Below are 115343 nucleotides of genomic sequence, written 5' to 3'. Positions count from 1 at the left end.
AACAATCGGGTTCTGCTAATGCCACTTGGTGATCTTCATTCTGTTGGTCCAGGCTGTGATGTTGTTGCAACAGGAGGTCCATTGACCGTTCAAGTTGGCTCTGAGCTGCTTGGGAAGGTGTTGGATGGTTTGGGAAAACCGCTTGACGGCTCTAACTTACCAGTACGTATGCCTCACTATTCAACGCACAATACGCCAGGTAATCCTCTTAAACGGCCTAGGGTGCTAACGCCTCTTGGCGTTGGAGTTAGGGCGATAGATGGTTTACTTACGGTTGGTCAAGGGCAACGGGTTGGGATTTTTGCCGGATCAGGTGTAGGTAAAAGTACGCTGCTAGGCATGGTTGCCCGAAATACTTCGGCAGATGTTAACGTTATTGCTTTAATCGGAGAACGGGGACGAGAGGTTCTGGAGTTTGTTGAGAAGGATCTAGGACCAGAAGGACTTGCTCGTTCGGTTGTAATCGTAGCAACGTCGGACCAACCGGCTCTTGTTAGGATCAAGGGCGCGCTTATTGCGACGACAATTGCTGAGTATTTCCGAGACAGAGGACTGAATGTCATGATGATGATGGATTCAGTTACTCGGTACGCTATGGCCATGCGTGAGGTAGGCTTGGCCATTGGTGAACCTCCGGCAACACGTGGTTATACACCTTCGGTATTTGCTGCACTTCCCAAACTGTTGGAGAGAGCCGGAACAGGACCTAAAGGATCCATTACAGCTTTCTATACAGTGCTTGTTGACGGTGATGATATGAACGAACCTATTGCCGATGCTGTTCGAGGTATATTGGATGGGCATATCGTGCTTCATCGTAATCTGGCGAATAAAGGTCATTTTCCGGCGATAGACATTCTTTCAAGTGTTAGCCGTGTAATGAACGATATTATCAGTGAGGACCAGCAAGGGGCAGCAGAGCAATTGAAGAAACTACTTGCCATTTATCGTGATTCCGAGGATTTAATTAATATTGGAGCTTATCAACGGGGCTCAAATGCGGAAATTGATAAAGCCATTCAATATTACGATCTTATTCGAACGTACACGCAACAGCGTACGAATGAAAAGGTTACACTTCAGGAAGCGCAAGAACGATTGATCATCGATTTCTACAGGAGATGAGAATAGCCGATCATGTCATTCCGATATCATTTGCAGAAGATCGTTGATTTAAAAGGCAGTGAGAAGTCAATGGCTGAATGGGAATATGCCGCGTCGCTTGGGAAGTTACGTAAAGAAGAAGAACATCTTGAGAACTTGAACGAAGAACGTCGAGGCTTGGAACAAGCCTTGCATGAAACCTCGGTAAAGCCAACGCCATTAACGGAACTGTTGATATTTCAGCGATACATCGAAACCGTAGACAAGCGAATTGTACGTCAACATGAAGGTGTACGAACTGCAGAGGTACAGGTTAGAAAACGTCAAGGCCATCTGACAGATAAAATGGTAGACGAAAAAGTATGGCTCAATGCGAGAGATCGTGCACTAGAGCGTTTTAGAAGTGAAAGACTCGCAAAAGAACAAAATGAACTGGATGAAATCGCAATCGTTCGGGCTGCAGCTGCTTCACGCAGGTGAAGTGACTGTGTAAGAACGTATTGCAGGAGAAGGGGGGGAGAATCGTGGCGAGCGCGGATGTGGAAAAGAGTAGTTACAGCGGCTTCGAACGATTTCTCTTTTTTGTTACCCCGATCTTGTTTACCGCAGTATTGTTAGGTGTGCTTTTATTGATGTTCAACTCTGAGTGGAGAAATGCGGCGCTTGAGATCGGGAATAAAATTCCAGTTATTAAGTCCATAGTGCCAGATCCCGCCAAGCCTGCTGAACCTGTAGGTAACTCAGATGAAGAACTTACCGTAAACAACGCCAAAGCAAAGGTAGAGGAGCTAAACGCGCTTCTCGCAGATCGGGAGACATCACTTAAACAAGCTACAGAACAAACCGCACAACAGAAAAAACAAATTGATGAGCTGCAAATTAAAGTTGATCAGTTTACTAAGGAAAATACGGATCAGACGATTACTAGCGACGCTTATCAAGCTCGAATATCTTCCCTAGCCGCAATGTATGGAAAGATGACTCCAAGTAAAGCCGCTCCTATACTAGAAAATATGACTTTAGATGAGTCTGCTCTAGTCATTGGTGAGATGGGCGCGACTGAGCGGGGCAAAGTGCTTGAGCGTATGAATCCGAAAAAGGCAGCAGACGTAACGATGAAATTGAAGGATTCCGATACTGTGGAAAATCGTGAAATCGCTGCTCTACAATCGAGGATTAAAGAGCTTGAGCTCAAACAGGACAAGCAAACCTCTACGCTCGACACCGCAGAGCTTAATGGTACGTTATCAGCAATGAAGCCGCAAAAGGCTGCCGAGCTGTTAATTCAGATGGCTGCATCGAACCAGAGTAAAGTACTGCGTGCATTATCAGTATTAAACGACTCTGCGAGATCTCAGATTTTGGATGAGATGTCTACTCAAAACAAAAAGTTGACAGCAACTTTAGTTAGCAAGCTTATGCCCGCAAATCCATAAGTAAACTTGCGAAATCGATATGAAAGGAGGTGAAAAAAATGAACATGGCCATTTCATCGACACCAGTGACTTCAGGAAAGACTGTTACGGCAACTTCAGGTTCTGTAACCAGTTCCACGTTGGGTGGTGGTTTCGCTGGCGCACTAGTGCAAGCAATCGACGGAAGCAGCAATACCGCAACAACGAACAGTGGCTTGACTTTGCCTAATGGTCTATCTGGTTTACTTGGACAGTTGGGCTTGGACACTTCTGTTGAGCAATCACAAGATTTGCTTGCAATGCTTGCAAACCTAGTAGATCAATTACAGCAGCTAGAAGAAAGCGACACGGCTCTATCCTCTGAATCTATGGATGAATTAGCTGCTTTGTTGGCGGCCTTCCAAGGTGTGTTGCAACAAGTAAACTTGAATTCGTCTATTGGGAATTCAGAGGAAGCTGTGACAACGGAATTAGTGAAGACGGCTACACCAGTACTGGATCCAACCGTCGCTAAACCTGTAGTTAAAGCACTGCGTGAAACTTTGCAGCAGCTCTCTACGGCATTATCGTCGGGTAAAGATGGCGCACAACTTGTGGCTAATTTTATTGGTCAGCTTAAAGCACAACTAGATGCCATTGGGAGTCAAGCTACTAACACTGGTCTAACTAATCAAGCAGTACCAGCTTCTGTTAGTGAAACTAGTAGTCAGTCTGCTACAACTAAAGCTTCTGATAATGGCGTTGCGGTATCGAAAGAGGCAATGACTCAGACAGCGGCAGCAGTAGTTGTACAGGAAACACGTCGACCTATTCAAGCGCTTCGAGAACCTATCTGGCGGTTTAATGTTGTGAACAGCAACGAAGCTGCTGCAACGAACAATAGCCAAACAGCTGTCGTTCCTTCTATTGTTACTACGGAGGAAGCAAGCCAATCAGATTCTCAGCCTGCATGGACGTTTATGCAGAACGACTCATTGGCAAACACCGAATCGGTAAATGGCAAAGCGACAATACCTACACAAGTTCCGGTACAACAGTTTGCGGAGCAGATGAGTAAGTTCCTAATTAAACAATTTCAATTAACACAAGGAAATGGAACCTCTGAAGCAAAGCTAACACTAACGCCTGAACATCTAGGTCAAGTCGATATTCGAATTGTTATGCATAACGGTCAATTAACTGCTCAGTTTATGACTGATAATTTAATGGCACGGGATCTCCTTGAAAACCAAATGTCACAATTGAGATCAGCATTGAGCAGTCAGGGTCTCCAGGTAGAACGACTTGAGGTCGTTCAGCAACCAGCGGCTAACGCAAGCACTACGTTTATGCATCAAGAGCAACGGCAGTCCAACTCTGGCAACGGTACCGGCTCTAATGGTAACAGCAACGGGGATTCTTACGAAGACCCGGCAGTATTTGCGGCTGAGCTTGAGCGAAATTCGTCCTTGAAGGAATTCGGTTACGGAAGCTCAATTAACGTCACAGCGTAATACCGGTTAAAGGAGGTGAATCCTGTGGCAGATAATATTAGCACCAAAAATATTTGGCCTTATTATTCTTCACAAAATGTACAAACGGCAGCAAGAAAACCAGTAACGGAGCTGGGTAAAGATCAGTTTCTCCAAATCTTAGTCACGCAACTGCGTAACCAAGATCCAATGCAGCCGATGCAGGACAAAGAGTTTATCGCTCAAATGGCGCAATTCTCGTCGTTGGAGCAGATGATGTCCATGTCTAAGGAAGTGACTTCACTTAGACAGTCCGCAGGTATGGCAACCGGTCTGATCGGCAAGGAAATTTCGTGGCTTGCTCAAAATGAAACAAAAACGGAAGTCGTTGAATATTTTGGAACCGTTTCTTCCGTCATTTGGAAAGATGGTGTTCAGTACGCCAAGGTGGGGGAAGCAACAGTTCCTATTGATGAGGTTATTAGTATCTCTGAACCTACTGAGGACAGTGATACGGAGGTGGCTGAAGGTGAGTGATCGGATGCTCGTTGGACATTTATCTACGGGACGTACGGCACCCATTCAAGGCAACCACAATGTAGATCGGAATAAGCTTCAAGAACACACGATTTCGTTCCGTGATGTACTTAGCCAACACCAACAGTTGAAATTCAGTCATCACGCCGAGCAGCGTTTGCAACAAAGAGGCATTGAGTTATTACCGGATCAAATTAATCGCATCGCAAATGCAGTGGACCAGGCAGCTGCGAAAGGTGCAAAGGATTCGTTAGTGTTATTCCAGGACATTGCTATGATTGTCAATGTGCCGAATCGAACCGTCGTTACTGCGATGGATGGAAATTCGATGAGAGAACATATCTTCACGCAAATCGATAGTGCCGTCGTCGTCAGCTAATTGTATGATCGGGCTGGTCCTGCCAAGGAAGCCCAAAGCCGCCGACCGATTGAAGCGGCTCTAATCCACCCATTAATGGAGGTAGGCAATTCATGTTACGTTCAATGTACTCTGGTGTTTCTGGTATGCGTGGATTTCAAACGAAGCTTGACGTTATTGGTAACAATATCGCTAACGTCAACACTGTAGGTTTCAAAGCTGGACGTGTTATGTTCAAGGACATCATGAGCCAAACGATGTCAGGAGTAACGGCACCAGTTGAAGGAGAATCAGGCGGTGTCAACGCTAAGCAAGTAGGTTTGGGTGTGTCTGTAGCTTCTATTGATACGCTGCACACGGCTGGTAGTGCAATGACGACAGGTGTTCAAACTGATCTTCGTATTGATGGTGATGGATTCTTCGTTGTTAGTCCAGGTGCTGACGGTCCGAACTATTTAACTCGTGCGGGTAACTTTATACTAGATGCTAACCGCCAATTGGTTAATGCTGACGGAATGTTTGTACGCTCTGTAGATGGAGACATAATTACTCTCGAAGCGGAGGTCAAAGCGTTCTCGATCTCTCAAACTGGGGAAATTATCTCTATTGATGCAGAAGGACTTTCGACAGCTACTGGGGTGTTTGTTGGAGTAGCTGTGGTTTCAAATCCTAGCGGCCTTGAGAAAGTTGGAGGCAATCTGTATCGTATGACTCCTAATGCAGACGCGGAAGAGTTAGTTATTGGTACGGCTGGTGATCCTGAAACAGGAGCAGGTGCTATTGTAACAGGTCAGCTTGAAATGTCTAATGTAGATTTGACGAATGAGTTCACGGAAATGATCGTCGCTCAACGCGGTTTCCAAGCGAACTCCAGAATCATCACAACATCAGATGAAATTCTACAAGAAGTAGTTAACTTGAAACGGTAATTGATTCTCCTGCCTCGGGAGGGCACAGCCCTCCCCATGGCAGCTTAGGGGGGGCCCTGTAATGATAAGCTTGACTCGCCTTAATGGCAGCAAATTTCACATTAACGCTTTATTGATTGAAACAGTGGAAGACACACCGGACACGATTATTACGCTTACGACAGGAAAGAAGTTTATTGTTATCGAAAATTCTTCGGATGTAATCCGGGCGACCCGGCATTACTTACGCAGTATCGGCGTGTTAGCGGCTGTTACAGGTCCAACTGACACGCAATCGGAGGGAGCTACGTCATGAGAAAATTATTGCCATGGCTCGTTTCGCTATTATTAGCGATTTCATTGATCGTTGTTGTTGCTTTTTACTTTGCAAACGATTTGTTTGGGGATAAGAAAGCAAGCGATCCAGTGGAAGTTGCTGGTGATGTAAAAATTGAGCCGATATCTGCGGATGAGTTGGTAAAAGTCACATCCGAATTAATTGATATCAGAACTAACCTTGCGGACACAGATTATGTCGTTCAAATCGGATTTTCATTCCAATTTGAAAATGAGAAAGCTAAGGAAGAGTTCGACAAGATCAAGGAAAACCAAGTTCGACCGATCATTAATCGCGCATTATGGGTGATGACCCCTGATGATATGAATGGAACTAAAGGTAAAGATCAGCTTACAGCGGGATTAATTAATTCTATTAACGAAGTATTATCCGATGGAAAGCTGTTGAAGGTAGGAATTAAAGGATTTATCATGACTCCAATCTGATAATGAAAGCCCGTATCTGTAACTATTGTCAGAACACTTTGACCTTTGACGGAAACAACAGTTTCGTTTTGGTTTAAGAAAGGGGTGAGAGATTTGGTAGATGTACTTTCGCAGAATGAGATTGATGCGTTATTGGCGGCACTTTCGTCAGGTGAGATGGACGCAGAAGAACTCAAAAAAGAAGATACACAAAAAAAGGTACGCGCATACGATTTCAAACGAGCAACCCGGTTTTCAAAAGATCACATCCGCAGCTTAACTCGGATTCACGAAAACTTTGCTAGATTTTTAACAACATATTTCTCCGCTCAGCTTAGGACATTCGTTCAAATTAGTGTTGTTCAAGTCGAGCAACTGCCTTATGATGAATTCATTCGCTCTATTCCTAAGATGACGGTTCTGAACATTTTCGAAGCTGAGCCCTTAGAAGGACGAATGGTTCTAGAGGTACATCCCAACGTTGCATTTGCTATGTTGGACAGGCTGCTTGGCGGTGGTGGCATAGCACCGAGCAAAATTGGCAGCTTGACAGAAATTGAAACGATTATTATGGAGAAGATTTTCAGTCGAGCACTAGAAAGTCTACAAGAAGCTTGGAAAACGATTATTGATATTCAACCACGGCTCGAAGCTCTTGAAACGAATCCGCAGTTTATGCAAATCGTTTCTCCAAATGAAACAATCGCACTTATATCTCTAAGCACGAAGATCGGCGAGACAACCGGGATGATAAACTTATGTATCCCGCATGTCGTCATCGAGCCAATAATGCCAAGATTGTCTGTTCATCATTGGTTCGTGTCTCAGAAGAAGATGAGAGCGCCGGAAGAAGTCATCCTACTTGAGCAAAGGGTAAACAAAGCCAAACTTCCGATTATTGCTGAATTAGGCGGCTCTAAAATTTCCGTGCAAGAGTTTTTGAATCTAGCCATAGGAGATGTCTTAGACTTACAAAAACCTACAGGCGAAGGCTTGCAAGTTAAAGTTGGAGATAAGGTAAAGTTTATTGCCAGCCCTGGTACAGTGAGAGACAAAATGGCGATTCAAATTCAAGAGATCGTCAGTGAAGGAGTAGATGAAATCCATGACGAGTAAAGACTATTTATCTCAAGAAGAGATTGATGCTTTATTAAATCAATCCTCTGAAGGAGTAGCTGAGGCTCCTGCAGCACCACTTGCCGGCGACCCATCGATAAATGAATACTTAACTCCACTTGAGCAAGATGCGCTCGGAGAAATCGGAAATATTACGTTTGGAAGTGCTGCGACGGCATTGTCTACGCTTCTCGGTAAGAAAGTAGATATCACAACGCCTACAGTATCCGCAATTGAACGTGATCGATTTGAATCAGAATTTCCGAAGCCACATGTTGCGGTTCATGTCAGTTATGTGGAGGGGTTCGAGGGAATCAACTCCCTTGTTATTAAATCCCATGACGCTCAAGTTATCGCAGATTTAATGTTAGGTGGAGATGGTAACGTCACTTCTGAAGAGCTGAATGAAATTCATATCAGTGCTGTTCAGGAAGCGATGAATCAGATGATGGGTTCATCCGCAACTTCTATGTCGACGATATTCAACCGTTTAGTTAATATCTCACCTCCAGGCATTGATATTATGGACGTCAAGAATAACTCAGGCATGAGCAACATTCCTAACGAGAATGTGTTTGCCAAAATCTCGTTCCGTCTCAAAATTGGAGATCTGATTGACTCGACGATCATGCAGCTACTTGCCGTCCCGTTCGCCAAAGAATTGGTTAGTTCACTAATGGGTAGTGTTTCGAATGAGCCAGCACCACAGCAAGCTCAATCTCAACCCGTTCAACAAGCTGCCCCACCAGTTCATGTTCCACCCGCACCACCTGTACAACAGGCTCCTCCGATGATGGCAGCCCCTCAACAAAGCTATGCTGCACCAATGCCTTCTCACCCACAAACATTAGGTGGCGGAGTTAATCGGAATGTAAATGTCAACCCTGTGCAGTTTGCTAATCTTCAAGGACCCGGGTTTACGCAAGGTGAAGAAACAAATCTTAATCTGTTGCTAGATATTCCTCTCAAGGTTACAGTAGAATTAGGCCGTACTCAGAAGCAGATCAAGGATATTTTGGAACTATCCCAAGGCTCTATTATTGAGCTAGACAAGCTAGCTGGCGAACCTGTCGACATCTTAGTAAACAACAAATTGATCGCCAAAGGCGAGGTCGTCGTTATTGATGAAAATTTCGGTGTTCGTGTAACGGATATCGTAAGTCAATGGGACCGTGTCCAAAAAATCCAATAAGTAAACGGAGGAATAAAAAATGGGAAATCGCATTCTCATCGTAGATGATGCAGCGTTCATGCGTATGATGATCCGAGATATTTTGACGAAAAATGGTTATGAAGTAGTAGGGGAAGCACAAGATGGTGCACAAGCTATTGAAAAATATAAGGAATTAAATCCTGATCTAATTACAATGGATATCACGATGCCAGAAATGGACGGCATTACGGCTCTGAAAGAAATTCGTAAGCTTGATACAAATGTAAAAGTGATTATGTGTTCGGCAATGGGTCAACAAGCTATGGTAATCGATGCGATTCAAGCGGGTGCCAAAGACTTTATCGTAAAACCATTCCAAGCAGATCGTGTTATTGAAGCTATCAAGAAAACAATGGGTTAAGTTAAAGTCAGGAGCGTTGAAGATTCATGCGAACTTATGGGCTCGTTGACGAGCTACCTGTATCCGGATTAGGATCGGCATGGGATTTGATCTGGGTATTGTTCGTCCTCGGAATTATAGTCGGGTTGATTGTCCTCATTTTACGATTTTTTGCTAAACGAAATCGTGGATGGGGAATGAATCGATCGTTACGTTCTCTAGGAGGTTATCCTCTTGGAACGAACAAATCGATGCAAATCGTAGAGTGGAACGGTCGAATCTACGTTCTGGGTGTCGGGGACGACGTGACGTTGATGGAATCCATAACAGAGCCTGAAGCTGTCGCCGCTCTGCTGGCTGAACACGATTCCAACATGGCCAATACGGGACCAGTGCTTCCTGAATGGCTTCGCAAATGGACTCAGCGTAATAATCCAAATAACGATGATTTTTCCTCCAAGGAAACGGTAAACCATACAAACTTTGAGCAAACGTTGGAAAACCGGCTTCGCCAGCTATCTGAAAGAAGACAGAAGGTGGAGCAATTGTTGGAGGATAGCCGTTCCGGAGATCGGACAGATAAGTCATGAGAAAAAAAATAATTTATAGCTTACTTATGTTTCAAACGTTACTGATTGGATTTCAGGCATCTGCTTATGCCGAGCCTATTGTTGGAGTTACTCTCGGAGATGGGAGTGAGCCTATAGGAGCATCCGGTTTATCCCTATTGCTTCTCATAACCGTACTAAGTTTAGCGCCAGCCATTCTCGTGTTAATGACAAGCTTTACAAGAATTGTCATCGTGCTTGGCTTTGTTAGAACTTCACTCGGTACACAGCAGATGCCTCCCAACCAGGTGCTGATCGGGTTAGCTTTATTCATGACTATGTTCGTTATGGCTCCAACCTTCTCCCAAGTTAACGAGACGGCATTGAAGCCTTTTCTCGCCGGAGAAATTAGCCAAACAGATGCGTTGCAGAAGGCATCTGTTCCAATGAAAGAGTTCATGTATAAGCATACTCGTGAAAAGGATTTGCTTTTATTTCTGAATTATACGAAAACCGAGAAGCCAGCTACATATCAGGATATTCCAATTACTGTTTTAGTTCCTGCCTATGCCATAAGCGAATTAAAAACGGCATTTCAAATGGGTTTTATGATCTTCATTCCTTTTCTAATTATCGATATGGTTGTCGCTAGTACTTTGATGGCAATGGGGATGATGATGCTTCCACCCGTTATGATTTCGCTTCCGTTCAAGATATTGCTCTTTGTGCTAGTCGACGGATGGTATCTTGTCATTAAGTCACTGTTGACCAGTTTTAATACTTGAATAGTCGTAATTGTAAGGTAGGGGGGAGTTTATGTCTTCTGAGTTTATTATCGGTTTAGCGGGACAGGCGCTTTATGTTGTGTTGAAAGCTAGTGCTCCAATGCTTGTTGTTGCATTGGTTGTTGGGTTGTCAGTTAGTATTTTCCAGGCCACAACCCAGATTCAGGAACAAACACTTGCCTTCGTACCGAAGATCATCGCCGTTTTCCTTTCGCTGCTTATATTTGGCCCATGGATTCTTAACACACTGGTCGATTTCACTAGCCAGCTGCTTGGAAATTTGTCGAGATACATTGGGTGATAGCAAATGGATCAAATAATGCAAGTATTTCCTGCCTTTCTGCTTGTTTTTTGTCGAATTTCATCGTTTTTTGTTGTTGCTCCAGTTTTTTCAACACGTACGTTTCCGAAAACGATTAAGATTGGCTTAGCTTTCTTCATTTCCTTGATCGTATTTTTAAATGTTGGTTTTGATACTAAGGTTACGGCGGATTCAACCTATATCTTAGCGGTCATTCGTGAGGTTTTTGCGGGGTTGTTGATCGGTTATGTCGCTTATATCTTTTTTACGATTGTACAAGTCGCTGGTGGATTAATGGACATGCAAATGGGATTCGGTATCGCGAATATCGTCGATCCGATCTCTGGAGTATCCGCTCCTATGATGGGGAATTTGAAATACATGTTGATGACTCTAGTATTCCTTTCTGTGAACGGTCATCACTATTTATTGGCTGCCATTATGGATAGCTACAAATGGTTGCCTCTCGATAACAAGCTGTTTCAAATTTATTATGGTGGAAATATTACAGAATTTTTAACTCGAACTTTTTCAGACACCTTTTTATTAGCTTTACAAATATCTGCTCCGATCGTTGTAGCTATGTTTGTGACGGATTTTGGTTTGGCACTCCTTGCACGAACAGCTCCACAGTACAACGTGTTCGTAATTGGTATGCCATTGAAAATTTTGGTCGGTTTGGCGTTGCTTGTTCTACTTCTCCCCGGATTTGGCACTTTGTTTCAAATCCTCTTCGATCATATGTTCGAAGCTCTAGAGAAGCTATTTACAATCTTAAAATCATCCTCTTAAACAAAGGTACACAGTGGAGGAGGTGGCGTTATGCCTCGTAATCGCCTAAGTATGGATCTTCAATTGTTTTCAGGCGAGAAGACGGAAAAGGCAACACCTAAGAAACGCCAGGAAAGTCGTAATAAAGGACAAGTGGCAAAAAGCACGGAAATTCCTAGCGCACTCATCCTTCTTGCATGTATTTGTTTTATGATCATGCTTGGACCTTTTCTGCAGAAGCAAATCTTAGCCTTGTTCAGCGATATTTTTTTGAATCGTATGACGATGGATGTAACGGATCAGAACGTGCTTAATTTGTTCAATCATTACGCTATCCAGATGTTAATCCTCTTAGCACCCATCTTTATTATCGTAGTCATAGTTGCATTTGCAAGCTATTACGTGCAAATTGGCTGGCTCTTTACGTTTGAACCGTTGATGCCGAAGTTTGAGAAATTAAATCCGATAAATGGTGCAAAGAACATTTTCGGAGTTCGATCAATTGTTGAATTTCTAAAAAGTTCATTGAAATTAATTTCTGTAGGACTCATTGTTTTTTTAACCATCTGGTCTGAAAAAAAACGGCTGATGGATCTCGCACATTTACCCGTGGAAGACATCTTTTCTTTTGTTACTAGTCTAACGGTACGGCTTGCGATTCTCGTCGCCGCTATGTTGTTCGTATTGGCAATTGGAGATTTTCTCTACCAACGTTATGAATATGAGAAAAATCAAAAAATGAGTAAGCAAGATATTAAGGATGAGTATAAGAATTCGGAAGGCGATCCATTAATTAAAGCAAAGATCAAGGAACGCCAACGCAGAATGGCATTTATGCGCATGATGCAGGAAGTGCCAAATGCAGACGTTATTATTACGAACCCAACTCACTTTGCCATTGCGTTGAAATACGATTCAACAAAAATGGATGCTCCAACGGTAATCGCCAAAGGTCAAGATTACTTGGCGCTTAGGATTAGGGAGATAGCGAAACAAAATAACGTCATAACCATGGAAAACAAGCCACTCGCCCGTGCGCTATATGAGAGGACGGAAGTCGGACAAAGTGTTCCCGGCGATCTCTTTCAAGCGGTAGCGGAAGTGCTGGCGTACGTATATCGGCTTAAAGGCCGGCATTAAAGAGGGGAGGAACGCGTCATGAAAGTACGGGACTTAAGCATACTCATAGGCGTCATCGGCATAGTCCTGATGATGGTCGTTCCAATTCCCAAAGAACTTCTGGATATCCTACTAATAATCAATATCTCTGTAGCCATCATGATTTTACTTATTGCAATGAACACTACGGATGCGTTACATTTTTCAATTTTCCCAACCTTATTGCTCATTACTACGATATTCCGATTGGCGCTTAACGTTTCTACAACAAGACTAGTCCTATCTGAGGCGGATGCAGGGCACGTTGTCGAGACCTTTGGTAAATTTGTTGCGGGTGGTCAGATTGCGATCGGTTTCGTCGTGTTCCTTATTCTCGTTATAGTTCAGTTTATCGTTATTACGAAGGGGTCTGAGCGTGTCGCAGAGGTTGGAGCGCGATTCACCCTTGATGCAATGCCTGGTAAACAAATGAGTATCGATGCGGATTTAAATGCGGGATTAATTAATGAGCATCAAGCTCGAGAACGTCGCGAGAAGATTGAGAAGGAAGCAGATTTCTACGGAGCTATGGATGGTGCCAGTAAGTTTGTTAAAGGGGACGCCATTGCTTCAATTATTATCGTACTCATCAACTTAATTGCAGGTTTCATTATCGGTATGGCTATCCATGGCATGGATGTTATGACCTCGCTTGAGACTTACTCCATACTTACGATCGGTGACGGACTAGTCAGTCAAATTCCTGCACTATTAATTAGTACTGCTGCGGGTATTATCGTTACAAGAGCAGCATCCGAAGGCAATATGGCTGACGATATTAGCAAACAGCTCTTACGGTATCCTAAACTTCTGTACATTGTTGCGGGCACAGTTGCACTGCTTGGCATTGCAACACCAATTCCTCTTCTTAGCACCATACCATATGCGGCTATTCTTGCCATTGCCGGCTTTCGGTTGCAAAAGAATATCAATCGAAAGCAACAGGAAGAAGAGCTACTTGTCGAGGAAAAGCATATCGAGGAAGTACGAAGCCCAGAGAGCGTAATCAGCTTGCTGCAGGTCGATCCAATCGAATTCGAATTTGGTTATGGTCTTATTCCACTCGCGGATACTCAGCAGGGCGGAGATTTACTCGACAGAATTATTATGATTCGACGGCAATGTGCACTTGAAATGGGCTTAATTGTGCCTGTTATCCGAATTCGCGACAATATTCAACTAAAACCGAACGAATATGTCATTAAAATGAAAGGAAATACGGTAGCTCGTGGCGAATTGTTAATACATCATTATTTAGCAATGAGTCCTGGTTTTGATGATGATTCGGTTACAGGAATCGAGACCCAGGAACCTGCTTTCGGATTGCCGGCTTTATGGATTGACGAAGCAACGAAAGAACGTGCGGAGATGGCTGGTTATACCGTTGTTGATCCACCATCAGTCGTCGCAACTCATTTGACCGAAGTCATTAAGAAATACGCTCATGAGCTTATCGGACGTCAAGAAACGAAAGCTTTGGTCGAAAGTGTCAAAGATACTTATCCTGCTTTGGTCGAAGAGCTTATTCCTTCCATACTTAGTATCGGAGATGTTCAGAAGGTTTTGTCCAAGCTGCTTAAAGAGAAAATATCGATACGCGATTTGGTAACGATCTTCGAGACTATGGCAGATAACGGGAAATTCACCAAAGATCCAGATGTGTTGACCGAATACGTTCGTCAAAGCTTATCCAGGCAAATTACACAGCAATATGCAACCGCTTCTGAGCCGCTTAAGGTGATAACAGTGAGTCCAGCTGTAGAGAAGAAAATAGCGGAATCTGTGCAACAGTCAGAGCAAGGAAGTTACTTGGCAATGGACCCTGCTTCTTCCCAAGCGATATATCAACGGTTGACAGAGCAAGTAAATCGTTTGGTTCAATCGGGGCAACAGCCTATTATCCTAACATCCCCTACGATTCGTATGTACTTACGTCAATTGCTTGAACGAAGTTTACAAGATATTCCGGTTATTTCATACAGCGAGTTGGAGCCAAGCATTGAAGTGCAAAGTGTTGGGGTGGTGAGTGCATGAAGGTAAAAAGGTATATTGTCGATGATGTATCCGAAGCTGTGAATATGATACGTAATGAGCTTGGGTCGGATGCCTTCATTCTCAATACGAAAGAAATCCGCATAGGCGGATTTCTTGGTATGTTTCGCAAGAAGCGTGTGGAGGTAACAGCGGCTGTTGATGAAGCTGCCATAAAACCTTCCAAAAGACCAATGCTTCCTGTACGTCAACCAGAGAGAAAGTCAGTTCCTACCCTTACTGAGGAGCCTTCGGCATCCTCTCCGCTATTGCCTTCGAACGCAATAAGGGAGAGATATTCGCAAGCTCCGTTTGCGGATAGTGGTAGGAAACCAAGCTTGCCTTCAACCGATTTACAGATGGATGTTGATGTGGCAGATCCACTCAAACCTAGCTCGGAGAGCATTCCTTTTTATGATAAGCAGTCTGCAACATTAGCTGCAGTTGTTCAGACGATAGAAGAAGCACGGGATAAGAAACAACAATCGGATGAATCGTCAGAGTTGCTTCAAGAGCTTCGAACGATGAAGGAAATGATGGCAAAGATGGCGAGGCAGCAAACTTATCGCAGTATGCCGGAATCGGTTATGAAGTGGAGTAAACGCTTAGCCGAACAAGGTGTTGAGCCGTCCTACGTCGAGCAATTCGCTGAAGCGGTTAATCAGAGATTACAGGAGCAAGGCGACGAAGGTATAGCCTCATCTTATGAAGCTTCACAAGAGGTGCTGCTTTCCTGGCTACAGCATGTGAAGGGCAATGGTGTTGATTCAACGACACGAATTATTCACTTCGTTGGACCTACCGGGGTTGGGAAGACGACGACAATCGCTAAGCTTGCAGCTGAGCAGTCCTTAAATCATCGACGTTCAGTTGGTTTAATTACCGCAGATACATATCGAATTGCTGCAGTGGATCAGTTGAGAACTTATGCAGATATTCTGAATATTCCTCTCGAGGTTGTATTTTCGCCTAGTGAACTAGTTCGAGCTTATAAAAAGCTAAGCGATCTTGATCTGATATTTATGGATACTGCAGGCCGGAATTATCGCAATGAACTTTTTGTTTCTGAAGTAAACAGCTTGCTCTCTCCTGGGGAACAGACAGAAACCATTCTTGTACTCAGCATGACGCATAAGATCAGCGATATGAAAATGGTTGCTTCTCAGTTCGTTAAGTATGGGGTCAATCAACTACTGCTGACCAAATTCGACGAGACAGATTCTTTCGGAGCTGTAATTAATTTGGTGAAAGAATTTGATTTCCGGATTTCTTATATCACTTTCGGACAAGCGGTACCTGATGACATTAGGCCATTCGATCCAAAAGAGTTGGTGAAACGGCTATTGGGGGATCCAGCCGATGATTGATCAAGCGCAAGCCCTTCGGCATTTGGTTCATTCCAAAGATATTCAAACCTCTCGAAGAACTAGAGTCATTACCATTACGAGTGGTAAAGGTGGCGTTGGGAAGTCGAATTTCAGCCTCAATTTCGCAATGGCGTTACAAAATAAAGGATATAGTGTTCTCGTATTTGACGCCGACATTAGCTTTGCAAATATCGACGTTTTGTTGGGTACTCCGGCCAAATACAATCTGATTCACCTGCTTAAGGGCGAGAAATCGATTTGGGAAATTATCCAGGTCGGACCTAACGGCTTACAGTTTATTGCTGGAGGTTCTGGATTTCAAGACTTGGTACGTTTGAGCGAGGAAGAGTTAGAGTATTTCTCGGAACAGATTGGTAAGCTGCACGGTCACATGGATTTTATATTATTTGATACAGGGGCAGGATTGTCTAAGGAAACGGTGAGATTCATTACTGCTGCGGAAGAGACGATCGTTATCACGACTCCTGAACCGACTTCAATTACAGATGCATATGCGTTGATCAAGATGTTAAATACGATGGGGCATCAAGTTTCCTTCAAGCTTGTCGTAAATCGAGTGACGGATGATCGCGAAGGAAATCAAACAGCGGATAATATACGCCAAGTGGCAAGCAAATATTTAGGACTTGAAATCCCTTTACTAGGATTTATACCAGATGATGCTAACGTATCTAAGGCAGTTAAACGTCAGACTCCTTTATCAATAGCCTTTCCTGATAGTGATGCAACTCGTGGAATTAATCGGATTGTATCCCGATTTCTGCTTGAGGAACGGGATTCGTCATCTTCGCAAGGTCTAACTGGTTTCCTACAAAGAATTAAGAGACTTTGGAGTTAATCCCAATCAAAGCTTGTGGTTGCCGCATAGTTTAGCCAAAATACATCGAGATTAACAAGGAGGGTCGCCGAATGACGGAATTTAAAGTGCTAATCGTTGATGATTCCCCATTTATGCGAAAGGTGTTCAGTGATGTTATTGATGCTGACGCTGCCTTCAAAGTATTGGCGACAGCCTCGAATGGTTATGAGGCTGTAGACCTCGCGCTTAAGCTTAAGCCAGATATTATTACCATGGACTTGGAAATGCCGGAAATGAACGGAATAGAAGCTTTGCAGAAGATTATGTCGATTCAACCGACTCCGGTAATTATGCTTTCTGCGGTTACGGATAACGGAACAAGGGATACGATAAAAGCTCTCCAATATGGAGCAATCGACTTTATTCGAAAGCCTGACGGAGCTGTGAACCTTGATATTAGACAAGTTGGGGAGCATCTGCTAGAGAAACTGCGTGTTGCTTCGGAAACCATGAGTAGCGGTGCTGCGTTAAGAATGTTACCAGCTGTCGAAGAGAAAGTGGTTGTCATTGAGCAGCCTCCTCCAATGCTCGATAGCACTACTTCAAAAGTGATTGAATTACCGAAAAAGTCAGATGTTTCAGCCCATGCATCACTAAATAAGGAAATTATTGATTCAGTAAAGCCTGTAGCTGAGAAAGTAATAATGAAGCACAAGGATCTACCTCGGAAGTTGGATGGACTTGCGGAGAAGCAATATCCAATACCTCCGTCATCCATTCCATCCAACAGTTCCACCGGGGTAATCAAGTCAAAGAGATCAGAACTGCAATCGGAAGTTAAAGACATCGTTCGACGACAAGTCAACAAAGCGACTTCAGTCTTAGGTGAGAGTAAAGTAAAGGCTACTCATAATCCTAGAGTTCCAGCAGCGGTCAATAAAGATAAGTTGGCTCAAGCTGATCCAATAAACAAACAAGTGGCCAATGGTAATCATTCCACTACGTTTACTCACCTAGTGGCGATAGGTACCTCTACGGGGGGGCCACGAGCTTTACATGAAGTCCTAACTGGGATTCCTGCTGATTTTCCAGCACCAATACTCGTTGTCCAGCATATGCCTCCCAAATTTACTCATTCACTGGCACAACGGTTGGATAATTTTTGTAGCATCCATGTTCGAGAAGCGGTTGACGGCGAAATTGTCGAAACTGCCACAGCTTACATCGCTCCAGGAGGGAGGCATATGTCTCTCGGAAAAGAGTTATCAGGCAAGTATCGCATTAAATTGTCGGACGAGGGTCCTAGGAGTGGGCATATGCCATCCGTTGACGTATTGTTCGAATCATTGCTAGGCCATCAGCAATTAAAAAGGCATGTAGTGCTAATGACCGGGATGGGCAGTGATGGAGCAAAAGGGATGAAGGCGCTTCAAATAGACGGTGTCCAAACGACCATTGCTGAAGCGGAACAAACGTGTGTCGTGTATGGTATGCCCCGTTCCGCTGTTGAGCTAGGTGCCGTGTCGCATCTTCTACCGCTTCAAGGAATCGCACCGGTACTTGTACAGGAAGTGCAAACTCGTAAACCATAAGATTGTCACTGATAGCTCAACCAACAAGGAGGTGTTCGGCCTGTGGAAATGAATCAATACATGTCCATGTTTATCGATGAATCCAATGATCACTTGCAATCGCTGAACGAGAATATGCTTCGGCTGGAGCAACAGCCGGAGGATATTAGCATCGTGCAGATTATTTTCCGTTCTGCGCATACGCTGAAGGGAATGTCTGCGACGATGGGGTTTGAAGACTTAGCCTCCCTAACGCATGAAATGGAAAATGTGCTTGATCTCGTTCGTAACGATAAGCTTAGTATGAATGGTCACATTTTCGATACGTTATTCAAGTGTTTGGATGCTCTAGAAGCTATGGTTCAAGACATTATTAATGGCGGAACAGGTAAAAGTGATGTCGTTGATCTTGTGCAGCGCTTGAAAGGAATTGTAAAGGGTGACGTCGACGGCAATGGAGTGGCGAAATCATCTGCCCCAGCTGCAGCTGTGTCTGCACCTCTCGTATTAGATCAATATCAATTGTCAGTTCTTAGTCAATCCCTTGAAGGTGGACATAAAGCATATTATATCGAAGTCAAGGTGCAGGAAGATTGTATGCTCAAAGCTGCGCGAGCTTATATGGTTTTTGATGCATTAGAAAGAAATGGCGAAGTGGTTAAAGCCTTTCCATCCGTTCAAGAGATTGAACAAGAGCAATTTGATCGCAGCTTCTCGGTATACTATATCTCTCAAGTAGAAGAAAGCGAACTACGAGATTCAATTTCACGAGTATCTGAGATTGAATCAGTGGTTATGAATGTCGTCGATCGGCAGTCACTTGAAGAGTTAGAGGGCTCCCGCAAAGCAGCTGAACAAACGGCTGAAGCTCTCAAGCAAACAGCTGCTACAATCACGCCTGAAAAACCACTGGAATCCGCAGAGTCGAATGCGAGTAGTAACACAGCTCGATCGTCAGCCCCTGCAGCTCCTGCAGCTCCAGCTGCTCCAGCCGGAAATAACGCACCACGTACGATTAGGGTCGATATCGAGCGTCTTGATTCTCTTATGAACTTGTTTAGTGAATTGTTGATTGATCGTGTTCGGTTAGAGCAGCTAGCTTCTGAGGTTCGCCGTAATGATTTAACTGAAACGGTAGAGCATATGTCCCGAGTTAGTGCGGATTTGCAAAATATCGTTCTGAAGCTGCGGATGGTTCCTGTAGAAAGCGTATTTAACCGGTTTCCTAGAATGGTACGGGACTTGGCTAAATCTCTTGATAAGAAGGTTGATCTCATTATTGTCGGAGCAGAGACAGAATTAGATCGAACGGTTATCGATGAGATTGGTGATCCTCTCGTGCATCTTATTCGTAATGCGGTCGACCATGGGGTTGAGCCAATCACAGAACGCATTAAGTTAGGGAAACCAGAGGTGGGAACGGTACATTTACGAGCCTTCCACAGTGGTAACCACGTATTCATAGAAATTGAGGAAGACGGCAAAGGAATCAATCGTCCGAAAGTATTGGAAACGGCCATCAAACGTGGAGTCGTGACAGTTGAGGAATCAAAAAATCTGACCGACGACGAAGTAAATATGTTGATATTTGCAGCTGGCTTCAGTACAGCGGACAAAGTCTCGGATATATCCGGTAGAGGCGTTGGCCTTGATGTTGTTAAGTCCAAAATATCGGCTTTAGGTGGACATGTTGCTGTAACCTCAACGTTAGGTTCTGGTACAAAGTTTTCGGTGCAATTGCCGCTCACGCTATCCATTATTGCTGCGATGTTAATTAAATTAGGCTCCGAGAAATATGCTTTTCCACTTACTTCTATCGTCGAAACCGGGTCTGTTAAGAGATCGGATATTCGGATGCTGCACGGTAATCGCATGATCGAGTATCGGCAATCTATTATTCCGGTTATTTCATTAGCGGAATTGGTAGACTCTCCAGATTACCGAGATGATGAGGAAGCTGAAACAGAGATGCTTGTCATTCGTAAAGGGGACAAGCTAGCCGCTATTCTCGTAGACGAGTTTATTGGACAACATGAAATCGTGTTGAAACCATTGGGTAAATATTTGACAGGCAATCAAGGGGTTGTCTCTGGAGCAACGATTCTCGGGGATGGACAGGTTGCACTAATTGTAGATCCGAACGTACTGATTAAATAAAATACCTTGACTAAGGGAGGGTTTTTTCTATGGCAGAGGAATTGAAAGTCATTGTCTTCACGCTAGCGCAAGAAGAGTACGGTATCGAGGTTGACAAGGTTCGTACGATTGAGCGTATGGTTCCCATTACTCGGGTTCCGAAAACCCCATCATTCGTTAAAGGGGTTATTAACCTTAGAGGCATTGTCATTCCTGTTATTGATTTACGCGGTAGATTTGGTTTAGAAGAAACGGATCATACGGAAAACTCTCGTATTATTATTGTTGCAGCAAACGAGCTTGAAGTCGGGTTTATTGTTGATTCCGCCAATGATGTTATGGACGTGATGAGTGATAAGATCGAAAATCCTCCAGAGGTCGTAGGTGGAATTAAAGCGAAATATATAAGCGGTGTTGCTAAGATCGGAGAAAGTCGATTATTAATTTTGTTAAATTTAGTAGAAGTGCTTAGCCGTAGTGAAATTATCCAATTAGAACAGTTCGGAGATTAAGCCAGTGAACCTGTTTAGGAATAACGCGGATATCAAGTTGGATGTGCTTAAAGAAGTCGGAAATATCGGTGCTGGCAACGCGGCTACCGCATTATCCACTCTTCTGAATAAACCAGTAGACATGGCAATGCCTCAGGTTAATTTTCTTCCGTTCGAAGCGATTTCGGAACGTGTTGGAGGCTCAGAAGCGGTCGTTGTGGCCATCTTCCTTCGTGTCGAGGGTGATGCGCCTGGCAACATGTTTTTTATTATCAACCGAGAGCCAGCTCGTAGAATTCTTCAAGGTCTATTAGGCTTTGATGCTGCTGAGAACGATGACTATAGTGAATTGGAATTATCTGCGTTGAATGAAATCGGGAACATATTAGCGGGCTCTTATTTGACCTCACTCGCTGATTTTACAGGCTTGCGAATGTCTCCTACGGTTCCTTCATTAGCGGTGGACATGGCGGGTGCGATTTTGAGTTACGGATTACTTCAATTTGGCACGATGGGTGATGATGCTTTGCTTATCGATACGACATTTCTCGAAGGTCCTCAAGAAGCGGAAGGACATTTCTTCTTCATCCCAGATCCAGAGTCGTTCGAGAAACTCTTTCGTGCGTTGGGAGTGCCGATCTAATGATGGAAGGCGTTCTCATCAAGGTAGGAATGGCTGATTTAAACATCGCGGATGAAGGTGCGGTGCTCAAAACAACAGGCTTAGGTTCATGTGTGGGCTTGACTTTGTATGATCCTCGTTTGCGGCTGGCAGGTATGGCACATATTATGCTGCCCTCTTCAGACATTGCTCGCGAGGGACAATTAAATATCGCCAAATATGCAGATACAGCGATAACAGAGCTTTTATTGAGAATGAAAAATAAAGGTGCTATTACAGAACGATTAATTGCAAAGATGGCTGGTGGAGCCCAAATGTTTGCTTTCATGGGCGGATCGGATACGATGCGGATTGGTCCTCGCAATGTGGAAGCTTCGAAGCTTGTCTTAAAGCAATTAGCAATTCCACTCCTTTCTGAAGATACCGGCGGCAATTATGGTCGGACTATAGAACTGAGCAGTCAAACCGGAATGTTAAGCATTCGAAGCGTGCAGTTCGGAGTAAAGGAGATCTAAAATGATGGGTTCTTGGCGCTTAAATGTTGGATTCGGCGGGTTCGGCGCAATTTTGACCTTTTTGTTTTCTCTGTCGAACAATCCTCTAGGAACGACTTTTATGCGTAGCCTTTATGCGTTTATTGTTTTTGCTGCTATAGCTTTTGTGGTAAGCCTTGTGCTTGGTCAATTGATGAATCCGAACAAGAAGGTTGAAGAGATTGAAACACCTGACCAAGATCGAGGGACTGTACTCGATGTGATGACACCAGATGAAGGCGATTCTTTGTCGGAGATGATGAAGGAACAATGGGCGGATGGCAAGGGGGAAACGATTAAAGGTTTCCAACCTTTACAGCCTCAGCGACTAGTGTCGCTCGATAATCCCAACCCGGAGGAAGTGGTTCAGGCGATTCGTCGTCTGACGGACGAATAAGGATGGTGAGGCTAGAATGGTCGATCAAACACGTTCCCGGTTATCCCATCTTGAATTATGGCAGAGCTGGAAAGAGGAAGAGGATCTGGATGCTCGAAAGCAACTGATCGAGCATTATTTACCGCTTGTGGATTATGTGTCCAGTAGAATGGCTGTTGGCTTACCGAAAAACGTGACGAAAGATGACTTAGCGAGTAACGGAGCCATGGGCTTGATCGATGCAATCGAGAAATTTGATTATCGGCGAGGGCTACAATTCGAAACCTATGCTTCTTGGAGAATCCGTGGAGCCATTATCGACGGATTAAGGCAAGGGGATTGGGTCCCTCGTTCAGTTCGTGATAAAGCTAAAAAAATGGAGGACGCCTATGCGGTGCTCGAGCAGAGAAATTTGCGATCTGCAACAGATGACGAAATATGCGCCTATTTGAATATTAGCGACAAAGAATTCCAACAAATGCTTCAGGAAGTCGCAGTCGCAGCAGTATTTTCCCTTGAGGATCCTATTCGGGAGGAAGAGTCCGAGACAAGACTTACCCTCTTAGTGGATGATAAGGCCGTGAGTCCAGAATCCATGGTGCATGAAACTTATCTTAAAGACTCTCTAAGCTACGGAATTGAGAAACTTACGGAAAAAGAACGTACAGTTGTATCTTTATTCTATTACGAAGATCTTTCGTTAAGCGAAATTGCGGAAGTGATGTGTTTATCACCTTCAAGGATTTCTCAGCTTCATTCTAAAGCGATTCTAAGACTTAGGGGAGCTCTTGCGAAACAAAAGGAACAACTGCTTCAAAACGGATAAAGGGGGCGCTAATAATGTCTGACAATGGAAAAGTGCCATTGGAGGAATGTCTGCAGGTTACGATTTCTGAAGATAAGATGCAAGCGTACTTAGTTTTCAAACGTGTTGAAGGCGATCTTAAGTTATCTTCTCGGGAATTGGAGCAATATTTGCGCTCGCAAGGAATCAAGCATGGTATACAGTCGGATACTCTATACTTGATTGCGCAAAGACCGCAGGACTTTTACTTTGCACAAAACATTGTTGCTGTTGGAACACCCTCGAAGCCGGGTACCGATGGCTACATCAACGTTCTATATGGCGAGTCTCAAGATAAAGAATTACGCCCGGCAGAACGAGATGATGGTAGTGTTGATTATAAACAGGTAACTCAGCTAGCTAATGTACATGCAGGACAACTAATCGCGGAGAGAGTTCCAGCACAGCCTGGTGTACCGGGAGTGGCTGTGACGGGGGATGAAGTTGCCGCTAAGGATGGAAAAGACGCCCATTTCAAAGTGGGCAAAAACGTCGTTGTTAATCCTGAAAAAATAGGGATGTATGCTGCTATTAATGGGCTAGTGACAAAAACGGATAAAGATAAGCTGAACGTATTTCCCGTGTTCGAAGTGAATGGAGATGTAGATTATAATATCGGTAACATTGATTTTATTGGTACCGTTGTTATTAGAGGTAATATTCTAACTGGATTTCAGGTAAAAGCATCAGGTGATATTCGTGTTACCGGAGGTATTGAAGGGGCAGAGGTTGAATCTGACGGTTCAATCGAGATTTCTGGAGGCGTGATTGGTGGTAACAAAGGCTTCGTTAAGGCAAAATGTAACATTCGCTGTTCATTTATCCAGGAGGGTAATGTCATTGCGGGTGAGGATGTTGTCGTTTCACAAAGCATAATGCACTCTAATGTTAGGGCGGGTCGATCTGTTAAATGTGCTGGAGCTAAAGGATTGATCGTTGGTGGAGTTATCCAAGCGGGAGATCGGGTAACCGCACGGATGATCGGTAATTCTATGTCTACAGCAACGGTTGTTGAGGTTGGTGTTCGCCCAGAGCTACGTCAAGAATTAAATGAATTGAGAACAAGTATGCGCCAATTGGCTGAGAATACGGATAAATCTGAGAAAGCGCTTAAAATGCTTGATCACATGGCATCTATCGGTCAACTAACCCCGGATAAGCTTGCACTTAGGGTAAAGCTAACTGCGACAAAACGCCAAACGTTGGAAGAGCTTGGAGCTGCAAAGGAACGAGTGCTCGAAATCGAGAAGACACTTGAAGATGCGACTACGGCACGTGTGGATGCTATCCATACCTTATGGGGAGGAACCAAAATCGTGATCGGCAGGTATACCCGATTTGTTAAAGATGCATCACAAAGAGTATCCTTTAGATTTTTGGATGGTGATATCGTGATGACTCCTTTTAACGGATAAGGGTAGATTTTGGGATGCTGTCCTAACTTGAGCTCTACATAATCGTGAGGTGTAAAGCCGTGAGCTACAAATCGATTGATATACAAGCATCGCTTCCTCGTACGCTTGAGATGTCACCTTTACAACATCAACAACAGCAACGTCCGGCTACGGAACAAACTTTGCTTGGCCAACAAGCTACTAAACACGCAGAGGAGCAAGCGAAGCGAAGCACGAAGTTGGAGTCGACATCGAATAATACCATTTCAGAGCGTCAGCCTCGTGATCGGAATAAACAATCTTCGTCTTCCAAGAAGCAAGCGCATGATCAGGATGAAGATGAGAATAAGAGCTCAGAGCATCCTTATAAAGGGAAGCACATTGACTTCATGGGCTAACGGCAAGGCAAGAAAGGGGATACACCTATGAGTATGATGAGTCCATGGTTAAGTATCGTGCTGCTTGGCGCAGTGATTTCGGGATATGCATGGATGATACCCAAAGCAAAGGCCCGAGCAAAAGAAACGGAATTCGCGAGCGAGGCAGCCTACAACCAATTACTTGAGGATTTAGAATCCGAGAATCGTGAGCTTCTTGATGCGGTTGCTAAGTTCAAGCAGGAGCAAGACTTAACCGTTGAGAAATTAGGACGACGTATTGTCGACATGGAACAACAGCTAAGTAAGTGGTCGGAGCACGTACCCTCCGCTGTGGCGCCGACACATTCACAAACTCCGATCTTGGAAGCCTCATTGATCCCCACCCATGAGAATCATGTCCAATCGACCGAATCAACACCAATCCAGCCTATATCGGATATCTCGGCATTACATGCTGCTGCCGAAGCAATAATTGAGGAGATCGTAATCCCACCGACCACCATTCGCGGTAGATATCCTGAGCTGCTTGAGATGAATGAAAAGGGCAGATCAGTGGAACAGATTGCTAAGGCGATGGGGATGAACAAGGGAGAGGTGCAATTGATTTTGCAGCTCGTGCGTCGGGAGGAACTACAGGATGCTTAAATATCGTAGTTGGTTAATCGGCTTTGGCTTGGGTATTATGATTGGAGCTTCCATGTTGCAGTTGATTCTGTTCGCCCAGGACACGGAAAATAAAGTTAAGCAAGTACCAATGACACAAGAGCAATTGAATGAGGAAGCAAAGAGTGCAGGCTTAAAACTGTTGACGGAAGAACAATTAAACACACAGGTTGAGGAAGCGGTCGCTGCTGCACTGAAGGAAGCAAAGATTAAATCGGATGAGATTAGCTTGGAACAAAACAAAGACCTCGAATCTGCGTCTCCATCCGAATCGACACCGTCTGAGCAACCCAGCATTAACGCTTCACCTGATCCTAAGTCTGTTACTTTGTACGTCAGTTATGGGATGTCTTTGACTGAAGTGGCAGAGGAGCTTAAGAGCCTTGGTATCATCGATGATACTGAAGATTTCATCGTTAAAGCGAAAGATATAGCTAAGAAAATGAAGGTTGGCAATGCCGTATTTACAGGCAAACCTACTTATAAACAGATCATGAACGAGCTAACTCGTAAAAAATAAGAAAAGTTCGACGTTTCGCATCATTTTTGTGTCATAAATGCGATTCTGCCATTGCGCGACGGTTGCCGATATGGTATATTATCTTTCGGTGTAAAAAACACACGCTTTTTAATTTCGTCAACGGTGCTTTTCTCGTGATGAACGATAAAAGTTTTGACGAAACATGCGAAGAGCGGCGGAGATTCACCAAAAACCACTAGGAGGTGCAGGAAGATGGCAGTCATTTCCATGAAACAACTGCTCGAAGCAGGCGTACATTTCGGTCACCAAACACGTCGTTGGAACCCGAAAATGGATAAGTACATCTTTACTGAACGTAACGGCATTTACATTATCGATTTGCAAAAAACAGTTAAAAAAGTAGACGAGGCTTATAACTTCGTGCGTCAGCTTGGAGAGAATGGCGGAACAATGCTATTCGTAGGTACTAAAAAACAAGCTCAAGATTCAGTTAAGGAAGAAGCTGAGCGTAGTGGTCAATACTATATCAACCAACGTTGGTTGGGCGGTACATTGACTAACTTCTCCACAATCCAAAAACGTACTGATCGTTTGCACCTGTTGGACAAATGGGAGCAAGATGGTACTTTCGAAGTACTACCTAAGAAAGAAGTTATCATTCTCCGTAAGGAGAAAGAGCGTCTTGAGAAGTTCTTGGGCGGTATCAAAAATATGCGTAAATTGCCTGATGCTTTGTTCATCATCGATCCTCGTAAAGAGCGTATTGCTGTAGCAGAAGCTCGCAAGCTTGGAATTCCAATCGTAGGTATCGTTGATACAAACTGCGATCCGGATGAAATCGATTATGTAATCCCGGGTAACGATGATGCAATCCGTGCTGTTAAATTGTTGACAGCTAAGATGGCAGATGCAATCGTAGAAGCTCGTCAAGGCGAAGAAACAACGGCTTAATAGCCATTACATTCATAAAGACACAATCAAAGGGGGTTAGAAGAGAATCTTCTTGCCCCCCTTTTTTTCCAAAAAACATACAAGTGCCACATTGTTACGACAATGATGCGGCCTAAACTTAGGAGGAATCCACGTGGCAGTAAATGCAGCAGACGTTAAAGCTCTCCGCGAAAGAACCGGAGCAGGCATGTTGGATTGTAAGAAAGCACTAGAAGAAGCAAATAATGATTTGACAAGAGCAGCTGAGCTTCTGCGTGAAAAAGGCCTTTCCGCAGCAGCGAACAAAGGCGATCGCGTTGCTACTGAAGGTATTGTTGAGTCCTACATCCACGCTGGCGGACGTATCGGCGTACTTGTTGAAGTTAACTGTGAAACGGATTTCGTTGGTAAAACAGATCAATTCCGTTCATTCGTTAAGGACATCGCAATGCAAATCGCAGCAGCAAACCCTAAATTCCTTAGCCGGGAAGAAGTTTCCCAAGCTGAGCTTGATAAAGAGAAAGAAATTCTTCGTAATCAAGCGCTTAACGAAGGCAAGCCAGAAAAAATCATTGAAAAAATGGTTGAAGGCCGCATGAACAAATACTATGAGGAAAACTGCCTCATGGAGCAAGTGTTCGTGAAAGACCAAGATAAAACAATTACAACGCTTCTTAACGAGAAGGTTGCAGCTATCGGCGAGAAAATTTCTATCCGTAGATTTACTCGTTATGAGCTTGGTGAAGGCTTAGAGAAAAAAGTAGACAACTTCGTTGAAGAAGTTATGGCTCAAGTTAAACAATAAGTATTAACCTTAAGGGAACACGGTGTGTTCCCTCTTTTTTAACCATCAGACAGGCTGGAGGTACAAAACGTTGGTAGGACCCGTTTTTAAACGTGTGGTATTAAAGGTGAGTGGCGAGTCGTTATCTGGTCCGAACGGATACGGCATCGACGCGACGACCATCTTGTCGATTGCAGAACAAATCAAAGAAGTTACTTTGCTAGGTGTTGAAGTTGCCATCGTATGTGGTGGCGGAAACATTTGGCGTGGAATTGCCGGAAGTCAAAAAGGTATTGATCGTGCGACTGCAGATTATATGGGCATGCTGGCAACGGTCATGAACTCGCTGGCTTTACAAGATGCATTGGAGCAAATGGATGTACCTAGTCGGGTACAAACATCGATCGCCATGCAACAAATCGCTGAGCCTTACATTCGTCGTCGGGCAATTCGCCATCTTGAGAAAGGCCGCGTCGTTATTTTCGCTGCGGGAACGGGGAATCCGTTTTTCTCAACAGACACCACTGCTGCATTAAGAGCTGCTGAAATAGAGGCGGAAGTCATCTTAATGGCTAAGAATAAAGTGGATGGCGTATACAGTGCTGATCCATTCAAGGATCCTACTGCTGAGAAATATGAACAGTTGACTTATATGGATGTATTAAATAAAAATTTAGGTGTCATGGATTCAACCGCTTCCTCGCTCTGCATGGATAACAATATCCCCCTTCTCGTCTTTGCAATTACCGAGAAAGGGAATATCAAACGTGCCGTCATGGGTGAGAAAATCGGTACTATAGTGAAGGGGAGTATCGACTAATGCCGCAAGGGATCAAGAAAGACGCGGAAGAACGTATGGAAAAAGCGTTGGGTGCACTGAAACGCGACCTATTAACTTTGAGAGCGGGCCGTGCTTCATCTGCTATGTTGGATCGGGTGCAAGCTGACTATTACGGAACGCCAACCCCGGTCAATCAGATGGGCTCAATTAACACACCTGATTCCCGTACGATCATCATCACTCCATGGGATAAGACAGCATTATCGGCTATCGAAAAAGCGATCCAGAAATCGGATCTTGGGCTAACGCCTGCTAATGATGGCTCGATCATTCGATTGAACATTCCACCGCTTACGGAAGAGCGCCGTGCTGATTTAGCTAAATCGACGAAAAAATTCGGCGAAGAGGCTAAGGTAGCTATCCGCAACATCCGTAGAGACGCTAATGATGAGATCAAGAAAAAAGAAAAGGGTGACATTTCCGAGGATGAATCTCGTCGTCACCAAGAAGATATGCAAAAAATAACGGACCGCTTTGTCGCAGAAGTAGACAAAATATTAGTTGCTAAAGAAAAAGAGATTATGGAAGTTTGATTTGAATTCGTAAGGCCCCTCCGAAAGGTGGGGTTTATTCTCTTTTGGTTAGCTAGCGGGTGCAGGTTTGTCTGCTGTGGGGGGAAGAACCATGGGTTTGTTCAGTAAATGGCTAAAGAAGCTGCGTATTGGTGTGTTCACAGAAGATGATCTGCAGCGAATGCAAGTGAAGACGGAAGAAATTCCGACTGGAGACAACATTCCGGAACATATTTCGATTATTATGGATGGCAATGGCCGCTGGGCTAAAGCAAGGGGGCTTCCCCGCATTGCCGGACATCATAACGGAATGAAAGCCGTAAAGAGGATCACGAAGGCTGCCGATCGTATCGGTGTTAAAGTGCTGACCTTGTACGCCTTCTCCACGGAAAATTGGAAGCGACCTAAAGCGGAAGTTGAATTCCTGATGAAATTACCACAGGAATTTTTGTCTTTGGAATTGAGTGAGCTTATAGAGAATAACGTTCAGGTTAGAATGATGGGTAAGCGCGATTTGTTACCTGAGCATACACTTGCAGCCATAGAAGAAGCGGTTCGACAGACACAGCATAATACCGGACTTATTCTGAATTTCGCGTTAAATTACGGAAGCAGATTAGAAATGATCGATGCAGCCAAGGAATTGGCGCGTCTAGCCGTGGCTGGACAAGTGGATCCGGAAAAGATCGAAGAAGCTGATTTTGAGCGGCTTTTACTTTCCAACGGACTACCGGATCCTGATTTGTTAATCCGGACAAGTGGTGAGCTACGGTTAAGCAATTTTATGTTATGGCAGCTTGCATATAGTGAATTTTGGTTTACAGATGTGTACTGGCCAGAGTTTAGTGAACAACATTTATACGACGCCGTACGTGAATATCAGCTTCGTGCGCGCCGTTACGGGGGTCTATGACAGCATGGGTCAGCGGATAGTAACCGGTATTATAGCCGGAGTGGCATTCATCGGCCTGTTAGTAGCGGGAGGATGGTATTATACCGGATTGCTGCTACTGCTCTCGCTAATTGGATACTGGGAATATGTAAGATTAAATGGGCAGGTTTGGATTCGTTTAGATGTGCTTGTTGGTTTCGTGGCGGTTTTATTCATTGCTCTACCGAGAATGCCCTTTGATTGGGAGCTTCCATCGTTTACAACGGTTGCATGGGTGCTGATGTTTATTCTATTATGTGGAACCGTGTTCAGTAAAAACCGTATACAGCTAGAGCACGTAAGTGTTTTATTTTTAGGAGCCATCTATGTAGGAGCCGGTTTTCATTATATGGCTCTTACGCGGGATCTTGAACATGGCATCTTTTGGTCGGCACTCACGTTCGCATGTATTTGGGCTTCAGATGCCGGTGCTTATTTTGTTGGGAAAGCGATAGGTAAGACAAAGTTATGGCCTGCAATAAGTCCGAATAAGACGATAGAGGGTGCTCTAGGCGGTTTAGTTATTGCTGTAATCGTCGGGCTAATCTTCGCGTATAGTAAACCGGAATGGCTAGGTTATGGACAAGCAATGCTTATTGGTTTGACCGCTGCAATTGCGGGTCAACTGGGTGATCTCGTCCAGTCGGCATACAAACGATTCCGTAACGTAAAAGACTCTGGAAATTTGCTGCCAGGACACGGGGGAATATTGGATCGAACGGATAGCTGGCTTATCGTGTTTCCGTTGGTTCATCTGCTTGGACTTTTGACATGAATATACTAGTCAGTTTATACATAAAGGGTAAGTGGGGGTTCTTGCATGAAAAAAATAGCTGTGCTCGGGAGCACAGGCTCTATTGGTACCCAGACGCTCGATGTTATTTCGCGTCAGCCTGAGGACTTTGAGGTTGTGGGCTTAGCCGCAGGTAATAATGTTACACTTCTCCTCGAGCAGGTGCACCAGTTTAAGCCGCAGTGGGTGTCCGTGGCGAATAACGCACTAGCGGAGCAGGTTCGTGCGGAAGTGCCTACTGGAGTGCGTGTGGTGTATGGCGAATCTGGGTTGACGGAAATTGCCGGTCATTCTGGCGCTAATTATGTTGTCTGCGCGCTAGTGGGTAGCCTAGGCTTGACCTCGACGCTTGCTGCGATAGAGGCCGGGGCGGATATTGGTCTAGCCAACAAGGAGACATTAGTAACTGCGGGACATCTGGTTATGCAAAAGGCAAAGGACAAGGGTGTTTCGATCCTGCCCGTAGATAGTGAGCATTCTGCTATCTTTCAATGCTTGAATGGGGAAAGTCCCAAAGCAATCCAACGATTGATGCTGACGGCTTCTGGGGGAAGCTTTCGTGATCTGAACCACGAGCAATTGAAAAATGTCACGGTGGAGGATGCGCTAAAACATCCGAATTGGAGCATGGGCGCTAAGGTAACAATAGATTCGGCGACTATGGCCAACAAAGGATTAGAGGTTATTGAAGCTCATTGGTTATTCGATCTTCCTTATGATCAGATCGATGTCGTCCTCCATCCTGAGAGCATCGTTCACTCCATGGTCGAGTTTATTGATACGAGCGTAATGGCTCAGCTAGGTAACCCGGACATGCGAGTTCCAATTCAATATGCACTTACCTACCCAGAACGTAAAGCTTCACCAGCATCTGCTCTTGATTTGATTACAAAAGGCACGTTGCATTTCCGCGAGATGGATTTGAAACGTTACCCTTGTCTTCGGTTAGCTTACGAGGCAGGGCGGAGTGGTGGAACATCAACAACTGTATTCAATGCCGCTAATGAAGTAGCAGTTGCTCGTTTTCTCAAAGGTGAAATTTCGTTTCTAGCCATTGAAGAGATTATCGAGAAAGTGTTATCTCAACACACCAGTATTGCATCGCCAAGTTTAGAGGCTATTCTTGACACTGATGCTTGGGCACGCTTGGAAGCTTCGGCTATACATTAATGCACAGGTTGTATTCTCTTGTAACGCTTCGGAGAATAATGTTAATCTAAGATCAGCCATTCACGGTAGGGATAAGCAGCTGTTGTTGTTCTCGTGATAACAAAGGGGTTGGAATGATGGGAAATATACAGGTCGCTTTAATGACCGTGCTTATGTTCTTTTTGTTGGTCTCACTGCATGAATGGGGACACTATTACTTCGCCCGAAGGGCTGGAATCTTAGTGCGTGAGTTTGCTATAGGATTCGGTCCTAAGCTGTTTTCCATTAAACGTGGGGAAACTCGCTATACCCTTCGCTTGCTGCCCATCGGCGGATTTGTGCGAATGGCTGGAGAAGATCCTGAGGTCGTTGAAGTACAACCGGGACAAACGTTAGCTGTACGGGTAAAAGACAATGCGGTTACCCGTATTTATCTCGATCGCCTGGATGAACGTTCAGGTGTTATGCGTGGGGAAGTGAAGGCTCTCGATCTGGAGAGAGACTTATTCATTCAGCTAGATGTTGATGGAGAGATCGAACGTTATGCGGTTCATCCTCAAGCATTAATTATAGCTAGAGGCCGTGACACACAAATTGCTCCAATCGATCGTCAATTTGGACACAAACCGGTTGGAAAGCGCGCGCTTGCTATTTTTGCCGGCCCTGTTATGAACTTCCTATTGGCGTTCGTGCTATTCGGATTGGCTTTACTCCTGCAAGGTGTTCCTTCAGAAACTTCGTCAAAAGTATTCATATCAGGAGTTGTCCCTGATTCGATAGCTGAGCAAGCGGGCGTTGAGAAGGATGATTTAGTTAAGTCGATCAACGGAGTTGTTATTGGAGGGAATTATGAGAAGTTCGTTGAGATCATTAATTCTTCCGCAGGAAAGCAAATCAGCCTGGTCGTTGAACGTAAAGGCGAAGACGTTGCTCTCAAGATGACCCCGGATGCTACAACAGGTAAGATCGGCATTTACCCTGCTGGGGAGTATAGAAAACCTAGTGCAGGCGAAACGCTGACTTATGCGGCTACGAGCATGAAGGATTGGACAGGGCGAATATTCGAAGGCTTCCGTAAATTAATTTTCGGTGAGTTCAAGCTGGATGATCTCGGAGGACCTGTCAAGACAACACAAGTGACTGTAGAAATTGCCAAACAAGGATTAGCTCAACTCACCTCATGGGCTGCTGTATTGAGCTTGTATTTAGGGATATTCAATTTGTTGCCGATTCCGGCATTGGATGGAAGCCGTTTATTATTCCTTGGGATTGAGGCTGTTCGCGGAAGACCGATTGATCCTAACCGCGAAAGCATGGTGCATTTAGTCGGGTTTGCGATGCTCATGCTGCTTATGATTGTGGTAACCTATAACGATATCATTGGATTAGTTAGGAATTAAGCTGTAAAGCGTTTTGAAGAAAAGAACGTCGTAAGCATATGTCAGAAGCTGGAGGGCCATCATGTCGAAGGATAAAGGATTTGTAACAGAAATTACGCCACAGAGCGAGGATTTCTCCCGTTGGTATATCGATGTCATTAAGAAAGCGGAATTAATGGACTATTCTCCTGTTCGTGGCTGCATTATATTTCGCCCGGATGGCTATGAGCTATGGGAGAACATGCAGAAGGATCTTGATCGACGTTTCAAGGAAACAGGTCACCGCAATGCTTACTTCCCCCTGTTCATCCCTGAGAGCTTCTTTAATAAGGAGAAGGAGCATGTGGAAGGCTTTAATCCTGAGCTCCCTTTCGTTACCGAAGCAGGTGGCGAGCAGCTCGAGGAGAAATTAGCTATCCGTCCGACATCTGAGACGATGTTCGGTCATATGTATGCAAAATGGATAAATTCCTATCGTGATTTACCTCTGCTTATTAACCAATGGGCTAACGTCGTGCGTTGGGAGAAGAGAACGCTGCCGTTCCTTCGGACAAGCGAGTTTCTTTGGCAGGAAGGTCATACCGCTCATGAAGATGAAGCGGATGCGCGCAAAGAAACGATGCAAATGCTCGATGTTTACACGGATTTTGTTCAGGACGTACTGGCTATTCCCGTTATTAAGGGACAGAAGACCCCTTCAGAGCGGTTTGCAGGCGCAGTAGACACTTATTCGATCGAAGCGATGATGAAGGATGGTCGTGCGGTTCAGGCGGGCACATCGCATTACCTAGGGACCAAATTTGCTGTTGCTTTCGATATTAAATACTTAGATCGTGAGAATACTCAACAATTCTGCCATACAACCTCATGGGGTGTGAGCACTCGATTGATCGGTGCCCTAATTATGGTTCATGGTGATGATCGTGGGCTTGTTATGCCGCCTAAAGTGGCAGTAACCCAAGTCGTGATGATTCCAATTGGCCCACCTAAAACTCGTGAAGTTGTTATTGGTAAGACGGACGAGCTATATGCGCAGCTGAAGGCAGCAGGCATTCGTGTCCGCGTAGATGATCGGGCTGATGTATCTCCAGGCTGGAAGTTTAACGAGTACGAGATGAGAGGAGTTCCGATTCGCTTGGAGCTCGGACCTCGTGACTTGGAAAATGGACAATGTGTGCTGGTCTCCCGTGTGAGTGGAGAGAAGAAATCGGTATCGTTGGATAACCTTGTTGAAGAAGTGCAATCCCTACTAGAGCAAATCCATGAAGATATGTTCAACCGTGCGCTCAGTTTCCGTGAAGAGAACTTTTTCTCCGTGGATACGTTGGACGAGTACAAAGCGGCGGTTGAAGAGAAGAGAGGGTTCGCATTAGCAGGCTGGTGTGGATCAGAAGCATGTGAAAAGCAGGTTAAGGAAGAAACTGGCGCGACTAGCCGTAATATTCCTTTCGAGCCTGCGGAGAAGAAGTCCAAATGTCTCGTTTGTGGCGACGCAGCGGAGCATACGGTCGTATTTGCTAGAGCTTATTAATCTTAATTGTTCTAATCAAAGACAGCTTAGTAGTCATTCTAGGGCTATTAGGCTGTTTTTTTAACATATCAGAAAGTATAAAATTCTCGATACTTTTCTGATATGTCTCCGACATAAACGATCCCCCGCCATCCCTAAGGACGGCAGTAGCCGTTCATGCTTGCGCGAAATTGGAAATGAAAAAGGGGATCGATTGCGAGTGCTTCCCGCGAATTCTATTGAAGGTAGAAGGATCGTCAGGTAAAATAATAGAGAGAGCAGTTCAGCTTCTGATTGAAGAGGGGCTCCAGCGCGAATGGCGTGGGTCCTCCTTCTCGCGGAAGCTTTTATATTTATTGGGTTTTGGGACAGGAGAGGATCGTGGCAATGCAGCCGACGGAAGATGGTCGTAAACGGTTCGAGGTACTGCTGCAACAAGCGGAACTGCCGACAGAGTGGCTAGGGCAACATTTTCGGGACGGACATATAGAGAAGGTGGAAATTAACCGTACCCGTAAAGAGTGGACTTTATATATTGGTAAAAGTGTATTGCTACCGAAATTGATCTACGTTGGATTCATAGAACGTGTTAAGGCAAAGCTTGGTCATATTGCGGATATCAAGAAGATATTCAATTATGGGCAAGATGTATCGTCTGAGAGTATTGTACAGGAGTATTGGTCGGTGCTCGTGGACTGGATGCAACAGGATATTGTTTCCGTTAACGGTTGGTTAGCGAAAGCTGAGCTAGTAGTAGAGGGAGATCTCCTAACGATTTCGTTGCTAAATGAGACAAACTTAGGATTGGCTAAAAAGAAAGAGATCGATGTACAAGTTGCACGATTTTTCGAGGAACGCTTTCAACGCACTTTCCGAGTGAAGCTTACAGTTGGCGAGACGAGCCCTGAAACGTACACAGAATTCACACAGAAAATAGAGCAGGAAAATCGGGACGCGATTGAGCAGATTATGGCTAGTGCAAGGGAAGAGACACCGGTAGAGGAAGGCGAAGCTCCGCAAGTATTGCAACATGGCCATGAGATTAAGGATGTTGCTGTTCCGATTCAGGAAATCCAAGAAGAAGAGAAGAGGGTTACCGTTCAAGGTGTAATCTTTGGTCTCGAGACGAAGGAGCTTAGAACGGGTAGCACGCTGTTTCAGTGTTACATTACCGATTTCTCGGATTCCTTGTCGATCAAGATTTTCGGCAAAAACAAAGAGGACATCAAGATGCTTAGCTTACTTGCTAATGGCAAATGGGTGAAGATGCGGGGGAAAATCGAATATGATCGTTTCCTCAATCCCCCAGAGCTTGTGATGTTTCCGAACGATATTCGCGAAATCGTATCCCCGCCAGAGCCTAAAGACACGGCGGAGGAGAAACGTGTCGAATTTCATCTCCACACGACGATGAGTACGATGGATGCCGTTACTCCCATTGATGTATATGTGAAGACAGCAGCCAAATGGGGGCATAAAGCGATCGCGGTAACAGACCACGCGAATGTTCAATGTTTTCCTGATGCCGCAAAAGCAGGCAAGAAACATGGCATTAAAATGATGTACGGTGTTGAAGCAAACGTGGTCAACGATGCGGTGCCTATGGTTATTCAGCCGCGCGAGCAGAGCTTGGAAAATGCCGAATACGTTGTATTTGATATAGAGACGACCGGTCTATCGGTTACGAACAATAAGATTATCGAGCTAGCTGGTATTAAGATGGTGAACGGTCAAGAAATAGGACGGTTCGAAACATTTATTAATCCGCATGAGCCTATTCCTTACAATATCCAACAATTAACAAATATTACGGATGATATGGTCAAAGACGCACCGGAGCTTGAGCCCAAGCTTAAGGAGTTCATTGCCTTTATCGGAGATGCCATTCTCGTGGCACATAACGCTCGATTTGATGTGGGCTTCATGCAAGAGGCTTGCAAACGTTATGGTCTGCCGCTGCTCACGAACCCTGCACTGGATACGCTTGAACTGGCTAGATTTCTCCATCCGAAGATGAAAAATCATCGATTAAATACGTTGGCATCTTTGTATAAGGTATCTCTGGAAAGTCATCATAGAGCTATTGATGATACGATTGCGCTAGGTGGAATCTTAATTGGATTATTGAAGGAAGCATTGGCACGTGGGGTCACGGAGCTACAATCCTTAAATGAAGTCAATGAGGATAGCTGGCGTACAACCCGTCCCTTTCATTGTGGGATCTATGCGACTAACGCAGTGGGTAAAAAAAATCTCTTTAAGCTTATTTCCTTATCTCATACCGAGTATTTGAATCGTGTAGCGTGCATTCCGAAGAGCAAGCTGATCGAGCATCGGGAAGGATTGCTTGTCATATCCGGCTGTGAGAAGGGCGAGCTGTTCGAGACGGTGCTGAACAAATCGCAAGAGGAAGCGGAAGATATCGCGGCATTCTATGATGTGCTTGAGGTTCAACCCATCGATTTCTACATGCATTTACTGGATAAAGGGCTGGTAGCGAGCCGTGCTGCACTTGAAGAGGCACTTCGTCGGATTTGTAAAATTGGCGAGAAGCTGACCAAGCCAGTAATTGCAACAGGAAACGTACATTACCTAGTTCCGCGCGAGAAAATTTTCCGTGAAATTACGATTCATGGCATCACTGGATTTAGCCCGCTTAAGGACCAACGCAAGCCGGATGCTCATTTCCGCACAACTGCCGAGATGCTAGAAGCATTCCAGTTTCTAGGTAGTGAGAAAGCTTATGAAGTGGTCGTTAAGAACACGTCGGAGCTTGCTGATCGTTTCGAAGAAATCAAGCTATTCCCTGACAAGCTGTTCACTCCGATCATTGAAGGCGCGGACGAAGAAATTCGTACAACGTGCTATGACACCGCTAAGGGAATGTACGGTGATGAGTTGCCTGATCATGTCATCGCTAGGCTGGAGAAGGAATTAGTTCCGATTATTAAGTTCGGATTTTCCGCCAACTATCTCATATCGGAGAAGCTGGTTAAGAAGTCCAATAAGGACGGCTACCTTGTTGGATCGCGGGGGTCAGTTGGATCTTCAGTAGTTGCTATGTTCTTAGGTATATCTGAAGTTAACCCACTGCCTGCTCATTATCTTTGCTTGAATTCGGAATGCAGACATAGTGAATGGTTCCTCGATGGGAGTGTGCCGAGCGGATTCGATCTTCCGAACAAAGCCTGTCCTCATTGTGCATCGATGATGAAAGGCGAAGGGCAGGACATCCCCTTCGAGACCTTCCTTGGTTTCAAAGGAGATAAAGTTCCTGATATCGATTTGAACTTCTCTGGGGAATATCAACCTCAAGCTCATAATTACACCAAAGAGTTATTTGGTGAGAAAAGTGTGTTTCGTGCGGGTACGATCGGAACTGTCGCGGAGAAAACGGCGTTCGGATATACGAAAAAGTACGAGGAGGATCAAGGTAAATCTTGGCGGGGGGCAGAGCTTAATCGCTTAGCCTCCGGATGCACGGGAGTTAAACGGAGTACGGGTCAGCATCCTGGTGGAATCGTCGTTGTCCCTGATTATATTGATGTGGAGGATGTTACTCCTGTACAATTTCCCGCAGATGACAGAAACTCGGAGTGGAAAACAACTCATTTCGATTATCATGCCTTCGAGGATAATTTGCTTAAGCTCGATATCCTAGGACATGATGATCCTACGATGATGCGGATGCTGCAGGATTTGACCGGAATTGATCCAACGACAATACCGATGAATGACCCGAAGGTTATGAGTATGTTCAATTCGGTGGATGCCTTGAAGGTCAGTCCGCAGCAAATTCGCTCTCCGGTCGCTACCTTCGGAGTTCCGGAGATGGGGACCCGATTCGTTAGACAAATGCTAGAGGAGACGAAGCCATCGAGCTTCGCCGATCTGTTGCAAATCTCAGGATTGTCACATGGAACAGGCGTATGGCTGGGTAATGCACAAGAGCTGATTAAAAACAACACATGCACGATTAAGACGGTTATTGGTTGCCGTGATGACATTATGTTGTTTCTAATATATAAGGCTGGAATGGATGCTTCCTTAGCATTTAAAATTACGGAAAGTGTACGGAAAGGCAGAGGACTGACACCCGAGTGGATCGAGGAGATGAAGCGGTGTAAAGTGCCGCAATGGTACATCGATTCCTGTCTCCGCATCGAGTACATGTTCCCGAAGGCGCATGCTGCGGCATATGTTATATCTGCTGTGAGAACCGCTTATTTCAAGTTGTATTATCCCATTGAATATTATGCGACTTATTACACCGTAAGGGCTGCGGATTTCGATGTTGAATTATTTTGCCAAGGCTATGACGCGATCCTTAAAATGCTGCTTGAAATTGAAGGGAAGGGCTTCCAGGCAACGACCAAGGAGAAGAATATGATTTCGATTCTCGAGATGGGGCTGGAAATGACTGCGCGCGGTTTGAAGTTTAAATCCGTTGATCTGTACCGCTCTGAAGGCACTCGTTTCATTATCGATGGAGACAGCCTCATTCCACCTTTTGGAGCTATCCCTGGAGTGGGTGAGAATGCGGCTCGGAACATCGCCGCATCTAGGGAAGAGGGGGATTTCCTCTCGATTGAAGATTTCCAACAACGGTCCAAAGCAAGTAAAACAATCGTAGAAGTTTTGACAGGATTGGGGACCTTCCGGGGGCTGCCGGAATCCAATCAACTCATGCTGTTCTAGGGATCAGAGAGCGGAAGCAAAGGAAAGTTGTGGTTGCCAGCCGCTTTAAGGTTATGTTATATTAATTTTGGTAATCATGTGGATATCACTGTCTGCAGAAGAGTGGGGAAACCCACTCTTTCCGTTTTGTCTGCGGATCTTTGAGGTTATCAATAGCTGCAGGAATCCATTTGGAGCATCGGGGGGTAAGTGATTTTGAATGTTGCACAAATCAAGTCCATCGTAGAAAATTTCTCCTCCTCCTATTTGGAGGAAAACGGGCTTTCACTGGTGGATGTGGAATACGTGAAGGAAGGCAGTAACTGGTTTCTGCGTATATATGTGGACAAGGAAGGCGGCATCGATATTGAGGATTGTGGCCGTGTTTCTGAGTTCGTTAGCGCGAAGCTGGATGAACTGGACCCTATCGAAGACGCGTATTTCCTAGAGGTTAGTTCGCCTGGAGCCGAAAGACCGCTTAAGAAGGCGGAGGATGTTACGAAATCTATCGGCAAACATGTGTTTATTACGACTTATGAACAGATTGATGGGGCCAAAGAGTTTGAAGGAAGGCTGGACGAGTTCGATGGAACGACATTGATTGTAGTGATCGGACGCCGTAAACATGCCATCCCTTACAATAAAGTGGCCTCCGCGAGGTTGGCCATTGTTTTCTAATATCAATATTGTACGATAAATCGAAGCGTTCGCGCGATACGATTTGTCCTGCATTGAGGAGGAATCATCCAGACATGAGCATGGAGTTCATCGAAGCGCTGTCCGAAATCGAGCGTGAGAAGGGCATCAGCAAAGACATTCTAATCGAAGCTATCGAAGCTGCACTTATTTCCAGCTACAAGCGTAATTTTAATACAGCTCAGAACGTTCGCGTCGATATCAATCGGACAACGGGGCAAATTAAAGTATATGCTCGTAAATCAATCGTGGAAGAGGTACTTGATCCGCGACTTGAGATTTCACTGGAAGCAGCAAGAGCTATGAATCCGCATTATCAACTAGAGGATATTGCTGAAATAGAAGTCACACCACGGGATTTCGGACGTATTGCCGCTCAAACGGCGAAGCAAGTTGTAACACAACGGATTCGTGAAGCAGAACGTGGGCTTATCTATCATGCTTTCGTAGATAAAGAGCAAGATATCGTAACAGGTATCGTACAACGCATGGACTTACGCAATCTATATGTTGATCTTGGCAAGGTAGAAGCAGCATTACCTTTAACTGAGCTCATGCCGACTGATAAGTTTAAGCAAGGGGATCGCGTCAAATCTTTCATTACGAAAGTGGAGAACACGAGCAAAGGCCCACAAATTATACTTTCGCGTACTCATCCTGGGCTGTTGAAACGATTGTTCGAGCTTGAAGTACCGGAAATTTTTGACGGCACGGTAGAAATTCGTTCGGTTGCTCGCGAAGCGGGTTTCCGTTCCAAAATCGCAGTGTTTTCCCGTAATGAAGAGGTTGATCCTGTTGGCTCTTGCGTTGGGCAACGCGGAATTCGCGTACAGTCGATCGTAACCGAGCTCAAGGGTGAGAAGATCGACATCGTAAGATGGTCGGAATCGATTGACGAGTATGTTGCAAATGCGCTTAGCCCATCTAAGGTACTCGAAGTTATCGTTTTCGAGGCCGAGAAGATGGCTCGCGTCATCGTACCGGATTATCAACTTTCCCTTGCGATCGGCATTAAAGGCCAGAACGCTCGTTTAGCTGCAAAGTTAACGGGATGGAAAATTGATATTAAGAGCGAAACACAAGCCGAACAGGAATATGGACGGCCGAAATCGACCGGGGCTACGATGCATCAGGACAGCGTATCCATCGACTGAGCATTCGCTTACGAGGTGCGTTTCTTAAGAAACGCTGGGAGGAATCATCTTGAGACCGAGAAAGATACCACAGCGCAAATGCGTGGCCTGTCAAGAAATGATGTCGAAGAAGGAATTGATTCGAATCGTTCGTTCTCCGCAAGGAGAAATTCAAATCGATCTGACCGGAAAGAAGCCTGGTCGCGGTGCCTATCTATGTGGCAAAGTCGCTTGCTTTAAGCTAGCGAAGAAGTCCAAAGCATTCGAACGCGCCTTGAAGACCCCGGTCGATGCGGATATATACGATCAACTGGAAGCCGAATTCATTCAGGTTGAAGAGGAGTTCCAGGCTGGCAAGGAGCTAGTGAGCGAAGATGACGAAAGGGAATAAAGTTTTATCCCGACTAGGTTTGGCGACTAGAGCAGGTAAGCTAATTAGCGGAGAAGAAATTGTGCTCAAAGCGATTAGATCGGGTGAAGCTAAGCTTGTCTTGCTCGCTGGAGATGCATCTGGTAATACGACGAAGAAGGTTACGGACAAATGCAAAAGCTATAATGTTCCATTGTTAGTAGGTTTTACCCGATTCGAACTGGGATCTGCTGTAGGCAAGCCTGAGCGAGTATTATTCGCTGTAACGGATCGGGGTTTTGCCGACATGCTAGCCGTCGGTTGGGGTCAACACTCGGAGGTGGAGAATATTGAGTAAACAAGAAAGTACAGATAATAAGGATAAGCTCAGAGTTTACGAATATGCCAAGCAGCTTAACATGAGCAGCAAAGAAGTTATTACGATACTCAAAAGAATGAACATGCCAGTTAACAACCATATGAGCGTCATGGAAAATGGGATGACTGGGGCTGTTGAGAAGTTTTTCCGCGATATTAAAGCAAATGCAGCTGCGAAAATGGCTCAAGCGTCGAAGCCTGCAGCAGCGCAATCAAGCGCTCCTGCTTCTTCAAGCGCGCCAACTGCTAGCGTACAAGGTCAACCAACACAAGAAACTCGTCCAGCAGCTGCGGCAGCACCTGTAGCATCAGCGCCAGCAACACCAGTGTCGGCTCCTCAAGCGGCACCATCTGCTCCAGCAGCTTCAGCACCAACGGAGTCAGCTTCTTCGGCACCAGCTTCAGCGCCAGTGGCTACTACGAACGCTGCACCAACAAGCGCTGCTCCTTCACAAGGTCAAGCTCCCCGCCCGCAAGGTCAAGGAAACCGTGAAGGCAGTAATCGCCCTCAAGGTAGCTATAACCAACGTGAAGGCGGAAACCGTCCGCAAGGTGGAAGTAGCACGGGTGGTAATCGTCCACAAGGTCAAGGCAGCCAAGGCGGATATAATCGCCCACAAGGCAGCCAAGGCGGGACTAGCAGCACGGGTGGAAGTCGTCCGCAAGGTAGCGGTCAAGGCGGATACAGCAGTGGCGGAAGTCGTCCACAGGGTAGCGGCCAAGGCGGATACAGCAGTGGCGGAAGTCGCCCACAAGGTAGCGGTCAAGGCGGATACAGCAGTGGCGGAAGTCGTCCACAAGGTAGCGGTCAAGGCGGATACAGCAGTGGCGGAAGTCGTCCACAAGGTAGTGGTCAAGGCGGATACAGCAGTGGCGGAAGTCGTCCACAAGGTAGCGGTCAAGGCGGATACAGCAGTGGCGGAAGTCGTCCACAAGGTAGCGGTCAAGGCGGATACAGCAGTGGTGGCGGAAGTCGTCCACAAGGCGGCGGTCAAGGTGGATACAGCAGTGGTGGCGGAAGTCGTCCACAAGGCGGCGGGATGAGCAGTGCGGCAGCAAGTCGTCCTGGCCAAGGTGTAGGTGCAGGCCGTAGTCCAGCTCCTTCAGCAGCAGGTGCACGCGGTGGTCGTCCAGGCGATAGCAGCCGTCCAGCAGCTCGTGGTGATGCTAAAGGGCGTACAGAAGGTGATTTCAACCGTGCCGGTGGTCCTGGCGCAGCGGGTAAACGTAAAGATACGAATAGCCGTTTCGATGATAGCAGAGGCGGTAACTATAGAGGCGCTAAAGGTAAGGGTGGTAAAAATGCTCGTAAGAGCAATCAGCCGCCACGGGAAAAAATCGACAATACACCGAAGAAGGTTATCGTTCGCGGTAATATGACTGTTGGTGAATTAGCGAAATTGTTGCATAAGGATGCATCCGAGGTTATCAAGAAGCTCTTGATGATGGGTGTCATGGCAACAATTAACCAAGATCTTGACTTGGATACTGTTCTTCTAGTTGTTTCCGAATACGGTATAGAGGTCGAAGTGAAAATCGCTGTCGAAGATACGCAATTCGAGACAATCGAAGAAAACGACGATCCGGATGCTTTGGTATCCCGTCCTCCAGTTGTTACCATAATGGGTCACGTTGACCATGGTAAAACAACATTGCTTGATGCCATTCGTGAGACGAAGGTTGCAAGTGGCGAAGCCGGTGGGATTACACAGCATATCGGAGCATACCAAGTTGAAATCAACGGTAAGAAAATTTCATTCCTGGATACACCGGGTCATGAAGCGTTCACGACGATGCGTGCTCGTGGTGCACAAGTAACCGATATTACGGTTCTAGTTGTCGCTGCGGATGATGGTGTTATGCCACAAACCGTAGAAGCTATTGCTCATGCAAAAGCAGCAAACGTGCCGATTATCGTTGCCGTTAATAAAATCGACAAACCGGGTGCGAATTCGGATAAAGTGAAACAAGAATTGACGGAATACGGTCTTGTTCAAGAAGAGTGGGGCGGAGATACGATTTTCGTAGAAGTATCTGCTAAGCAACGTCTTAACCTAGATGGTCTTCTGGAAATGATTCTTCTCGTAGCTGAGATGAACGACTATAAAGCTAATCCAGATAAACGTGCTCGTGGTACGGTAATGGAAGCTGAGTTGGATAAAGGTAAAGGTCCGGTTGCCCGGATTCTTGTACAGAACGGTACACTTAAAGTGGGCGATGCCTTTGTTGCTGGTGATTGCTTCGGACGTATTCGTGCGATGACGAATGACCTTGGTCGTCGGATTAAGGAAGCAGGACCTTCTACTCCTGTAGAAATTACCGGTTTGACGGAAGTACCACAAGCGGGCGATCCGTTCATGGTATTCGAAGACGAGCGTAAAGCACGTGAAATCGCTGATAAGCGTTCCATCAAAACACGTCAATCGCAAGTGAAAGCCAACCAAACGGTTACGCTGGAAGATCTTTTCAGCAAAATCAAGGAAGGCGACATCAAGGAGCTTAACGTTATCCTTAAGGCTGACGTTCAAGGCTCACTTGAAGCACTTAAAGGCTCACTCGAGAAAATCGAGATCGAAGGCGTACGCGTTCGCACGATATATAGCGGTGTAGGTGCGGTTACGGAGTCCGACATTATTCTGGCTTCTGCTTCTTCCGCAATTGTCGTAGGCTTCAATGTTCGTCCTGAGCCTCGTGCACAAGGAATTGCTGAGCAAGAAAAAGTAGACGTTCGTCTGCATACGATTATTTACAAAGTGATCGAAGAGATCGAATACGCGATGAAGGGTATGCTTGATCCAATATTCAAGGAAAAAGTAACCGGACATGCGGAAGTTCGTGAGACGTTCAAAGTTACTAAAGTGGGTACAATCGCTGGTTGTATGATTACTGATGGTAAAATTCTTCGTAACTCTGAAGCTCGTCTTACGCGTGGAGGAATCGTTGTCTATACAGGTAAGCTTGATTCCCTCAAACGATTTAAGGATGATGCGAAGGAAGTTTCGGAAGGCTATGAATGCGGAATTACGCTGGATAAATTCAATGACCTCCAACCAGGCGATATTATCGAAGCATTTGTGATGGAGAAAGTTGAACGCTAATTCTAGCAGCACATGAAGGTGGAATTTGAATGGCCAAATTTCGAGTCGGACGGGTCGGCGAACAGATTAAGAAGGAAATCAGCTCCATCATCCAGACGGAGCTGAAGGACCCGAGAATCGGCTTCGTCACGGTTACCGGAGTAGATATTACGAATGATCTATCGCTTGCACGTGTATATCTGAGCATCTTAGGAAGCGAAGAGCAGAAGGAAGAGACACTTAAGGCAATTGGACGCGCGAACGGTTTCTTGCGTTCGGAGTTGGGGCGTCGAGTTAAATTACGTCATACTCCGGTTATGGAATTCCGCTTTGATAGCTCCATTGCTTATGGCAGCCATATTGAAGATCTGCTCACGAAAATTAACAAGGACTCTTTAGAGTCTTAGGAGCAGCTAGGGGGAAATAGCATGTGGGCCAAGGATTTGAAGGAAGCGGCCGCTTTCATTCGTGAAAGGGACGATTTTCTTATCGTTTCTCATGTGCAGCCCGATGGTGATGCGATTAGCTCTACAGTTGCCACTGGTTGGTTGCTGGAGAAGCTTGGGAAAAAATATACAATGCTGAATGAAGGCTCCGTGCCTTCTCGGCTAGCTTTTTTGTGGAATAGTTTTCAAGTTATTGACATGGTTGGGCAAGGTGCTGCACCAAGCTCGCAATATCGTAACGTGATTTGTGTCGATTGTGCGGATTACTCGCGTGCAGGTAAAACCATCGAATGGTTTGCTCCTGACGCAGAACTGCTTAATATCGACCACCATCCCACAAATGATGGTTTTGGTCGCGTGAATCTCCTAAAGTTTCATGCGGCCGCAACTGCCGAAATTTTATTTGAATTGCTTGACGAGTTAGGGCTTCAATTGGATGTAGATGTGGCAACTGCAATTTATACAGGCTTGCTTACGGATACAGGCGGTTTTCGCTACTCCAACACGAGTCCTCAAGTCATGACAATGGCGTCACGATTGCTGGAAGCAGGGGTCAATGGTCCCGATTTAGCAGAGCATCTCCTTGAGCGAATGACAGTGGGGCAACTCCAGATTATTCAACGGGGGCTATCCCGGATATCCTTTAGCGTCGATCAACGAATCGCCTGGTTATGGGTAAATTCTGAAGATCTAGAGGAAACGGGAGCAACGAACGAGGACTTAGAAGGCTTGGTCAATTATCCAAGAAACGTCGAAGGCGTGGAAGTTGGAATGCTATTTAAGCAAAATGGTCAAGACTCCGTTAAAGTCAGCTTTCGTTCTGCAGGTCGAGTAAATGTTGCCGCTGTGGCTCAGCACTTTGGTGGTGGTGGACATATTCGTGCATCGGGCTGTAGATTTACAGATCCCCTTCATGATGTGATCAGCCAAGTCGTCGCCTACGTTCAGAAAGAGTTGGATGAACTATGAGTCAGCAAGATAATAACTGGGAAGGCGTACTAGCGGTATGGAAGCCAGCGGGCTGGACGTCCCACGATGTTGTGGCTAAAGCGCGCGGTATACTTCGAGTACGTAGGATTGGACATACTGGAACATTAGATCCTGCAGTGACGGGGGTCCTTCCACTCTGCATTGGACGTTCAACCCGATTCGTAGAATATTTGCAAGAAATGCCCAAGACGTATAAGGCAACTTTGCGGTTTGGACTTGCAACAGATACCGAAGATTTAAGCGGCAATGTTATCGATCAGAAGGATGCCTCATTCTTGACGGCTTCCATGATGGTCGAGGCCGCTTTATCTTTTATTGGAGAGATCGATCAGATTCCTCCCATGGTGTCAGCAGTCAAAATCGATGGAAAACGGTTATACGAATTGGCACGACAAGGAATTACGGTGGAACGACCTTCTAGACGTGTGAATATACATGGAATGGACATTTTAGATGTCTTAGTGGAAGGCGAACAGCGAGAGTTAACTTTTTCAGTTACTTGTTCAAAAGGTACTTATATTCGAACGCTTTGCGTGGATATTGGCCGTAAGCTGAAAGTTCCCGCAGTGATGACGGAGCTTGTACGCACGGAGAGCGCTGGAATTAAACAGGAGCATTGCGTTACCCTAGAGCAAATCTCGGAATTGATTGCGCAAGGTAAATTGGGAGATAAACTGTTGGTCCCCGATGCTTTGCTCACCGGAATTCAAGCTGCAACCGCAGCTTATCCGGAATCCTTACATGCACTTCAAGGCAAGGGCATTGAAGCAGGTAAGCTTCAGCCACCTCCTGACAAAGTGGGATTATTGAAGCTATACCGAGCAGATGGGGTTTTTCTCGGATTGTTCTCTGTCGACGACAATAGGGAAATTGTACGTCCGGTTAAAGTGTTTCACTCTCCGGATGGACAACCAAACGACAGTAAGTCCGATTGAGCAGGAGGGCATCAGGTGGAACGATATGATCTATCAGTAGCGAATGTAACGGGAGCTCTCCCTGAAGGAGCACGAAAAGAACGAGGCATATCACTTGCAATCGGCTTTTTCGACGGAGTACATTTAGGGCATCAAGAGGTCGTTCGTCAGGCGGTTGATTTGGCGCATAAACAGGGACTTGTTCCTGCAGTTATGACCTTTGATCCTCATCCTAGAGTTGTTCTTGGTCAAGGCGCAGAGTATCAGACAGTGCTAACTCCACTTGCGGACAAGCTATCTTTGCTATCAGAGCTTGGGGTAGAAGCGGTATATATTGTCCACTTTGATCGGGAGTTCTCTGAAGTTACTGCGGAGCAGTTCGTTAAGACACTCATTTTACCACTCGGGGTTAAAGGGACGACGATTGGCTTTGATTTTGCCTTTGGACATCGAGGCAAAGGAAATGCGGAAACATTGAAGCTTCATGGCAACGGTGAAATTCAGGTGCAGGTCGTTTCTCCAGTTTTTCTGGAAGGTGGCAAAGTCAGTAGCACTAGAGTTAGGAATCGTTTGACAGAAGGGGATTGCCGCGAAGCTTCAGATCTTCTTGGTCGTCCTTATCTGATCCAGGGCGTTGTCGTTCATGGTGATGCAAGGGGTCGGTTACTTGGATTTCCAACGGCCAATGTGCAACCGGAACAGCCTTACGTTATTCCACGAATGGGTGTTTATGCGATCCATATTGATCTATTGTCTGACTCAGGTGATCTTGAAAAACGTTACACTGGAGTGCTTAATGTTGGTCACCGACCGACTTTCGATGCACCTGGTGGTGCGTTGAAGCTTGAAGCCCACCTGTTTGATTTTGATGGTGACCTCTATGGTCGGCAATTAGCATTGACGCTTCATACGTTCTTGCGTGCGGAGAAGAAATTTGATTCGATTGATCAACTCATCAATCAAATATCACTTGACGCTGCTCAGGCTAAAGAATTTTTTTCAGTTAAGCTTTCGGATTAATCTATAGTGATAAGATTGTATATGCAGTCAAGAGTATGCTATACTGTATCTCGTTGCTATCATCAGATTAATATCTGATCTTTATGCACAAATGAACCTTAGCTTGGCAAAGCGTGCTCACCGACGCCTGCTATGCTAATGGCGATTATTATGAAGGAGGTGAACAAGGATGGCATTGACACAAGAGCGCAAACAAGAATTGATTGAAGAGCATAAGACACATGCAACGGACACCGGATCTCCGGAAGTCCAAGTAGCTATCCTTACGCAAAACATCAACAATCTGACAACTCACTTTAGGGAGCACAAGAAAGATCATCACTCCCGTCGTGGTTTGCTTAAGATGGTTGGTCAACGTCGTAAGCTGTTAGCATACTTGAAAAACAAAGATGTTAAACGGTATAGTGCACTAATTGCAAAATTGGGACTTCGCCGTTAATTTGTTACTTGCACGAAAGCAACCTGTCCACGCCGAATGGGGCACAATGCCCCTCAGGCATCAGGTTGCTTTTTCCCATATATGGGATATGAATCCTAAGAGCTATGCCTAAGCTAAGACAAGGCAGGAAATAATGGGAAGAGTGTCGAAAGTACATATAAATGATATGAGGAGGGAATCTGTTTGGAACATCGCGTGGAAATGCAGCTTGGCGGTCGTACGTTTGCTTTGGAAACGGGTCGATTGGCTAAACAAGCGAATGGCGCTGTCGTCGTACGCTATGGAGATACAGTAGTGTTGTCTACCGTTACGGCTTCTAACGAACCAAAGGATCTTGATTTTTTCCCGCTTACCGTTAACTATGAAGAGCGGTTATATGCGGTAGGTAAAATTCCCGGTGGTTTCATTAAACGGGAAGGACGTCCTAGTGAGAAAGCGATTTTGTCTAGCCGTCTAACGGATCGTCCGATTCGTCCACTATTTTCGGAAGGCTTCCGTAATGATGTACAAATCGTTAATCTAGTGCTAAGCGTAGACCAAGATTGTTCGCCTGAAATCGCTGCGATGATCGGTACTTCCGCTGCACTATCGATTTCTAATGTACCATTCAATGGTCCTATCGGTGGCGTTAATGTAGGCCGAATCGATGGTAAGTTTATTGTAAATCCGACTCAAGAGCAAGAAGAAGTATCGGATCTGTTCGTTGTCGTAGCAGGGACTCGTGATGCAATCATGATGGTTGAGGCTGAAGCCAACGAAGTTTCGGAAGCCGTTATGCTTGAAGCAATCATGTTTGGACATGACGAAATCAAGAAGATCGTAGATACGATCGATCAATTGGTTGCCGTTTCTGGTCAACCGAAAATGGCAGTGAAGCTACACAGCGTTGATGCTACAGTTGAAGCTGAAGTTAAAGCGTTTGCTCAAGCTCGTTTGGTACAAGCAGTAAGCATTTCAGAGAAGCATGCTCGTCAAGAAGCGATCGATGCCATTAATGGTGAGACCGTAGAGCATTTTGGTAATCTGTATGCCGAAACACCAAGCAAGCTGAAGGACGTTAAAGAAGTGTTGTACGATATCGTTAAGAACGAAGTTCGTCGTCTAATCACGCATGATAAAGTGCGCCCAGATGGCCGTGGATTAGCAGAAATTCGTCCAATTTCAAGCGATACGTCAATTCTTCCTCGTACGCATGGCTCTGGTCTATTCACTCGTGGTCAAACTCAAGCACTCAGTATTTGTACGCTTGGACCGCTTGGCGAAGTTCAAATCTTGGATGGCATAAGTCCACAAGAATCGAAACGGTTCATGCACCATTACAATTTCCCTCCATTCTCTGTCGGAGAAGCGCGTCCATTACGTCCGCCAGGTCGCCGGGAAATCGGTCATGGCGCATTAGGCGAACGTGCATTGCTGAAGGTTCTTCCTTCGGAAGTGGAGTTCCCTTACACAATTCGTCTTGTATCGGAAGTATTGGAGTCCAATGGTTCCACGTCTCAAGCTAGTATTTGTGCAAGCACGCTTGCTATGATGGATGCCGGAGTTCCAATTAAAGCTCCAGTTGCTGGTGTAGCTATGGGTCTAATCAAAGACGGTGATCATGTTTCGATCTTGACTGATATTCAAGGGATGGAAGATCACCTCGGAGATATGGATTTCAAAGTTGCAGGAACAGCAGAAGGAATTACTGCAATCCAAATGGACATCAAGATTGATGGCATTAGTCGTCAAATTCTTGAAGATGCTTTACAGCAGGCCAAAGAAGGACGTTTGTTCATCTTGGGTAAAATGCTTGAGGCTATTCAAGAGCCACGTAAGCAATTAAGCAAATATGCTCCGAAGATTATTTCTCTTAAAATTAATCCTGATAAAATTCGGGATGTTATCGGTTCCGGCGGTAAAATCATCAATAAAATTATTGAAGAAACCGGCGTAAAAATCGACATCGAACAAGACGGTACGGTATACATCGCATCAACGGATGAAGCGGCTAATCAACGTGCTCGTGGAATTATCGAAGGCATCGTTAAAGAAGTTGTCGTTGGTGAGGTTTATAATGGTACGGTTAAACGTATTGAGAAATTTGGCTGCTTCGTCGAAATTTTGCCAAATAAAGATGGGCTTATTCACATTAGTCAGCTGTCTAACGAGAGAGTTGCTAAGGTTGAGGATGTCGTCAATATTGGAGATCAGATCGAAGTGAAAGTTACTGAGATTGATAATATGGGACGGATTAACTTGTCTCGTAAAGCATTGCTTAACTCCGAAGAAGTATCCGTATAGTCCATTAAATAAAAGCATAGGTTGAACAAAAGAGACTCCAACAAGAAGGTCTCTTTTTGTTTTGCATAATTAAATCGTTTCAATGGGATGCTCACTCATAAAGTCCGATAACTTGGCATAGGATGATGCAGGGATTCGGGACAAGTGGGGGTGAGTGGATTGAAAAAAAAGGTACCCATTGGTTTATTGACGGCGATGCTCGTTTGTTTATCCATTGTATTGCTAGTGGGGATGTATGGACCTATTGAGCCTTTCGTACAAGCTGTTAAGCCACAAGCGAAATCCACAACAGCACTCTTCAATGATAGATCTGAAGATCAATTAATGAAGTGGATAAAATCTGAGGCTATCAAGTATAACAAGCCACCGATCAATGCAGTTATTGATCGGGTTTGGAAAGCGATACCTGGTTATGATGGCCGGGTTGTAGATGTGCAGGCTACTTATCTTAAAGCCAAAGTAATCGGATCCGTACCAGGTGAGAAGAACGGCTTTCCGTGGATATATCGTACGGACAAACCGAAGGTGGATATCAAGGATTTACCCCTCAATCCCATCTATAGAGGGAATCCAGAGAAACCGATGGTGGCTCTTATGATCAATGTGGCCTGGGGTGATGAATACCTAATCCCCATGCTAGACATTCTGAAAGATACAGGTGTCAAAGCAACTTTCTTCTTCGATGGAAGTTGGCTAGCCAAGCATATAGACACTGCTAAAAGCATTATTGAACAAGGGCATGAAGTATCTAACCATGCGTATACCCATCCCGATATGAGCCGGCTAGGGCTAGAGAAGCAGCGTGAGGAAATTGGTAAGACCGAGGCGCTATTGAAAATGTTAGGTGTAAAAAATGTTTGGTTTGCACCACCATCCGGAGATTATAATACTAATACAGTTAAGGTTGCTTCAGAATATGGCTTGAGAACAGTTTTATGGACATTGGATACTGTGGATTGGATGAAACCGGCGCCGTCAACGGTTATTGATAAAATATCTAGAAAAGTAGGTCCGGGTAGCTTGATATTGATGCATCCAACATCAACGTCGCAGGGCGCGCTTAGAGGAATGATCAAGGTCATCAGGGCAAAAGGGTACTTGCCGGGGACTGTATCAGAAACACTTTCAACCGAACGAATTGAAGATCGGTTGTGACAGATGTCGTAATTTGATATAGTGGTATCACTGTTTGTTAGGTACTCAACAAAGGGGGAAATCGGATGAACAAATATATGCTTAAGAACGGACTTCGCGTGATGATCGAATCTATCCCGACCTGTCGGTCGGTATCATTCGGTATTTGGGTGAAAACCGGTTCCCGATATGAAGATGTGAATAACAATGGAATATCCCACTTCATTGAGCACATGCTGTTCAAAGGAACGAATCGACATAGCGCCAAAGATATCGCTGATGTGTTCGATGGGATTGGTGGTAATGTGAATGCCTTCACATCCAAAGAATACACTTGCTACTATGCTAAGGTGCTGGATCAGCACTTGCCGATCGCAGTAGATATTTTGTCGGACATGTTTTTCGAGTCACAGATGGCGGATGCCGAACTGGCTAAAGAGAAAAATGTTATTCTAGAAGAGATTTCGATGTATGAAGATACTCCTGATGACACTGTTCATGATTTAGCGTCTAGCGCGGCTTATCATGATCATCCGCTAGCCTACTCCATTCTTGGAACAGCTGAGCGGTTAAATGCGATGAGTTCAGACCATTTGCGTAAGTATATGAACGAAAGATATCGGATTGATAATACGGTCATCAGTGTAGCGGGTAATGTAGGAGAAGAAGTTCTGGAGTTGCTCGAGCAACATTTCGGACGGTTTGATGTGCAAGGTAACGATAGCGTTTTGGAAATACCTACATTTCATTCGAAGGCTTTGTTCCATCGTAAGAAAACAGAGCAGAACCATCTATGCTTAACCTTTCCAGGAAGCTCAATTCAAGCTCCTAATCTTTATGCGATGATTTTATTGAATAATACGATAGGTGGAGGAATGAGCTCTCGATTATTCCAAGAAATCCGGGAAAAACGTGGGTTAGCCTATTCTGTATATTCATATCACACTTCCTATGCGGATAGTGGGTTGTTCACAGTGTATGCTGGAACAGCACCGAAGCAAACGCAGGATGTCTACGACATTACTATGGAGTTGCTCAATGACATAGCAGCCACTGGATTAAGTGAAGTAGAGCTGTCGCGAGGTAAGGAGCAATTAAAGGGTAATTTGATTTTGAGCTTGGAAAGCACTAGCAGTCGAATGAATCGATTAGGGAAGAACGAGTTGATGCTCGGTCGTCATTATACTTTGGATGAGATGATCGAACGGATAGATCAGGTTCAATTATCTGACTTAAATGAGATTATGAAATCGATGATGGCGCAGCCAAGTGCGGTTGCGCTCGTAGGTGCGAATGAGAAAGTGCTGTCGGGAAGCGGGAGGGAATTCATTGTATCCAATTCAGTTGAAGAGGCTGCCGGGGAATGAAGATGTGGCGCTGCCTCGCCAAATGTCAGAGTGGGCTGCAGGTTTTGACTTGCATGCCACAGTAACTGAGCCTTTTGTGCTTGCTCCAGGAGAGAGAGCATTAATACCAACAGGTTTTGCAATGGCAATGCCTCGTGAGCTTGAGGCGCAGATTAGACCTCGTAGCGGCTTAGCCTACAAGCACGGCATTACATGCTTAAATACGCCTGGTACGATTGATGCTGATTACCGTGGAGAAGTGAAGGTGCTTCTCATTAATTTGGGTCAGGAGCCATTCACGATAGAACGTGGTGAGCGTGTCGCTCAAATGGTTTTCCAACGTGTACCTCAAGTTATTCTCGAAGAAGTGACTGAACTATCAGACACCATACGTGGTGAGGGTGGCTTTGGACATACCGGTAAGTAATAGTTAGAAAAAAGGTCCAATTCTGAGTTGTCTGAATTGGACCTTTTTGTGCTTTTCCCCAGTTCAGTTGCCGTATGTACGCGCGCGATAACCTTCTCTACATTATCCATATGACCACTATCCCCTTGGCTCAGTTGAGACTCCCTGTCAGTAGCTTATGTCCACTATCCCATCTGCTCAGTTGAGACTCCCTGTCAGTAGCTTATGTCCACTATCCCATCTACTCAGTTGAGGCTCCTGCTCAATAGCTTATGTCTACTATCCCTTTGGCTCAGTTGATGTTCCCGGTCAGTAGCTTATGATCACTATCCCCTTTGCTCAGTTAAAGTATCGTTTCCATAGCGTTTATCATTGAACTCTTGGGTGCAGGAGATTTTTTGATATTTTTAAAATTAGACTGTCGATGTGTAAGGTGCGGTCACAAAGAAGTAATGATTTAATGATTTAATGACGTAATGAAATAGTAAAGTAATTGATAGGGTAAGAATCAGTTAAAAGTATTAACTAGCATTTTTTAAGTTAGAGGTATATTGTGATCGCAGCTTAGGTTGAATGTTTGGTTTGTTGATTAACTCGTGGTAAGTGAGAACTGGGGTAGAAGTGGATAATTTCATTAGATGGGAAAAAACAGATTGATTCTGAAAAGTCATATTGTACCCGTAGCAATATTGATCTAAATAAGTTTGTAGATGTTTTGCGCCAATCCCGTGAAAAGTAAAGTTGATCCATGCACAGGCATTCTTACTAATCTGCAAGAGCTTTCTGTTTCTGTCTTTGCTGTATTTAAGGGTGACTGCAATAATCTCGGCTGCTTGAGGATCGACATGCTTTCTAATAAATGGAGTTTTATCTAATGGACATGTAAATTGCGGATAAGAGCATTCTTCGACAGCTTGTTTGATTTTAATAGGAGCTAGAATACCTTGACCATCCATAGTAGCGCCGATAAGTAAAGGTTGTTCTTGTGGGTGCCTGTAGATAGTGGGGTTGTAGGGACGGCCATATTGAGCAAAGTTGATACGCACTAGACCAGTTAAAAGTTCATCTTTAGTTGAGTAGGCCATCGCATGACGTATTTTATGACAGATGAGCCATGCTGTTTTGTATGTAGTCCCTAAAATAGTGGCTAATTTGAATGCTGTGATGCCCTCTGGGCGCGAATGAAGAAACATAGCGAGTATCCAAATCCTAATCGGAGTTCGACTTCCTTCCATAATTGTACCTGCTGTAAGTGATGTCTGTGTTCTACATGAGCAGCATTCATAGAGTGGTAACCTACGGGTCCGAATTTCAAAGGCATTCTGGCTATGACAATGAGGACATTGGAAGCCAATTGGCCATCGTGTCTGTAACATTGTTTGGATACAAGTTTGCTCGTTGGAGCTAGATAGATAAAAGGTTAACATTTCGGAATATTCCATAAATACCTCCATGAAAGGGAACATTTGTTCTTATTTATATGATATCAAATGTACGTTCCCTTTTAAAGGGATTTTTTGTATTTTAATTGTTATTTTCATTATGAAGGAGCTTCTGAACCAAGGGGATAGTGGACATAGCAAGGGATAGAGGACATCGGAGTGGGAGAAGGAGACGAAACTGAGTCAAGGGGATAGTGGGCATGGAAAAGGATAAAGGACATCAGGGTGGGGAGAACAATACGAACTGAGCGAATGGGATAGTGGACGTAGCAAGGGATAGAGGACATCGGAGTAGGGAGTTGGATACGAATTTACGAACTGAGCGAAGGGGATAGTGGGCATAGGAGTGGATGGCGGACATAGGCAGTTAGGCAATTGAGGTGTTTGCGAATGCGCACTGAGACAGGAGATAATCAACATATTTTATGATCGGCACCCCGGACTGGGCGTATGCATACGATGTGACTATGCAAGAATGCCGAGAGGAGGGGGCTGCGATACTTACGGGAGTTCAGATTGTTCTCGCGGGTGGAGATGCTCGTCAGTTGGAAGTGATTCGGCGGTTAACAGAGTTGGATGCCGCAGTAACGATCGTTGGTTTTGATAGGTTAGATACTCCATTCAGTGGAGTCACAAAAGCGGAGTGGACACCTGACATTTTAAAGCAGGTGGATGCGTTAATATTACCAGCAGTCGGGACGGATGATGATGGGGTTATCGCGACTCTTTTTACCGATCAAGAGTTAAGATTAACGGACGCCCATCTTGCTGCGCTCCCCAAACACTGCAAGGTGATTACAGGTATGGCAAAGACTTATTTAAGAATATCCTGTGAAAAGCATCATATAGAGCTCATTGAGCTGTTTGAAAGAGATGACGTGGCCATCTATAATTCGATTCCGACGGCGGAAGGCGCTTTGATGATGGCTATTCAGAATACGGATATTACAATTCATGGCTCCAATTGTATCGTTCTTGGTCTCGGAAGAACGGGCCTAACTATGGCTCGAACACTTCAAGCTATTGGAGCACATGTTAAAGTTGGAGTGCGTCGTGATGAAGCTTATGCACGTGCTTTTGAGATGGGTTTTGAACCCTTCTATATGCCTGAATTAGCGCGTCAGGTGGGGAATATCGACTTGATTTTTAACACAATTCCGACTATGATAATCACAGCACAAGTGATCCTACAACTTCCCCTGCGCGCATGTATTATCGATCTGGCTTCTAAGCCCGGTGGCACTGATTTCCGCTTCGCTGAGAAGAGAGGAATTAAGGCGCTACTTGCTCCTGGATTACCTGGGATCGTGGCTCCGAAGACAGCCGGTCGAATCATCGCGAACAGTCTTACCCAGATCATTCTGGAAGACAATCAGTTACGGGGGAATAAACCATGAATTGGAAGGGAATCACCGTAGGATATGCGTTGTCAGGCTCGCATTGCACGCTTGAGGAGATTATGCCACAAATTCAGCGTTTTATTGATGCAGGAGCCAATGTGGTGCCGATCGTTTCGCATACGATCATGACCACAGATACGCGATTTGGAACTTCTAAACACTGGCAGGAAAATCTGCTTGAAATTACTGGAAATAAAATCATATCTTCAATAGTAGACGCAGAACCACTTGGTCCTTCCAAGCTGATAGATGTATTGACAATCGCTCCCTGTACCGGTAATACCACAAGTAAACTCGCTAACGCTTTGACGGATGGTCCAGTGCTTATGGCGGCGAAAGCGCAAATGCGAAACCAACGCCCGCTCGTACTCGCGATATCCACTAATGATGGTTTAGGGTTGAATGCATCGAACATTGCTAAGCTATTAATTATGAAGAACATTTACTTTGTCCCATTCGGTCAAGATAATCCAGTTGCCAAACCCAATTCGCTTGTTGCTAGAATGGACCTTGTCATGGAAACCTGCGAAGCAGCATTACAAGGTAAACAACTGCAACCCTTGCTAATTGAGCGATTCTTACACGCTTGAGGTAGACTCTAAGGTAGGTAGAGTATGTCGATCGTTTCCAACAATTTTCTTGAAGGTACAGCCTGGAATGTGAGAATGTGATACAGATTGCCGAACATATAGCAGCTCCCAAGTCATAATAAATAACATTACAGCTGTCATCTTTTCTTTTCGGAGGAAAACGAGATGGATCTAATCGTACAAAAATTCGGTGGGACGTCGCTGTCCGATGAACCTAGTCGGCGCCACGTCCTCCGTCATATTATCCGTGAACGTGACGCTGGAAGCAGCCTTGTCGTTGTTGTATCCGCAATGGGTAGAAGCGGAGACCCTTATGCAACGGATTCACTGTTGGAGCTCATTAAACAGAATGGGAACGCTTTGCCAGCGCGTGAAAGGGAGATGCTGCTCTCCTGTGGAGAGCTAATATCTGCTTCCATTTTGTGCAGCTTGCTCAATTCCGAAGGTATACCTTCAATTGCCTTGTCCGGGGGACAGGCAGGCATCATCACAGACGACCGTTTCGGTGCCGCTCGCATTAAGGAAATGAAGATGGAGCGGATCCATAAGCACTTGTCCGAAGGCTTTGTCGTGGTCGTCACCGGGTTTCAGGGAATGACTCCTGATGGAGAGATAACGACGCTAGGCCGCGGGGGTAGCGATACATCTGCGACTGCATTAGGGGCTGCCTTAAATGCGGATATCGTCGATATTTATACTGACGTGGATGGAATATTGACTGCAGATCCTCGTTGGGTAAGTAATGCTCGACCCTTATCTGTAGTAAGCTATGAAGAAATTTGTAATATGGCTCAAAATGGAGCTAAGGTGATTCATCCAAGAGCTGTCGAAATTGCGATGAAAGCTGGCATCCCAGTACGGGTACGCTCCACCTTTTCCGAGAGCGAAGGAACACTTGTTACCCATGTACAGGATTTACTTAGTCAGTCCTTATGGTATGATAGAACGGTTACGGGTCTTGCGCATGTTCGACAAGTTACACAATTAGGCGTCATTAATGCTGAAGGCCTGGCCGATGTCCAATTGCGAGTTTTTCGAACGATGGCGTCCCATGGGATCAGTGTTGATTTTATTAATGTGATGCCTACGAGCGTTTACTATACGGTATCGGAAGATGATACTTCAAATGCGATACTTTTACTTCAGGAAATGGGATTTGAGCCTAAAGTACGAAGAGGATGTGCGAAAGTATCCGTTATCGGAGGCGGAATGAATGGAGAGCCAGGAGTTATGGCTGTTATCGTCGAAGCTTTAACAAACTCCAGCATTCCAATTTTGCAATCTGCGGATTCCAACACAACGATCTGGGTGCTTATTTCTGAAGAGAATTTATCAGAAGCATTACAAGCCTTGCATACTGCTTTTGGACTACATCTAGTTAGAGTAAGGGATAAATAGAGGAGGAAAAAGTGATGAGTTTCGGTCGTTTGATTACAGCAATGGTAACTCCTTTTAATGAGCAACTGAATATCGATTGGGACACGACGGCTAAATTAATCGATTATTTAATCGATGAACAGAAATCCGATAGCCTCGTTATTTCCGGGACGACTGGAGAGTCTCCCACTTTGTCTGATGATGAAAAAGTACAATTATTCCGTTTTGCTGTTAAGCATGCAGCGGGACGTTGTAAAATAATAGCGGGTACAGGCAGTAACGAGACAGCACATTCTGTTCAGCTTACAAAACAAGCTGAACAAGCAGGTGTTGACGGAATACTCCTTGTAGCTCCGTATTACAACAAGCCTTCACAGGAAGGCGTGTATCAGCATTTCCGTACGATCGCTGAAGCGACTTCGCTTCCTGTTATTATATACAATGTACCTTCCCGGACAGTTGTAAGTGTTTCTGTCGAAACAACACTTCGGTTGGCGCAGATACCGAATATTGTCGCAACCAAAGAGTGCGCTTCGTTAGAGCAAATGACGGAGATTGTAAGTGGTGCTCCAGAAGGATTTGTCCTATATAGTGGTGATGATGCCATTACTCTTCCTACTTTGTCCATTGGAGGCTACGGTATCATAAGCGTGGCCAGTCACGTTGTCGGAGCTCAGATGAAAGAGCTAATTACTGCCTATCTGGAATGCCGAGTGAAGGACGCAACTGCGATCAATGCTAAGCTATTCCCGGTATTTAAAGGTCTGTTCAATTGTCCTCATCCGGTTCCGAATCCAGTGGCAGTTAAGCACGCGCTTATTATCCGTGGATTACCAGTGGGTGGGGTACGCCTGCCACTAGTTCCTGCGAATGAAGCGGAAGCTCAATTCGTGCAAAATCTGCTTAAGTAAGAGAGTTCGTCGGTCGCTCAGTCTTTAACTTGCGCAACCCGATGTCTTCTGGATGTCGGGTTTTTGCGGCGATTTTATGACCACTTACATACGATTTATACTGTCTTATAATCGAGGAATTCGTTTTTATAGACAGGGAAAGATAATATCAACGATCTTGTATTTCCTGAATTGCATCATGTATAATGATTTAGAGTGATTGGGTGCGGCTAATATTTTTAGCAAATTGAAAATTTCATATCGATCGGGTACGTCGAATGGATCTAGGAGGTACTAGAAGTGTCAAAGAAGAACAATCAAGATAAATTACTGATTTTCGCGCTCGGTGGCGTTGGCGAAATCGGCAAAAACATGTATTGCATTCAGTATAGTAACGACATCGTGGTCGTAGATGCTGGATTGAAATTCCCAGAAGAAGAAATGCTCGGAATCGACGTCGTTATCCCGGATATTTCCTATTTGTTGGAAAACCGTGATAAAGTGCGTGCCATTTTGCTTACGCATGGACATGAAGATCACATTGGCGGATTACCGTATGTTTTGAAGCAACTGAATGTTCCGATTTACGGAACAAAGCTTACGCTAGGTCTAGTTGAAAACAAGCTCAAAGAAGCGGGCTTGCTAGGAAATACGGAGCGTCACTTAATCAATGAGGATTCAGAGCTGACGTTTGGTCCAATTAAAGCTACCTTCTTCCGTACGAACCACAGTATTCCTGACTCTGTTGGGGTTTGCTTGGAAACACCGGAAGGTAACGTAGTTCATACGGGTGACTTTAAGTTTGACCATACACCAGTTAACGATCAGTTTGCTGATCTACAGAAGATGGCTGCTATTGGTAGCCGCGGCGTATTGGCTCTACTATCTGACAGTACTAATGCAGAGCGCGCTGGGTATACACCATCCGAAAGTAATATCGGTAAAGAATTCGAATCGTTATTCCGTAGCGCTAAGCAACGTGTTGTTGTTGCGACATTCGCTTCTAACGTTCATCGGATTCAACAAGTTATCAACGCTGCTGCTGAGACACGTCGCAAAATGGCGGTTATCGGTAGAAGTATGGTTAACGTAGTTAGCATTGCTTCAGATCTAGGCTATTTGGAAATTCCAGAAGGCATGCTTATTGAGCCGGATGAAGTGAACAAGCTTCCTGCGGATCGCGTTGTTATATTGTCAACTGGAAGTCAAGGCGAGCCTATGTCCGCTTTAACTCGGATGGCGCGTTCGACACATCGGAAAGTGGATATTTTGCCAGGAGATACTGTCATCATCGCAGCAACTCCGATTCCAGGTAACGAGAAATATGTTGGAAGAACCGTTGATGAGCTCATGCGTTTAGGCGCAAGCGTTATCTACGGACCAGGATCCGTATCAGGCGTTCACGTATCTGGTCACGGTAGCCAAGAAGAACTTAAACTTATGCTTAACCTTATGCGTCCTGAATATTTCATTCCGATTCACGGAGAATATCGGATGCTTCGCCATCATGGTTTACTTGGAGAAGCTGTAGGCATTCCGAAAGAGAACATTTTCCTGTTAGATAACGGGGATACGGTCGAAATTCAGAATGGATCTGCTCGTAAAGCGGGTAAAATTCCTGCAGGTAACATCTTGATCGATGGTCTAGGTGTGGGTGATGTTGGTAATATCGTGCTTCGCGATCGTAAGCTTCTGTCTCAAGACGGAATTCTTGTCGTCGTAGTCACGTTAAGCAAACAAGACGGTACGATTATGTCAGGTCCTGATATCATCTCTCGTGGTTTCGTATATGTTCGTGAATCCGAGGGCTTGTTGGAAGAAGCTAACCGTATCGTAACGAGTACATTGCATAAATTAATGAACGAGAACGTTAACGAGTGGGCATCGCTCAAGACGAATGTCAAAGATGCGCTCGGCCGTTTCTTGTATGAACAAACGAGAAGAAGACCGATGATCTTGCCGATCATCATGGAAGTATAGAAAGATAAACCCACACTCATTAAAAACCGTTTCCTCCGCCCACGCGGTAGGAGGACGGTTTTTTTATTTTTACCCATTGTGTCCCGCAACCATGGGTGAGGATAAAGTTGGAGGGAACGCCCATACTATGTCAAGCCGACATAGAATAGGAGGTCTCATCATGAGTGAAAAAGGAAAGCCTGGAGAAACAGCAGATCAACCTATCCCGCCTGAAGAAGGACGCAAAACATCCGATGTAACGGAAACGATTGTGCAATTGGGACAAACTTCAATTCCTTCAGGAGAGAGCAATATTTTTTGTTTGACGATTATTGGACAAATTGAAGGTCATCTGATGCTGCCCCCACAAAATAAAACGACTAAATATGAGCATGTCATCCCCCAACTTATCGCCGCTGAGCAGAACAGTAAGGTGGAAGGACTCCTCATTGTGCTTAATACGGTAGGAGGAGACGTGGAAGCGGGGCTTGCTATTGCTGAGATGATCGCCTCAATGTCAAAGCCTACGGTAACAATCGTTCTAGGTGGAGGTCATTCCATTGGCGTTCCGATTGCGGTATCAGCGGACTATTCCTTGATTGCCGAAACCGCCACGATGACCATACATCCGATCCGTATGAACGGGCTGGTAATTGGGGTACCGCAAACGTTTGAATATTTAGAGAAGATGCAAGAAAGGGTCACTCGGTTCGTCACGCGCCACTCTCGTATTACTGAAGAGCTGTTCAAGCAGCTTATGTTTAAGACGGGGGAATTGACGAGAGATATTGGTACGACTGTCATTGGTGGAGATGCAGTCAAGCATGGCTTGATTGATACGGTTGGTGGGTTAGGAGAAGCGCTTCGGGAATTAAATCGCCGGATCAAGGAACGTAAGTTAAGCAGTACGGAGGAGACGATAAGCGAATGACAATCTACACTTCGATGCCGATAGAGCTCGTATTGGATGGGATTCAGCAGGAGCCTGGTCCTTTCGTTGATGTGACCGTTCAAGGCATGACCATGCAGCTTATACCGGTGGCCCCAGGCATCGGACGGATTGTTAGATTACTGGCTGCTCCTCTTGATTGTTACTTGCTATCGCAATATGCACCTGGGCAAATGGTTTGTTATTCTCCTACTGCAGAACCAAATCAAGTGTCGGAGAGTCCTAACTTCGGGATATAGATAGGGGAAGTCTGCCAACCTCCCGTCAACTGTGATATAATGTTGAACCGGGAGGTGGCAAATTTGGCCAAGCGCAAAAAGAAACGAGCATCGTTCGGAGCGAGCTTAAAATATGAATTATACGGAATTTTATTAATCACGATTTCTGTCATTGCCATCTCCGGTGAAGCAGCCGTTGGCCGTTCACTTTCCAAGCTATTTGGCTTTCTATTAGGAAAACATTATTATCTACTTGCTTTGGCGGGGATATGGATTGGTTTACATGTCATGATCAAGCGCAGTTGGCCACGAGGCTGGACTTCACGACGTTCCGGTTTCGTGCTTGTATCCTTGGTCATGTCGCTATGGAGCGCGATGGCTGCCATTGATAATAGTCTTGGACTTATGGATTCCGTAACCCCTTCCAGTATTGTGAACCAGACAATGGCTCAATTAAAGGAAATGCTATGGCAGGCGCCTTCTTCTGAGAACATAAAGGTTTTCAATGCCGATGTAGGTGGGGGCATTGTTGGGGCTATGCAATATTCCATGCTGTATTGGTTATTTGGATATTATGGCGCGAAATTCGTGCTTATGATTGAAATCGCGATAGCCATTATGCTCATAACAAATCGTTCCTATGTGGAAATCGGACGGACCTTCCGATTGTTCCTGATGAGAGTTATGCCTATGCTAGCTGCCAGACTATCTTCCGGCCGTAAGCTTCTCTCGGTGAAGGCTGTGCCTGTTAATGGAACTGGTAGGGGAAGAAGGTCAAATAGACCTGTTGCTCAGGCAGAAATTGCGACGATACCTGAAGATGAGGATATGGACGATCCTACGCTTATAGCAAGATCCAGGAAAACACCTTTATTTTTTCAATTGTTTCATGGCAAACCAGAACGGGATCTGACTTTACCCCAGGAAGAGCATTGGGAGGAAGAGAAGCCCATTAAGTACTCGGCAAAAGCAGCTCCAGCTGCTCCTGCTCCTATTGAACCAATTAACAATGGAGTGTATGAGAACGAGCAACAGGCGCCTTCTTACATAGAACCGGAAGAAGCTGAGGCTGATCCATTAGGTCAACAGCAAATAGCCCCGCGATTTACGGATTTCACCGCCCAAGGAGTACCTGATTACGAATGGGAAGCTGATGAAGCGGATATGGAGCAGCAAACGCTGCCCTTGGACGTAGAAACCCTAAATACTGATTTAACTGCGGATATGGACGCAGAATTAGAATTGGATCCCACCCTTGAATCCGCTCCTACTGTTGTTGAGGTACCTAAGCCGGTTCGCAAGATTCCAAAACCTTACCGTCTGCCAGGTATGAATCTTCTCGATAAGCCTTCTGCAGGGAGTAAATCTGGAAATCCTGCTGATTACATGAGTATAGCTAGGAAGCTGGAGGCAACACTCGAAAGCTTCGGAGTAAGAGCTAAGGTATTGGACGTCGCGCGGGGACCTGCGGTAACCCGTTATGAGCTTCAACCAGATGTTGGCGTGAAGGTCAGCCGAATCGTAAGCTTGACGGATGATATCGCATTGGCTCTTGCAGCGAAAGACATACGGATGGAAGCGCCGATTCCAGGGAAGGCTGCCATTGGCATCGAAGTTCCGAATAACGAAGTAAGTGTCGTTACTCTTCGGGAAGTATTGGAGACGCAGCCGTTTCAGGAATCACCAGCTAAGCTTACCATCGCTTTCGGTCGGGATATTTCCGGGCAGCCCATTGTTGGTAATCTAGCAAGGATGCCGCATTTACTTGTTGCTGGGGCAACAGGTTCGGGGAAATCTGTCTGTATTAACGGGATCATAACGAGCTTGCTGTATAAGGCTAAGCCAGATGAAGTCAAATTTCTAATGATCGATCCGAAAATGGTTGAGCTCAACATTTATAATGGAATTCCCCATTTACTTGCACCTGTCGTTACAGATCCGAAGCGTGCGTCGCTAGCTTTGAAGAAAATTGTTGTTGAGATGGAGAAAAGATACGAGAAATTTTCTAAATCGGCAACAAGGAATATCGAAGGCTATAATGCATTAATGTTGAGCGGAGATAATCCGGATGCCGTGCTGCCTTACATCGTGGTTATCGTTGATGAGCTTGCGGATTTGATGATGGTTGCTGCTGGGGATGTAGAGGATGCGATCTGTCGTCTTGCGCAAATGGCACGAGCATCCGGTATTCATCTCATCATCGCCACTCAGAGACCGTCAGTAGATGTTATTACTGGTGTTATCAAAGCGAACATTCCAAGTCGGATTGCATTCGGTGTCTCCTCACAGGTCGACTCACGTACGATATTGGACATGGTTGGAGCAGAGAAGCTCCTCGGCCGAGGAGATATGCTCTTCCTACCGATGGGAGCATCTAAGCCGATTCGTGTACAGGGTGCATTCTTATCTGATGGTGAAGTAGAGTCTGTAGTTAGCTATTGCCGTGGACAAGCCGAAGCAGAATATATTGACGATCTCGTACCAGAGATCGATGATTCTGTAAGCGATGGACCGGAAGAAATTGTGGACGAGCTGTTCGATCAAGCCGTACAAATTGCTCTTGAAGCTAAGCAGGCTTCTGTATCGCTACTCCAGCGCCGCATGCGTATCGGTTACACGCGTGCGGCGAGGTTAATCGATTCGATGGAGGCAAAAGGGATTGTCGGCCCTTACGAGGGCAGTAAGCCCCGTGAAGTGTTGATGACAATGGAGCAATACCAACAGCGAATTCCTTCTTAGATCGATTCCTAATGTGAACCCGCAAGCCTTATCAGGCTGCGGGTTTTTGCTTGCGTTCAGAAATCATACAAAAATGGGTATAAGAGCCTTTGACGTTTCTCATACTAACGTTCGAAGACCAACATGGAATAGAGAAAGGCGTGACCTTAAGTGAGTTATCGTCTCGTGATCTTGACAGTATGTGTCGTGTTCGGCTTGCTTGGGCTATATACGATTCAACACTCTACACAAAGCCGGGAAACATTCAGCAGCGCTATTCTTAAAGAAGGCGCATCAGGTAAGGACATTTACGAGCTACAAGGGCGCTTAAAAGCGCTCGGTTATTACAATGGTAAAGTGGACGGGAATTTCGGACAGAAGACCAAAAATTCTGTGACTTGGTTTCAATGGAAATTCGGGATGAAATCGGATGGTGTTGTAGGCGCAAAGACGAAGCTGAAGCTGTGGAGTGCGACTAAGGATTGGAGGCCAACCGCTGAAGAAGCGCCCTCAGCCTCGGCAGGTCAGGGCGGTACTGGAAACGAATCTTCTTCTGGGAGTGAAAACAAGTTGCCCGCATCTAACAACTTGGGATTCACGGAGAAGGATATGAAGATGATGGCGAATGCAGTCTACGGCGAAGCGCGCGGGGAACCTTATGAAGGCCAGGTTGCAGTCGCTGCTGTAATTATTAACCGAGTGAAGTCATCGCAGTTTCCCAATACGGCAACAGGTGTTATTTTTCAACCACGTGCTTTCACCGCTGTCGCAGACGGACAAATTTGGTTAACACCAAACGATAAAGCGGTCAAAGCTGTCAAGGATGCGGTGAGCGGATGGGATCCAAGTGATGGCTGTCTCTATTATTTTAATCCGGAAACCGCGACTTCCAAATGGATATGGTCGCGACCGCAATATAAGACGATAGGCAAGCATATATTTTGTAGATAGTCGTGCGATTTGAACCTAAGCAACCAACTAGCGCGCCTCTGGCGTCGCGGTTGGTTGTCGCATTTTATGCCCCTTGTATTTCCAACATTTGCTTCCTGTTCGTCCAATCGGTTAGAATGGGGCTGAAATATCACGATTGACGCTTACGAGGCGATTTTAGCTAAAGGGGCTTGAGAGGATGCCGGAACAATTTCAAAGAGGTGTGTGGGGACGTTTGCGTTTGCACGTTTTGCCAACGAAAAGGTTCAAAACGTTCGCCATTTCTTTATTTGCAGGAGTGCCATTATCGGATGATCGGGTGACATCAGTTGCACTCACTCCATTCGTATTAAGAAGAGGAACGGAAACTTATCCGGAGACGATAACTTTCCGCGAGCGCCTAGATGACTTATACGGCGCAGGATTTGGTTTTGATTTGTACAAAAGAGGCGACCACCAGATCGTCCAGTTCAGATTGGATATTATTAACGATCGGTTCGTATCGGTTACAGAATCACTTCTTGGAGAAGCTTTATCTTTCCTAGGCGAGGTATTGACAAAACCAGCGCTTGAAGATGGCAAGTTCCGCAGTAAATATGTTGAGGCGGAGAAAACCACGGTAAGCAAACGAATTGATGCGATGATCAATGATAAAATTCGTTATGCGGCAGAGCGTTGCGTCGAAGAGATGTGTAAAAATGAGCCGTATCGCCTTCCTGCTCTTGGACGTAAAGAGCAGCTTACAGAATTAAATGCGAGTACACTCTATCAAGATTATAAGCGTTGGCTTCAGGAAGCTACCTTCGATCTCTATGTATCAGGCGATACAACGTTGGAAGAAGTGCAGGCTTTGGTTGCTAAGTCTTTCGAATTGCCTAGCGGTGAGCCATCCACTTATTCTGCGCCAGTCTTACGGGCAGCTCGCCCAGAAGTACAAACGATCGTGGAACGATTGGATGTCGGCCAAGGAAAGCTTAATATGGGCTTACGAGTAGGCGAAACCTATGGCAGCGATCAATATGCTGCACTCCTTGTCTATAATGGATTGTTAGGAGGATTTCCTCATTCCAAGCTATTCGTTAATGTCCGCGAGAAAGCTAGCTTAGCCTATTATGCTTCTTCCCGACTCGATGGACACAAGGGGATTTTAACCCTTCAATCTGGCATAGAGACCGTAAATTATGAGCGTGCGGTTAAAATTATTCTCGAACAAATCGAGGCGATGAAAGCTGGACAATTCGCTATGGATGATTTTCACCGAACCCAAGCGATGATCATTGGTCAATTACGCGAGCTGAAGGATTCCGCTTTCGAGAGAATTTCCTTTGACTTTAGTAATGTGCTGTCCGGAGTTGAGCGAACGGGCGATAGCTTTATCGCAGAAATCCAGGCGGTGACGCCGGAGATGGTGACAGCGGTTGCTCAAGGCGTAGAGCTAGATACCATTTACTTCTTGCGTGATCGGAAGGAGGATGCACAAGCATGACAACACAAGCATATCCAAAGCTTCAAGAGACGATGTGGTATGAGAAGCTAGATAATGGATTGGAGGTTTTCATCCTTCCAAAACCGGGCTTCACGAAAACGTATGCAACCTTCACGACACGTTATGGCTCGGTAGATAACCACTTTGTTCCTCCGGGTGGAGAGACTATTCGAGTACCTGATGGCATTGCACATTTTCTGGAGCATAAGATGTTTGAGGAGCCTGAGGGCGACATTTTCTCTAAGTTTGCATCCCAAGGTGCGTCCGCGAATGCCTATACGAGCTTTGATAGAACGGTGTACCTCTTCACGGCAACCGATGAGGTTGAAGCGAATCTAGATACTTTACTTCACTTTGTACAAAATCCTTATTTTACAGACGAAAATGTAGAAAAGGAAAAAGGCATCATTGTACAGGAAATCGATATGTACAAGGATAATCCGGATTGGCGTGTTTATTTTGGCTTAATCGAGGCAATGTACCAGAATCATCCCGTACACATCGATATCGCGGGAACGGCCGATTCCGTACGCTCGATTACAAAGGAAATGCTGTATGACTGCTATAACACGTTTTATCATCCATCGAATATGACCTTGTTCATCGTTGGGGGAGTTGACCCTCAGGAAACGATGGAGCGGGTAAAGCAGGATCAAGCGAAGAAGACGTTTCCTCAGGGGGGAGAAATCAAACGTCTGTTTGAACAGGAGCCTGTGCAGGTTAAGAATGAGAAGAAGGAGCTTGAGCTGCCTGTCTCATTGCCGAAATGTTTATTTGGATTTAAAGAAGAGCCGGGAGAGGATAAGGACGCTGTTCGGCGAGAGCTGGCGAGTAAGCTTATGTTAGAAGCGCTGCTAGGCTCCAGCTCCGAGTTGTATCAACAGCTCTATGATGACAACCTCATATCGGATGGATTCGGCCACGAGTACAATACAGGACCAGGGTACTCCTTCTCAATCATTGGCGGTGAGACAAGAGACCCGGACGAATTAGTGTCAAGGGTAAGCCAGGCGATGTATGCTGCGGCCCAGAACGGGATATCGTCTACGATCTTCGAGAGAACACGCCGTAAAAAAATCGGGGCCTTCCTTCGCATGATGAATAGTCCGGAATCCATTGCTAGCGAGTTTACTCGGTATCGTCATAAGGGTGGAGACTTGTTCACTCTGGTGGAAGTGTACGAGAGCCTAACGTTGGAAGAAATTAACGAACGTATCAAGGAACACGCCAACCCGGATCGTCGTGCAGTATCCATCGTGCGGAGTGGAACAGCTTGAAACGAATAGCTTTAGTGACGGGCGCATCCCGCGGCATTGGTGCCGCGGTCGCCCGCCAGTTGGCATCGGATGGCGCCGATGTCGCCATTCAGTATTATGCCGCGGCGGAAGCTGCCGAAGCCGTCGTGGAGGTGTGCAGGGGGGTTGGCGTGCATGCGATCGCTGTGCAAGCGGATCTTCGCTCGAAGGCATCTACACTGGATCTGAAGAAGCAGCTAGAGCAGTTAGGTTGGTCACCGGATATTGTTGTCCATTGTGCAGGGATGGCTCATTATGGATTGCTTGAAGATCTGGAAGAGCAAATCTGGGACGACCTAATGAATGTAAACCTGAAAGGTGCATATTATTTAACACAATGGTTCGGGCCTGCGATGAGATGGAAGCGATGGGGACGATTCGTTCACCTTTCCAGTATTTGGGGTGAGGTTGGAGCCTCTGGAGAAGCGGCATATGCTGCCTCTAAGGGAGGCTTAAATGCTTTTACTAAGTCGCTTGCTAAGGAGATGGCTTCTTCTGGTGTAACCGTAAATGCGGTATGTCCGGGAGCCGTGGACACGGATATGCTTGCGACACTAGATGCTGCGGAGCGCGAGCAGATCTGTCGGGAAATCCCTCTTGGGAGACTCGGACAGGCCGAGGAGGTTGCTCAACTCGTACGATTTATTGTTTCGGACAAGGCAAGCTACATTACGGGACAGATGCTTGGGATCAACGGTGGATGGCGTATGTAACATTTTCACAGTTCCGTTATCACTTCATTTTCGAATACATTAGCCCTTATACGGACATATTAGCGTTGAGCTTTGCTTAACCCAATCATCGTCAGGAGGCTGCTCAATGTCATCTGTTCTTAGTAATTTCGGTACGTGGAAAAAATTTCTAGGTGATCGCGTAGAAGCTGCCAAAAAGCTTGGGATCAACGAGGAAGCCATATCAAAGCTTGCGTACGAAATCGGTGAATTTCTGGATCAGAAAGTGGATCCAAAGAACAACGAAGAGCGGGTATTGAAGGAATTATGGGACGTTGGCGATGAAGCTGATCGTAAGACGATGGCGCGCTTAATGGTCAAATTGGCGAGTCATAGTGATTAGGATGAAGCGAAAAGCACAGGAGAGCCTCCATATGGAGGCTCTCTGTCCATCATCTCAAAATATTTATAGGACTTTTGGAGTAATAATTAGTTTTATTTTGCAGGATAATGATGAGCGTTGTAGAATAAAAGAGAAGGTGAAAAAAAGCGGAAATCATCCAATTGTTTTTCTGGAATATAATACATGTTTTTTCCGTTATTTTAATGAGGTGTAGGATGGAACCCAAACAATGGTATATGGAGTATAAAATTTACAAAAATCGCCCGGGTTTACTAGGGGATATCGCTTCATTGCTTGGGATGCTCGAAGTTAACATTCTAACGATCAATGGAGTAGAAGATAGAACTCGCGGAATGCTACTACAAACGGACGATGATGAGAAGATTGAATTGCTTGGCAAGATGCTGAGCAAAGTAGAGAACATTACAGTAAGTACGCTTCGTCCTCCCCGTTTGACAGATATATTGGCTGTTCGACATGGTCGTTATATTGAACGGGATTCCGATGATCAGAAGACGTTTCGGTTTACACGAGATGAATTAGGACTTTTAGTTGACTTCTTAGGTGAGTTGTTCAAGAAAGATGGAAACCAGACAATCGGATTACGAGGAATGCCTCGAGTAGGAAAGACGGAATCCATTATTGCGGGTAGTGTATGCTCTAACAAACGCTGGGCATTTGTATCCTCTACTCTGCTTCGTCAAACGGTTAGAAGCCAATTGTCCGAGGAAGAAATGAATCCAAACAACGTTTTTATCATTGACGGAATTGTGAGTACAATTCGTTCGAACGAGAAGCACCATGCTTTACTGCAGGATATTATGGCCATGCCATCCACGAAGGTAATTGAGCATCCGGATATATTCGTGCGGGAGTCCCAATTCGATTATAATGTATTCGATTGCATCATCGAATTGCGGAATACACCAGATGAAGATATTTCTTATGAAAAATTTACAACTGCTGGCTTGAACGATGATTTCTAATACATACCGCCAACACCATATCTATTAGGAGGTGAAAGGCATGTCCGATTTAGGCGCCCTGCTTCGTAAAGCACGTGAGCAGCGCGGTTACACTCTAGATGACATTCAAGAATATACGAAAATTCGCAAGCGCTACCTAGATGCAATTGAGACAGGCGATTATAAGGTGTTGCCTGGTTCTTTCTATGTAAGGGCATTTGTTAAGACTTATGCCGAGACGGTTGGCCTTGACGCTGAAGAAGTGCTGCGTCTTTACCATAAAGAATTGCCACTTCCCCCTTCAGTGGAAACAACTAACGCAGAGCCGATGATGAAGTCTAGTCGACGAAGCGTGCAACACAATGACCGTTGGGGCAAGGTTGCCGTAACAGTGCTCATGTGGGCGTTTCCCATCCTTATTGCCGCAGTCATATATATTTACTTGAACAATAATAAGGAAAATGATACGAAAGAGCTCAATCCTAATCTTCCGATCTCTACGGATACATCTACACCAAGCCCTTCGGCTAGTGTGACTCCGACGATTACACCTTCTGAAACTGTAACACCAAGTCCTTCAACACCACCAGTAACGCTAACGTTTAAGGAGAAGGTTGGAGGCATTAACTATTATGATGTAACGCCAGGAGCAGGTCATCAGCTTAAGCTGGTTGTGACGGGCGAAGCGTGGATTGAAGTTCGGGAGAATACGAAAAGAGGGAAGGCGATTTTTTCTAAATCGCTGACAGAACCACAAACGAAAACCTTTGATTTGACTATTCCACTTTATGTAAACGTTGGCCGAACAGACCATGTTGAGTTTTTTATTGATGATACAACCTTTGACGATGGAAATGCATCCGGTTCAACCAAATACATTTTTACTCCTGTAACAGAAGCAGCTCAATAAAGTATTGAAGATTGAGTAGCCCTCTTCGGAGGGCTGTTTGTTTTATTCTAAAGGTACACTCATGCTATAATATACGTATAAATGGGGCATAGATGAAAGGAAGAGGATTTTAATGGCATCGGAATATTCATTTGACGTTGTATCCAAAGTGGATTTTCAGGAAGTAAATAACGCGGTCCAACAAGCGCTTAAGGAAATTGAAACTCGTTTTGACTTCAAGGGAAGCAAAAGTAATATCACGCTGGAGGACGAACAGCTTGTTGTCGCTTCAGATAGTGATTACAAGCTCAAAAGCGTCGTGGATATCCTTCAGTCGAAGTTGATCAAACGCGGCGTGCCTATCCTTAATATGGAATATGGCAAGATTGAGCCCGCATCTGGCGGAACAGTTCGTCAGAATATCAAGATGAAGCAAGGCATCGATCAAGAAAATTCAAAAAAAATGAATATTTTGATTCGCGACTCCAAATTAAAGATCAAAAGCCAAATTCAAGGCGATCAGCTGCGTATAACTGGAAAAAGTAAAGATGATTTACAAGCTGTAATGGCGTTATTACGAGGTGCAGATATACCATTGGAGCTGCAATTTATTAATTATCGCTAATTATGTGGTACGGTTTTGACACCTATAGGGGGTTCGTTTATACTGTTGTGGATAACAACGGACGAACGTTTGGGGGAAGACATCCATGATAGAGAGAGTCAGCGTCGTCACGCTTGGCTGTGAGAAAAATTTAGTCGATTCCGAGATTATGTCGGGGCTAATTCATCAAAGAGGCTTTACACTCGTTGATAAACCGGAAAATGCGACGGTTATTATTGTGAATACGTGCGGATTCATCGATGCAGCGAAGGAAGAATCGGTGAATACGATTCTGAATTTAGCGGAGCTTAAAGAGACCGCTAGCTTAAAGGCGCTTATTGTATCGGGCTGCTTGACCCAGCGATATAAGAAGGAATTGATGGATGAGATGCCGGAAATCGACGGAATCGTCGGTACTGGTGATTTTCATCGGATCAATGACATTGTCGACGAGGCACTTCGTGGAACCAAGCCGGTCTACGTAGGTAACCCTGTATTTAACTATGAAGAGAACTTGCCACGTCTGCTCTCAACTCCTCGCCATACTGCATATGTGAAAATTGCCGAGGGCTGCGACAACGCTTGTACGTTCTGCAGCATACCGATCATGCGGGGGAAATTCCGCAGTCGTTCGATAGAGTCTATCCTTGCAGAAGTGAAGATGCTAACAGAACAGGGTGTTAAAGAGATTAGTCTTATCGCTCAGGATTCCACTAACTATGGAACTGACCTGTATGAAGGCTTCAAGCTTCCTGAATTATTGAATCGAGTTAGCGAAGTTCCGGGAGTAGAGTGGGTGCGTCTGCATTATGCTTATCCAGGCTTCTTCTCTGATGAACTGATCGAGACGATGGCTGCGAATCCTAAGATTTGTAACTATGTCGATATGCCTTTGCAGCATAGTGAGGATTCCATCTTGAAGAGAATGCGTCGTCCAGGTCGTCAGCGCGATGTTCGGGAGCTAGTTGGCAAAATTCGTACACACATTCCAGAAGTGGCTCTACGTACTTCGATGATTGTTGGGTTTCCAGGAGAGACGGAAGAGGACTTTGCGAAGCTATGCGATTTCGTTCGCGAGATTAAATTCGACCGCCTAGGCGTATTCACCTATTCACAGGAAGAAGATACACCGGCTAACCGTTTGCCGGATCAAATTCCGGATGAAGTGAAGCAATTCCGTCAGAACACATTGATGGAAATTCAACGCGAGGTTGCGATGGGCAATGGAGCGAAATACGTAGGACGTACAATCGAGGTATTAGTTGAGCGTTACGACGGACGTAGCGATGTCTTCATCGGACGTAGTCAATATGATGCTCCGGAAGTGGATGGAGAAGTGTATATTTCGAAATGTCCAGTGCAAATTGGTGAATTATGCAAGGTTAAAATTACCCATGCTTATGAGTATGATTTATCAGGGGAGGGAATTGCGTGAACCTCGCCAACCGGATCACGCTTGCAAGAATTTTTCTAGTGCCGATCGTGACGTTCTTCTTGTTGGTCAAGCTTAATGTAGAGCCTCTCACGATAGGTAGCTATTCTATTTCTTATAATCAAGTGTTCGCGTTGCTGCTTTTTATTATTGCGGCGAGCACGGATGGTTTGGACGGTTATATTGCACGCAAACGTAAAATTGTAACAAATCTCGGTAAGCTACTAGATCCTCTTGCGGACAAGTTACTCATGGCAGCTGTTCTTATCTCACTCGTTGAGATGGGGAAGCTCGGTGCTTGGGTTGCGATCGTGATCATCAGTCGTGAGTGGGCGGTGACTGGCTTGAGGCAGGTTGCTCTTTTAGAGGGCGTAGTACTTGCTGCGAGCAAATGGGGCAAATGGAAAACGGCTATTCAGATTACGATGATTATCGTATTGCTGCTTAACAACTTTCCGTTTAACTTCATCGACTTACGCATTGACTTGGTTGTCGTATGGGCAGCTGTACTTATCACTGTCTATTCGGGCATAGATTATTTTATGAAAAATAAAAATTTGATTCCGGTTTCTAGTTAAGCTGCGAATTTGTTTGCTGGCTGAATAGAACATAACGAGGTGCGGTACATCGTATGAGAGCAGAGATTATTGCTGTCGGAACGGAGCTACTCCTCGGTCAAATCGTAAACACTAACGCCCAGTATCTGTCGCGCGGTTTGGCAGAGCTGGGCATTGATGTTTATTATCAGACTGTGGTGGGCGATAACAAGGAAAGATTGATTCAAGCGATCGATATTGCCCGAGGAAGGGCAGATCTTCTCGTGTTTACGGGTGGACTTGGTCCTACGCTCGATGATCTAACACGGGATGCGCTAGCTGAATACTTGGAGCGTGGGATTGAGTTACATGAGCCTACGATGACCAAGATTGTAAATATGTTTGCAAGCCGGGGCGGCGCTTTCGTGGAAAGTAATCGCCGACAGGCTTTGTTAGTTGCGGGCGCAGTACCTCTGCGCAACGATACGGGGCTTGCCGTCGGGAATGCTTTGAACGTGGACGGAACCTGTTATCTATTACTGCCGGGTCCGCCACGAGAAATGAAGCCGATGTTTGACAATGATGGTGCGACTTGGCTGAAGGATCAGCTGGGTCCAACGAAGACGCTGCATTCTGTGATGCTCAAATTTGCCGGCATCGGGGAATCAGGTCTTGAGGATTTGTTGATTGATCTCATTAGCGAGCAACAGGATCCCACAATCGCTCCCTACGCCAAAGAAGGTGAGGTCGCGATCCGTGTGTCCACAAAAGCTGCGGATGCTGAAGAAGCGGCTCGGAAGATGGAAGGTACGTTAACAGAAATTCGTGGCAGGACTTTGTCCTATTTGTTCGCGGAAGAAGATGTACCCATCGAAGCAACGATTGTACGTACGTTGACAGAGCAACAGCGGACATTGACGTTAGCTGAGAGCTGTACAGGCGGCATGGTATCTGAGCTCATTACGACGATTCCAGGAAGCGCGGTAGTGTTCCTAGGTGGAGTTGTCACATATAGCAACGGTATGAAGGTGCGTCAGCTTGGGGTGCCAGAGGCCTTGTTAGAAGGACCAGATGCACCTGGTGCGATTAGTGCGGAGACTGCGATCGCGATGGCGGAAGGTATGCGTGCTGCTGCTGACTCTGACTTTGCAGTGTCTATTACGGGGAATGCAGGTCCGGCCGGAGCAGAAGGAAAGCCTGTCGGCCTTGTGTACATCGGCCTAGCCGAACGGGGTCGAGACACTCTTGTGCAGAAGCTGGAGTTGTCAGGTGATAGAGAAGGCATCCGAATACGTGCTGCGAAGCGGGCGCTTTATATGCTCTGGCTATCTTTGACTGGGCGTAGTTCGTAGTTGAGTTGTGTGACGACGAGTCTCCCTTTTATCCACTATCCCCTTCGCTCAGGTGGGGTTGACGGGTAGGGAAGGTGCAACTAACTTCGTTCCATATGTTCACTATCCCTTTCGCTCAGGTGAGGGGGATAGGTAGAGGTATAGTGGAGGCAGCTAACTTCGTTCCATATGTTCACTATCCCCTTCGCTCAGGTAGGGTTGACGAGGTAGGAAGTTAATTGCGTACTAAATTAATCCATTAAGACTCACAACATGGCGTTCATGGGTTATATGCGAGTTCCGTCGATACTGCAGAGAATAGAATATTATTAATCTCTCATTCTGAACTCACTGAGTGAAGGGGATAGTGGTCATAAGAGAAACATTCAGTGGGGGATTGGCGAGTCCGCTGATGAGTGTTTTTTTCACTAGTTTACTGGCTGTGTGATGAGAGGGAATTTCGCTATTTTGTGACAAAAAAATGTCTATCCTTGTCATTTTATTAGAGTTGTGATAAGGTTTAATAGAAAGTTGCGGAAGAACCGTGGCGAAGATATCACTTTGCTGCGGTTCTTTTTTCGAATAATAATCGAACAAATGTTCTCAAAAAGCTTGGCAAACACATAAAAACACGGTATGATAAAACTATTAAAAAGATAAGGATGTGGGTGTGTTGTCAGATCGTCGCGCCGCATTAGACATGGCCTTGCGCCAGATTGAGAAGCAATTCGGTAAAGGCTCGATAATGAAATTAGGAGAAAATCCGCAGTTAGCTGTTGAAACAGTTTCTAGTGGGATTCTAGCGTTGGATATTGCATTAGGAATAGGCGGATATCCGCGTGGTAGAATCATCGAAGTATATGGTCCGGAATCATCCGGTAAAACGACCGTTTCCCTTCATGCGATTGCCGAAGTGCAACGCGCTGGTGGAACCGCGGCATTCATCGATGCTGAGCATGCGTTGGATCCGGTTTATGCGAGAAATCTTGGAGTGAATATTGATGAATTGTTGCTCTCTCAGCCTGATACGGGAGAACAAGCTTTAGAAATCGCTGAAGCACTTGTACGTAGTGGTGCTGTCGATATTATCGTTGTTGACTCCGTCGCTGCACTCGTACCGAAAGCGGAAATCGAGGGCGACATGGGGGATTCTTTCGTCGGATTGCAAGCTCGTCTGATGTCGCAAGCGATGCGTAAGCTTTCTGGCGCAGTCAGTAAGTCGAAATGCTTAGCTATCTTCATCAACCAATTGCGTGAGAAGATTGGCGTTATGTTCGGTAATCCGGAGACAACTCCGGGTGGACGTGCCTTGAAATTCTATGCAAGTATTCGGTTGGACGTCCGTCGTGTTGAAGCAATCAAGCAAGGCAATGACGTTGTAGGTAACCGTACGAAGATCAAAGTTGTTAAGAACAAGGTGGCGCCTCCGTTTAAGCAAGCGGATGTCGATATCATGTATGGCGAAGGAATCTCGAAATACGGTAGCATTATCGATATCGGTGCGGAGCAAGACATCGTCCAGAAGAGTGGCGCATGGTTTTCTTACAATAGCGAACGATTGGGCCAAGGTCGGGAGAATGCGAAGCAATACTTGAAGGATAATCCAGTCATTTCTGATACGATTGAGAAGCAAATCCGTGATACGTTACTTTCTTCGTCGGCAACAGCTGCAGCGAGTTCAGCTGCACAAGCTTCCAACGATGAAGATGACACGGAGTTTGGTGAAGACGAATAAGAGAATAGCCATTAACGATAATGAATAGTGATCCACTAAGGCGGCATATTTTGCCGCTCTTTGTGTTTTTATGGAATGGGGGGCTGACTGAGGTGTACAAACCGAGACGTGCGGATAAGAGCAGGGGCTGGGGAGGAAACCGCGGAACTACAGGAAATAACCGGGTGACGTCCGACGGTATGCGCGAGACGGAAGAAAAGATGTCTCCTGACTTACCTTGTCTTGGTGCGGTCGTAATTGCGATAGAGTCGCATCCCAAGAAGCCGCATATGTACCGAATTGCGTTAAAGCTAGATTTAGATGAGTCAGCATTGGAAGACCACGGTGGTGTAGGCGAGGACGATCTTGATAGTGGTGAAGAGCCACATCGATCTATGGACTGGAATGATGAGGTAGATGCACTCATAGCCAGAGCCCAAACCGTTCGCAGTGAGAATGAAGCTTTTATTACCGTTCATGAGGATACGCTTGTAAGCTGGCGTTTGCTGAAAGGACGCCAATTATCCGCGGAAGAATACGAAACACTTAAGCAGGATGAACAAATAGAGGAAGCCTACCGGTCTGCTCTATGGATGCTGGAACGCAAATCAAGGACGGCTGCAGAGTTATCTATGGCACTAAAACGCAAAGGGTACGTCCCAGAGGTCGTGGGGGCGTGTCTGGAACGTTTGCAAACTCGTAGGATGATAGATGACACTGTCTACGCCAAGCGCTTTACAGAGCAACGTGCGGTCGGACAGCGCAAAGGCCGGATGCTCATCAGACAGGAGCTATTGCAACGAGGAATAGCACGGGAAGATGTTGAACAAGCAATCGGAGAACTGGACGGACAAGTGGAACAGGATTCAGCTCTCGCTTTAGCACGTAAAAGGTGGCCTAATATAAAAGGGAATGATAGGGAGCGCAAACAGAAGCTGATGGCGATGCTCATGCGTCGAGGGTTTCCAGGGCCAGTCGTAAGAATGGCGGTACAGCAGGTTGCAACGGAATCGGGACAACAGGAATTGGATTCAGAATTCGGCGAGAATGACACTTATGATTCAGAATATATGGAAGATTAGTGGGAAGCGAAAGCGATGTGTTTGAGTTAGCAAAGAACCTTGCTTGACAATCTAATTTAGCAAAAGATAAAATGATTTTGTATTCAATCTTCCCAACTGACCGTTTTTTCCTTCCAAAAAGCGATTCAGTACTTGTTATTTCGACCCATTATGCTTTGTTCACATGTAATCAAACGGTTTGAAAACCGGAAAATCAAATGAATAGTGTCCCCAAGCAGTTGCCTTGGTGATGCAACGAGGAGGTGAAAGATCATGATAGATTCATGGATCTGGATCTTGATCATTCTCGTTGTTGGCGTCCTTTGCGTTGGAATCGGTTATATCACTCGCAAGTCCATTGCGGAAGCCAAAATCTCTAGTGCCGAAGCAGCTGCCATTCAAATTGTCGAAGCTGCCAAGAAAGAAGCGGAAGCTGTACGCAAAGAAACGGTGCTGGAAGCCAAAGACGAGGTGCACAAGCTCCGTAACGAAGCGGAACGTGATATTCGCGAACGCCGCAACGAAGTTCAACGCCTAGAAAGGCGACTATTGCAAAAAGAAGAGTCGCTGGATCGCAAGCTTGAAGCTTTGGAACGTAAAGAGGAGCAAGTCGCTAACAAAGAGAAACGAATCGAAGAGATTCAAGATCAGATCGAATCGCTGCATAAGCAGCAAATGGATGAATTGGAGCGTATTTCTAACCTGTCAACAGAAGATGCTAAGCAGATGATTCTGTCGAATGTGGAACAAGAGGTGCGTCATGAAACTGCACAATTGATCAAGGAAATCGAGCAACGCGCGAAAGAAGAAGGCGACAAGAAAGCGCGTGATATCATTTCACTAGCGATTCAACGTTGTGCTGCGGATCACGTAGCAGAAACGACGGTTTCCGTCGTGACGTTGCCTAATGAAGAGATGAAGGGACGTATTATCGGACGTGAAGGCCGTAATATTCGTGCTCTTGAAACATTAACGGGTATTGACCTTATTATCGATGATACTCCGGAAGCGGTTATATTGTCGGGCTTTGATCCGATTCGCCGAGAAATTGCACGGACATCCCTTGAGAAGTTGGTTGCAGATGGACGGATTCACCCAGCTCGTATCGAGGAAATGGTGGAGAAGTCTCGCAAAGAAGTCGACGAAAGAATTCGCGAGTATGGCGAGCAAGCCACTTTCGAAGTGGGTGTGCATGGTCTACATCCGGATTTAATCAAAATTCTAGGTCGCCTGAAATTCCGGACGAGCTACGGCCAGAACGTGTTGAAGCATTCGATGGAAGTCGCCTATTTAACCGGCCTCATGGCAGGAGAATTAGGAGAAGACATCACCCTTGCGAAACGCGCAGGTTTACTTCATGATATCGGCAAAGCGCTCGACCACGAAGTGGAAGGCTCGCATGTCGAGATCGGCGTGGAGTTGGGCAAGAAATACAAAGAACATCCAGTTGTCATCAACAGTATTGCGTCCCATCACGGCGACGTGGAAGCAACATCAGTTATCGCAATGCTCGTAGGCGCAGCAGATGCACTCAGTGCTGCTCGTCCAGGCGCACGCCGCGAAACATTGGAGACATACATCCGCCGGCTCGAGAAGCTGGAGGCAATCTCCGAATCGTTCGAGGGCGTCGAGAAATCGTACGCGATTCAAGCCGGACGCGAAGTTCGTGTCATGGTTCAACCAGAGAAGATTGACGATACTGAGGCGTTCCGTTTAGCCCGGGATATTACGAAGAAAATCGAGGGTGAATTGGATTATCCAGGTCACATCAAGGTTACCGTTATTCGTGAAACCCGTGCCGTCGAATACGCCAAATAATTTATGGAATGCAAGAAAGGTTGAGAAGTGGCTGCGGATCATGCAGCCACTTTTCCCTTTTTTAACCTATTAGACGCATGGATTAGAAAGAGAGTTGAAGATGGATGAAAGTCGTGTTTATCGGAGATATTGTGGGGAATGTGGGTAGGGACACAGTTAAGCGGTTACTGCCATGGATCAATGGTAAATATAATCCTCATATCATTATTGCTAATGGTGAGAATGCAGCTGGCGGTCGTGGGATTACGACATCGATCGCTAGGGAGCTGTTCGAATGGGGGGTGCACGGAATTACAATGGGTAACCATACGTGGGACAATCGTGAAATATTTGAATTTATAGATGATGAGCCGCGGATAGTACGCCCATCCAATTTACCACATGGCACACCCGGTCGTGGCAGCATGATCGTGAGAGGGAATGGCAAAGAGCTTGGAGTGGTAAACCTCATTGGACGAACGTTCCTGCCACCAGCAGAATGTCCATTCCGAGTTGCAGATGAAGAGATTGAGGAGCTTCACCGTCATACGAAGTGTGTGCTCGTTGACTTTCACGCGGAAGCGACAAGCGAGAAAATCGCCATGGGCTGGCATTTGGATGGCTATGCATCATTGGTTGTCGGTACGCATACGCATGTTCAGACGAACGATGCTCGAATTTTGCCGGAAGGTACAGCGTACTTAACGGATGCAGGTATGACTGGACCACGTGATGGGGTTCTAGGTATGGATAAGGAAGTTGTCCTGCGTCGCTTTATTACCGGAATGCCTGGTAGATTCACTGTTTCAGATGGAAAATGGACACTAAATGGTGTATTCGTAGACATTGATGAAGCGACAGGGAAGGCTGTTAAGATTCAAACCATCACTGTTAACGAGGATTCTTGGATCGCTGAATAGTAATAATCTGATTAGCCGGACACTTTCATGATCGTCACTTGAGGAAAAGAAGGAATTATTATCTGGGCTACCGAATAAGTATGCCTTAGTGGGCCCATCCTTTGATTTCTGTAATTTCCCGATGCAACCGAACCTAGTGGGTTGTCATAAGAGGAGGTAATGGTCATGGAAGTATTGAAGGTTTCAGCAAAGTCCAATCCAAACTCCGTAGCAGGCGCACTAGCAGGTGTTCTTCGTGAACGTGGAACAGCCGAACTACAAGCCATTGGTGCCGGAGCACTCAATCAAGCGGTTAAAGCGGTCGCAATCGCTCGTGGATTCGTAGCGCCGAGCGGAGTAGACCTGATCTGCATCCCGGCTTTTACGGATATTGTGATCGATGGAGAAGACCGGACAGCAATTAAACTTATTGTTGAACCCAGGTAACAACACTGCATGAACACTATTGACCTGTTTCAGGATGATAATCGGGAGTGGCGTGGCAATGTCGCGGCTCGATTTCATCGATGTCACAGGTTTTTTTGTGCCGTTTATAGTGAATGATGAATTTCAGAGGGGGATTCATAAAGTGAATACAGTCGATTTGCATATCGATGTGCTCTGCAAGCTACTGGAACATCCCGGCTCTAACTGGGGAACGGGGCATGTGGATGGAATATTCGATGCCACACCTGAGAGATTGAGACAAGGTGGAGTAAAGTTGCAAGTGTTCGCTTTGTATTTGCCAGATACGGTTGCTTTGAATCCGGAATCCCTCTTCCACGCAGCAGAGTTATTCTGGAGTAAGGTGTTAACGGTAAAGGGAATGAAACTTATTCGCAGAGCGGGCGATATCGAAACAGCTATGCGCGAGGAGAAAATCGGCGCTTTGCTTTCCTTAGAGGGAGCGGATGGACTTCAAAATAACCTATGGGCGCTACACCTTTTGTATCGATTAGGTCTACGTTTACTAGGTCCGACATGGAACCATGCGAATTGGGCATGTGATGGGGCAATGGAGCCGCGAGGTGCTGGGTTCACGAAAGCGGGGAAACAGCTCGTTGCGGAATGTGAAGCTCTAGGAATCCTTGTGGATGTTTCCCATTTATCGGATCGGGGGTTCTGGGATGTGGCGGAACGTGCTGGGCGTCCTTTTTTTGCATCACATTCTAATGCCCGTACGATTAAGGATCATCCACGTAACTTAACGGATCAACAAATTCAGGCCATCATCTCTGCAAAAGGGATCATTGGGCTCACCTTTGTTCCATGGTTCGTTACAGCACCAGAGCCGGCCACGATAGATGATGTTCTTCGTCATGTCGAGCATGTGTGTGTGCTAGGTGGAGCAGAGCATATCGCATTCGGATCAGATTTCGATGGAATATCACGCCATGTGCAGGGACTTGAGCATCCAGGTAAATACCCAGATTTAATTGATGCTTTGTTGAAGCGCTATTCCGAAACGGTCGTTAAAAATATGATCGGAGAAAACGCTACCAATTTTTTTATGAAAAATCTATCTAATTGAATTGTTCGAATACCATTAATCTCAATTCGGCATTGATCTGATCTCAAAGTACTATGCATTGCTTACACGAATATGACTTGCAATTTACGTTCGTTAAACATAATATTTATATGATATAAAAATATTATAGGTTGAAATTGTCGATAAATGACGAACCGGAGATTAAGAGGAGATGGGCACTGTGATCAGTCAACTGTCATGGAAAATTGGCGGCCAGCAAGGTGAGGGCGTGGAAAGTACCGATCGTATTTTCTCTACTGCGCTGAACCGGCTGGGCTATTACCTGTATGGGTACCGACATTTTTCCTCGCGGATTAAAGGCGGACACACGAACAACAAAATCCGCATCAGCACGAAGCCGATTCGCGCGATATCCGATGACCTGGACATTCTAGTTGCATTCGACCAGGAGAGCATCGATTTAAACGCAAGTGAGCTTCGACCGGGCGGAGTTGTTGTCGCGGATGCGAAATTCTCGCCGACGATCCCAGAAGGCGTGCAAGCACGGCTATTTGCAGTCCCGATTACAGCAATTGCAGAAGAGCTAGGCACTTCCCTCATGAAAAATATGGTCGCCTCAGGTGCTTCTTGGGGACTACTTGGTCTGCCCATGGAAGTATTCAATAAAGCGGTTGAAGAAGAATTCGGACGCAAAGGCCCAGCTATAGTAGAGAAGAACGTGGAAGCGGTTCGCCGTGGAGCGGAATTCGTGCTAGAACAAGCGGGTGGCCCGCTGGACGACTTCAAGCTAGAGGATGCAGATGGCAAGCAAAAGCTGTTTATGATCGGTAATGAAGCGATGGCGCTAGGTTGTGTTGCCGCTGGGTGTCGTCTCATGGCTGCCTACCCGATTACTCCGGCTTCTGAAATAATGGAATATTTGATTAAGAAGCTTCCTAAGTTCGGCGGAACTGTCGTTCAAACGGAAGATGAGATTGCTGCAGTAACGATGGCGATCGGTGCCAACTATGGCGGCGTTCGTACGATGACTGCGTCCGCTGGTCCAGGCCTTGCATTAATGATGGAAGCCATCGGTCTTTCCGGAATGACGGAAACACCTCTTGTCATCGTAGATACGCAACGTGGTGGTCCATCTACAGGCTTGCCAACGAAGCAAGAGCAATCCGACATCAATGCGTTAATCTATGGTACTCATGGTGAAATCCCTAAATTGGTCGTCGCGCCGAGCACGATCGAAGAATGCTTTTACGATATGATTGAAGGCTTTAACATTTCGGAGCAGTACCAGATTCCGGTTATTATCGCTACGGATTTGCAATTGTCTCTCGGTAAACAAACCTCTGATGCGCTCGATTACGACAAAATCGTGATCAATCGCGGCAAGCTGCTTACAGGTGATTTGCCTCCGAACGAGGACAACCGTCTGTTCAAGAGATATGAGTGGACGGAAGATGGCGTATCTCCACGTGTAATCCCAGGGATGAAGAACGGCATTCACCACGTCACTGGGGTTGAGCATGACCAAGAAGGTAGGCCTTCAGAGAATGCTCTGAATCGAGAGAAAATGATGGACAAACGTCTAGGCAAAATCAGCCAGCTTCGCGTGACAAATGCGATTAAAGCGGATGCGCCAAACGAGAATCCAGATATCCTTATTATTGCGATGGGATCGACAGGCGGAACGATTGAGGAAGCTCGTACTCGTTTAACGGCTGATGGAATCACAACGAATCAGATTATGGTCCGTCAAATGCATCCATTCCCTAGCGAAATGCTGCAGCCGCATCTTGAAGCTGCGAAGCAAATTGTCGTGATGGAAAACAATGCAACGGGTCAATTGTCTAACCTGATTAAACAGAATATCGGCTATCACCATAAAATACGTAATTTGTTGAAGTATGATGGAACTCCGTTCCTGCCTTCGGAAATTCACAAAGCCTGCAAGGAGCTGAACTAAGATGGCTACATTTAAAGAGTTTCGCAACAATGTAAAGCCGAACTGGTGCCCAGGCTGTGGGGACTTTTCCGTACAGGCGGCGATACAGCGTGCGGCAGCAAACGTCGGTTTGGAGCCGGAGCAATTAGCGGTTATTTCGGGAATTGGCTGTTCAGGCCGGATTTCCGGTTATATTAATGCCTATGGTCTTCATGGTATTCACGGCCGTTCGCTACCGATTGCCCAAGGTGTGAAGCTCGCAAACCGTGAGTTAACTGTTATCGCTTCTGGTGGTGATGGCGATGGCTTCGCAATCGGTATGGGTCATACCGTACATGCGATTCGTCGTAACCTAGACATTACTTATATCGTTATGGATAACCAAATTTATGGGTTGACCAAAGGTCAGACGTCCCCGCGTAGCGCGGAAGGCTTCAAGACCAAGTCAACACCAGAAGGCTCGATCGAGACAACGTTATCACCTCTTGAGATCGCTTTGTCCGCAGGTGCAACCTTCGTTGCCCAGTCGTTCTCTAGTGATCTGAAGCAGCTGACATCGTTAATCGAGCAAGGCTTGAATCACAAGGGCTTTTCTCTCATTAACGTATTCAGTCCTTGCGTCACGTTCAACAAAATCAACACTTATGATTGGTTTAAGGAAAACATCGTGAACCTGGAGCAGTTCCCGGATTATGATCCTTCCAACCGTATCGCGGCGATGACTAAGATCATGGAGACGAACGGTATGCTTACCGGTCTAATCTACCAGAACAAAGAGCGCAAGTCTTACGAGCAATTAGCAGTCGGCTTCAAGGAGCAAGGGCTCGCGAAGCAAGATCTGCAGCTGTCCCGTGAAGACTTTGATAAGCTGTTGACGGAATTCAAATAAGCACTTGTTACATGAAAAGGAACAGCGGAGCTGACGAATGAGCGGTTCCCGTTTCGATGAAGAGGCTAACCAGGTCGATCTGGTTGGCCTCTTTTTTTGTATGTTCTTTTGCATTTTCCTTGAATTTTATAGAGTGATCGATTATATTAATGGTGTGCATAGTGTGTATGGTGTGTATCTATGTAATACACAGATGATTATAGTGAGGTATCTTAGTGAAAATAATCATTAAAAATAGTTCGGATCAACCTTTATATCAGCAAATTAAAGATCAGATTAAGGCTGCGATTTTACGCAATGAATTAGCGGAGGGTGAACTGCTTCCTTCCATTCGTTCATTAGCAAATGATTTACAGGTGAGTGTTCTGACGACGAAACGTGTATATACCGAGCTAGAAGCAGAAGGTTTTATTACAACGAAAGCTGGTAAAGGTTCTTATGTAGCAACTGAGAGTCAGGAGCTGCTAGCGGAATCCAAGCGATACATGGTGGAATCCAAGCTAACGGAAGTATGGGAGATGGCTCGAGAATTAGGAATTAATAAAGATGAACTCTATTCCATGATGGATTTACTTTTTGAGGAGGATGAGCAAGCATGAACAATATTTTAGAGTTAACAGATCTATCTAAGGAGCTTGATCACTTTAGGTTGAATAAGGTTAGTTTTTCACTTATGGAAGGCTGCATCACAGGTTTTATTGGCGTTAACGGTTCTGGCAAGACAACAACGATCAAAACAATTCTAGGTCTCATTCTCAAAGATGGGGGAAGCATTAAATTGTTTGGCAAGGAAATGACTGAACATGAACGGGACCTGAAAAATCGGATAGGCGTAGTATTGGATGAGGGTTATTTCTATGACGATATGACGTTGAAGGAAATGAAAAATATTATTTCTCCCGCCTATAAGAGTTGGGACGAAGATGTATTTGTAAGCTATATCAAACGATTTAACCTCAGTCTAAATCAGAAGATCTCGACGTTATCAAAAGGAATGCGGATGAAATATGCCATTACTTTAGCGCTGTCACATCATGCTGATTTGTTGATTATGGATGAGCCAACAAGTGGTCTGGATCCCCTAGTGCGAAGTGAGCTTATGGATTTGCTATTAGAATTCATGAAAGAGGAAGGGAAGACGGTATTCTTCTCCACTCATATGACTTCGGACTTGGATAAAATAGCGGACATGCTCATATTAATCGATGACGGAAAAATTTTACTTAGCGAGGAAAAGGATCAGTTGTTAGATACTCATGCAATTGTTAAGGGAGACAATAAATTACTAAATGAACAGACAAGAAAATTATTTCTAGTTCTACGCGAAACGGCATACGGATTTGAAGGTGTTACTTCGAAAAAATCCAGTGTTCATCAACAAATGAGTGATGTATTGATCGAAAAGCCAACGATTGAAGATATTATGTTAGCATATATAGGAGGCTCTAAGGATGCTATTTAATCTGGTGATAAAAGATTTTATAATCGCAAAAAAGTACTTAGTATTCATGCTAGTATTTGCAATAGTGGGACCCATCTTCATTACTTCGAAATTGGAGTTGAACAACGGCGGGTTTATAAGCTTTGTTGTAACTGCTCTATATTCGCTCTATATATTGTTCAATACGGTATCCATGTCAGAAGACAAATACAAAGGTTCAGCACTTCTATGTGCGACTCCATACACTCGATCCTCATTAGTGAAGGCCAAATATCTCTTTATCTGTGTCCTTTTTATTTGTAGCGTTGCAGTCTATACAATGGTTTCGTATATCGTGCCGGAATTGCTAGGAAGATTGAATATCACGAATATCGGGTTAGCGTTCTTGATTGTTACTGTATTTTTTGGAATATTAATTCCGGTACAGTTTCGGTTTGGATTCGAGAAAACGAAGTTCATCGCATTCATAGTGGTATTTCTGACCCCTTTTATATTCCCGCCGATTGTAGAGTGGTTGGAATCTAATCCATCTTTGAATGTCACGTTTTCTTTACCTCAAATGCTCAGGGGATGGCTTCCTTTTGTATTAACGCTATTAATTGGCCTAGTTTCAATGAATATATCGATACGAATCTACTCTAGAAAGAATCTATAACCCAAATATGCAGCTTTGGCGTGAAGACTTTGACAAACTGTTGACGGAATGCAAATAAGCATACTTTTTAAGAGGCTCACGGGTTTGTCCCGTGCGCCTCTTGCGTTATACTGAAGGTAGGAAAACAAAGGAAAGGTTGTGTTGTCCATGACTACATCCGAGATGAAAAGAATACCCGTTGGTGTGTCTGCGCGTCACATTCACTTAGCGCAGGAGCATGTAGAAATATTATTTGGTGCCGGATCGAATTTAACAGAGTTTAAACCGTTATCGCAGCCAGGACAATTCGCTGCAAATGAAACGGTTGCTGTATATGGTCCGAAGGGTTCATTCCCTAAAGTACGAATTTTAGGTCCTGCTCGTAAGGCAACTCAGCTTGAAGTGTCGCGTACGGATGCTTTCGCATTAGGTCTTAAGCCGCCACTGCGAGAATCCGGTAGCATCGACGATACTCCAGGTATTCGCATTGTAGGCCCAGTCGGCGAAGTGACAGTGGACAAGGGTGTCATCGTAGCCGCTCGCCATATTCATTTTCACACTACTGACGCCGAGCGTTGGGGTATCGCAGACAAGCAGATGCTCAAAGTACGCGTAGGTGGCGATCGTGGTGTCGTGTTCGAGCAAGTGTTAGCACGCGTATCCGACCAATTCGCTCTAGACATGCATATCGACACAGACGAAGGCAACGCCGCGAACGTAAACACCGGTGACTTTGGCGAGATTGTGGAGTAATAAGTTTACCGCATCATAGCGATCAGAGACAACTCGATGGGGTTTGGAGCCCCCGCAAAGTAATCGGAATATGCATCGACAGCATAAGCTTCACTTTGTGGGGAGTAGTAGCGGCATAGTACCGCCCCAATTTTCGCATTACTATCCCGTTTGAAGCTGCAACACGCTTCCTGTGCAATGGCTAGAGATGCTTGTTCATGATATAATACGAAGGTTAATATGTGCCTCTATACTTAGCGGAATAGATTTATTTTAGGAGGGAAAGGAAATGACCAAAGAAACCAAGGATTTCAGTAAATATTTCGATTTCTCCGGTGCCAAAGTCATTTCCGAGGACCAAAGCGGTAAAACAATCCGTCTGAACGGACGGGATATCCATATTGTCTCCGAGCCTGATTACCGGCAGGAGAAGCAACGGGGCAAAGAAGAAATTCAAGTCCACTATGAGAATGCCGTTCCAGACGAGCTGAAGAGCCTCGGATTAGGAAAGAAATATTTGATCTATACTTACGGATGCCAAATGAACGAGCACGATACTGAGGTTATGCGCGGCTTATTTGAGGAAATGGGCTACACCGCAACAGAAGACCGTATGGAAGCTGCCGTTATTTTATATAACACCTGTGCTGTACGTGAGAACGCAGAAGATAAGGTGTTCGGTGAACTCGGACATATGAAGGTATTGAAGCAGCAACGTCCCGAGCTTATTCTTGGTGTGTGCGGTTGCATGTCCCAGGAAGCATCAGTTGTGAACCGGATTATGCAGAAGCATGCCCATGTGGATATGATTTTCGGAACTCATAACATTCATCGGTTACCGTACTTGCTGCAGGAAGCCCATTTTGGTAAAGAGATGGTTATTGATGTGTGGTCTAAGGAAGGCGACATTATCGAGAACTTGCCGAAGAAGCGGACGGATGGCTTGCGTGCATGGGTGAATATCATGTATGGCTGCGATAAATTCTGCACGTATTGCATCGTTCCTTATACACGAGGCAAAGAACGGAGTCGGCTACCAGAGGATGTCATCGCAGAAGTGCGTGACCTTGCCCGTCAAGGGTTCAAGGAGATTACATTACTCGGACAAAACGTCAATGCTTATGGCAAAGACTTCACGGACCGTAGCTATCGTTTCGGGGATCTGATGGGCGATATTCAGAAGATTGATATTCCTCGCATTCGGTTTACGACCTCTCATCCGAGAGATTTCGATGAGCATCTGATCGAGGTATTGGCCAAGGGCGGTAATCTGGTAGAGCACATTCATCTTCCAGTACAATCCGGTAGTACGGAGGTTCTGAAGCGGATGAGCCGGAAGTATACGCGTGAACGCTACTTGGAGCTTGCGGAGCGTATTCGGAATGAGATTCCGAATGCTACACTTACGACAGACGTCATCGTTGGCTTCCCTGGTGAGACAGAAGAGCAGTTCGAAGAAACTCTGACTCTCATGCGCGAAGCGGGAATTACGTCGGCGTACACGTATATTTATTCTCCTAGAGAAGGAACACCGGCATTTGATATGGCCGATGATGTCCCGATTGAGGTGAAACAGAAGCGCCTAGCGCGTCTTAACGCACTCGTTAGCGAATTGTCTCTTAAGCACCATCAGGAGCTAGTCGGACAAGTTATCGAAGTTATGGTAGAGGGCGAGAGCAAGAACAAAGCTAGCGTAATGTCTGGGCGTAGTCGTACGAATAAGCTTATTCATTTCGAAGGAAAGACAGAATGGATCGGGCAGCTCGTGCAGGTTCGGGTAACGGCGGCACAAACCTGGTACGTTAAAGCGGAAGTCATTAGTGAGCCTGCTGTGGCTAGCAATGCAGGTTAACAATAAATCGTAACCATTTGATCGGAGGAAAAATATTAATGTCTGCACATGATCATGATCACGACCATTCCCACGACCACGGAGAAGGATGCTCAATCCCTTCTTTTGATAACCGAGAATTAATCGTTCGTGAGGATATTCTTGCAAGAGCTAAGGAACTTGCACAACTGATTACAACATCCGAGGAAGTAGAAATGTACCAGCGTTCAGAGAAGCTAATCCAATCGCATGAGCGGGTACAAGGCATGATTACGACGATTAAGAAGAAACAGAAGGAACTCGTTGCCTTCGAGAAAACGTTCAAAAACCCGGCAATGGTTGAGAAAATCTCTGCAGAGATCGATGTTATTCAAGATGAATTGGATAACATCCCGATCGTGCTGCAATTCCAGCAAAGCCAATCGGATGTCAACTATTTGCTACAATCTATCGTATCCATCATCCGTGACTCTGTAGCAGAGAAGATTGATGTGGAAGCTGCGAAGCCAGAAGAAGCTCCGGAAGAGTGCGATTAAGCTTATCACATGCTTCAAGTTCGATTAATCAGGAATTAATTACGCTATACCTGTTAGTCGCCTAAGCCGCGAGGATCATTCAAAGTCAGACAAGGAGGACCACGCGGTTAGCGTGGTCCTTTGTTATTCAATGAATCTTTAGGCATATGGGTTATGGATGGGGTAAGACTGAGCGTGAAATTCCTTTGATCAAATTGCAGCAGATGATTGTGATTTGCATTAAGCTTCCACTTCTGAAGCCAATAAGAGCTCAGTTTCAGTCGGTCGTCGGACAAATTTGCAGGTACATGTAATCGAAAGCGAGAGAAATTTCTTCCATTGCGGACTTTAATAATAGCACCTTGTCGTTCAGGAATTCCGAGCCGAGAGAGTAGCTCATAGCCAACGGACAGAGTACTATTGCCAATTGTACTTGATGTCAAAAATGCAGTGGTCTCACTAAGAGGCTCTGGTTTAATCGTTAAAGATTGATCCAGTGGATGATAAGTGAGCAAATATCTCCGCAAGGCATTAAGCTGGAATTGGCGAGCTAGTGTGTAGTTCATTTCCATGAAATCAGCAAAACACTCCCGTCCTTCCAGCAACTGAACTTGGACGGCTTGCTTCGTTGTTCCGCGCTTTAGGGTTAACATGACATTGCGAGGAATGGCAAGCAATTCTGAAGCGGAATCGGAGCAATTGAGGGTGAGGACGACGGTGTGGATAGGAAGCTTGGCGATGAATAAATCTAGTCGGCCGCTTGCCATAGCGATAGTGACACACTCCTTCAAGGCACATGAAACTAATGAATCCTTTTACGTTATGCGAGGCCTGAGAAGCTTGTTTGTACCATCGTCCTGAACAGACAAAAAGGACTCCCGTCTAATAGAGAAGGGAGCCTTCCTGCATGATCAGTTATTTTGTAGGTCGGATCGTAGGTAATATAGGCTTAAGTGAAAGAATAATAAAGGTCGCTACGACGGCCTTAATGGCATCACCCGGCATGTAGGGGTACATGCCTGCTCTTAATGCACCTGTGAACGTATCATATTTGGCATTGTCTAATACATGCGCCAGCCAAGGGATACCTGAAACATAAACTAATAATGAACCAAAGGCAAAGACGGAGAGTAGTAAGGATAGCTGTTGCATACGATTAAGCTTCTTCCGACGTGCGAATATTCGATCGCTGACCCAGCCGATTAGAAATGCGGAAACCGGGAACATCCAGATGAAGCCGCCAGTTGGGCCTGTAATTTGGGCGATCCCTCCAGAGCCATTCATCAGCGGCAGTCCGAGTGCTGTTAATGCGACAACAATGAATATACTCCAGAATCCGTAGACAGCTCCTAATAGTCCACCCGCCAGCATGATCGTGAAGGTTTGTAAGGTAATGGGAACTGGGGTAAAGCCTAAGTTGATTTTGATAAAGCTTCCGGCAATGAATAATGCACCGAATAGGGCGGTAAATACAATGCCTTTAATCCATTGGTTGGTGGGTACAGATGAGCGAGCAGATGTTTCGGTTGAAGATGATTGATTAGACATTGTCAAAAAGCCTCCTGAATGTTAACCTATGATTATGTGGTTGGTTAACAATTGAAATTGTAGCATGGGACGGCCCGATTGAAAAGAGGGAATTTGCGAGATGGAATTACAAGCGAAAGTGCCAATGGTGCTTAATAGGGTATCTCTATCTGGTCAAAACGAACTTGGAGAGCCTTCCGTACGTCTGGAAGATATAAATCTTACGGTCACACCTGGGGAATGGTTATCTATTGTCGGGGTGAATGGGAGTGGAAAATCGACATTAGCTAGATTGCTAGCGGGTCTGCAACTGGAGCATAGTGTTGGAGAGATCACGCGAGGCTTTGCTGGTGAGGGAATCTGCCCGATTGTTTTGCAGCAGCCAAGGGCGCAATTGTTCGGTGAAACTCCCCGTGAGGAAGTTATATTTGCTTTGGAATGGCGTGGAATGGCTGCAGATCAAATCCCCTTATTGGGAGAACAAGCTCTGAGTAAAGTAGGATTAACTGAGCTTGCGGATGATCCTTGGGAGAAACTATCCGGAGGGCAACAGCAATTAGCGGCGATTGCAGCAGCTACTGCTTGTGAAACACCTCTTCTTGTTCTAGATGAAGTGACTTCGATGCTAGATGAGATGAATCGGGATATTGTTATGCGAACGGCCCGAGAATTACATAAAAGAGGGATGACAATCATCTGGGTTACACAGCGGCTGGATGAGCTGGAACCGGATACCCGTGTCGTGGCGCTTGGGGAGGGTAGGGTTATTTTCGATGGGGAATGTCGGGAATTTCTATACGGGGTGTCGGTACCGGGTGAGCCAGCTCCATTATCCCCTTGCCTCCGTGTAGGACTAAGGTTACCCTATTTGGCGGCGATGGCACTTGAGCTTAGGCTGCTTGGAAAGTTGGAAGATCCGTTGCCGTTAACGGCGCAGGAGTGGCGAAAGGTGTGGGGGAATGCTGGGGACAAAGGTTAAGTTGGAGCTGGACAATAACCCAGAACCGATACCGCTTATTTTGAATGGAATGGATTGGTGCCGACTGGATGAGGCCGAAGGCGAGAGGGTTTATAATACCTCCGATCTACGACTTGAGCCTGGGACAATCACGCTGCTTATGGGACCAAACGGAGCGGGGAAAACAACATTACTGGAGATGTTAGCCGGATTACGTCCTCCAGAAGGCTTACAGGTGACATATGGCTTGGAGCCTCTGTGGCAATCGGGATTGTCAGGCAGATTAAGGTTGAATGAAAAAGCGCTTCGCCAGTATAGCTATGCTTGTCAATCGCCGGAAGAGGGATTATTCGCTAGAAGTGTGAAGGATGAGCTGAATTATTCTTTAAGACCTTACAATCTCTTGGATCAGGAACGCGAGGAACGGAGACATTCAGCTCTAGCAGCGGTGGGTTGGGAGACTTCATGGGAGCTGAGAGACCCTTATTTGATGAGTGGGGGGGAGAGGCGCAGGTGTGCGATCGCATCGGTGTTCGTTACGCCGGCTCCATGGGTTTTCTTGGATGAACCAACCGCTGGCTTAGATGGAGCGGGTCATGACACTGTTGCGATGCAGCTTGTTCAAATGAAGAAGAACGGGAAGGGCATCGTAATGGTGTCCCATGATTCCGATTGGGCTTTGCCTATGGCAGATCATGTCATGTTATTAAGAATGGATGGGTCAATAGGGCTGTGTAGTCGAGAGAAGTTACTTGTTCATCCAGAGTGGCTAGAAGAGACGGGGATGAAGGTTCCAGATTGGCTACAGATGGCTCATTGGTTATGGTGCAATGGAGCTGACCTGGCTAATGTATGTAACCCATTGGATGCAGCCGAGGCATGGAACCCCAATCGACTTGCAGGACAACAAAAGGTAGAGCAACAAGCGCAGCAGGATCAGCAACAGGACGGGAATCGGCAAGTGCAACTGGATGATAATCAGCAAGACCAGTCGATAGAGAAGTTGGAAGAAAAGCAGCTAAATGAGCAACGACAAATGGCTACTGCACTGGTGAGAAAGGTAAGGGAACAACGCTTTAAGAAGGACAAGTCGCATCGCTTGACGGGTTTCGATCCGAGATCGATTTGGCTTGCGTATGTTCTCGTTTCCACCGGACTTTTTCTCCTAAACGATTGGATATCGATAGGTCTAGGGGCAATTGTCGTAGGCGCTCTGTTAACAATAGGTAGAGTGTCGCTCAGGAGATGGCGCGGTTTAATTGTGAATTATGCGGTGTTCTCGGTTATTACTTCGGTCATATTCGCTTGGGGCGCTAGTGGTTCGGGAATGATTGAATGGGAAGCTTTCACAGGGACTCTATTTACATTCACGCGAACGATGCTTATCTTATTACTCGGACTTGCTATACCGCTCGTTATGTCGCCGTTATCTTTAAGAAGATCGCTGGAGCAATTAATAATGATCAGAGGCACAATTCCACAATGGGCTCAGAGATTTATTCTGACGGTTACGCTAATGATGCGCTTTGTTCCAGTGCTTCTGGAATTGTGGGAACGGTTTACACGGATATTCCTGGCGCGAGGCAAAACGATGTCACGAAATCCGGTAGCGATAGGTAAGAAGCTTCGAGATGTGTCGATTCCATTCTTATTAGCCTTGTTCCGGCTCGGGGACGAAGTGGTGCTGGCACTGGAAAGCAGGGGTGTTGGTTTCAATCGTAATCCGACTCGGGCGGTTAAATTAATGTGGAAAATGAGAGACTACGGAGCCGTAGCTGGAGCATTAGCGTTAGCGATTGGCCTGTGGGGCCTTGCGAATCGCTAAGCCCCTGATTGTTACAGAGAAAAACACAAAACACCCTCCATGCGAAGGGTGTTTTGTGTTTTTCACAGATTTGAGTTTGATGGGTTTCGCAGCAGCTTGCTTTGTGATCATTTGGTTGCTACGAATCAAGCTGTTTGTTCTTAAAGACGAAGAGGGCAGCTATGAGACCTAAGCAGGAGCCAAAGAGAAATCCGGCTTTTAGACCGCCATATGCGTTCAATCCTCCAGCAATATAGGGACCGAGGAACATTCCGAGAGAATAGACGGATTGATATAAACCCATTGCCGTGGCGCGTTCTGTTGGAAGGAAGTTGCGGATTGCTAGACTCAACAGAAGCGGGAAATATAAGGCTTGGGCGATTCCGTTGAATATTTGGGTGATGGCAAGCCAGCCGAGATTCGAGCTGAACGGGATAGCGGCAGTGAAGACGGCTGCGGATAAAAAGCCAATGATGACGATTGTACGCGTACCGAAGCGAGGTGCGAGGTAACGTCCGCTCCATAATGATACGAGGGCATGTGGGATCATGAAGGCGACGACGATGCCGGTTAATTGTGCTTCGCTGGCTCCGAGCTCTACCGCTTGAAGCGGGGTGAAGCCGAACATTGTAATGAATAAGATTCCGTGCGCGAGTAGAGATAGAATCGATACCTTCCATAGTAAGGATGAACGTAGCACATGTGAGAGCACCGTTTGATTGTGTGGACGGGACGATTTTACGGTTACGGCAACGGAACTGATTTTAGCGGAGCTTGGAGTGTTGTTTGGTTCATGAATGAAAAATGCCACGATTATGCCTATTGATGCAATTCCGATTCCACATATAAAAGCATAGTTCCACCCGCCGAGTGAAGCAAGCCAACCACTAGCGCTCATACCGGCAAGCTGGCCGAATACCGTTAAGAAGCTAAGTGTCCCCATCGCTTGATGTGTCTGGTTAGTTGGGTAGTAGGAAGCATAGAGCACCGAAAAAGGTACCCAAGCTGCGGCACATAAACCTGCCATTAACCGACCTGCAAGTGGTCCTCCCCATGTTCCTGGTAGCATGAAGAAAATGCAGCTGATAAGACCAGCGATCATCCCAGCAATGAGAAAAGGTTTACGCCGAGACATTACATCCGAATACATACCAAGTGGCAGCCGGGTAATCACTTGAGTTAATCCATAGCTGCCAAGTATGAAACCGATCAAGCCGATTGAGAGTCCACGATCTTGCAGATAAGGACTAAGAATTGGAACATAAATATAGAGAGTAGCCCAGTAAAGGATCGTTGCAGCTGCAAAAATCAAGTGCCTACGACTGAAAGGATGGGTTCTTTCCTGTGTTTGAAGTAAATCGGGTGGTTGTGGCATGGATTGAGAAGGACCTCCAGTATGTTAGGAATGCTCATGTAATGATATATTGCCATATCGCTTCGCTTGGTGGCTCTACTCTAATGTAATGGACGAAGAGGGGGTTTGGGAAGATAAGACATAAAAGCATCCGGAGAATAATATATGTGAAGTGGATTTATTTCCAAATAATATATTTGTTGATAGAATGATAGTTGAGTTTCCTATTACATACAAATTATTGCTTTAGAAAAATGGGACGAATACACCAGGAGGATATATATCTTCGATAGGGTAGTGGGCGTCGTCAATACAAAGGTGGAATCATCCGTGGGTGAAGTTAACAGTAAAAATGAAAAAGTCTATGTGGGTATTAGAGGCTGGCTTCTATTGATTTTTTACGGTTTGATCATATCTTTCGTCAATAATCTATTTACTGCTTTTCAATTTAGTGATATGAAGGATCATTTATTAAGCGTTCCATTCCATTTCATAGATTCATCAGACGAGAGGTCATTTCAGCTCCTTATTTATTTTGAGAGTTTCGTTAACTATTTGTTATCGTTCGCAATAGCGTGTACGCTGTTTTTTATGCTAAATAGGAGTAAATTGTTCCCTTTAATTATGATTGTTTTGTTGATTCTATTCTTGTTAATAAATGTTGTCATTACGATATGGACCTTAAGAATAGCATCAGAGCTAGCTAGTTGGTTAGATTTTATTCCTACAATGTTAATTGTTTCAGTTCTCATCCCTTGTTTAGTGAAATCAAAGAGAGTTAAAAACACTTTTCTATAGTTATTTGTAGAACGGTCCGGACCGGAGTTGAAGTGGAATCGATTGGAGCGAATTCAGATACTGGGAAGTAGAATCAGCCGGACACATCCAATTCCCTAACCGCGTCGCGGCCGGTCCTTTGGACCTTAAGGGAGTTGGACGTCGTGAATACAAGAACGTTATCGGAAATTCCCCAAAAGCATTTAATAACATATTTTATAGAAGGGGTAATCTAATGATTCATAGATGCATTATGATCTTCACTCATTTTACTAATCAAGAAATGATCGAGAAGATTCGAAAAATCTACGATCCCCTATATGGTTATGTTGACCCACATATTACCCTAGTATTTCCTTTCAAAAGTTCAATTGCAACATGTGAACTTGAGGGTCATATTAGGAAATCGATAAGACATATAAAGCAATTCGAATTGACGCTTCAAGGAATAACGATAGAAAAAGGAAATTATATGTTCTTAAATATTACGAAAGGAACGGAGAGTCTGGTAGAACTACATAAACAACTTTATACAGAAATTTTAAGTGATTATTACCCTGATTTCTTGAAGACAACAAATTACAAGCCTCATTTAACCCTCGGAAGAACGAAAGACTCAAACGAATTAGATGAAGCATATAAAAATTGTGAAATTCTAGTGGAATTTTTTGCTGAGAGAATAACTGATGTAACCGTTGAAATAATAGATGAGAATGAAAAATCAGAAATTGAAATGACAATAGAACTTTGTAAGTAATTCGAGAAGAGGGGAACATCCGATAACACCATATTCACGCATCGGGGCATTCGCCCCTCGGTCCGGACCGAAGTTAGAAGTGGATTCGAAGTTGAATTTTCAGAAGCTGGGAAGCGGAATCAGCCGGACACATCCGCACCACCCAACCGCATTGCGGCCAGTCACTTTGTTCCTTTAGGGTGGTGGGACGTCGTGAATACAAGAACGTTAGGCGAAAGAAGTTCTTACATGTTTGGGAGGAGTCTATATGATATTAGAAAAAGTTATAAAAAGAATTGTAATACAAAGTGAATATAAGGATTTTGTTGATAAGTATATAGATAATATACTTTCCGAATTTAAAGGTAAGATTCATAGCATTTATATGTGTGGCTCGATTCCAAAAGGAACTGCTAAACCTTTTAAGTCAGATGCAGACTTTACTATTGTATGTGTAAATCCCAAAGATATTGATTACGAAAGATTGTCAAATATTAAAGAAAAGATTTTGGAAGAATATCCATTATTAACTAAGATTGATACGATAATTTGCTCTATTGACGATGTATTAAGTAAACCGAATGAGTGGGGTTTTTGGATTAAGATAATTTGTGTTTGCATATATGGTCATGACGTTGGTGAAAAAGTGCCACCGATAATTACTTCTCCAGAGTTCATTTTAGACTTAAATACAGAGACCAAGGAGGAAGTAGATCGTATACATAGTTTACTTTCTAATGCTAGTGATAACACAATGAAAACTAGATATATTAAAGGTTATTCTAAGAGATTAATTCGTGCATTATACTCTTTGGTTTTAGAAGATACAGGTGTATGGCAAGATGACATTATTAAGATGAAGAATGCCATATTAGACTATTGCGAGATTGACTCCGCTTTAGTTGATTATCTGTATGCTTGTTACTTGGATAGTCATGTACTTGTTGAAGAGTTTCTGGGAATTGCAGTTGAAGTATATAGCTATATTGAAAACGCCTTAAATACAATGGCTGCTTCCAGAACTTCCTTCGGCTAACACATATTGACGCTCGGGGTCACTCTGAGAAGCGAGTGACCACATCTAGCCCCCTAAGCCCGTCGGGACGTCACTGCATTAGGTGTTCGGCAAGCCTCACAACTATAAGCAGCGGCTCTAGGGGGCCAGGACGTCGTCAATACAAATCGTTAGGCGAAAGACAAAATTCGGTGAGGTAAACCCAATGGAATTAATCAACGAGGACACACGACAATTTTTCCCTGTGTATATTTATGAATATATTCTTAGATCATATATTGATAATAAAGAGGAGTTTGATTATCAATATAAGAAAGCAATGAGTAATTCGAAGCGAAATGGAATTAAAGATCCCAAATACAATCTTTGGATAGCTGCAAATTTAACGGATGTAAAGATTCGAAGTAAATTAAATCCACAGGTTTTCAGTTGTTATTATTGTTTGTGTAGTTTAATTGAATTACCACAAAATAAAGTGATATTTGAGCACTTTATTCCGAAACTACATATCCCTGCAAATATTGTTTCTTCATGTGATGCATGCGATAAATTTAAGAAAGATAGACAGCCAGAGGAATTTGTAAGAATAATTGAGGATGATAAATTAATTGAGATCGACAAATATGTAAAAACAAGAATGGCAAAAGAAAAATTACTTCATTTTGCGCCGTTAGTTGCTTGTAGAGTAGGAAATCCACAATTGTGGAAACAAAAAATGATTGAAATAGCAGAGAAATATTACAAGGCCGATTTAACAATAATAAATAAAGGACAAATAAGATATCACTACGCTTCTTTATATAGAAAAAGATGGAATTAAAAAAATAGAAAAAAGCGTGGGAGAGTCCTTCGCCTAACACAATATTCGCGCTGCGGGCCATAGGGCCCTGGATCTGCCAGAAGTATTTTCGAGGTAGCTGAGTCAGTCAGATACATCCATTCCCCTAAGATAAGAGCTATCTAAGGGGAATGGACGTCGTGAATACCAGTACGTTATACGACATACCACTTGAGGGTGATTTCATGAAGTCTCTATTTAGAAAGTCGATTAACCCTAAATTCTTATCGATCTATATTAGATATGATGGCCATTTATTTCTGATTCCCAGTTCGTTCAACAAAGAGAATTGGATAGTTGAAACCGATTACTTCAATGAAGTTGCGATAGAAGATAACAATAACGATTTATTAAATGCTGTATTGGATACCTTGAGTAAGTGTAATGTGTTAGAAGCTATTAACTTCAAGGATAAGTCACAAATAAGTCCAATCTGTAAAGCAACTGGATATAAAACGTATTCCATGGCTGTAAAAGGGTTTAGATTAATTTCAGTTAAATGGGAAGACAAAAAAGGATTCACTATAACACCTACTAAAAAGAAGAAGGGAGAAGGTTTCAAACATATAGAAGAAAAAAGTATCGAATGTAATGAAGAGGATTTAATAGAGGCAATCAGAACATCAATAGAACTTGCAATTATCGAAAGTGAGTAGTGGTACGTCATATAACACCATATTCACGCTTCGGGGCATTCGCCCCTCGGACCAGCCGCAGTCCGATGTGGAATCGAAGAGGCATTTCAGTAGCAGTGAAGTATATTCAGACGGACACATCTCAAGACTAACTGCGCTTTGCCCAGCCGATTCGATGAATTGCTTCGCTTATCCAGATCTACATCTTAAGCCTTGAAGACGTCGTGAATACAAGAACGTTAGGTGAAATACACGCAATGATGAAATGAGGGATAAGATGCCAGAATATTCTCAAATCCAAACCTATATAAAGTGCGATCAAAGCAATATATAAGAGATCATGCATGACTTTATAAACGCATTAAATGACTGCGGGATTAAAGACGCTGAAATAATTTCTGTTTTTAGTGGACTAGAGTGGGAGATAGATGAGGATGGCTCTATGTATGTGAGTGGAGGAGAAGAAACAAAAGAACTTATGATCGCTGGACAACGTTTACACATTCGTCCTTTTGTTATGGGTTGGACTTCAAAAAGTATCAAAGAATTGCAGCAACCTTGGCTTGAAGTTAGCCTTCTTCTTTGGACAGAGGAGATTGTACAATATTATTTTGATTACGTATTAAGAGAAGAACATAGATCAGTGATTTGGAAGTTAATGAATGCATTCTCACATTTCCCTAATCAATCGGGTGTGTATTTTACTAATGATGCAACGGATGGCCGTCCTTGGGAAGCATTAATACAGAACGACTTGGATAATTTATGGATGTTTGATGCTGCGATAATAAATAAAGAAAATAAGAATTATTATCAAGTTATCGACGAGTCAATATTTTTCTCGAATCTTCAGGAGAATGAATTATTAATAGCTCGGAAAGAAACATGGATTAAAGAACCTTGGTGATTGTATTTCAGGGAGGCGTGTACTTCACATAACAACATATTCACGCTTCGGGCCATTCAGCCCTCGGTTCGCCCGAAGTATAAGTGCCGTGGGAGGATTCAGGCGAACACACCCGCACCGACTAACTGCGCAAGCGCAGCCGGACCTTCGGTCTTTAAGCCGGTGGGATGTCGCGAATACAAGAACGTTATCGGAAATCGTTTAAAACCAAAAAGAGGTGAAAACATGATTTGTCCATATTGTTCAAAAAGCATACACTTTGAAAATATCAAAGAAATGAATATTGAGATTGATAGTGAGTATGAAAAAGGTGTGTGTGTTGAAGGTGGGTTTTGTCCTTCTTGTAATGAGTTAATAATTAGATATTATGAAGGTGATTTTAAGAGAGGGGCGAACGGGGATGGCTACATAGTTAATGAAGAAAATGAACGATTGTTGTATCCATTTAACAAAAGTAGATCGTTCATTTTAGATGATGTACCTCATGAATACACCAGTGATTTCTCTGAAGCAGTATTAGTATTACTTATTAGTCCAAAGGCAAGTGCCGCTTTAAGTAGAAGATGTCTCCAACGTTTTTTTCATAGTCACCTAAGTATAAAAAAAGCAAGTCTTGTCAAAGAGATAGAAGTATTTATAAGTACCCAGCAGGCACCATCGTATATTCTTGATGCGGTAGATGCAATTCGTAATATTGGTAATTTTGCGGCACATCCCTTGAAAGACACCAATACGGGAGAGGTTATTGAAGTTGAACCCGGGGAAGCTGAATGGTTACTTGAAGTATTAGAGCTATTATTTGATTTCTATTTTATATATCCCAAAAAGTTAGAAAAGAGAAAAGAAGAATTAAACAAAAAACTTGAAAAGTTAGGGAAACCAAAAATGAAATAATGAGGGTAGATTCCACAGAAGAAACGACATCCGATAACACCGTATTCACGCGGCGGGCCTGACGACCCTTGGTCTGCAAGAGGAAATTCGAAGAAGCGGAATCAGCAGACAACCCTGCACTGGCTAAGTCCGTCGGACCCGGGGCTTACGCCCCTTAAGCCAGTGAGGGTTCGTGAATACCAGAACGTTATCGGAAATCGGGGAAATGACGTTTAAATGAGTAACAATGTTTACATTTTTTTCTTGATGTGATAGCGTGGAGTGGATATAATTTCCTATATTATCCACTCGGAGGGTTAACTGTGATGAAAGTGATGTCGATTATTGGAATTGTCTGGTTTTCATTATGTCTTATATTTATTTTAGGATTAGCAGCGAGTGATAATGCAGAATCAGCAGCTGGATGGGGAATGTTGGGGTTGTTTTACGCTCTTCCTTTTTCTATAGTAGCTTTAGTTAAATCTTTGGGTAATACGAAACCAATCGCTAATGTTCATGATCAACTATTGAAGCTAAATGAATTGAAAGAAAAAAATATTATTACAGAAGAAGATTTTAATAAAAAGAAAGATGTTCTATTAACTCAATACAGTTAAATTTATCCTTTAATATTAAATTAATGAGCCCCCTGGACACTCCATGGGGTTTATATTTTAAAACATATTAGGAAGATTACTCAGGTAGTCCCCGACATCCTATAACACATTATTCAGTCTGCGGGCCATGAGTCCCTCGGTCCGGCAGATGGATCTCACGGAAGTAATAACTGCCGGACACATCGATCCCCCTAAGATAAGAGCTATCTAAGGAGGATCGACGTCGTGAATACAAAAACGTTATCTGAAAGTGAAAAAGGGCGAAGGAAAGGAAGCTGACTCATGGAGGCTCGTATAAACTCAACAATTATTGAAGTTCTTAAAGGAGATATCACTCAATCTCAACTAGAATGCATAGTCAATGCAGCAAATACTAGTTTGCTTGGCGGTGGTGGAGTTGACGGAGCGATTCATCGTGCGGGCGGCAAAGAAATACTCGATGAATGCATTAGAATTCGTAACAAACAGGGCAACTGTCCAGTTGGAGAAGCTGTAATCACAACCGGAGGTAAACTTAAAGCAAAGTTTGTCATACACACGGCAGGTCCTGTCTGGAATAATGGTGAGAACAACGAACCTGAAAAGCTCAGGAATTGTTATATAAACACATTAAGTCTTGCAATGTTATATGAAATCAGAAGCATATCATTTCCTAATATTAGTACAGGTATTTATCGATATCCTAAAGATCAAGCAGCAGAAATAGCATTGAAGTCAGTATTGGATTTTGTGAAGACTAATTCAGGAATTAAACGAGTACAATTCGTATGTTTTGATGAAGACAATGAAAGAATTTATCAAGAGAAATTAAAGGCGTATTTGTAAGTAGTTCAGGACGTTTTCACCTTCAGATAACACCATATTCACGCATCGGGCCATTTGGCCCTCGGTCCGGCAGAAGTTGAAGAGGCTTCGATTGGAGTAAACTCAGATACAGGGAAGCGGGATCAGCCGGACACATCCAACTCCCTAACCGCATCGCGGCCGCCCTTTGGGCTTAAGGGAGTTGGACGTCGTGACGTCGTGAATACACGAACGTTAGACGAAACCACCAGAAGCAATACTATTAAAATCATAAGGAGAGATAATATGATTACTAGTCCCATATCAAATCGAATCGGTGCCGTTTTTTTACACGTAAGTAATATGCAACATGCTATTCAGTGGTACAGTGAATTGCTTGGATTACCTGTTCAATCCGCAAGTCATGAGGGGACTATATATGTTCTTCCTATGGAAGGTGGCTTAGATTTATTAATAGACAGTAATATGAATGATCACAAAAATAATAATAATAAAACTCATTTTTTCTTTGAGACAAAAAATCTAAACGAATCTTATAAGTTCATAAAGAATAAAGGGATAGAGATAGTAACAGAGATTGAAGTTCATGATGATATATCCTTTTTTACTTTTAGAGATCCCGATGGAAACGTATTAATGATATGTGAGGATAAGAGAAAATTATAGAGTCTAAATCGATGATTGAATAATTAAATACTATTTTGAGGGCAATTCATGGTGGCTTCGTCTAACACAATATTTGCGCTGCGGGCCATACGGCCCTTGATCTGCCCGAGGCATTTTCGAAGAGGAGAAATCAGGCAGATACATCCATTCCCCTAAGATAGGAGCTATCTAAGGGGAATGGACGTCGCGAATACAAGAACGTTAGGCGAAATACTCGAAAATAATATAAAACACGAAAGGAATTTCAAATGCCAAGAATATTACTTTTGCTATTGCTTTTTGTAGTTGTTATTCTTTCGGGTTGCTCCAAAGATAGCAAGGATCTATTGATCGGCAAATGGACATCTGATTTTTCCAGTCAAAGGGAAGGAACTGACGAAGAATTAAGTCACTTCAATTACTTAGAAATTACGGAAACAAATATTATTTTCAGAAGTTATGTTGACTTGAATCAAGATGATAGTATGGTAAGGCAATTTGGTGAAACAATCAAAACCACAAAATATGTATTCAAACCAGGAAATACAATAATGATAGACGATAAATTCTATGAAATTGGACTTAAGAAACATGAAATGATTATTAAAAATGAGAATATCGAAATACACTATAATAAGGAAAGTAAATAAAAGGATGAAATAATTATTTGAAAGTAGATCAAGAGGTCGAGTACTTCGCCTAACACAATATTCGCGCTGCGGGCCTTACGGCCCTTGGTCTGCCAGAGGGATTTCGATGAAGAACAATTCAGGCAGACACATCCATTCCCCTAAGATAAGACCTATCTAAGGGGAATGGACGTCGCGAATACGACAACGTTATGGGAAATACATGCAATTGCAGTGACCGATATGATAATTCAGAGGAGAGAGATCGATGAACAGAGATATTGATGTAGCTCTTTCTTTTGCAGGTGAAGATAGAGAGATAGTTGAGGAATTGGCTGCTCAACTTAGGAGTAAAAAAGTAAGAGTATTCTATGATGATTATGAGAAAGCAGATCTTTGGGGTAAAGATTTATATCAGTATCTTTCTGAGACATATTATTCAAGAGCAAAGTTCTGTTTAGTTTTTATCTCTAGTCACTATGTAAAGAAGCTATGGACTCAACATGAGCTTAAATCTGCTCAAGCAAGAGAGTTTTCACAGAACACAGAGTACATATTGCCACTTAGACTTGATGATACTGCTGTTCCTGGAATTCTACCGACATTAGGTTTCGTTGATTTGAGAACCCATTCAATTGAAGCAGTTGTGAATTTGATAATGCATAAATTGGGTTATACAAATGGGGGCTACCTTTCATTCATCCCTTTAATTTCCAATTATCCAGATACCGTCTTGCCCACAGATTTATCGAGCTACCTAAGAAGTTTTATTAAGGAATACTTGAAGAACTGTTCTACTCAAATGGAAGTTGATAGAGTTTTTAATCTAGTAAAGGGAAATATATCGAATGGATTTAAAGAGGAAATGATAGAACATGAACTCTTATCGAACGATAATTATTTGAGTGAGAAAGGGTTGAATATTCTTTATCGTCTAGTTGTAGAAGGATCAAGAGATTCGGTGGAGTCATTAGTTAATGACAGATCAAAGTACGATAAATTAGCTGAGACAATAATAGAGTCTAATTTGAACATAAAAGTTAAAAACGAATTACTAGAATCGGTTTATAGAAACGATCATCTTTTATTTCCAGTTATTATTGATGTTCTTTATTCAGAAAGTAGTATAAATCTTGCAAAGAGATATAAACCTGAGCTTAGTTATGAGCAGGACATTAGAAATAAATTATCATCGACGTTTGATTTAGAGTATTTGTACAACTTAAAGGCGAGACAACTAAATGAATATATAAATTCTAATATTGAGAAGATCCCAGAATCAATTTTGAAAAACTTTTTTCAAGAATATTATCTTGTTAACGATTTAAGAATAACTACCTCAGGGTTCATTAGTATTTATGAAGCAGTTAATAAGATGGACTTTTAGGTGTTTCAAGAAGGCATGTACATCCCATAACACCATATTCACGCATCGGGCATTCGCCCTTGGTCTGGCATAGGGATTTCGAGGAAGTAGGAGCAGCCAGACACATCCGCACCGACTAAGCGCATCGCGCCCGGGCCTTTGGCCCTTAAGTCGGTGGGACGTCGTGAATACAATAACGTTAGATGAAATCAATGCAAAGTCATAATTCGCTCGGACGGAGATATCTAATGAACATATTCTTAAATCGTTTTATCTCGGTATTTAAAAGACGTTCACAAGATAATGAATTTAAGGAATATACGGATCAATTAGTTAATCGCTCTGATGATTTTAATTCATTCATGTACAATTACTTTACTGGCCCTATAGCAATTAGAGGTAGGAGGGAAGAAGATACTGGTGTTTGGTCTAGATTGGAAGGAATAGAATATGAAGTCGCAAAGCAAATGATACTTGATAACTTAAGTACTGGTGATGCAGCATATATCACAGCTGTTTCCATTTTTAAGGATGAAAGAGCTATTCCAATTCTAGAGAATTTAGTAGTTGCTTTTCCTCAGCAATCTTATTATGCGCGGACACTGACTGCAAAGATACTATATGAATGGATTGGTTTTGAAGATTATTTTACTATACTAGACGATTCTTTGTTGTACGGTGGGCAATATACCAAAACAGAAATACTTTATTGGATTCATGGAATACAAAAAGAAAAAGCAATGGATTATATATTTAGAATGTTGAATGACAATGATAGTTTTGTTAGATGGTGCGCATATGGCGCAATGAAGAAGTATTTGAATTTAGGTGAACAAGAATATGAAGAAACTAAATATTATACCAGCGATGAAGTGTATGAGAACAAAGAATTATTTAACAAACGTTTAAACGAACTACATAAGATGGTAACTCAAGAGGGCATTGACTTCATCTAACACCATATTCACGCATCGGGCATTCGCCCTCGGTCCGGCAGAAGTTAGAAGTGGATTCGGAGAAGCATTTCAGTAGCAGGGAAGCCGAATCAACCGGACACATCCGCACCGACTAACCGCATCGCGGCCGGCGACTTCTTCGCCTTAAGTCGGTGGGACGTCGTGAATACAACAACGTTATGTGCAATTCCTGTAGTGCTGAGTAAAGAATAGAATAGTTAGTATTTTGAAGCTGCATAAGATGCGGCTTTTTTTGTAGAAAAATGTCAACGTCACATAAGGAAATGAAAGGAAATTAAAGATTGGTATGGAATAAGTGAATTGATGAATCAAATGAGTGTTTCGATTTAAACACAAAAGAACAGTAAAAGACAGGAAAGACAGGAAAGACAGAATACTACTTATTATTAGGAAAGATAGGCGTTGAAGAATAGGTATGTATTTCTAAGAAGGCAGGAACAGCACATAACACCGTATTCACGCTTCGGCAGACGAGCTGCCTCGGTCCGGGCCGGAGAAAGTAGCGGAATCGATGAGGAGTTTTCAGTTGCAGGGAAGCAGAATCAGCCGGACACATCCGCACCACCCAACCGCATCGCGGCCGCCCTTCGGGCTTAAGGTGGTGGGACGTCGTGAATACAAGAACGTTAAGTGAAATTGCCGCAAGATTTAAGAAGATAAAAAAAGGAGTACCTTCTATGAGTTGGCTTACGAGGCAAAAAAGGAGAAATAACTTAACATTTCATCCAGGGGTCTATAAGTTTAATTGGCCATACTTGTGTGCATCAATTGCTCCAGATGAATATAACAATGTTCAGATCTATACTTGTGAGATAGAAATACATGTTGGTCATGAAGAGGACCTGAAATTGGATAGAATAGCAACGATATATGTTAAAGCGATTAAAGAAGGGGTCGGCATAACCAATTACTTTGAAGATATCTCTACAAAAATCAGGTTCTCATTTTTTGATTATATCTTTTATGAGCATCTATTGGATGAAGATTTATTGACAAATTTAGTTCGATGGATCGAGTACTATCCAAAAGAGTTTGCACCGAGGATTTTTCCACAAGGTTTATATAAAGAAGTGAAAATGGATTGGGATAATAAGAAGAAGCGATATCAGAATCCAAAATGGAATGAGATTAATGAAGAGCATTTTGTTTTTGAGGTTAAAGACCCTCTTATTGATCAAGGAGATATTTTCTTGGCGGAATTCTCCTTGCCAAATCTATCCTTGCAAACGCAAATAAGACCCGTAGTAATAATTTCTAAGGACAATAATTTTCAAACAATTGTTGCACCATTAACTTCAAATCTAAATTATAAAGAAATGCAATCCCATATTTTAATTAATCCAGAAAATTCCAACCTGAATAGAGACAGTATTATCTTAGTAGAACAAGCAAGAGCAATTGAAAAGAGATATCTTAAAACTAAAATTGGTAAATTGTCTAAAGTACACCTAGACACACTTCTAAATATGTGGAAAACAATGTTTGTTTTTGATGAACAGAGTAATGAAATAACGCCAACAGATATTAGATTTGAAATCGGAAAGACAATAAGCTTAGAAGAAGATAATTATTATGAATTTAAGGATTTTTCAAAATCAGGAAACATAGTAAAAACCATTACTAATTGTGTTGATGAATATGTCTGTTCATTTTTGAATAGCCAAGGAGGAAGAATATTCTTCGGTATAAATAATGATAGAAAAATCGTTGGTCTTAAATTAAGTTATAAAGAGCGAGATGAACTGAAATGTTCGATAAGCTCTAAACTATATAATTTGCTACCTTCACTTGATCCCACATCTTATCAAATATTTTTTCATAACGTTTTTAGTATTGATAAATTAAATAATGAATTTTTTGTTGTTGAAATAATAGTTCCCAAACCTCTAGATGAAATGACTTTGTTTTTTACAGGCGGGAATGAATCTTTTGTAAGGGTTAACGGGTCAAAGAAAAAGTTAAATGGATTAGAGATACAAGATTGGATACGGAGAAGGATGAAGAATTAATTAATAAATTTTAAGTTGATTGATATTCACAGAAGGCGGCAACTTCACTTAACACCATATTCGCGCTTCGGGGGACTAGCCCCCTCGGTCCGGAAGAGGTATTTCGGGGAAGTGTAAGCAGCCGGACACATCCATCCCCCTAAGATAGGAGCTATCTAAGGGGAATGGACGTCGCGAATACGACAACGTTAGATGAAATCGTCGAAGTTCGGTTAAGATCATATTTTATGGAGGTTAGAGGGATGAAGCTTAATAATATAGTACCTATACTTCGAATTTTTGATGTAATGAAGGCAAGGGAGTTTTATATTGATTACTTAGAATTCAAGGTAGATTGGGAGCATCGATTTGAGGACGATTTACCTTTATATATGCAGATTTCAAAGAACGAATTAAAGATACATTTAAGTGAACATTATGGAGATTGTAGTCCAGGAGCTGCAATAAGAATAGAAGTAATCGGAATAAAAGAATTCCAAATGAATCTTATTGAAAAGCAATACAACTATTCAAGACCAGGATTAGAGAGTAAACCTTGGGGTAGTGAAGAATGTTGTGTAATAGATCCATTTGGAAACAGAATTATTTTTTATGAAAATAGAAATGAGGATCAGTAAATTAAATGAAATTCTGAAGGGTTACTCAAGGAAGTCGACGACATCATCTAACACCATATTCGCGCTTCGGGGGACAAGCCCCCTCGGTCCGGCAGAGGGATTTCGGAGAAGCGGAATCAGCCGGACACATCCATTCCCCTAAGATAAGAGCTATCTAAGGGGAATGGACGTCGCGAATACAAGAACGTTATATGACATGGATGTATAATTATAAGTAATTAAAGAGAGAGGGATTAAAATTTTTTACATTTTTAGTATGTTTCTAGTTTTATTAATTGTAACATCTTATCTTTTAACAATATGGATCAGAACTAAAGACTTCTTTAAATTTATAAAAAAAATAAAAGAAAGCAGACAAGTTAAAAGTGCCAATTCAGTTAATGCACATTTAAGAAACAGGTCAGTCAAAAACCAACTTTTAAATGGATTTCTAGATTTACTTTATGTAAATTCGAGAGCAAAGTTATTAGGTTCATTTTTTATTCTTATGTTTTCCGGAGCTATTTTACTTTCGAAAAATAATTATACTACTTCTAATAGTTTTGAAAGAACAGTCATAATTATTATGATTGTATATATTTTTATTGGGATAGGTCTTTACATTCATAAATCATTTGAAGATCTACTTAATGATAGTCTTTTTTATTTTCTTAAACTCTCAATAGTCATAATGTACCCATTGGTAACATTTCAATTATTGTTAAACGAGATTGACAACCTGACTATTTTATTTCTTGCTATTACACTTTCAATAGGTTACTCATTTGCATTAATTAAGAATGTTATCGATAGTTTTAAGTCGTTGTTGTTTCAATTTATTAATTTCATTTGTATTTTATTGATACTAAATTTATCGTTTATTGGTCTGACTTTTGGAATGTTTTATATAAATACAAATAATTTCTTCTCTTTTTATACAGAGGATCAATTGAATATTATCAATAACGGTGGTCTCGGCTATATTTCTTTTGTTATTTACAAAGGACTCAGTCCATTTTTCTCATTTCCTGGTGATATAAAAATAAGTAATGATTTTATAGTATACGTACCGTTTATAGAGCATCTATTTGGATATCTGTTTAACTTAACAATTATTGGATTTTTTATTTCATACTCTGTTTCTAAGTACTTTGAGAGAAGGTCAAATAAAAAAAATTGTGATGCTATTCAAAGATGACATCCACGTCATATAACACCATGTTCACGCTTCGGGCCATTCGGCCCTCGGTCCGACAGAAGTTAGATGAGGGTTCAAAGATGTAATTGACAGCAGCAGGGAGGTGGGATCAGCCGGACACATCCGCACCGACTAAACGCATCGCGCCCGGCGACTTCGTCGCCTTAAGTCGGTGGGACGTCGTGAACACAATAACGTTATCCGAAACCTCCGAGAGTGTAAGGACTAAATCGCCAGAGCACTATTATTTGTATGATAAATAAGAAGAAGTCAAATTCATAAACATCATTAGTCGCATTGATCTGAGGAGTGAGCAACATTCTTCATCAATGCGTCTTTTTTAGGAGTAGGCATCTAGAATTCTCATAAGCTTATTTAGTATTTATGGTTTATAATACCAGTTAAATGATTGGTTCTATTGAAAATAATATCAATCGAAGAGGAAGAAAGGCCCTCAAGGGAGTTATTCATTGAACAAGTATATTTACTTATTGATAATAATTATTTTGCATATTGGTTGGCTATTCTGGGTGATTCACGATAATCAATGGCATAGGAATTTTCAAATGGAAATGGATAACTTGTCTCCTGGAGCTATTGCTTATGTTCCTGCTGCGTATAAATTAAGTAAGGGCTTGTTTTATCTATACAGTAATGGAATTATAGCGATTCATGGATTTTTTATTATGAAATCTAAGAGTAAGCCTTTAACAAAATTAATCATTGAAACAATCTCAATATTATTAATACCAGTAATGATCGTTATTTTACTAGTGATATATACATATTAAGACCAAAAATGATTGTAGAGTAGATTAGTCAAGAAGTCGGAGGCATCGGATAACACCATATTCACGCATCGGGGCATGCGCCCCTCGGTCCGGACCGGAGCAGGAGAGGATTCGGTTGGAGTAGATTCTAGTCTCAAGAAGTGGAATCAGCCGGACACATCCAACTCCCTAACCGCATCGCGGCCGCCCTTCGGGCTTAAGGGAGTTAGACGTCGTGAATACAAGAACGTTATGCGTAATTCCCGAGAGCATTTATAAAGGCTAGATTGTGCGAACCAAGATTATCATTAAAAGCTAAGAACATAATAAAGCAAAATAATCAGTAACAACTAAGATCCAAAAGCAACATAACCTCAAGAGCAACATAGACACAAGAGCAACATAACCTCAAGAGCAACATAGACACAAGAGCAACATAACCTCAAGAGCAACATAACCTCAAGAGCAACATAACCTCAAGAGCAACATAGACACAAGAGCAACATAACCTCAAGAGCAACATAACCTCAAGAGCAACATAGACACAAGAGCAACATAACCTCAAGTGCAACATAGACCCAGGAGCAACATAAACCTAAAAGCATCATAAAAACCAAAGACATCATAAGAACTAAAGGACATCATAAGAACTAAAGGCCATAAACCAAGAGCATCATAATAACTAATAATCAAAAGATCCTTAAGGATAGTCGCTTTGCTTTAGTGAAGAGTTGAATGTATTTCGAGAGGTCGGGAACAACGCATAACACAATATTCGCGCTGCAGGCCATACGGCCCTTGATCTGCTAGAAGAGATTTCGAGGAAGAGAAATCAGGCAGATACATCCATTCCCCTAAGATAAGAGCTATCTAAGGGGAATGGACGTCGCGAATACAACAACGTTAGGCGAAATAAATTTAAGAGGTGGTAAAAATCAACACAATTTGGCTTCCCAAAGAAGTATTCGAATGGAATCAGTCATCAGCAGGCGGGGCTGTTATTTCATCAAACTCTATTAATAGGGCATATATCATTTGGGAACATTCAAGAGTTCTGATTGAGGAAGCAACAAATGATCTGCAATTATCTGATGGGATTTTAAATCTCAAAAGGAGTTTGAATCAACGTTTAAAACTCATTGAGGATACTTACTCGTTCAAAAAGATAGATATACTGAACAAACCAAAAGGTTACCTTGAACTCCTTGAGAGGTATGGCATTGTAAGACCGTATCTAATGAAAAATCTTCTAACCATTAGAAACGACATTGAACATAATGACGCACCACCACCAGACATCAATAGATGTAAGGAATTGCTTGATGTAGTATGGTATTTCTTAAAGTCGACCGATGGTATTGTGCAATTAGTAAAAGAAGCAATCTTCGACTTGTTTGATAATAAAGGAAGAGAGACCAATTATGGATTTCAAATTGAAATTGATTATGATACAACACCAATATCAATAAAACTAATTGGTTGGTTTCCAAGTGATCTTTTAAGTAACACTTCACAACAAGACTATTTTCAAGTTTTTGTAGAAATATTTCATGGAAAGGAGCATTGGGGAAATGATAAATACCATGAGGACAAATTGGACACTGACAAATGGATTATTGCATCTATTGACATTAGAACAATCGAATTAGAAAAGATAATTAATAAAGTGATGACAGCTTATTAGCACATTCAATGTAGAGATTTACTTCGCCTAACACCATATTCACGCATCGGGCCATTTGGCCCTCGGTCCGGCCGAGGGAATTCGGGGAAGCGTAAGCAGCCGGACACATCCATCCCCCTAAGATAAGAGCTATCTAAGGGGGATGGACGTCGTGAATACAAGAACGTTATATGAAATTACAGCAGTGTATATTAAATCATATTTTAAAGGTGATTCGATGGAGAAATGGGAACAACTAATAAGTATCATGCAAGACAAAGAAGCAAGAGATGATGAAAGAGATGATGCAATAATAGATTTATATGAATTCAATAATGATATTGTTATTAATGCATTATTGGAAGAAGCTCTTGACGACAAGAATGAGAACACGTTAAGAGCAAGTTGCGGTGAAACACTAGCACAGATATGGATTAATAATTCAGATATTGATTTTTCAAAACTAATTAAGTTGAGGGGTAGTGCATTAAATGAAGTTCTAAGCCAAATTAAACATTCAAGGAAAGATTGGTATTTTGAATATATGAAGCTTATAGAAATGAATAAATCAAAGTAGATTTGTAGTAAGTCGAGGATGGCTGTAACTTCATATAACACAGTATTCACGCATCGGGCATACGGCCCTCGGTCCGGTAGAGGGATTTCTGGGAAGCATGAGCAGCCGGACCCATCGATCTCCCTAAGATAGGAGCTATCTAAGGGAGATCGACGTCGTGAATACAAGAACGTTATAAGAAATTGGCGCAAAGAGTTTAAGATCTGAATTTCCTAATAGTCAGGAGAATGAAATATAAAAACCAAAATCGTATGGATTCCTTTAGTAGTTGCTTTTTCAATAATAATATTATTTTTATTACCGTGGTTACTCATTTTTATTGGAGGCATTTTGGAACCTAATCCCCCGCGTCCAGAAATTACATATGTAGAGTTTCCAATTCGCTTAGAATATGAAATTAATGGCCAACGAAAAGTAATTGAAGACACAATTATATGTGAATTTGATGG

Annotated in this window: 113 protein-coding genes and 1 pseudogene (1 of these 114 running past the window's edge); 108 read left to right on the top strand and 6 right to left on the bottom strand. The window is 44.1% G+C overall.

The genetic code is table 11. The annotated features are described in order from the left end of the window. From fliI to dut, 55 genes are all read left to right on the top strand, one after another. On the top strand, positions 1-1125 hold the 3' portion of the coding sequence (gene fliI / locus M1K58_RS23720; RefSeq protein ID WP_256761373.1) for a flagellar protein export ATPase FliI. It extends 195 nt beyond the left edge of the window; the window shows 1125 of its 1320 coding nt (coding positions 196-1320); the start codon falls outside the window, past its left edge; the stop codon is at positions 1123-1125. Positions 1126-1137: 12 nt separating this feature from the next. Continuing rightward, a complete protein-coding gene (gene fliJ, locus M1K58_RS23715; protein ID WP_256761372.1) occupies positions 1138-1584 on the top strand; it encodes a flagellar export protein FliJ in 447 nt (148 codons plus the stop codon). A gap of 44 nt (positions 1585-1628) precedes the next feature. Continuing rightward, entirely contained in the window at positions 1629-2540 is a 912-nt protein-coding gene (locus tag M1K58_RS23710) for a MotE family protein (RefSeq protein ID WP_256761371.1), read from the top strand. Positions 2541-2578: 38 nt separating this feature from the next. Beyond that, positions 2579-4012, top strand: coding sequence for a flagellar hook-length control protein FliK (locus M1K58_RS23705; protein WP_256761370.1), 1434 nt, complete (start codon positions 2579-2581; stop codon positions 4010-4012). Between the two features lie 24 nt (positions 4013-4036). Further along, the gene (locus M1K58_RS23700; protein ID WP_256761369.1) at positions 4037-4507 is read left to right on the top strand and encodes a flagellar hook capping FlgD N-terminal domain-containing protein; all 471 of its coding nucleotides are present in this window, start codon (positions 4037-4039) and stop codon (positions 4505-4507) included. Continuing rightward, a complete protein-coding gene (locus tag M1K58_RS23695; protein WP_256761368.1) occupies positions 4500-4886 on the top strand; it encodes a TIGR02530 family flagellar biosynthesis protein in 387 nt (128 codons plus the stop codon). The genes M1K58_RS23700 and M1K58_RS23695 overlap by 8 nt, the downstream gene beginning before the upstream one ends. A 92-nt stretch (positions 4887-4978) precedes the next feature. Further along, positions 4979-5794 (top strand): flagellar basal body rod protein FlgG, encoded by an 816-nt coding sequence (gene flgG / locus M1K58_RS23690; protein ID WP_256761367.1) that lies wholly within the window; start codon positions 4979-4981, stop codon positions 5792-5794. 61 nt (positions 5795-5855) lie between these two features. Further along, entirely contained in the window at positions 5856-6089 is a 234-nt protein-coding gene (locus M1K58_RS23685; protein ID WP_256761366.1) for a flagellar FlbD family protein, read from the top strand. Continuing rightward, complete coding sequence (locus tag M1K58_RS23680; protein ID WP_256761365.1) at positions 6086-6556, top strand: flagellar basal body-associated FliL family protein; 471 nt, start codon at positions 6086-6088, stop codon at positions 6554-6556. The genes M1K58_RS23685 and M1K58_RS23680 overlap by 4 nt, the downstream gene beginning before the upstream one ends. A gap of 93 nt (positions 6557-6649) precedes the next feature. Further along, the gene (gene fliM / locus M1K58_RS23675) at positions 6650-7651 is read left to right on the top strand and encodes a flagellar motor switch protein FliM (protein WP_256761364.1); all 1002 of its coding nucleotides are present in this window, start codon (positions 6650-6652) and stop codon (positions 7649-7651) included. Further along, positions 7641-8843: a flagellar motor switch phosphatase FliY gene (fliY, locus tag M1K58_RS23670; RefSeq protein ID WP_256761363.1), complete on the top strand. Its 1203-nt coding sequence runs from the start codon at positions 7641-7643 to the stop codon at positions 8841-8843. Before fliM ends, fliY begins: the two co-directional genes overlap by 11 nt. Before the next feature lie 19 nt (positions 8844-8862). Further along, a complete protein-coding gene (locus tag M1K58_RS23665) occupies positions 8863-9225 on the top strand; it encodes a response regulator (protein ID WP_256761362.1) in 363 nt (120 codons plus the stop codon). Between the two features lie 26 nt (positions 9226-9251). Continuing rightward, complete coding sequence (locus M1K58_RS23660; RefSeq protein ID WP_256761361.1) at positions 9252-9794, top strand: flagellar biosynthetic protein FliO; 543 nt, start codon at positions 9252-9254, stop codon at positions 9792-9794. Next, positions 9791-10537, top strand: coding sequence for a flagellar type III secretion system pore protein FliP (gene fliP, locus M1K58_RS23655; protein WP_256761360.1), 747 nt, complete (start codon positions 9791-9793; stop codon positions 10535-10537). The genes M1K58_RS23660 and fliP overlap by 4 nt, the downstream gene beginning before the upstream one ends. A gap of 31 nt (positions 10538-10568) precedes the next feature. Beyond that, on the top strand, positions 10569-10838 hold the full coding sequence (fliQ, locus tag M1K58_RS23650; RefSeq protein WP_256761359.1) for a flagellar biosynthesis protein FliQ: 270 nt from the start codon (positions 10569-10571) through the stop codon (positions 10836-10838). A 6-nt stretch (positions 10839-10844) separates the two neighbouring features. Continuing rightward, positions 10845-11630, top strand: coding sequence for a flagellar biosynthetic protein FliR (fliR, locus tag M1K58_RS23645; RefSeq protein ID WP_256761358.1), 786 nt, complete (start codon positions 10845-10847; stop codon positions 11628-11630). A gap of 30 nt (positions 11631-11660) precedes the next feature. Then, entirely contained in the window at positions 11661-12749 is a 1089-nt protein-coding gene (gene flhB, locus M1K58_RS23640) for a flagellar biosynthesis protein FlhB (protein WP_256761357.1), read from the top strand. Positions 12750-12767: 18 nt separating this feature from the next. Further along, a complete protein-coding gene (gene flhA, locus M1K58_RS23635) occupies positions 12768-14801 on the top strand; it encodes a flagellar biosynthesis protein FlhA (protein WP_256761356.1) in 2034 nt (677 codons plus the stop codon). Beyond that, a complete protein-coding gene (flhF, locus tag M1K58_RS23630; protein WP_256761355.1) occupies positions 14798-16165 on the top strand; it encodes a flagellar biosynthesis GTPase FlhF in 1368 nt (455 codons plus the stop codon). Before flhA ends, flhF begins: the two co-directional genes overlap by 4 nt. Beyond that, entirely contained in the window at positions 16158-17024 is an 867-nt protein-coding gene (locus M1K58_RS23625; RefSeq protein ID WP_256761354.1) for a MinD/ParA family protein, read from the top strand. Before flhF ends, M1K58_RS23625 begins: the two co-directional genes overlap by 8 nt. Before the next feature lie 71 nt (positions 17025-17095). After that, a complete protein-coding gene (locus M1K58_RS23620) occupies positions 17096-18577 on the top strand; it encodes a protein-glutamate methylesterase/protein-glutamine glutaminase (protein WP_256761353.1) in 1482 nt (493 codons plus the stop codon). Between the two features lie 42 nt (positions 18578-18619). Further along, complete coding sequence (locus M1K58_RS23615; protein WP_256761352.1) at positions 18620-20713, top strand: chemotaxis protein CheW; 2094 nt, start codon at positions 18620-18622, stop codon at positions 20711-20713. 29 nt (positions 20714-20742) lie between these two features. After that, positions 20743-21204 (top strand): chemotaxis protein CheW, encoded by a 462-nt coding sequence (locus M1K58_RS23610; protein ID WP_256761351.1) that lies wholly within the window; start codon positions 20743-20745, stop codon positions 21202-21204. A 4-nt stretch (positions 21205-21208) separates the two neighbouring features. Further along, positions 21209-21826 (top strand): chemotaxis protein CheC, encoded by a 618-nt coding sequence (locus M1K58_RS23605; protein WP_256761350.1) that lies wholly within the window; start codon positions 21209-21211, stop codon positions 21824-21826. Continuing rightward, positions 21826-22320 carry a chemotaxis protein CheD gene (locus M1K58_RS23600; protein WP_256761349.1) on the top strand — a complete coding sequence of 165 codons (495 nt, stop codon included), beginning with the start codon at positions 21826-21828 and terminating at the stop codon, positions 22318-22320. Before M1K58_RS23605 ends, M1K58_RS23600 begins: the two co-directional genes overlap by 1 nt. Before the next feature lies 1 nt (position 22321). Next, positions 22322-22735, top strand: a complete 414-nt coding sequence (locus M1K58_RS23595; protein ID WP_256761348.1) for a hypothetical protein — start codon at positions 22322-22324, stop codon at positions 22733-22735. A gap of 16 nt (positions 22736-22751) precedes the next feature. Beyond that, positions 22752-23540, top strand: a complete 789-nt coding sequence (locus tag M1K58_RS23590) for a FliA/WhiG family RNA polymerase sigma factor (protein WP_256761347.1) — start codon at positions 22752-22754, stop codon at positions 23538-23540. Positions 23541-23554: 14 nt separating this feature from the next. After that, complete coding sequence (locus M1K58_RS23585) at positions 23555-24973, top strand: flagellar assembly protein A (protein WP_256761346.1); 1419 nt, start codon at positions 23555-23557, stop codon at positions 24971-24973. Positions 24974-25032: 59 nt separating this feature from the next. Then, positions 25033-25350, top strand: a complete 318-nt coding sequence (locus tag M1K58_RS23580) for a hypothetical protein (RefSeq protein WP_256761345.1) — start codon at positions 25033-25035, stop codon at positions 25348-25350. Between the two features lie 27 nt (positions 25351-25377). Next, a complete protein-coding gene (locus M1K58_RS23575) occupies positions 25378-25977 on the top strand; it encodes a hypothetical protein (RefSeq protein ID WP_256761344.1) in 600 nt (199 codons plus the stop codon). After that, a complete protein-coding gene (locus M1K58_RS23570; protein ID WP_256761343.1) occupies positions 25970-26515 on the top strand; it encodes a hypothetical protein in 546 nt (181 codons plus the stop codon). The genes M1K58_RS23575 and M1K58_RS23570 overlap by 8 nt, the downstream gene beginning before the upstream one ends. 213 nt (positions 26516-26728) lie before the next feature. Beyond that, positions 26729-27427, top strand: a complete 699-nt coding sequence (rpsB, locus tag M1K58_RS23565; RefSeq protein WP_169279644.1) for a 30S ribosomal protein S2 — start codon at positions 26729-26731, stop codon at positions 27425-27427. A 133-nt stretch (positions 27428-27560) separates the two neighbouring features. After that, complete coding sequence (gene tsf, locus M1K58_RS23560) at positions 27561-28211, top strand: translation elongation factor Ts (protein WP_256761342.1); 651 nt, start codon at positions 27561-27563, stop codon at positions 28209-28211. 70 nt (positions 28212-28281) lie between these two features. After that, complete coding sequence (pyrH, locus tag M1K58_RS23555) at positions 28282-29010, top strand: UMP kinase (RefSeq protein WP_256761341.1); 729 nt, start codon at positions 28282-28284, stop codon at positions 29008-29010. Further along, the gene (frr, locus tag M1K58_RS23550) at positions 29010-29564 is read left to right on the top strand and encodes a ribosome recycling factor (RefSeq protein WP_256761340.1); all 555 of its coding nucleotides are present in this window, start codon (positions 29010-29012) and stop codon (positions 29562-29564) included. The genes pyrH and frr overlap by 1 nt, the downstream gene beginning before the upstream one ends. A gap of 160 nt (positions 29565-29724) precedes the next feature. After that, the gene (locus M1K58_RS23545; RefSeq protein ID WP_256761595.1) at positions 29725-30456 is read left to right on the top strand and encodes an undecaprenyl pyrophosphate synthase; all 732 of its coding nucleotides are present in this window, start codon (positions 29725-29727) and stop codon (positions 30454-30456) included. A gap of 4 nt (positions 30457-30460) precedes the next feature. Continuing rightward, positions 30461-31249 carry a phosphatidate cytidylyltransferase gene (locus M1K58_RS23540; RefSeq protein ID WP_256761339.1) on the top strand — a complete coding sequence of 263 codons (789 nt, stop codon included), beginning with the start codon at positions 30461-30463 and terminating at the stop codon, positions 31247-31249. A 45-nt stretch (positions 31250-31294) separates the two neighbouring features. Then, the gene (locus M1K58_RS23535) at positions 31295-32437 is read left to right on the top strand and encodes a 1-deoxy-D-xylulose-5-phosphate reductoisomerase (protein WP_256761338.1); all 1143 of its coding nucleotides are present in this window, start codon (positions 31295-31297) and stop codon (positions 32435-32437) included. A 116-nt stretch (positions 32438-32553) separates the two neighbouring features. After that, positions 32554-33816 (top strand): RIP metalloprotease RseP, encoded by a 1263-nt coding sequence (gene rseP, locus M1K58_RS23530; RefSeq protein ID WP_256761594.1) that lies wholly within the window; start codon positions 32554-32556, stop codon positions 33814-33816. A gap of 61 nt (positions 33817-33877) precedes the next feature. Continuing rightward, positions 33878-35326, top strand: coding sequence for a proline--tRNA ligase (proS, locus tag M1K58_RS23525; protein WP_256761337.1), 1449 nt, complete (start codon positions 33878-33880; stop codon positions 35324-35326). A gap of 366 nt (positions 35327-35692) precedes the next feature. Next, positions 35693-40003 (top strand): PolC-type DNA polymerase III, encoded by a 4311-nt coding sequence (locus M1K58_RS23520; protein ID WP_256761336.1) that lies wholly within the window; start codon positions 35693-35695, stop codon positions 40001-40003. Between the two features lie 195 nt (positions 40004-40198). Then, the gene (rimP, locus tag M1K58_RS23515) at positions 40199-40660 is read left to right on the top strand and encodes a ribosome maturation factor RimP (RefSeq protein WP_256761335.1); all 462 of its coding nucleotides are present in this window, start codon (positions 40199-40201) and stop codon (positions 40658-40660) included. A 74-nt stretch (positions 40661-40734) separates the two neighbouring features. Continuing rightward, complete coding sequence (gene nusA / locus M1K58_RS23510) at positions 40735-41832, top strand: transcription termination factor NusA (protein WP_256761334.1); 1098 nt, start codon at positions 40735-40737, stop codon at positions 41830-41832. Between the two features lie 49 nt (positions 41833-41881). Next, entirely contained in the window at positions 41882-42202 is a 321-nt protein-coding gene (gene rnpM / locus M1K58_RS23505) for an RNase P modulator RnpM (RefSeq protein WP_306220662.1), read from the top strand. Beyond that, entirely contained in the window at positions 42186-42518 is a 333-nt protein-coding gene (locus tag M1K58_RS23500) for a YlxQ family RNA-binding protein (RefSeq protein WP_256761333.1), read from the top strand. Before rnpM ends, M1K58_RS23500 begins: the two co-directional genes overlap by 17 nt. Further along, complete coding sequence (infB, locus tag M1K58_RS23495; protein WP_256761332.1) at positions 42511-45636, top strand: translation initiation factor IF-2; 3126 nt, start codon at positions 42511-42513, stop codon at positions 45634-45636. Before M1K58_RS23500 ends, infB begins: the two co-directional genes overlap by 8 nt. 29 nt (positions 45637-45665) lie before the next feature. Then, positions 45666-46022, top strand: coding sequence for a 30S ribosome-binding factor RbfA (gene rbfA, locus M1K58_RS23490; protein WP_256761331.1), 357 nt, complete (start codon positions 45666-45668; stop codon positions 46020-46022). Between the two features lie 21 nt (positions 46023-46043). Further along, complete coding sequence (locus tag M1K58_RS23485) at positions 46044-47030, top strand: DHH family phosphoesterase (RefSeq protein WP_256761330.1); 987 nt, start codon at positions 46044-46046, stop codon at positions 47028-47030. Further along, positions 47027-47986: a tRNA pseudouridine(55) synthase TruB gene (gene truB, locus M1K58_RS23480; protein WP_256761329.1), complete on the top strand. Its 960-nt coding sequence runs from the start codon at positions 47027-47029 to the stop codon at positions 47984-47986. Before M1K58_RS23485 ends, truB begins: the two co-directional genes overlap by 4 nt. A 15-nt stretch (positions 47987-48001) precedes the next feature. Continuing rightward, positions 48002-48985, top strand: coding sequence for a bifunctional riboflavin kinase/FAD synthetase (locus M1K58_RS23475; RefSeq protein ID WP_256761328.1), 984 nt, complete (start codon positions 48002-48004; stop codon positions 48983-48985). A gap of 169 nt (positions 48986-49154) precedes the next feature. Beyond that, the gene (gene rpsO, locus M1K58_RS23470; protein ID WP_256761327.1) at positions 49155-49424 is read left to right on the top strand and encodes a 30S ribosomal protein S15; all 270 of its coding nucleotides are present in this window, start codon (positions 49155-49157) and stop codon (positions 49422-49424) included. A 183-nt stretch (positions 49425-49607) separates the two neighbouring features. Beyond that, positions 49608-51707, top strand: coding sequence for a polyribonucleotide nucleotidyltransferase (gene pnp / locus M1K58_RS23465; protein WP_256761326.1), 2100 nt, complete (start codon positions 49608-49610; stop codon positions 51705-51707). A gap of 159 nt (positions 51708-51866) precedes the next feature. Then, positions 51867-52862 carry a polysaccharide deacetylase family protein gene (locus M1K58_RS23460; protein WP_256761325.1) on the top strand — a complete coding sequence of 332 codons (996 nt, stop codon included), beginning with the start codon at positions 51867-51869 and terminating at the stop codon, positions 52860-52862. Positions 52863-52927: 65 nt separating this feature from the next. Next, entirely contained in the window at positions 52928-54208 is a 1281-nt protein-coding gene (locus M1K58_RS23455; RefSeq protein ID WP_256761324.1) for a M16 family metallopeptidase, read from the top strand. Further along, positions 54171-54614, top strand: coding sequence for a dUTP diphosphatase (gene dut, locus M1K58_RS23450; protein ID WP_256761323.1), 444 nt, complete (start codon positions 54171-54173; stop codon positions 54612-54614). Before M1K58_RS23455 ends, dut begins: the two co-directional genes overlap by 38 nt. Positions 54615-55114: 500 nt before the next feature. On the opposite strand, the gene M1K58_RS23445 is transcribed toward dut, so the two are convergent. Together M1K58_RS23445 and M1K58_RS29745 are read right to left on the bottom strand one after the other, a co-directional pair. Next, complete coding sequence (locus M1K58_RS23445) at positions 55115-55828, bottom strand: hypothetical protein (RefSeq protein WP_256761322.1); 714 nt, start codon at positions 55826-55828, stop codon at positions 55115-55117. 36 nt (positions 55829-55864) lie between these two features. Then, positions 55865-56020: pseudogene (locus tag M1K58_RS29745) on the bottom strand (transposase); the annotation flags it as partial. A gap of 512 nt (positions 56021-56532) precedes the next feature. Here M1K58_RS29745 and dpsA point away from each other — a divergent pair. The 33 genes from dpsA to M1K58_RS23280 all read left to right on the top strand — a co-directional run bounded on the left by dpsA (position 56533) and on the right by M1K58_RS23280 (position 91640). Then, entirely contained in the window at positions 56533-57432 is a 900-nt protein-coding gene (gene dpsA / locus M1K58_RS23440; RefSeq protein ID WP_256761592.1) for a dipicolinate synthase subunit DpsA, read from the top strand. Continuing rightward, positions 57429-58025, top strand: a complete 597-nt coding sequence (locus M1K58_RS23435) for a dipicolinate synthase subunit B (RefSeq protein WP_256761321.1) — start codon at positions 57429-57431, stop codon at positions 58023-58025. The genes dpsA and M1K58_RS23435 overlap by 4 nt, the downstream gene beginning before the upstream one ends. A 165-nt stretch (positions 58026-58190) precedes the next feature. Continuing rightward, entirely contained in the window at positions 58191-59423 is a 1233-nt protein-coding gene (dapG, locus tag M1K58_RS23430; RefSeq protein ID WP_256761320.1) for an aspartate kinase, read from the top strand. Positions 59424-59437: 14 nt separating this feature from the next. After that, on the top strand, positions 59438-60313 hold the full coding sequence (dapA, locus tag M1K58_RS23425) for a 4-hydroxy-tetrahydrodipicolinate synthase (protein WP_256761319.1): 876 nt from the start codon (positions 59438-59440) through the stop codon (positions 60311-60313). Between the two features lie 279 nt (positions 60314-60592). After that, positions 60593-62272, top strand: coding sequence for a ribonuclease J (locus M1K58_RS23420; RefSeq protein ID WP_256761318.1), 1680 nt, complete (start codon positions 60593-60595; stop codon positions 62270-62272). Between the two features lie 160 nt (positions 62273-62432). After that, positions 62433-63182: a ClpP family protease gene (locus M1K58_RS23415; protein WP_256761317.1), complete on the top strand. Its 750-nt coding sequence runs from the start codon at positions 62433-62435 to the stop codon at positions 63180-63182. Beyond that, the gene (locus M1K58_RS23410; RefSeq protein ID WP_256761316.1) at positions 63179-63439 is read left to right on the top strand and encodes a YlzJ-like family protein; all 261 of its coding nucleotides are present in this window, start codon (positions 63179-63181) and stop codon (positions 63437-63439) included. The genes M1K58_RS23415 and M1K58_RS23410 overlap by 4 nt, the downstream gene beginning before the upstream one ends. Positions 63440-63502: 63 nt before the next feature. Beyond that, positions 63503-66157, top strand: a complete 2655-nt coding sequence (locus tag M1K58_RS23405; protein WP_256761315.1) for a DNA translocase FtsK — start codon at positions 63503-63505, stop codon at positions 66155-66157. Between the two features lie 150 nt (positions 66158-66307). Then, positions 66308-67087 (top strand): spore cortex-lytic enzyme, encoded by a 780-nt coding sequence (sleB, locus tag M1K58_RS23400; RefSeq protein ID WP_256761314.1) that lies wholly within the window; start codon positions 66308-66310, stop codon positions 67085-67087. 178 nt (positions 67088-67265) lie between these two features. After that, on the top strand, positions 67266-68552 hold the full coding sequence (gene yfmF, locus M1K58_RS23395) for an EF-P 5-aminopentanol modification-associated protein YfmF (RefSeq protein WP_256761313.1): 1287 nt from the start codon (positions 67266-67268) through the stop codon (positions 68550-68552). Then, the gene (yfmH, locus tag M1K58_RS23390; protein WP_256761312.1) at positions 68549-69829 is read left to right on the top strand and encodes an EF-P 5-aminopentanol modification-associated protein YfmH; all 1281 of its coding nucleotides are present in this window, start codon (positions 68549-68551) and stop codon (positions 69827-69829) included. The genes yfmF and yfmH overlap by 4 nt, the downstream gene beginning before the upstream one ends. After that, complete coding sequence (gene ymfI, locus M1K58_RS23385; RefSeq protein ID WP_256761311.1) at positions 69826-70560, top strand: elongation factor P 5-aminopentanone reductase; 735 nt, start codon at positions 69826-69828, stop codon at positions 70558-70560. Before yfmH ends, ymfI begins: the two co-directional genes overlap by 4 nt. A gap of 106 nt (positions 70561-70666) precedes the next feature. Then, positions 70667-70921 carry a DUF3243 domain-containing protein gene (locus M1K58_RS23380; protein ID WP_256761310.1) on the top strand — a complete coding sequence of 85 codons (255 nt, stop codon included), beginning with the start codon at positions 70667-70669 and terminating at the stop codon, positions 70919-70921. A gap of 215 nt (positions 70922-71136) precedes the next feature. Next, positions 71137-71907 (top strand): YmfK family protein, encoded by a 771-nt coding sequence (locus M1K58_RS23375; protein ID WP_256761309.1) that lies wholly within the window; start codon positions 71137-71139, stop codon positions 71905-71907. 40 nt (positions 71908-71947) lie between these two features. Further along, entirely contained in the window at positions 71948-72796 is an 849-nt protein-coding gene (locus M1K58_RS23370; RefSeq protein WP_256761308.1) for a helix-turn-helix domain-containing protein, read from the top strand. A gap of 112 nt (positions 72797-72908) precedes the next feature. Then, on the top strand, positions 72909-73400 hold the full coding sequence (locus M1K58_RS23365; RefSeq protein ID WP_256761307.1) for a YajQ family cyclic di-GMP-binding protein: 492 nt from the start codon (positions 72909-72911) through the stop codon (positions 73398-73400). An 85-nt stretch (positions 73401-73485) separates the two neighbouring features. After that, the gene (rimO, locus tag M1K58_RS23360) at positions 73486-74814 is read left to right on the top strand and encodes a 30S ribosomal protein S12 methylthiotransferase RimO (protein ID WP_256761306.1); all 1329 of its coding nucleotides are present in this window, start codon (positions 73486-73488) and stop codon (positions 74812-74814) included. Further along, positions 74811-75389 carry a CDP-diacylglycerol--glycerol-3-phosphate 3-phosphatidyltransferase gene (gene pgsA / locus M1K58_RS23355; RefSeq protein ID WP_256761305.1) on the top strand — a complete coding sequence of 193 codons (579 nt, stop codon included), beginning with the start codon at positions 74811-74813 and terminating at the stop codon, positions 75387-75389. The genes rimO and pgsA overlap by 4 nt, the downstream gene beginning before the upstream one ends. Before the next feature lie 53 nt (positions 75390-75442). Further along, positions 75443-76699 carry a competence/damage-inducible protein A gene (locus tag M1K58_RS23350; protein ID WP_256761304.1) on the top strand — a complete coding sequence of 419 codons (1257 nt, stop codon included), beginning with the start codon at positions 75443-75445 and terminating at the stop codon, positions 76697-76699. 652 nt (positions 76700-77351) lie between these two features. After that, positions 77352-78413, top strand: a complete 1062-nt coding sequence (gene recA / locus M1K58_RS23345) for a recombinase RecA (RefSeq protein WP_306220660.1) — start codon at positions 77352-77354, stop codon at positions 78411-78413. A gap of 92 nt (positions 78414-78505) precedes the next feature. Further along, entirely contained in the window at positions 78506-79474 is a 969-nt protein-coding gene (locus M1K58_RS23340; RefSeq protein WP_256761303.1) for a regulatory protein RecX, read from the top strand. 252 nt (positions 79475-79726) lie between these two features. Beyond that, on the top strand, positions 79727-81271 hold the full coding sequence (gene rny, locus M1K58_RS23335; protein ID WP_256761302.1) for a ribonuclease Y: 1545 nt from the start codon (positions 79727-79729) through the stop codon (positions 81269-81271). Positions 81272-81375: 104 nt separating this feature from the next. Next, positions 81376-82170, top strand: a complete 795-nt coding sequence (locus M1K58_RS23330) for a TIGR00282 family metallophosphoesterase (protein ID WP_256761301.1) — start codon at positions 81376-81378, stop codon at positions 82168-82170. A gap of 165 nt (positions 82171-82335) precedes the next feature. After that, the gene (locus M1K58_RS23325) at positions 82336-82596 is read left to right on the top strand and encodes a stage V sporulation protein S (RefSeq protein WP_155701341.1); all 261 of its coding nucleotides are present in this window, start codon (positions 82336-82338) and stop codon (positions 82594-82596) included. 58 nt (positions 82597-82654) lie between these two features. Next, complete coding sequence (locus tag M1K58_RS23320) at positions 82655-83680, top strand: dipeptidase (protein ID WP_256761300.1); 1026 nt, start codon at positions 82655-82657, stop codon at positions 83678-83680. A 181-nt stretch (positions 83681-83861) separates the two neighbouring features. After that, positions 83862-85598, top strand: coding sequence for a 2-oxoacid:acceptor oxidoreductase subunit alpha (locus M1K58_RS23315; RefSeq protein WP_256761299.1), 1737 nt, complete (start codon positions 83862-83864; stop codon positions 85596-85598). A 1-nt stretch (position 85599) separates the two neighbouring features. Further along, positions 85600-86466: a 2-oxoacid:ferredoxin oxidoreductase subunit beta gene (locus M1K58_RS23310; RefSeq protein WP_256761298.1), complete on the top strand. Its 867-nt coding sequence runs from the start codon at positions 85600-85602 to the stop codon at positions 86464-86466. A 215-nt stretch (positions 86467-86681) separates the two neighbouring features. Further along, positions 86682-87065 (top strand): GntR family transcriptional regulator, encoded by a 384-nt coding sequence (locus M1K58_RS23305; protein WP_256761297.1) that lies wholly within the window; start codon positions 86682-86684, stop codon positions 87063-87065. Further along, positions 87062-87928, top strand: coding sequence for an ABC transporter ATP-binding protein (locus tag M1K58_RS23300; RefSeq protein WP_256761296.1), 867 nt, complete (start codon positions 87062-87064; stop codon positions 87926-87928). Before M1K58_RS23305 ends, M1K58_RS23300 begins: the two co-directional genes overlap by 4 nt. Further along, complete coding sequence (locus M1K58_RS23295) at positions 87918-88562, top strand: ABC-2 transporter permease (RefSeq protein ID WP_256761295.1); 645 nt, start codon at positions 87918-87920, stop codon at positions 88560-88562. The genes M1K58_RS23300 and M1K58_RS23295 overlap by 11 nt, the downstream gene beginning before the upstream one ends. 162 nt (positions 88563-88724) lie before the next feature. Further along, the gene (gene pduL, locus M1K58_RS23290) at positions 88725-89294 is read left to right on the top strand and encodes a phosphate propanoyltransferase (RefSeq protein WP_256761590.1); all 570 of its coding nucleotides are present in this window, start codon (positions 88725-88727) and stop codon (positions 89292-89294) included. Between the two features lie 268 nt (positions 89295-89562). Next, positions 89563-91125, top strand: a complete 1563-nt coding sequence (miaB, locus tag M1K58_RS23285; RefSeq protein ID WP_256761294.1) for a tRNA (N6-isopentenyl adenosine(37)-C2)-methylthiotransferase MiaB — start codon at positions 89563-89565, stop codon at positions 91123-91125. A 38-nt stretch (positions 91126-91163) separates the two neighbouring features. Next, positions 91164-91640 carry a YlbF/YmcA family competence regulator gene (locus M1K58_RS23280; protein WP_256761293.1) on the top strand — a complete coding sequence of 159 codons (477 nt, stop codon included), beginning with the start codon at positions 91164-91166 and terminating at the stop codon, positions 91638-91640. A 107-nt stretch (positions 91641-91747) separates the two neighbouring features. Here M1K58_RS23280 and M1K58_RS23275 read toward each other — a convergent pair whose 3' ends face one another. Together M1K58_RS23275 and M1K58_RS23270 are read right to left on the bottom strand one after the other, a co-directional pair. Continuing rightward, on the bottom strand, positions 91748-92386 hold the full coding sequence (locus M1K58_RS23275) for a hypothetical protein (protein ID WP_256761292.1): 639 nt from the start codon (positions 92384-92386) through the stop codon (positions 91748-91750). A gap of 148 nt (positions 92387-92534) precedes the next feature. Further along, positions 92535-93167, bottom strand: a complete 633-nt coding sequence (locus tag M1K58_RS23270) for a biotin transporter BioY (RefSeq protein WP_256761291.1) — start codon at positions 93165-93167, stop codon at positions 92535-92537. A 100-nt stretch (positions 93168-93267) separates the two neighbouring features. Between M1K58_RS23270 and M1K58_RS23265 the strand changes: the two genes are divergently transcribed. Next, positions 93268-94125, top strand: a complete 858-nt coding sequence (locus M1K58_RS23265; RefSeq protein WP_256761290.1) for an energy-coupling factor ABC transporter ATP-binding protein — start codon at positions 93268-93270, stop codon at positions 94123-94125. Further along, positions 94106-95929: an ATP-binding cassette domain-containing protein gene (locus M1K58_RS23260; RefSeq protein WP_256761289.1), complete on the top strand. Its 1824-nt coding sequence runs from the start codon at positions 94106-94108 to the stop codon at positions 95927-95929. The genes M1K58_RS23265 and M1K58_RS23260 overlap by 20 nt, the downstream gene beginning before the upstream one ends. A 118-nt stretch (positions 95930-96047) precedes the next feature. On the opposite strand, the gene M1K58_RS23255 is transcribed toward M1K58_RS23260, so the two are convergent. After that, positions 96048-97283 (bottom strand): MFS transporter, encoded by a 1236-nt coding sequence (locus M1K58_RS23255; protein WP_256761288.1) that lies wholly within the window; start codon positions 97281-97283, stop codon positions 96048-96050. 276 nt (positions 97284-97559) lie between these two features. Here M1K58_RS23255 and M1K58_RS29740 point away from each other — a divergent pair, with 276 nt between their 5' ends. From M1K58_RS29740 to M1K58_RS23170, 18 genes are all read left to right on the top strand, one after another. After that, positions 97560-98060 carry a DUF2569 family protein gene (locus M1K58_RS29740; protein WP_372339200.1) on the top strand — a complete coding sequence of 167 codons (501 nt, stop codon included), beginning with the start codon at positions 97560-97562 and terminating at the stop codon, positions 98058-98060. 118 nt (positions 98061-98178) lie between these two features. Next, positions 98179-98796, top strand: a complete 618-nt coding sequence (locus tag M1K58_RS23250) for a 2'-5' RNA ligase family protein (protein ID WP_256761287.1) — start codon at positions 98179-98181, stop codon at positions 98794-98796. Positions 98797-99043: 247 nt separating this feature from the next. Then, positions 99044-99811 (top strand): nucleotidyltransferase domain-containing protein, encoded by a 768-nt coding sequence (locus M1K58_RS23245; protein ID WP_256761286.1) that lies wholly within the window; start codon positions 99044-99046, stop codon positions 99809-99811. Between the two features lie 184 nt (positions 99812-99995). Continuing rightward, positions 99996-100610, top strand: a complete 615-nt coding sequence (locus tag M1K58_RS23240) for a hypothetical protein (protein ID WP_256761285.1) — start codon at positions 99996-99998, stop codon at positions 100608-100610. Between the two features lie 158 nt (positions 100611-100768). After that, a complete protein-coding gene (locus tag M1K58_RS23235) occupies positions 100769-101284 on the top strand; it encodes a hypothetical protein (RefSeq protein ID WP_256761284.1) in 516 nt (171 codons plus the stop codon). 319 nt (positions 101285-101603) lie between these two features. After that, positions 101604-102170: a hypothetical protein gene (locus M1K58_RS23230; RefSeq protein WP_256761283.1), complete on the top strand. Its 567-nt coding sequence runs from the start codon at positions 101604-101606 to the stop codon at positions 102168-102170. Between the two features lie 225 nt (positions 102171-102395). After that, entirely contained in the window at positions 102396-103064 is a 669-nt protein-coding gene (locus tag M1K58_RS23225; RefSeq protein WP_256761282.1) for a DUF4145 domain-containing protein, read from the top strand. A 305-nt stretch (positions 103065-103369) separates the two neighbouring features. After that, complete coding sequence (locus tag M1K58_RS23220) at positions 103370-103660, top strand: SHOCT domain-containing protein (protein ID WP_256761589.1); 291 nt, start codon at positions 103370-103372, stop codon at positions 103658-103660. 282 nt (positions 103661-103942) lie between these two features. Continuing rightward, the gene (locus M1K58_RS23215; protein ID WP_256761281.1) at positions 103943-104485 is read left to right on the top strand and encodes an O-acetyl-ADP-ribose deacetylase; all 543 of its coding nucleotides are present in this window, start codon (positions 103943-103945) and stop codon (positions 104483-104485) included. A 264-nt stretch (positions 104486-104749) separates the two neighbouring features. Continuing rightward, the gene (locus tag M1K58_RS23210; RefSeq protein WP_256761280.1) at positions 104750-105130 is read left to right on the top strand and encodes a VOC family protein; all 381 of its coding nucleotides are present in this window, start codon (positions 104750-104752) and stop codon (positions 105128-105130) included. A gap of 248 nt (positions 105131-105378) precedes the next feature. Beyond that, entirely contained in the window at positions 105379-105759 is a 381-nt protein-coding gene (locus M1K58_RS23205) for a hypothetical protein (protein WP_256761279.1), read from the top strand. Positions 105760-106006: 247 nt separating this feature from the next. Beyond that, positions 106007-107125: a toll/interleukin-1 receptor domain-containing protein gene (locus tag M1K58_RS23200; RefSeq protein WP_256761278.1), complete on the top strand. Its 1119-nt coding sequence runs from the start codon at positions 106007-106009 to the stop codon at positions 107123-107125. 227 nt (positions 107126-107352) lie between these two features. Continuing rightward, positions 107353-108060, top strand: a complete 708-nt coding sequence (locus tag M1K58_RS23195; RefSeq protein ID WP_256761277.1) for a hypothetical protein — start codon at positions 107353-107355, stop codon at positions 108058-108060. 632 nt (positions 108061-108692) lie between these two features. After that, on the top strand, positions 108693-110090 hold the full coding sequence (locus M1K58_RS23190) for a type II toxin-antitoxin system PemK/MazF family toxin (protein ID WP_256761276.1): 1398 nt from the start codon (positions 108693-108695) through the stop codon (positions 110088-110090). Positions 110091-110332: 242 nt separating this feature from the next. Further along, the gene (locus M1K58_RS23185) at positions 110333-110707 is read left to right on the top strand and encodes a glyoxalase superfamily protein (RefSeq protein WP_256761275.1); all 375 of its coding nucleotides are present in this window, start codon (positions 110333-110335) and stop codon (positions 110705-110707) included. Between the two features lie 1647 nt (positions 110708-112354). Beyond that, positions 112355-112675: a hypothetical protein gene (locus M1K58_RS23180; protein WP_256761274.1), complete on the top strand. Its 321-nt coding sequence runs from the start codon at positions 112355-112357 to the stop codon at positions 112673-112675. A gap of 904 nt (positions 112676-113579) precedes the next feature. Continuing rightward, on the top strand, positions 113580-114338 hold the full coding sequence (locus M1K58_RS23175; protein ID WP_256761273.1) for a hypothetical protein: 759 nt from the start codon (positions 113580-113582) through the stop codon (positions 114336-114338). A 151-nt stretch (positions 114339-114489) separates the two neighbouring features. Then, the gene (locus tag M1K58_RS23170) at positions 114490-114894 is read left to right on the top strand and encodes a hypothetical protein (RefSeq protein ID WP_256761272.1); all 405 of its coding nucleotides are present in this window, start codon (positions 114490-114492) and stop codon (positions 114892-114894) included. A 212-nt stretch (positions 114895-115106) separates the two neighbouring features. Here M1K58_RS23170 and M1K58_RS23165 read toward each other — a convergent pair. Then, the coding region (locus tag M1K58_RS23165) for a hypothetical protein (RefSeq protein WP_256761271.1) at positions 115107-115343 on the bottom strand (237 nt) is incomplete at its 5' end.

It is taken from the genome of Cohnella sp. WQ 127256, assembly GCF_024519285.1.
Taxonomy (GTDB): Bacteria; Bacillota; Bacilli; order Paenibacillales; family Paenibacillaceae; genus Cohnella.
This window is presented reverse-complemented; position numbering and strand designations above follow the sequence as displayed.

What these genes read in the sequence shown, in the direction of transcription:
- fliJ (WP_256761372.1), top strand. Translation starts at nt 1,138, where the DNA reads ATGTCATTCCGATATCATTTGCAGAAGATCGTTGATTTAAAAGGCAGT.
- M1K58_RS23705 (WP_256761370.1), top strand. Translation starts at nt 2,579, where the DNA reads ATGAACATGGCCATTTCATCGACACCAGTGACTTCAGGAAAGACTGTT.
- flgG (WP_256761367.1), top strand. Translation starts at nt 4,979, where the DNA reads ATGTTACGTTCAATGTACTCTGGTGTTTCTGGTATGCGTGGATTTCAA.
- M1K58_RS23685 (WP_256761366.1), top strand. Translation starts at nt 5,856, where the DNA reads ATGATAAGCTTGACTCGCCTTAATGGCAGCAAATTTCACATTAACGCT.
- M1K58_RS23680 (WP_256761365.1), top strand. Translation starts at nt 6,086, where the DNA reads ATGAGAAAATTATTGCCATGGCTCGTTTCGCTATTATTAGCGATTTCA.
- fliY (WP_256761363.1), top strand. Translation starts at nt 7,641, where the DNA reads ATGACGAGTAAAGACTATTTATCTCAAGAAGAGATTGATGCTTTATTA.
- M1K58_RS23665 (WP_256761362.1), top strand. Translation starts at nt 8,863, where the DNA reads ATGGGAAATCGCATTCTCATCGTAGATGATGCAGCGTTCATGCGTATG.
- M1K58_RS23660 (WP_256761361.1), top strand. Translation starts at nt 9,252, where the DNA reads ATGCGAACTTATGGGCTCGTTGACGAGCTACCTGTATCCGGATTAGGA.
- fliP (WP_256761360.1), top strand. Translation starts at nt 9,791, where the DNA reads ATGAGAAAAAAAATAATTTATAGCTTACTTATGTTTCAAACGTTACTG.
- fliQ (WP_256761359.1), top strand. Translation starts at nt 10,569, where the DNA reads ATGTCTTCTGAGTTTATTATCGGTTTAGCGGGACAGGCGCTTTATGTT.
- fliR (WP_256761358.1), top strand. Translation starts at nt 10,845, where the DNA reads ATGGATCAAATAATGCAAGTATTTCCTGCCTTTCTGCTTGTTTTTTGT.
- flhB (WP_256761357.1), top strand. Translation starts at nt 11,661, where the DNA reads ATGCCTCGTAATCGCCTAAGTATGGATCTTCAATTGTTTTCAGGCGAG.
- flhA (WP_256761356.1), top strand. Translation starts at nt 12,768, where the DNA reads ATGAAAGTACGGGACTTAAGCATACTCATAGGCGTCATCGGCATAGTC.
- flhF (WP_256761355.1), top strand. Translation starts at nt 14,798, where the DNA reads ATGAAGGTAAAAAGGTATATTGTCGATGATGTATCCGAAGCTGTGAAT.
- M1K58_RS23625 (WP_256761354.1), top strand. Translation starts at nt 16,158, where the DNA reads ATGATTGATCAAGCGCAAGCCCTTCGGCATTTGGTTCATTCCAAAGAT.
- M1K58_RS23620 (WP_256761353.1), top strand. Translation starts at nt 17,096, where the DNA reads ATGACGGAATTTAAAGTGCTAATCGTTGATGATTCCCCATTTATGCGA.
- M1K58_RS23610 (WP_256761351.1), top strand. Translation starts at nt 20,743, where the DNA reads ATGGCAGAGGAATTGAAAGTCATTGTCTTCACGCTAGCGCAAGAAGAG.
- M1K58_RS23600 (WP_256761349.1), top strand. Translation starts at nt 21,826, where the DNA reads ATGATGGAAGGCGTTCTCATCAAGGTAGGAATGGCTGATTTAAACATC.
- M1K58_RS23595 (WP_256761348.1), top strand. Translation starts at nt 22,322, where the DNA reads ATGATGGGTTCTTGGCGCTTAAATGTTGGATTCGGCGGGTTCGGCGCA.
- M1K58_RS23590 (WP_256761347.1), top strand. Translation starts at nt 22,752, where the DNA reads ATGGTCGATCAAACACGTTCCCGGTTATCCCATCTTGAATTATGGCAG.
- M1K58_RS23585 (WP_256761346.1), top strand. Translation starts at nt 23,555, where the DNA reads ATGTCTGACAATGGAAAAGTGCCATTGGAGGAATGTCTGCAGGTTACG.
- M1K58_RS23575 (WP_256761344.1), top strand. Translation starts at nt 25,378, where the DNA reads ATGAGTATGATGAGTCCATGGTTAAGTATCGTGCTGCTTGGCGCAGTG.
- M1K58_RS23570 (WP_256761343.1), top strand. Translation starts at nt 25,970, where the DNA reads ATGCTTAAATATCGTAGTTGGTTAATCGGCTTTGGCTTGGGTATTATG.
- rpsB (WP_169279644.1), top strand. Translation starts at nt 26,729, where the DNA reads ATGGCAGTCATTTCCATGAAACAACTGCTCGAAGCAGGCGTACATTTC.
- frr (WP_256761340.1), top strand. Translation starts at nt 29,010, where the DNA reads ATGCCGCAAGGGATCAAGAAAGACGCGGAAGAACGTATGGAAAAAGCG.
- M1K58_RS23545 (WP_256761595.1), top strand. Translation starts at nt 29,725, where the DNA reads ATGCAAGTGAAGACGGAAGAAATTCCGACTGGAGACAACATTCCGGAA.
- M1K58_RS23540 (WP_256761339.1), top strand. Translation starts at nt 30,461, where the DNA reads ATGGGTCAGCGGATAGTAACCGGTATTATAGCCGGAGTGGCATTCATC.
- M1K58_RS23535 (WP_256761338.1), top strand. Translation starts at nt 31,295, where the DNA reads ATGAAAAAAATAGCTGTGCTCGGGAGCACAGGCTCTATTGGTACCCAG.
- rseP (WP_256761594.1), top strand. Translation starts at nt 32,554, where the DNA reads ATGGGAAATATACAGGTCGCTTTAATGACCGTGCTTATGTTCTTTTTG.
- proS (WP_256761337.1), top strand. Translation starts at nt 33,878, where the DNA reads ATGTCGAAGGATAAAGGATTTGTAACAGAAATTACGCCACAGAGCGAG.
- M1K58_RS23520 (WP_256761336.1), top strand. Translation starts at nt 35,693, where the DNA reads ATGCAGCCGACGGAAGATGGTCGTAAACGGTTCGAGGTACTGCTGCAA.
- nusA (WP_256761334.1), top strand. Translation starts at nt 40,735, where the DNA reads ATGAGCATGGAGTTCATCGAAGCGCTGTCCGAAATCGAGCGTGAGAAG.
- M1K58_RS23500 (WP_256761333.1), top strand. Translation starts at nt 42,186, where the DNA reads ATGACGAAAGGGAATAAAGTTTTATCCCGACTAGGTTTGGCGACTAGA.
- rbfA (WP_256761331.1), top strand. Translation starts at nt 45,666, where the DNA reads ATGGCCAAATTTCGAGTCGGACGGGTCGGCGAACAGATTAAGAAGGAA.
- M1K58_RS23485 (WP_256761330.1), top strand. Translation starts at nt 46,044, where the DNA reads ATGTGGGCCAAGGATTTGAAGGAAGCGGCCGCTTTCATTCGTGAAAGG.
- truB (WP_256761329.1), top strand. Translation starts at nt 47,027, where the DNA reads ATGAGTCAGCAAGATAATAACTGGGAAGGCGTACTAGCGGTATGGAAG.
- rpsO (WP_256761327.1), top strand. Translation starts at nt 49,155, where the DNA reads ATGGCATTGACACAAGAGCGCAAACAAGAATTGATTGAAGAGCATAAG.
- M1K58_RS23455 (WP_256761324.1), top strand. Translation starts at nt 52,928, where the DNA reads ATGAACAAATATATGCTTAAGAACGGACTTCGCGTGATGATCGAATCT.
- M1K58_RS23445 (WP_256761322.1), bottom strand. Translation starts at nt 55,828, where the DNA reads ATGGAAGGAAGTCGAACTCCGATTAGGATTTGGATACTCGCTATGTTT.
- M1K58_RS23435 (WP_256761321.1), top strand. Translation starts at nt 57,429, where the DNA reads ATGAATTGGAAGGGAATCACCGTAGGATATGCGTTGTCAGGCTCGCAT.
- dapG (WP_256761320.1), top strand. Translation starts at nt 58,191, where the DNA reads ATGGATCTAATCGTACAAAAATTCGGTGGGACGTCGCTGTCCGATGAA.
- dapA (WP_256761319.1), top strand. Translation starts at nt 59,438, where the DNA reads ATGAGTTTCGGTCGTTTGATTACAGCAATGGTAACTCCTTTTAATGAG.
- M1K58_RS23415 (WP_256761317.1), top strand. Translation starts at nt 62,433, where the DNA reads ATGAGTGAAAAAGGAAAGCCTGGAGAAACAGCAGATCAACCTATCCCG.
- M1K58_RS23410 (WP_256761316.1), top strand. Translation starts at nt 63,179, where the DNA reads ATGACAATCTACACTTCGATGCCGATAGAGCTCGTATTGGATGGGATT.
- yfmF (WP_256761313.1), top strand. Translation starts at nt 67,266, where the DNA reads ATGCCGGAACAATTTCAAAGAGGTGTGTGGGGACGTTTGCGTTTGCAC.
- yfmH (WP_256761312.1), top strand. Translation starts at nt 68,549, where the DNA reads ATGACAACACAAGCATATCCAAAGCTTCAAGAGACGATGTGGTATGAG.
- M1K58_RS23380 (WP_256761310.1), top strand. Translation starts at nt 70,667, where the DNA reads ATGTCATCTGTTCTTAGTAATTTCGGTACGTGGAAAAAATTTCTAGGT.
- M1K58_RS23375 (WP_256761309.1), top strand. Translation starts at nt 71,137, where the DNA reads ATGGAACCCAAACAATGGTATATGGAGTATAAAATTTACAAAAATCGC.
- M1K58_RS23370 (WP_256761308.1), top strand. Translation starts at nt 71,948, where the DNA reads ATGTCCGATTTAGGCGCCCTGCTTCGTAAAGCACGTGAGCAGCGCGGT.
- M1K58_RS23365 (WP_256761307.1), top strand. Translation starts at nt 72,909, where the DNA reads ATGGCATCGGAATATTCATTTGACGTTGTATCCAAAGTGGATTTTCAG.
- rimO (WP_256761306.1), top strand. Translation starts at nt 73,486, where the DNA reads ATGATAGAGAGAGTCAGCGTCGTCACGCTTGGCTGTGAGAAAAATTTA.
- M1K58_RS23350 (WP_256761304.1), top strand. Translation starts at nt 75,443, where the DNA reads ATGAGAGCAGAGATTATTGCTGTCGGAACGGAGCTACTCCTCGGTCAA.
- rny (WP_256761302.1), top strand. Translation starts at nt 79,727, where the DNA reads ATGATAGATTCATGGATCTGGATCTTGATCATTCTCGTTGTTGGCGTC.
- M1K58_RS23330 (WP_256761301.1), top strand. Translation starts at nt 81,376, where the DNA reads ATGAAAGTCGTGTTTATCGGAGATATTGTGGGGAATGTGGGTAGGGAC.
- M1K58_RS23325 (WP_155701341.1), top strand. Translation starts at nt 82,336, where the DNA reads ATGGAAGTATTGAAGGTTTCAGCAAAGTCCAATCCAAACTCCGTAGCA.
- M1K58_RS23320 (WP_256761300.1), top strand. Translation starts at nt 82,655, where the DNA reads ATGTCGCGGCTCGATTTCATCGATGTCACAGGTTTTTTTGTGCCGTTT.
- M1K58_RS23310 (WP_256761298.1), top strand. Translation starts at nt 85,600, where the DNA reads ATGGCTACATTTAAAGAGTTTCGCAACAATGTAAAGCCGAACTGGTGC.
- M1K58_RS23300 (WP_256761296.1), top strand. Translation starts at nt 87,062, where the DNA reads ATGAACAATATTTTAGAGTTAACAGATCTATCTAAGGAGCTTGATCAC.
- M1K58_RS23295 (WP_256761295.1), top strand. Translation starts at nt 87,918, where the DNA reads ATGCTATTTAATCTGGTGATAAAAGATTTTATAATCGCAAAAAAGTAC.
- pduL (WP_256761590.1), top strand. Translation starts at nt 88,725, where the DNA reads ATGAAAAGAATACCCGTTGGTGTGTCTGCGCGTCACATTCACTTAGCG.
- miaB (WP_256761294.1), top strand. Translation starts at nt 89,563, where the DNA reads ATGACCAAAGAAACCAAGGATTTCAGTAAATATTTCGATTTCTCCGGT.
- M1K58_RS23280 (WP_256761293.1), top strand. Translation starts at nt 91,164, where the DNA reads ATGTCTGCACATGATCATGATCACGACCATTCCCACGACCACGGAGAA.
- M1K58_RS23275 (WP_256761292.1), bottom strand. Translation starts at nt 92,386, where the DNA reads ATGGCAAGCGGCCGACTAGATTTATTCATCGCCAAGCTTCCTATCCAC.
- M1K58_RS23270 (WP_256761291.1), bottom strand. Translation starts at nt 93,167, where the DNA reads ATGTCTAATCAATCATCTTCAACCGAAACATCTGCTCGCTCATCTGTA.
- M1K58_RS23265 (WP_256761290.1), top strand. Translation starts at nt 93,268, where the DNA reads ATGGAATTACAAGCGAAAGTGCCAATGGTGCTTAATAGGGTATCTCTA.
- M1K58_RS23260 (WP_256761289.1), top strand. Translation starts at nt 94,106, where the DNA reads ATGCTGGGGACAAAGGTTAAGTTGGAGCTGGACAATAACCCAGAACCG.
- M1K58_RS23255 (WP_256761288.1), bottom strand. Translation starts at nt 97,283, where the DNA reads ATGCCACAACCACCCGATTTACTTCAAACACAGGAAAGAACCCATCCT.
- M1K58_RS23245 (WP_256761286.1), top strand. Translation starts at nt 99,044, where the DNA reads ATGATATTAGAAAAAGTTATAAAAAGAATTGTAATACAAAGTGAATAT.
- M1K58_RS23240 (WP_256761285.1), top strand. Translation starts at nt 99,996, where the DNA reads ATGGAATTAATCAACGAGGACACACGACAATTTTTCCCTGTGTATATT.
- M1K58_RS23230 (WP_256761283.1), top strand. Translation starts at nt 101,604, where the DNA reads ATGCATGACTTTATAAACGCATTAAATGACTGCGGGATTAAAGACGCT.
- M1K58_RS23225 (WP_256761282.1), top strand. Translation starts at nt 102,396, where the DNA reads ATGATTTGTCCATATTGTTCAAAAAGCATACACTTTGAAAATATCAAA.
- M1K58_RS23220 (WP_256761589.1), top strand. Translation starts at nt 103,370, where the DNA reads ATGAAAGTGATGTCGATTATTGGAATTGTCTGGTTTTCATTATGTCTT.
- M1K58_RS23215 (WP_256761281.1), top strand. Translation starts at nt 103,943, where the DNA reads ATGGAGGCTCGTATAAACTCAACAATTATTGAAGTTCTTAAAGGAGAT.
- M1K58_RS23210 (WP_256761280.1), top strand. Translation starts at nt 104,750, where the DNA reads ATGATTACTAGTCCCATATCAAATCGAATCGGTGCCGTTTTTTTACAC.
- M1K58_RS23205 (WP_256761279.1), top strand. Translation starts at nt 105,379, where the DNA reads ATGCCAAGAATATTACTTTTGCTATTGCTTTTTGTAGTTGTTATTCTT.
- M1K58_RS23200 (WP_256761278.1), top strand. Translation starts at nt 106,007, where the DNA reads ATGAACAGAGATATTGATGTAGCTCTTTCTTTTGCAGGTGAAGATAGA.
- M1K58_RS23195 (WP_256761277.1), top strand. Translation starts at nt 107,353, where the DNA reads ATGAACATATTCTTAAATCGTTTTATCTCGGTATTTAAAAGACGTTCA.
- M1K58_RS23185 (WP_256761275.1), top strand. Translation starts at nt 110,333, where the DNA reads ATGAAGCTTAATAATATAGTACCTATACTTCGAATTTTTGATGTAATG.